This is a genomic window from Massilia sp. P1_C10, assembly GCF_056406475.1.
In genome coordinates this window covers 1-115,343 of record NZ_JBFUAC010000011.1, presented here as the reverse complement: position 1 = coordinate 115,343, position 115,343 = coordinate 1, and the positions used below count along the sequence as shown (strand labels likewise).

Annotated in this window: 101 protein-coding genes, 2 tRNA genes, 1 rRNA gene and 1 pseudogene (1 of these 105 running past the window's edge); 63 read left to right on the top strand and 42 right to left on the bottom strand. The window is 62.4% G+C overall.

The window, feature by feature from the left end:
- Together AC1D02_RS20470 and AC1D02_RS20465 are read left to right on the top strand one after the other, a co-directional pair.
- Positions 1-8: the 3' end of a YgiQ family radical SAM protein gene (locus tag AC1D02_RS20470; protein ID WP_477320312.1), read on the top strand. 2,203 nt of this gene lie to the left of the window's left edge; the window shows 8 of its 2,211 coding nt (coding positions 2,204-2,211); its start codon lies off the left edge, out of view; it ends in the stop codon at positions 6-8.
- 330 nt (positions 9-338) lie between these two features.
- Positions 339-1,505, top strand: a complete 1,167-nt coding sequence (locus AC1D02_RS20465; RefSeq protein ID WP_477320304.1) for a GGDEF domain-containing protein — start codon at positions 339-341, stop codon at positions 1,503-1,505.
- Positions 1,506-1,786: 281 nt separating this feature from the next.
- Here the strand turns inward: AC1D02_RS20465 and AC1D02_RS20460 are convergent.
- Positions 1,787-1,863: transfer RNA gene (locus tag AC1D02_RS20460), tRNA-Asp, on the bottom strand.
- Between the two features lie 44 nt (positions 1,864-1,907).
- Positions 1,908-1,983: transfer RNA gene (locus AC1D02_RS20455), tRNA-Val, on the bottom strand.
- 312 nt (positions 1,984-2,295) lie between these two features.
- Between AC1D02_RS20455 and AC1D02_RS20450 the strand changes: the two genes are divergently transcribed.
- From AC1D02_RS20450 to AC1D02_RS20435, 4 genes are all read left to right on the top strand, one after another.
- Positions 2,296-4,515, top strand: a complete 2,220-nt coding sequence (locus AC1D02_RS20450; RefSeq protein ID WP_477320302.1) for a TonB-dependent receptor — start codon at positions 2,296-2,298, stop codon at positions 4,513-4,515.
- A gap of 126 nt (positions 4,516-4,641) precedes the next feature.
- Complete coding sequence (locus AC1D02_RS20445) at positions 4,642-5,307, top strand: transposase (protein ID WP_477320300.1); 666 nt, start codon at positions 4,642-4,644, stop codon at positions 5,305-5,307.
- A 72-nt stretch (positions 5,308-5,379) separates the two neighbouring features.
- A complete protein-coding gene (dinB, locus tag AC1D02_RS20440) occupies positions 5,380-6,456 on the top strand; it encodes a DNA polymerase IV (protein WP_477320298.1) in 1,077 nt (358 codons plus the stop codon).
- A 118-nt stretch (positions 6,457-6,574) separates the two neighbouring features.
- Positions 6,575-7,471, top strand: coding sequence for a recombination-associated protein RdgC (locus AC1D02_RS20435; RefSeq protein WP_477320296.1), 897 nt, complete (start codon positions 6,575-6,577; stop codon positions 7,469-7,471).
- A gap of 44 nt (positions 7,472-7,515) precedes the next feature.
- On the opposite strand, the gene AC1D02_RS20430 is transcribed toward AC1D02_RS20435, so the two are convergent.
- On the bottom strand, positions 7,516-8,001 hold the full coding sequence (locus AC1D02_RS20430; protein ID WP_477320294.1) for an asparaginase domain-containing protein: 486 nt from the start codon (positions 7,999-8,001) through the stop codon (positions 7,516-7,518).
- A gap of 123 nt (positions 8,002-8,124) precedes the next feature.
- On the opposite strand from AC1D02_RS20430, the gene AC1D02_RS20425 reads away from it, so the two are divergent.
- A complete protein-coding gene (locus tag AC1D02_RS20425; RefSeq protein ID WP_477320292.1) occupies positions 8,125-8,865 on the top strand; it encodes an L-asparaginase in 741 nt (246 codons plus the stop codon).
- A gap of 77 nt (positions 8,866-8,942) precedes the next feature.
- Here AC1D02_RS20425 and AC1D02_RS20420 read toward each other — a convergent pair whose 3' ends face one another.
- Positions 8,943-9,932, bottom strand: coding sequence for a D-2-hydroxyacid dehydrogenase family protein (locus AC1D02_RS20420; protein WP_477320290.1), 990 nt, complete (start codon positions 9,930-9,932; stop codon positions 8,943-8,945).
- Positions 9,933-10,229: 297 nt separating this feature from the next.
- Between AC1D02_RS20420 and AC1D02_RS20415 the strand changes: the two genes are divergently transcribed.
- Positions 10,230-12,083, top strand: a complete 1,854-nt coding sequence (locus AC1D02_RS20415) for a phosphoenolpyruvate carboxykinase (GTP) (protein ID WP_477320288.1) — start codon at positions 10,230-10,232, stop codon at positions 12,081-12,083.
- Between the two features lie 57 nt (positions 12,084-12,140).
- Here AC1D02_RS20415 and uvrA read toward each other — a convergent pair whose 3' ends face one another.
- Positions 12,141-14,987 (bottom strand): excinuclease ABC subunit UvrA, encoded by a 2,847-nt coding sequence (uvrA, locus tag AC1D02_RS20410; RefSeq protein ID WP_477320286.1) that lies wholly within the window; start codon positions 14,985-14,987, stop codon positions 12,141-12,143.
- Between the two features lie 423 nt (positions 14,988-15,410).
- Between uvrA and ssb the strand changes: the two genes are divergently transcribed.
- Complete coding sequence (gene ssb, locus AC1D02_RS20405; RefSeq protein WP_477320284.1) at positions 15,411-15,911, top strand: single-stranded DNA-binding protein; 501 nt, start codon at positions 15,411-15,413, stop codon at positions 15,909-15,911.
- Positions 15,912-16,192: 281 nt separating this feature from the next.
- Here ssb and AC1D02_RS20400 read toward each other — a convergent pair whose 3' ends face one another.
- Positions 16,193-16,381 (bottom strand): hypothetical protein, encoded by a 189-nt coding sequence (locus AC1D02_RS20400; protein WP_477320282.1) that lies wholly within the window; start codon positions 16,379-16,381, stop codon positions 16,193-16,195.
- A gap of 163 nt (positions 16,382-16,544) precedes the next feature.
- Here AC1D02_RS20400 and AC1D02_RS20395 point away from each other — a divergent pair, with 163 nt between their 5' ends.
- The 4 genes from AC1D02_RS20395 to AC1D02_RS20380 are packed head-to-tail and all read left to right on the top strand — an operon-like array spanning position 16,545 to position 20,260.
- Positions 16,545-17,000 (top strand): hypothetical protein, encoded by a 456-nt coding sequence (locus AC1D02_RS20395; RefSeq protein ID WP_477320280.1) that lies wholly within the window; start codon positions 16,545-16,547, stop codon positions 16,998-17,000.
- Positions 16,997-17,896: a DUF2145 domain-containing protein gene (locus AC1D02_RS20390; RefSeq protein ID WP_477320310.1), complete on the top strand. Its 900-nt coding sequence runs from the start codon at positions 16,997-16,999 to the stop codon at positions 17,894-17,896. The genes AC1D02_RS20395 and AC1D02_RS20390 overlap by 4 nt, the downstream gene beginning before the upstream one ends.
- 5 nt (positions 17,897-17,901) lie before the next feature.
- Positions 17,902-18,945, top strand: coding sequence for a DMT family transporter (locus tag AC1D02_RS20385; protein WP_477320278.1), 1,044 nt, complete (start codon positions 17,902-17,904; stop codon positions 18,943-18,945).
- A gap of 7 nt (positions 18,946-18,952) precedes the next feature.
- On the top strand, positions 18,953-20,260 hold the full coding sequence (locus AC1D02_RS20380) for a hypothetical protein (RefSeq protein WP_477320276.1): 1,308 nt from the start codon (positions 18,953-18,955) through the stop codon (positions 20,258-20,260).
- Here the strand turns inward: AC1D02_RS20380 and AC1D02_RS20375 are convergent.
- Positions 20,211-21,551: a diguanylate cyclase domain-containing protein gene (locus AC1D02_RS20375; RefSeq protein WP_477320274.1), complete on the bottom strand. Its 1,341-nt coding sequence runs from the start codon at positions 21,549-21,551 to the stop codon at positions 20,211-20,213. The two genes, AC1D02_RS20380 and AC1D02_RS20375, sit on opposite strands and share 50 nt — an antisense overlap.
- A gap of 125 nt (positions 21,552-21,676) precedes the next feature.
- On the opposite strand from AC1D02_RS20375, the gene nudC reads away from it, so the two are divergent.
- Positions 21,677-22,495, top strand: coding sequence for an NAD(+) diphosphatase (nudC, locus tag AC1D02_RS20370; protein WP_477320272.1), 819 nt, complete (start codon positions 21,677-21,679; stop codon positions 22,493-22,495).
- Positions 22,496-22,522: 27 nt separating this feature from the next.
- Here nudC and AC1D02_RS20365 read toward each other — a convergent pair whose 3' ends face one another.
- On the bottom strand, positions 22,523-23,392 hold the full coding sequence (locus AC1D02_RS20365; protein ID WP_477320270.1) for a hypothetical protein: 870 nt from the start codon (positions 23,390-23,392) through the stop codon (positions 22,523-22,525).
- 145 nt (positions 23,393-23,537) lie between these two features.
- Here AC1D02_RS20365 and folE point away from each other — a divergent pair, with 145 nt between their 5' ends.
- The 3 genes and pseudogenes from folE to AC1D02_RS20350 all read left to right on the top strand — a co-directional run.
- Positions 23,538-24,101 carry a GTP cyclohydrolase I FolE gene (gene folE, locus AC1D02_RS20360; protein WP_477320268.1) on the top strand — a complete coding sequence of 188 codons (564 nt, stop codon included), beginning with the start codon at positions 23,538-23,540 and terminating at the stop codon, positions 24,099-24,101.
- Positions 24,101-25,465, top strand: a complete 1,365-nt coding sequence (locus tag AC1D02_RS20355) for a thioredoxin family protein (RefSeq protein WP_477320266.1) — start codon at positions 24,101-24,103, stop codon at positions 25,463-25,465. The genes folE and AC1D02_RS20355 overlap by 1 nt, the downstream gene beginning before the upstream one ends.
- A 76-nt stretch (positions 25,466-25,541) precedes the next feature.
- Positions 25,542-25,817: pseudogene (locus AC1D02_RS20350) on the top strand (transposase); the annotation flags it as partial.
- A 563-nt stretch (positions 25,818-26,380) separates the two neighbouring features.
- Here the strand turns inward: AC1D02_RS20350 and AC1D02_RS20345 are convergent.
- From AC1D02_RS20345 to AC1D02_RS20335, 3 genes are all read right to left on the bottom strand, one after another.
- The gene (locus tag AC1D02_RS20345) at positions 26,381-26,782 is read right to left on the bottom strand and encodes a hypothetical protein (protein ID WP_477320264.1); all 402 of its coding nucleotides are present in this window, start codon (positions 26,780-26,782) and stop codon (positions 26,381-26,383) included.
- A gap of 55 nt (positions 26,783-26,837) precedes the next feature.
- Positions 26,838-28,139, bottom strand: a complete 1,302-nt coding sequence (locus AC1D02_RS20340) for a cation:proton antiporter (protein ID WP_477320262.1) — start codon at positions 28,137-28,139, stop codon at positions 26,838-26,840.
- A gap of 322 nt (positions 28,140-28,461) precedes the next feature.
- A complete protein-coding gene (locus AC1D02_RS20335) occupies positions 28,462-29,454 on the bottom strand; it encodes a fatty acid desaturase family protein (protein WP_477320260.1) in 993 nt (330 codons plus the stop codon).
- A gap of 277 nt (positions 29,455-29,731) precedes the next feature.
- Here AC1D02_RS20335 and AC1D02_RS20330 point away from each other — a divergent pair, with 277 nt between their 5' ends.
- From AC1D02_RS20330 to AC1D02_RS20310, 5 genes are all read left to right on the top strand, one after another.
- Complete coding sequence (locus tag AC1D02_RS20330) at positions 29,732-30,157, top strand: hypothetical protein (RefSeq protein WP_477320258.1); 426 nt, start codon at positions 29,732-29,734, stop codon at positions 30,155-30,157.
- Positions 30,154-30,330 (top strand): hypothetical protein, encoded by a 177-nt coding sequence (locus AC1D02_RS20325; RefSeq protein ID WP_477320256.1) that lies wholly within the window; start codon positions 30,154-30,156, stop codon positions 30,328-30,330. Before AC1D02_RS20330 ends, AC1D02_RS20325 begins: the two co-directional genes overlap by 4 nt.
- Before the next feature lie 75 nt (positions 30,331-30,405).
- Positions 30,406-32,034, top strand: a complete 1,629-nt coding sequence (locus AC1D02_RS20320) for an ATP-binding domain-containing protein (protein WP_477320254.1) — start codon at positions 30,406-30,408, stop codon at positions 32,032-32,034.
- Between the two features lie 277 nt (positions 32,035-32,311).
- On the top strand, positions 32,312-32,929 hold the full coding sequence (locus AC1D02_RS20315; protein ID WP_477320252.1) for a tetratricopeptide repeat protein: 618 nt from the start codon (positions 32,312-32,314) through the stop codon (positions 32,927-32,929).
- A gap of 428 nt (positions 32,930-33,357) precedes the next feature.
- Positions 33,358-36,564, top strand: a complete 3,207-nt coding sequence (locus AC1D02_RS20310) for a DUF3427 domain-containing protein (protein ID WP_477320250.1) — start codon at positions 33,358-33,360, stop codon at positions 36,562-36,564.
- Between the two features lie 71 nt (positions 36,565-36,635).
- Here AC1D02_RS20310 and AC1D02_RS20305 read toward each other — a convergent pair whose 3' ends face one another.
- The 6 genes from AC1D02_RS20305 to AC1D02_RS20280 are packed head-to-tail and all read right to left on the bottom strand — an operon-like array spanning position 36,636 to position 43,789.
- On the bottom strand, positions 36,636-38,006 hold the full coding sequence (locus tag AC1D02_RS20305) for a beta-barrel domain-containing protein (RefSeq protein ID WP_477320248.1): 1,371 nt from the start codon (positions 38,004-38,006) through the stop codon (positions 36,636-36,638).
- A complete protein-coding gene (locus AC1D02_RS20300) occupies positions 37,987-39,570 on the bottom strand; it encodes an FHA domain-containing protein (RefSeq protein ID WP_477320246.1) in 1,584 nt (527 codons plus the stop codon). The genes AC1D02_RS20305 and AC1D02_RS20300 overlap by 20 nt, the downstream gene beginning before the upstream one ends.
- Positions 39,554-40,957, bottom strand: coding sequence for an efflux transporter outer membrane subunit (locus tag AC1D02_RS20295; protein ID WP_477320244.1), 1,404 nt, complete (start codon positions 40,955-40,957; stop codon positions 39,554-39,556). Before AC1D02_RS20295 ends, AC1D02_RS20300 begins: the two co-directional genes overlap by 17 nt.
- The gene (locus AC1D02_RS20290) at positions 40,945-42,891 is read right to left on the bottom strand and encodes an HD domain-containing phosphohydrolase (RefSeq protein ID WP_477320242.1); all 1,947 of its coding nucleotides are present in this window, start codon (positions 42,889-42,891) and stop codon (positions 40,945-40,947) included. The genes AC1D02_RS20295 and AC1D02_RS20290 overlap by 13 nt, the downstream gene beginning before the upstream one ends.
- A gap of 1 nt (position 42,892) precedes the next feature.
- A complete protein-coding gene (locus AC1D02_RS20285; RefSeq protein WP_477320240.1) occupies positions 42,893-43,315 on the bottom strand; it encodes a DUF4399 domain-containing protein in 423 nt (140 codons plus the stop codon).
- Positions 43,316-43,363: 48 nt separating this feature from the next.
- Positions 43,364-43,789 (bottom strand): DUF4399 domain-containing protein, encoded by a 426-nt coding sequence (locus AC1D02_RS20280; protein ID WP_477320238.1) that lies wholly within the window; start codon positions 43,787-43,789, stop codon positions 43,364-43,366.
- A gap of 153 nt (positions 43,790-43,942) precedes the next feature.
- On the opposite strand from AC1D02_RS20280, the gene AC1D02_RS20275 reads away from it, so the two are divergent.
- Positions 43,943-45,100, top strand: a complete 1,158-nt coding sequence (locus tag AC1D02_RS20275) for a formylglycine-generating enzyme family protein (protein ID WP_477320236.1) — start codon at positions 43,943-43,945, stop codon at positions 45,098-45,100.
- A gap of 2 nt (positions 45,101-45,102) precedes the next feature.
- Here AC1D02_RS20275 and AC1D02_RS20270 read toward each other — a convergent pair whose 3' ends face one another.
- Positions 45,103-47,154: a serine/threonine protein kinase gene (locus AC1D02_RS20270; protein WP_477320234.1), complete on the bottom strand. Its 2,052-nt coding sequence runs from the start codon at positions 47,152-47,154 to the stop codon at positions 45,103-45,105.
- A 343-nt stretch (positions 47,155-47,497) separates the two neighbouring features.
- Here AC1D02_RS20270 and AC1D02_RS20265 point away from each other — a divergent pair, with 343 nt between their 5' ends.
- The 12 genes from AC1D02_RS20265 (at position 47,498) to AC1D02_RS20210 (ending at position 51,959) form a co-directional block, all read left to right on the top strand.
- Positions 47,498-47,776 carry a hypothetical protein gene (locus tag AC1D02_RS20265; protein ID WP_477320232.1) on the top strand — a complete coding sequence of 93 codons (279 nt, stop codon included), beginning with the start codon at positions 47,498-47,500 and terminating at the stop codon, positions 47,774-47,776.
- Positions 47,777-47,813: 37 nt separating this feature from the next.
- Entirely contained in the window at positions 47,814-48,089 is a 276-nt protein-coding gene (locus AC1D02_RS20260; protein ID WP_477320230.1) for a hypothetical protein, read from the top strand.
- Between the two features lie 60 nt (positions 48,090-48,149).
- Positions 48,150-48,398 (top strand): hypothetical protein, encoded by a 249-nt coding sequence (locus tag AC1D02_RS20255; protein WP_477320228.1) that lies wholly within the window; start codon positions 48,150-48,152, stop codon positions 48,396-48,398.
- Between the two features lie 424 nt (positions 48,399-48,822).
- The gene (locus AC1D02_RS20250) at positions 48,823-49,101 is read left to right on the top strand and encodes a hypothetical protein (protein ID WP_477320226.1); all 279 of its coding nucleotides are present in this window, start codon (positions 48,823-48,825) and stop codon (positions 49,099-49,101) included.
- Positions 49,102-49,137: 36 nt separating this feature from the next.
- Positions 49,138-49,416 (top strand): hypothetical protein, encoded by a 279-nt coding sequence (locus AC1D02_RS20245; protein ID WP_477320224.1) that lies wholly within the window; start codon positions 49,138-49,140, stop codon positions 49,414-49,416.
- Between the two features lie 35 nt (positions 49,417-49,451).
- Positions 49,452-49,649 carry a hypothetical protein gene (locus tag AC1D02_RS20240; RefSeq protein ID WP_477320222.1) on the top strand — a complete coding sequence of 66 codons (198 nt, stop codon included), beginning with the start codon at positions 49,452-49,454 and terminating at the stop codon, positions 49,647-49,649.
- Positions 49,650-49,787: 138 nt separating this feature from the next.
- A complete protein-coding gene (locus AC1D02_RS20235) occupies positions 49,788-49,973 on the top strand; it encodes a hypothetical protein (protein ID WP_477320220.1) in 186 nt (61 codons plus the stop codon).
- A 3-nt stretch (positions 49,974-49,976) separates the two neighbouring features.
- Positions 49,977-50,156: a hypothetical protein gene (locus tag AC1D02_RS20230; RefSeq protein WP_477320218.1), complete on the top strand. Its 180-nt coding sequence runs from the start codon at positions 49,977-49,979 to the stop codon at positions 50,154-50,156.
- 108 nt (positions 50,157-50,264) lie between these two features.
- Complete coding sequence (locus AC1D02_RS20225) at positions 50,265-50,543, top strand: hypothetical protein (RefSeq protein ID WP_477320216.1); 279 nt, start codon at positions 50,265-50,267, stop codon at positions 50,541-50,543.
- Positions 50,544-50,574: 31 nt separating this feature from the next.
- Entirely contained in the window at positions 50,575-50,838 is a 264-nt protein-coding gene (locus tag AC1D02_RS20220) for a hypothetical protein (protein WP_477320215.1), read from the top strand.
- A gap of 53 nt (positions 50,839-50,891) precedes the next feature.
- Positions 50,892-51,179, top strand: coding sequence for a hypothetical protein (locus tag AC1D02_RS20215; protein ID WP_477320213.1), 288 nt, complete (start codon positions 50,892-50,894; stop codon positions 51,177-51,179).
- A 27-nt stretch (positions 51,180-51,206) separates the two neighbouring features.
- Complete coding sequence (locus AC1D02_RS20210; RefSeq protein ID WP_477320211.1) at positions 51,207-51,959, top strand: PP2C family protein-serine/threonine phosphatase; 753 nt, start codon at positions 51,207-51,209, stop codon at positions 51,957-51,959.
- A 110-nt stretch (positions 51,960-52,069) separates the two neighbouring features.
- Here AC1D02_RS20210 and AC1D02_RS20205 read toward each other — a convergent pair whose 3' ends face one another.
- The 8 genes from AC1D02_RS20205 to dnaA all read right to left on the bottom strand — a co-directional run bounded on the left by AC1D02_RS20205 (position 52,070) and on the right by dnaA (position 65,672).
- Positions 52,070-53,323, bottom strand: coding sequence for a sigma-54 interaction domain-containing protein (locus AC1D02_RS20205; RefSeq protein WP_477320209.1), 1,254 nt, complete (start codon positions 53,321-53,323; stop codon positions 52,070-52,072).
- Positions 53,320-56,379 carry an ABC transporter transmembrane domain-containing protein gene (locus AC1D02_RS20200; RefSeq protein WP_477320207.1) on the bottom strand — a complete coding sequence of 1,020 codons (3,060 nt, stop codon included), beginning with the start codon at positions 56,377-56,379 and terminating at the stop codon, positions 53,320-53,322. Before AC1D02_RS20200 ends, AC1D02_RS20205 begins: the two co-directional genes overlap by 4 nt.
- Positions 56,380-56,424: 45 nt before the next feature.
- Positions 56,425-57,186, bottom strand: coding sequence for a peptidylprolyl isomerase (locus AC1D02_RS20195; protein ID WP_477320205.1), 762 nt, complete (start codon positions 57,184-57,186; stop codon positions 56,425-56,427).
- Between the two features lie 325 nt (positions 57,187-57,511).
- Positions 57,512-58,216: a hypothetical protein gene (locus AC1D02_RS20190; protein WP_477320203.1), complete on the bottom strand. Its 705-nt coding sequence runs from the start codon at positions 58,214-58,216 to the stop codon at positions 57,512-57,514.
- A 134-nt stretch (positions 58,217-58,350) separates the two neighbouring features.
- A complete protein-coding gene (locus tag AC1D02_RS20185) occupies positions 58,351-60,018 on the bottom strand; it encodes a TonB C-terminal domain-containing protein (RefSeq protein WP_477320201.1) in 1,668 nt (555 codons plus the stop codon).
- Between the two features lie 311 nt (positions 60,019-60,329).
- Positions 60,330-62,825 (bottom strand): DNA topoisomerase (ATP-hydrolyzing) subunit B, encoded by a 2,496-nt coding sequence (gyrB, locus tag AC1D02_RS20180; protein WP_477320199.1) that lies wholly within the window; start codon positions 62,823-62,825, stop codon positions 60,330-60,332.
- A gap of 188 nt (positions 62,826-63,013) precedes the next feature.
- Positions 63,014-64,120, bottom strand: coding sequence for a DNA polymerase III subunit beta (gene dnaN, locus AC1D02_RS20175; protein ID WP_477320197.1), 1,107 nt, complete (start codon positions 64,118-64,120; stop codon positions 63,014-63,016).
- A 163-nt stretch (positions 64,121-64,283) separates the two neighbouring features.
- Positions 64,284-65,672: a chromosomal replication initiator protein DnaA gene (gene dnaA / locus AC1D02_RS20170; protein WP_477320195.1), complete on the bottom strand. Its 1,389-nt coding sequence runs from the start codon at positions 65,670-65,672 to the stop codon at positions 64,284-64,286.
- 417 nt (positions 65,673-66,089) lie between these two features.
- Between dnaA and rpmH the strand changes: the two genes are divergently transcribed.
- The 24 genes from rpmH to AC1D02_RS20050 all read left to right on the top strand — a co-directional run bounded on the left by rpmH (position 66,090) and on the right by AC1D02_RS20050 (position 99,097).
- On the top strand, positions 66,090-66,224 hold the full coding sequence (gene rpmH / locus AC1D02_RS20165; protein WP_010401996.1) for a 50S ribosomal protein L34: 135 nt from the start codon (positions 66,090-66,092) through the stop codon (positions 66,222-66,224).
- A 7-nt stretch (positions 66,225-66,231) separates the two neighbouring features.
- Positions 66,232-66,618, top strand: coding sequence for a ribonuclease P protein component (rnpA, locus tag AC1D02_RS20160; protein ID WP_477320192.1), 387 nt, complete (start codon positions 66,232-66,234; stop codon positions 66,616-66,618).
- Complete coding sequence (yidD, locus tag AC1D02_RS20155) at positions 66,615-66,875, top strand: membrane protein insertion efficiency factor YidD (protein WP_477320190.1); 261 nt, start codon at positions 66,615-66,617, stop codon at positions 66,873-66,875. Before rnpA ends, yidD begins: the two co-directional genes overlap by 4 nt.
- Before the next feature lie 24 nt (positions 66,876-66,899).
- Complete coding sequence (gene yidC, locus AC1D02_RS20150) at positions 66,900-68,615, top strand: membrane protein insertase YidC (protein ID WP_477320188.1); 1,716 nt, start codon at positions 66,900-66,902, stop codon at positions 68,613-68,615.
- Between the two features lie 169 nt (positions 68,616-68,784).
- Positions 68,785-70,164, top strand: a complete 1,380-nt coding sequence (gene mnmE, locus AC1D02_RS20145) for a tRNA uridine-5-carboxymethylaminomethyl(34) synthesis GTPase MnmE (protein ID WP_477320186.1) — start codon at positions 68,785-68,787, stop codon at positions 70,162-70,164.
- Positions 70,165-70,328: 164 nt separating this feature from the next.
- A complete protein-coding gene (locus tag AC1D02_RS20140; RefSeq protein WP_477320184.1) occupies positions 70,329-71,561 on the top strand; it encodes a tyrosine-type recombinase/integrase in 1,233 nt (410 codons plus the stop codon).
- A gap of 156 nt (positions 71,562-71,717) precedes the next feature.
- Positions 71,718-72,572 carry a hypothetical protein gene (locus AC1D02_RS20135; RefSeq protein ID WP_477320182.1) on the top strand — a complete coding sequence of 285 codons (855 nt, stop codon included), beginning with the start codon at positions 71,718-71,720 and terminating at the stop codon, positions 72,570-72,572.
- A 117-nt stretch (positions 72,573-72,689) separates the two neighbouring features.
- On the top strand, positions 72,690-72,929 hold the full coding sequence (locus AC1D02_RS20130; RefSeq protein WP_477320180.1) for a helix-turn-helix transcriptional regulator: 240 nt from the start codon (positions 72,690-72,692) through the stop codon (positions 72,927-72,929).
- Entirely contained in the window at positions 72,930-73,106 is a 177-nt protein-coding gene (locus AC1D02_RS20125) for a hypothetical protein (protein ID WP_477320178.1), read from the top strand.
- Entirely contained in the window at positions 73,103-73,921 is an 819-nt protein-coding gene (locus AC1D02_RS20120) for a YdaU family protein (RefSeq protein WP_477320176.1), read from the top strand. The genes AC1D02_RS20125 and AC1D02_RS20120 overlap by 4 nt, the downstream gene beginning before the upstream one ends.
- Complete coding sequence (locus tag AC1D02_RS20115; protein WP_477320174.1) at positions 73,914-74,687, top strand: hypothetical protein; 774 nt, start codon at positions 73,914-73,916, stop codon at positions 74,685-74,687. Before AC1D02_RS20120 ends, AC1D02_RS20115 begins: the two co-directional genes overlap by 8 nt.
- A 75-nt stretch (positions 74,688-74,762) precedes the next feature.
- Positions 74,763-74,951, top strand: a complete 189-nt coding sequence (locus AC1D02_RS20110) for a hypothetical protein (protein WP_477320172.1) — start codon at positions 74,763-74,765, stop codon at positions 74,949-74,951.
- 721 nt (positions 74,952-75,672) lie between these two features.
- Complete coding sequence (locus AC1D02_RS20105; RefSeq protein WP_477320170.1) at positions 75,673-80,976, top strand: DEAD/DEAH box helicase; 5,304 nt, start codon at positions 75,673-75,675, stop codon at positions 80,974-80,976.
- Between the two features lie 11 nt (positions 80,977-80,987).
- On the top strand, positions 80,988-83,846 hold the full coding sequence (locus AC1D02_RS20100; RefSeq protein WP_477320168.1) for a helicase-related protein: 2,859 nt from the start codon (positions 80,988-80,990) through the stop codon (positions 83,844-83,846).
- 6 nt (positions 83,847-83,852) lie between these two features.
- Positions 83,853-87,821 (top strand): Eco57I restriction-modification methylase domain-containing protein, encoded by a 3,969-nt coding sequence (locus tag AC1D02_RS20095; protein ID WP_477320166.1) that lies wholly within the window; start codon positions 83,853-83,855, stop codon positions 87,819-87,821.
- A 17-nt stretch (positions 87,822-87,838) separates the two neighbouring features.
- Positions 87,839-88,633 carry an HNH endonuclease gene (locus AC1D02_RS20090; RefSeq protein ID WP_477320164.1) on the top strand — a complete coding sequence of 265 codons (795 nt, stop codon included), beginning with the start codon at positions 87,839-87,841 and terminating at the stop codon, positions 88,631-88,633.
- 550 nt (positions 88,634-89,183) lie between these two features.
- The gene (locus AC1D02_RS20085) at positions 89,184-89,555 is read left to right on the top strand and encodes a hypothetical protein (protein WP_477320162.1); all 372 of its coding nucleotides are present in this window, start codon (positions 89,184-89,186) and stop codon (positions 89,553-89,555) included.
- Complete coding sequence (locus AC1D02_RS20080) at positions 89,552-92,041, top strand: Hsp70 family protein (RefSeq protein ID WP_477320160.1); 2,490 nt, start codon at positions 89,552-89,554, stop codon at positions 92,039-92,041. Before AC1D02_RS20085 ends, AC1D02_RS20080 begins: the two co-directional genes overlap by 4 nt.
- A gap of 4 nt (positions 92,042-92,045) precedes the next feature.
- Positions 92,046-93,485, top strand: a complete 1,440-nt coding sequence (locus AC1D02_RS20075) for an ATP-binding protein (protein ID WP_477320158.1) — start codon at positions 92,046-92,048, stop codon at positions 93,483-93,485.
- Positions 93,486-93,491: 6 nt separating this feature from the next.
- Positions 93,492-94,853: a hypothetical protein gene (locus AC1D02_RS20070; RefSeq protein ID WP_477320156.1), complete on the top strand. Its 1,362-nt coding sequence runs from the start codon at positions 93,492-93,494 to the stop codon at positions 94,851-94,853.
- A 24-nt stretch (positions 94,854-94,877) separates the two neighbouring features.
- Positions 94,878-96,896: a hypothetical protein gene (locus tag AC1D02_RS20065; RefSeq protein WP_477320154.1), complete on the top strand. Its 2,019-nt coding sequence runs from the start codon at positions 94,878-94,880 to the stop codon at positions 96,894-96,896.
- Between the two features lie 30 nt (positions 96,897-96,926).
- The gene (locus tag AC1D02_RS20060; protein WP_477320152.1) at positions 96,927-97,571 is read left to right on the top strand and encodes a hypothetical protein; all 645 of its coding nucleotides are present in this window, start codon (positions 96,927-96,929) and stop codon (positions 97,569-97,571) included.
- Between the two features lie 9 nt (positions 97,572-97,580).
- The gene (locus tag AC1D02_RS20055; RefSeq protein WP_477320150.1) at positions 97,581-98,069 is read left to right on the top strand and encodes a hypothetical protein; all 489 of its coding nucleotides are present in this window, start codon (positions 97,581-97,583) and stop codon (positions 98,067-98,069) included.
- Between the two features lie 383 nt (positions 98,070-98,452).
- Complete coding sequence (locus tag AC1D02_RS20050; RefSeq protein WP_477320148.1) at positions 98,453-99,097, top strand: glutathione S-transferase; 645 nt, start codon at positions 98,453-98,455, stop codon at positions 99,095-99,097.
- A 93-nt stretch (positions 99,098-99,190) separates the two neighbouring features.
- Here AC1D02_RS20050 and AC1D02_RS20045 read toward each other — a convergent pair whose 3' ends face one another.
- The 3 genes from AC1D02_RS20045 to AC1D02_RS20035 form a co-directional block, all read right to left on the bottom strand.
- On the bottom strand, positions 99,191-99,775 hold the full coding sequence (locus tag AC1D02_RS20045; RefSeq protein ID WP_477320147.1) for a BON domain-containing protein: 585 nt from the start codon (positions 99,773-99,775) through the stop codon (positions 99,191-99,193).
- 62 nt (positions 99,776-99,837) lie between these two features.
- Positions 99,838-100,107 carry a hypothetical protein gene (locus tag AC1D02_RS20040; protein ID WP_477320145.1) on the bottom strand — a complete coding sequence of 90 codons (270 nt, stop codon included), beginning with the start codon at positions 100,105-100,107 and terminating at the stop codon, positions 99,838-99,840.
- 146 nt (positions 100,108-100,253) lie between these two features.
- Entirely contained in the window at positions 100,254-101,039 is a 786-nt protein-coding gene (locus AC1D02_RS20035) for an alpha/beta hydrolase (protein ID WP_477320143.1), read from the bottom strand.
- Between the two features lie 146 nt (positions 101,040-101,185).
- Between AC1D02_RS20035 and AC1D02_RS20030 the strand changes: the two genes are divergently transcribed.
- Together AC1D02_RS20030 and AC1D02_RS20025 are read left to right on the top strand one after the other, a co-directional pair.
- The gene (locus tag AC1D02_RS20030; protein ID WP_477320141.1) at positions 101,186-101,752 is read left to right on the top strand and encodes a DUF1439 domain-containing protein; all 567 of its coding nucleotides are present in this window, start codon (positions 101,186-101,188) and stop codon (positions 101,750-101,752) included.
- A 264-nt stretch (positions 101,753-102,016) separates the two neighbouring features.
- Positions 102,017-102,238 (top strand): hypothetical protein, encoded by a 222-nt coding sequence (locus tag AC1D02_RS20025; protein WP_477320139.1) that lies wholly within the window; start codon positions 102,017-102,019, stop codon positions 102,236-102,238.
- Here AC1D02_RS20025 and AC1D02_RS20020 read toward each other — a convergent pair.
- Complete coding sequence (locus AC1D02_RS20020; RefSeq protein ID WP_477320137.1) at positions 102,229-102,867, bottom strand: Hpt domain-containing protein; 639 nt, start codon at positions 102,865-102,867, stop codon at positions 102,229-102,231. The two genes, AC1D02_RS20025 and AC1D02_RS20020, sit on opposite strands and share 10 nt — an antisense overlap.
- Positions 102,868-102,910: 43 nt before the next feature.
- The gene (locus AC1D02_RS20015; protein WP_477320135.1) at positions 102,911-103,906 is read right to left on the bottom strand and encodes a CAP domain-containing protein; all 996 of its coding nucleotides are present in this window, start codon (positions 103,904-103,906) and stop codon (positions 102,911-102,913) included.
- Between the two features lie 111 nt (positions 103,907-104,017).
- Between AC1D02_RS20015 and pssA the strand changes: the two genes are divergently transcribed.
- Positions 104,018-104,830, top strand: coding sequence for a CDP-diacylglycerol--serine O-phosphatidyltransferase (pssA, locus tag AC1D02_RS20010; protein WP_477320133.1), 813 nt, complete (start codon positions 104,018-104,020; stop codon positions 104,828-104,830).
- A gap of 39 nt (positions 104,831-104,869) precedes the next feature.
- On the opposite strand, the gene AC1D02_RS20005 is transcribed toward pssA, so the two are convergent.
- The 11 genes from AC1D02_RS20005 to AC1D02_RS19955 form a co-directional block, all read right to left on the bottom strand.
- Positions 104,870-105,181, bottom strand: coding sequence for a metal-sensitive transcriptional regulator (locus AC1D02_RS20005; RefSeq protein ID WP_477320131.1), 312 nt, complete (start codon positions 105,179-105,181; stop codon positions 104,870-104,872).
- A 2-nt stretch (positions 105,182-105,183) separates the two neighbouring features.
- Positions 105,184-106,110: an aldo/keto reductase gene (locus AC1D02_RS20000; protein ID WP_477320129.1), complete on the bottom strand. Its 927-nt coding sequence runs from the start codon at positions 106,108-106,110 to the stop codon at positions 105,184-105,186.
- Positions 106,111-106,242: 132 nt separating this feature from the next.
- The gene (locus tag AC1D02_RS19995) at positions 106,243-107,391 is read right to left on the bottom strand and encodes a D-alanyl-D-alanine carboxypeptidase family protein (RefSeq protein WP_477320127.1); all 1,149 of its coding nucleotides are present in this window, start codon (positions 107,389-107,391) and stop codon (positions 106,243-106,245) included.
- Between the two features lie 91 nt (positions 107,392-107,482).
- Positions 107,483-108,112 carry an alpha/beta hydrolase gene (locus AC1D02_RS19990; RefSeq protein ID WP_477320125.1) on the bottom strand — a complete coding sequence of 210 codons (630 nt, stop codon included), beginning with the start codon at positions 108,110-108,112 and terminating at the stop codon, positions 107,483-107,485.
- A gap of 16 nt (positions 108,113-108,128) precedes the next feature.
- Entirely contained in the window at positions 108,129-108,446 is a 318-nt protein-coding gene (locus AC1D02_RS19985) for a (2Fe-2S) ferredoxin domain-containing protein (protein ID WP_477320123.1), read from the bottom strand.
- Between the two features lie 47 nt (positions 108,447-108,493).
- Positions 108,494-109,624 (bottom strand): VanZ family protein, encoded by a 1,131-nt coding sequence (locus tag AC1D02_RS19980; protein WP_477320121.1) that lies wholly within the window; start codon positions 109,622-109,624, stop codon positions 108,494-108,496.
- Positions 109,624-110,250, bottom strand: coding sequence for an ABC-type transport auxiliary lipoprotein family protein (locus AC1D02_RS19975; RefSeq protein WP_477320119.1), 627 nt, complete (start codon positions 110,248-110,250; stop codon positions 109,624-109,626). The genes AC1D02_RS19980 and AC1D02_RS19975 overlap by 1 nt, the downstream gene beginning before the upstream one ends.
- An 8-nt stretch (positions 110,251-110,258) precedes the next feature.
- On the bottom strand, positions 110,259-111,218 hold the full coding sequence (locus AC1D02_RS19970) for an MlaD family protein (RefSeq protein WP_477320117.1): 960 nt from the start codon (positions 111,216-111,218) through the stop codon (positions 110,259-110,261).
- A gap of 3 nt (positions 111,219-111,221) precedes the next feature.
- Entirely contained in the window at positions 111,222-112,097 is an 876-nt protein-coding gene (locus tag AC1D02_RS19965) for an ABC transporter ATP-binding protein (protein ID WP_477320115.1), read from the bottom strand.
- Positions 112,097-113,227: an MlaE family ABC transporter permease gene (locus AC1D02_RS19960; protein ID WP_477320113.1), complete on the bottom strand. Its 1,131-nt coding sequence runs from the start codon at positions 113,225-113,227 to the stop codon at positions 112,097-112,099. Before AC1D02_RS19960 ends, AC1D02_RS19965 begins: the two co-directional genes overlap by 1 nt.
- Before the next feature lie 54 nt (positions 113,228-113,281).
- On the bottom strand, positions 113,282-114,751 hold the full coding sequence (locus tag AC1D02_RS19955; RefSeq protein WP_477320111.1) for a B12-binding domain-containing radical SAM protein: 1,470 nt from the start codon (positions 114,749-114,751) through the stop codon (positions 113,282-113,284).
- Positions 114,752-115,215: 464 nt separating this feature from the next.
- Here AC1D02_RS19955 and AC1D02_RS19950 point away from each other — a divergent pair.
- Positions 115,216-115,343: ribosomal RNA gene (locus tag AC1D02_RS19950) — 16S ribosomal RNA — on the top strand; the annotation flags it as partial.

Here is a 115,343-nt window from a genome sequence, read left to right as displayed (position 1 = left end):
GCAAGTAAGGCGGGCCGTTTGCAGCATCGGGGGTCTGGTCCTGCGGAGCGACGGGGACGCCGAGTCCCCCTCTTCCGCGTCGCCCCAACATCGATCCTGTCGCCGTCCCACTGCGGCGTCAGGCCCAGGGCCTTGCCCCGACCCTTGCATGTGTGGCATCTCGCACACGCACGTGCGTACATCCCGCCACCGCATCCTTTTTCCGTGTAGTATAGTTCCTCACGGAAACAGTAATTGTAATTTCAATATCTGTTCCGCGTAGCAGGCAATCCGCCCGCGCTACGACGACCGTCGTCCTGCCGCCCAAAAATCGCGCAGGCCGGCACAAGGAACAGGCAGTGATCGATATCAGGACCTTCATGCTGGTGCTCGCCATCGGCAATATCGGGTTTGCCATTTTGATGGCGGGCTACGCGCGTTCGGCGACGGCTAATCCGGCCCTGCGCGCGTGGGCGTTCGCCAAGCTAGTGCAGGGTTGCGCCCACCTGCTCGGATGGCTGCGCCCGGACCTGCCGTGGATCGGCGTGGCCTACGCCGCCAACACCGCGCTGATCGCCGGCACCGCCATCGAGGCGGCTGCCTACTGCACCTTCTTCGGCTTCGCGCGCTGGCGCCTCGTGCTGTACCCGTTCACCCTGCTGGCGCTGGTGGTCATGCACGGCGCCCGCTTCAACCACGCCTCGCCCAACACGCTGGTGATCCTGATGTCGATGATCATCGCCTTTTACACCGCGGCGATGGCGACGATCCTGCTACGCCCCGGCGTCGGCCATTCGCTGCTGCAGCGGATCATCGGCGTCAACGGCCTGTTGTTCTTCGCCGCGATGAGCGCGCGCGCCTGGAGCGGTATCGTGCATGGCAGCCTCGCCGTGTTCACGCCTGGCGCCGTCCAAAGCCTGGCCTACCTGGCCGGCTACCTGCTGATGATCGTCAACGGCTTCGGCTTCCTGTTGCTGTGCAAGGAGAAGGACGACCAGCAGATGGCGCGGCTGGCCACCATCGACAGCCTGACCGGGCTGGTGAACCGGCGCGCGTTTTTCGAGCGTACCGAATCGGCGCGCTTGCTGGCCACCCGGCTGCGCAGCCCGATCGCGCTGATGATGATCGACATCGACCATTTCAAGCGGCTTAACGACCGCTTCGGCCACGCCACCGGTGACGAGGCCTTGTGCCTGTTCGCCGCGACCGCGCAGGCGACGCTGCGCGATCATGACATCATGGGAAGGTTGGGCGGGGAGGAGTTCGCGCTGGTTTTGCCGGGCACCGAACTTGAAGGGGCGGTGCTGGCGGCGGAACGGCTGCGCCGCGAAGTGGCGGCGGCGCAGATGGCGGTCAGCGGCGGCATGTACAGCATGACCATTAGCATCGGCGTGGTGGTGATCGATCCGAACGAGCATATCAACTCGGCGCTGGCGCGCGCGGATCACGCGCTGTATGCGGCCAAGAGCGCGGGACGCGACCGGGTGGAGGTGGGGCAGGCGCGATTGCGCGTGGTGGCGGGCTAGCGCCACGGGGTCTGGTCCTGCGGACCTGACCCCATCTTGAAGTTGACGTTATGCCTTTGCTTGCTCTTATAACCTGATCAGCAAAGAAAAAGCCCCGCCAAAAAGCGGGGCCTTTTCTTTGAGGCCGGCGGAACGCCCGGGACTCGCCTACCTTCGGCAGGCCGCCGAATCGCTTGCAAGCGATTCGCTTCGAGTCCCAATCCGYGCTCCCCGCAGGGGGAGCACTCTGACCCGTATATATAAKRAAAAAGCCCCGACAAGCGGGGCTTTTTYMTTGATGCTGGCGGAGCGGACGGGACTCGAACCCGCGACCCCCGACGTGACAGGCCGGTATTCTAACCAACTGAACTACCACTCCGTTGTTACTTTGATCGGTACCGCTGATCAGGATACAGTCATGACTGGTGGGCGCTGAGAGGCTCGAACTCCCGACCTAAGCCTTGTAAGGGCTCCGCTCTACCAACTGAGCTAAGCGCCCGCACACTTCATTTCGACTGCATCCGACGTTTGTCACCACGTCTGAAGAGGCCCGAATCATATCTAAATCTTCCGCACCGCGCAAGAGCTTTTTTTCGTGCGCCCGTATTTCCTCCATCTTTCAACTCATCAAAGTGTTGTATCGATTGGACGTATTGACGTGCATATCTTGCAGGGATTGCGCACGATGAAAGACAATGCCGGCAGTTCACATTCTTGGCCACCCACCAGACATCCTCACGATGCAGGCCAGCGGGAGACAGCAGGTGCAATTCCATCGCAAGGCTTCATTCAATTTTCTGAGGAATAAGATATGACCAAGTTGTCCAAGATGCACAGGCGCGTGTTGCGCGCAAACGGCGCCATGCTGGCCCTGACGGCCATGCTGCCGCTCGCTTCCGCCATCGCCCAGACCACTGCTCCAGAACTGCAAAGCGTCACCGTGACGGCCCAGCGCCGCACCGAGAACATCAAGGACGTGCCGGTCTCCGTCACCGCGATCAAGGGCGAAAAGCTCGACGTGATCGTCTCCGGCGGCGAAGACATCCGCGTGCTGGCCGGTAAAGTGCCTAGCCTGAACGTCGAATCGTCGAACGGCCGCACCTTCCCGCGCTTCTACATCCGCGGCTACGGCAACACTGACTTCAACACCTTCGCGTCGCAGCCTGTGTCGCTGATCTATGACGACGTGGTGCAGGAAAACCCGATCCTCAAAGGCTTCCCGATCTTCGACCTCGCCAGCGTCGAAGTGCTGCGCGGCCCGCAGGGCACCCTGTTCGGCCGCAACACCCCGGCCGGCGTGGTCAAGTTCGAATCCGAAAAGCCAAGCCTGAAAAAGGTCGAAGGCTACTATAACGGCACCTACGCATCGCATAACTCGGTCAACGTCGACGGCGCCGTCAACGTGCCGCTGTCGCCGGAATGGGCGTTGCGCTTCTCGACCCTGCGCCAGCACCGCGACAACTACGTCGACAACTACGCCGACACCGCGTTCACCGTCAAGCGCGGCGAACTGGAAGGCTACAACGAGCACGCCGAGCGCCTGCAGTTGCTGTACTCGCCGAACATCACCTTCAACGCGCTGTTCAACGTCCACCAGCGCACGACCACGGGCAGCTCGCGCCTGTTCCGCGCGAATCTGATCAAGAAGGGCACCAACGATTTCGTCGACGGCTTCGATGCGGACAAGATCGTCACCAACGCGCAGAACTACCAGAACCTCAAGACCAGCGGCGCCAGCGCGCGCCTGTCGTGGGACATGGGCGCGATCAAGCTGTACTCGATCACCGGCTACGAGCACGTCAACCGCTACCTGAGCCGCGGCGACATCGACGGCGGCACGCCGGCCGGTCCTGGCTTCATCCCGTTCCAGGTCGAGACGGCCGGCGGCATCACCGGCGTCAAGCAGTACTCGCAGGAGTTCCGCGCCGAGTCGAAGCTGGCGGGTCCGCTGAACTGGCAGGCCGGCGTGTACTACTTCAATGAAGACGCGAACGGCTTCAGCGACGCCTTCAACAGCAGCACCGGCGCGCAGACCACGCACCTGGCCAGCCACCAGAAGAACACCGCGTGGGCGGCGTTCGGCTCGCTGAACTACGCCATCAGCGACGCGTTCACCGTGCGCGGCGGCGTGCGCTACACCAAGGACGACAAGGACTTCAACACCGTCGAAGCCGTCAACGTGGTGCAGATCGGTCCGAACTCGGTCAGCGAGAGCAAGAGCAAAGTGAACTGGGACCTGAGCGGCACCTACAAGCTCGATAAGGACGTCAGCCTGTACGCGCGCGTCGCGACCGGCTTCCGCGCGCCGAGTATCGCCGCCGCGTCGGCCGCCGTGCCGATCACCGTGGCCGACGCCGAGACCATCACCTCGTACGAAGCGGGCGTCAAGGCCGACCTGCTGAATCGCCGCGCGCGCGTCGCGTTCAGCGTGTACGACTTCGACGTCAAGAACCAGCAGCTGACGGTGGTCGGCGGTAACTCGAACGTCAACCGCCTGATCAACGCGGCCAAGACCAAGGGTCGCGGCGCCGAGCTCGATTTCGAAGGCTTCGTCACCAGCGACTTCAAGGTCACGGCCGGCGGCAGCTACAACTTCACCGAGATCCGCGACGCCAGCCTGTCGATCGCCAACTGCGGCACGAAGTGCACGCCGCTCGACCCGGTCAATAGCGCCGGCCGCGCAATCATCGACGGCAATCCGCTGCCGCAGGCGCCGCGCTGGACGGTCAACGCGTCGGCACGCTACCAGTGGAACCTGGCCGACGGCCAGCTGTACGCGCTGACCGACTGGTCGTATCGCAGCAAGATCAACTTCTTCCTGTACGAGTCGGTCGAGTTCACCGGCAAGCCGCTGACCGAAGGCGGCCTGCGAGTGGGCTACATCTTCGGCAACGGCAAGTATGAAGTCGCCGCGTTCGGCCGCAACATCCTCGACAACCGCCGCATCACGGGCGGCATCGACTTCAACAACCTGACCGGCTTCATCAACGAGCCGCGCACGCTGGGCGTCCAGTTCAAGGGCAACTTCTAAGGTGGGTTTGGGGTAAGGTCCGTCGGACCTGACCCCGATGTTGCACGATGGCCGCGATTCAGTCGCGGCCTTTTTTTTGAACTCGTCCGCAAGAAAGGCGTCGAACCTGACCTCCAGGAGACTGCCATGCCCAGACCCCTTCGCATCGAATTCCCCGGCGCCATCCATCACGTGACGTCACGAGGCGATCGCCGCCAGACCATTTTTTTTGACGATGGCGACCGCCGCGCATGGCTGAAAATATTCAACGAGGTCTGTACGAGCTTCAATTGGACGGTGCACGCGTTCTGCCAGATGGGCAATCACTTTCATCTGATGATTGAGACGCCGGATGCCAATCTCGCGGGTGGCATGCGCCAGCTCAATGGCCGCTACACGCAATGCTTCAACCGCCGTCACGAGACAGTCGGACATTTATTCCAGGGCCGCTATCACGCGGTGCTGGTGCAGCGTCAATCGTACTTACTGGAATTGATGCGCTACATGGTTCTCAACCCGGTGCGGGCGGGGATGGTCGAGACTGCCGGCGGTTGGCCGTGGAGCAGCTACGCGATGACGTGCGGGCTGGCTGCGGCGCCTGATTGGCTGGAAGTGAGTTGGGTGCTGAGTCAATTCAGCGGGGAGCGCGCTCCGGCGATCAGGGCGTATCGTGAATTTGTCGCGCAGGGACACGGTCTCGGGAGTCCCTTGGCCAGCGGCCGGCTCGTTCTCGGCGACGATGCGTTCGTCGCTCAGTTCGGCGGCGGCGACAAGGGCGGGGTCAGGTCCGCCGGACCTGACCCCAGGGCTTAGGCCACGGCTCAAACTTGCAATAAATTAGGTCTTGGTGAATACTGTATGCATTTACAGTAGTCCCGTCCCCGCGTGAACGCTTCGGCCCGAAAAATTATCCACTGCGATTGCGATTGTTTCTACGCTTCGGTCGAGATGCGCGACGATCCGTCGCTGCGCGATGTGCCGCTCGCCGTCGGCGGCCGCCCCGACCAGCGGGGCGTCGTCGCCACCTGTAACTACGACGCGCGCCGCTACGGCATCCATTCGGCCATGGCCACCGCCACCGCCCTCAAGCTGTGTCCCGACCTGGTGGTCATCCCTCCCAACATGGAGAAGTACCGCGTCGCCTCGCGCCAGATCTTGGCCATCTACGGCGACTACACCGACCTGGTCGAGCCGCTGTCGCTCGACGAGGCTTATCTCGACGTCTCCAATTCGCCGCACTGCAAGGGCAGCGCCACCCTGATCGCGCAGCAGATCCGCCAGCGCATCTTCGACACGGTCGGCATCACCGCGTCGGCGGGCGTGGCGCCCAACAAGTTCGTCGCCAAGATCGCCAGCGACTGGAACAAGCCCGATGGCCTGTTCCTGGTGCGCCCGGACGAAGTCGACGCCTTCGTCGCCGCGCTGCCGGTCAAGAAGCTGCACGGTGTCGGCAAGGTCACCGCGGCGAAACTGAATGGCCTGGGCGTGCAGACCTGCGACGACCTGCGCGGCTGGACCATGCAGGAGCTGCAGCACCACTTCGGCAGCTTCGGCGCGCGCCTGCACGACCTGTGCCGCGGCATCGACAACCGCGTGGTGTCGAACGAGCGCGAACGCAAGTCGGTCAGCGTCGAGGAGACCTACACCCCCGATGTGCCGGATCTCGCCGCGTGCCTGGCGCTGCTGCCCGAGCTGTACGAAAGCCTGCAGGGCCGCATCAGGCGCGCCGGCGCCGAGCGCCATGTGCACAAGCTGTTCGCCAAGATCAAATTCGCCGATTTCGCCCAGACGACGGTCGAATGCGTCGGCGCCGCGCCCGACCCGGCGCAGTACGCGCGCCTGATGGAAACCGGCTTCCTGCGCCGGAACATGCCGGTGCGCCTGCTCGGCCTGGGCGTGCGCCTGGGCGAGGAGGAGACGCTGGCGCAGCTGTCCCTGTTCGCCGATGGCGCAGAACTCTGAGGCGCGCGCAAGGCCCAGTTGAAGTAAACATTTTCTACCCAACAGCGACGATTCCCGGCTCTTCCGAGCGTGTAGAATGTCGTTCCTTCTGTAATGCTGAAACAATCGGATATCAATTATGTGGTTTAAGAATCTCCAGATTTACCGCCTGCCCGCACCATGGAATTTCACCCCTGAGGAACTGGAAGCGGCCCTCGAGCCGAACAGCTTCGTGCCAGCCACCAGCAACGAGCTGCTGCGCCAGGGCTGGGACAAGCCGCGTCCGAACGGCGGCCTGGTCCACGTCGTCAACAAGCAGATGCTGATCCAGCTGGGCACCGAGAAGAAGCTGCTGCCAGGTTCGGTCATCAACCAGGTGGCCAAGGCCAAGGCGGCCGAATTGGAAGAAGCACAAGGTTTCGCGCCAGGCAAGAAGGCGATGAAGGAATTGAAAGAGCGCGTGGCCGACGAACTGCTGCCGCGCGCATTCAGCATCCGCAGCAACGTGTACACCTGGATCGATCCGGTCAACGGCTGGCTGGTGGTCGATGCGGCCAGCCCGGCCAAGGCCGACGACGTGATCAAGCTGCTGCTCAAGGCGGTCGACAAGCTGCCGCTCGAGAGCCTGCGCGTGCAGCGTTCGCCGGTCGCGGTGATGACGGCATGGCTGGAGACGGACGAGGCGCCGGTCGGCTTCACCGTGGACCAGGACACCGAGCTGCGCGCCACCGGCGAGAGCAAGGCCGCGGTGCGCTACGTGAAGCACGCGCTGGAAGCGGACGACATCCGCCGCCACATCGCCGCCGGCAAGCAGTGCACGCGCCTGGCGATGACGTGGAACGACAAGGTCTCGTTCGTGCTGACCGAGTCGCTGGCGATCAAGGGCATCAAGCCGCTCGACGTGATCAAGGAAAACGACGCGTCGACACGCAACGACGAAGAGCGCTTCGACAACGACATGATGATGATGACGGGCGAACTGGCGCAGATGATGGCCGACGTCGTCGAAGCCCTTGGCGGCGAAGCGAAGGCGTAAGCGGAAGTATGGGGTCAGGTCCGCCGGACCTGGCCCCGAATTTGTCACAGCGGCTGGAACACCCCGGCCGCTTTGTTCTTGGTGACGTTATCCCACCCGAACACCTGGCCGTTCATGGCCACGTACACGCCAGGCTGCAAGGTCTGCGCGACGCCCGTAGCAAATCCCAGATTGAACAGCGCATCCGAATTCGCGATCTCGTAAGGGATCATCGCGCCGGTCAACACGATCGCCTTGTCCAGCTTTGCCGCGCCCAGCACGCCGGCGGTCTCGCGCATCGTGTCGGTGCCGTGGATGATGACGATGGCTTTCTCTGCCGCCGCCTTGCACGACGCCAGCACGCGCGCGCGGTCGACGTCCTGCATGTCGAGCGAATCGAGCAGCGGCAGCACTTCCAGTTCGACCGGAATGGTCATGCGCGTGCGCGCCAGCACCGCCGGCAAATGGCTGGCGGCGAAATCGAGCTTGCCGGTCAGCTCGTCGTAGTGCTTGTCGAAGGTGCCGCCGGTGGCGATGATCCGCAAATTCATGGTGATGTGTGGTGTGTGTGAAAAGTGCCTCATGATAGCGCCTCGCACACGTGCTGTCGAAAACCTTGTATCCGGTTGTGACTACGCTAGAATCTTCATCAGCGCACCGCTACACTCGATCCAATGAAAACGCTCGCTCCAGGAACTGTCATCTTTCACCGCCACCGCGGCTACGGTGTGATCACGCATGTCAATTTGCTCACGGGCTGGATCAGCGCGCGCTTCGGCAGCGAGCAGCGCACGCTCGACCTGAACCTGTCCACCGACGACGTGCAGCACGCCGACGGCGAAGCGATCCTGTTCCGCCGTGCGCCGCCCGACCGCATGCCGCACGCGCGCCTGATGGCGATGGTGCGCGCTTTGCATGAGGCCGGTTACGAGAAGCTGTACCTGTACTCGTGGCCGAAGCCGTCCGGCCTGCACTGGCGCTGGCATCTGTTCACCGGCCAGCGCAACTGGATGCAGCGGCCGTGGCGCGAAGGCTGGTACGGCTCGGGCGCCGACTACAACGTCAATCCGGTGATGGGCTGGGGCGATTCGCCAGGCGCCTCGACCGACGAGCTGATCACCGCGCTGGCCAAGTTCGATCCGCAGGGGCTGGCGCAGGCGCTGGGGCGCGACGACGACCACACCGACTGGTTCAGGGGCGTGTGCGATGCGCTGCTGCCGGGGTACATGTACAGCCTCGATATGGAACGCGCGACGGCGGGCGGCCTGAAGGAAGTGCCGCCGGTGCCGGTGATTCCGGTGCGCGCGACCTTGCCGGCGTATGCGGGGCCGCAGATTGCCTGGCCGCCGGGATGGGCCGGCCTGTGGACGCGCGCCCACGTGGTGCCTGCGCCGCCAATCAGTATTACCGGCTGAAGCTCTGGACGCGGACCAAGGGCTGGCGTCAGGTCCGGCGGACCTGACCCCGGTTTTGCCGCCGCCGCGTGCCGAAGTCAGCGAGCCAGCACCTCGGAATTCAAAATCCCGCTCGGCTTGCCCTCGGCGAAGTTGACGATGTTGCGGAACGCCGCCTCGAAATACAGCTCGTAGCTGTCCTTCTCGACATACCCCAGGTGCGGCGTCGCCAGCACCGTCGGCATGCGCAGCAGCGGCGCATCCGGCGCCAGCGGCTCGCTGGTAAACACATCCAGCGCCGCCGCCCCCGGCCGTCCCTGCGGCAGCGCCGCCTCCAGCGCGCCTTCCTCGACCAGCTCAGCCCGGCTGGTATTGACGAACAGCGACGCGCACTTCATGCGCGCCAGGTCCTGGGCCGTGACAATCCCGCGCGTCGCATCTACCAGCCGCAGATGCACCGTCAGCACATCGGCCCGCTCGAAGAACTCTTCCTGCGACCCGGCGGCTTGAAAACCGTCCGCCAGCGCCGCCGTCCGGCTCGCCTCGCGTCCCCACACCAGCACGCTCATGCCGAACGCCTTGCCGTAGCCCGCCACCATCTTGCCGATCTTGCCGTAGCCCCAGATCGCCAGCGTCTTGCCCTTCAACACGCTGCCGAGTCCATTGAGCGCCGGATTGATCGACGCCGTCTGCCACAGCCCGTCCTTCAGGTTGTTCGCGTACGGCACGATCTTGCGGCTCGCCGCCATGATCAGCGCCCAGGTCAGCTCGGCCGGCGCGACCGGCGATCCCACGCCCTCGGCGATCGCCACGCCGCGGGCGGTCGCCGCCGCCACGTCGATGTGGCCGGCCACCTTGCCGGTCTGCGAGATCAGCTTCAGGTTGGGCAGCTTGGCCAGCAGCGCGCTGGTGATGGCGGTGCGCTCGCGGATCAACACCAGCGCATCGTACGTCCCCAGCCGGATCGCCAGCTGGCCCAGGCCGCGCGTCGAATTGTTGAACACCTTCACCTCATGCCCGTCCAGCAGCTTGAAGCAATCCAGGTTGCGCACGGCATCCTGATAGTCGTCGAGGACAGCTATTTTCATTGGTATTGGTAGAAAGATAATAAAACTTCGTAGGTAAATAACAGGAATTCCGCGGCCCCGAGTAGCCTACTACTTTAGTCAACTACTATTACTACATTTTCGCGGTTTTGGCGTTTTAATCATCGTTTTGCAGGTGTACAATCGGCGCGATATTTTGAGAATTTGACTAGACCGCTTTCGAAATTACTTGCGTAGTCAAGTTTTTTTCCAGCCGCGCCGAGCGCGCTGTGCCGACCGCCGCGCTGCGTTCACGCCGGCGGTCCCGACCAGAATTCTTAATTGTTTTGGAGGTACCGCATGAACCAGCCCGCCATGAAAGGCATATCCGCCTTGAACGTCCCAGCTTACATCAAACACCAAAAACTGATCAATTGGGTCGCGGAAATCGCCGCGCTGGCCAAGCCGGACCGCATCTACTGGTGCGACGGCTCGCAGGAAGAATACGACCGCCTGTGCGCCGAGATGGTCGCCGCCGGCACGATGAAAAAGCTGAACCCGGCCAAGCGCCCGAACTCCTTCCTGGCGCTGTCCGATCCGACCGACGTCGCGCGGGTCGAAGACCGCACCTTCATTTGCAGCGCCACGAAAGAGCAGGCCGGCCCGACCAACAACTGGATGGCGCCCGCCGAAATGCGCGAGACGCTGCACGGCCTGTTCGACGGCTGCATGGCCGGCCGCACGATGTACGTGGTGCCGTTCTCGATGGGCCCACTCGGCTCGCCGATCGCCCACATCGGCGTCGAGCTGTCCGACACGCCTTATGTCGCCGTCAACATGCGCATCATGACGCGCATGGGCCGCGCGGTGTACGACGTGCTGGGCGACGACGGCGAGTTCGTGCCGGCGGTGCACACCGTCGGCGCACCGCTGCAGGAAGGCCAGAAGGATGTCGCCTGGCCGTGCAACGCCACCAAGTACATCGTCCACTTCCCCGAGACGCGCGAGATCTGGTCGTACGGCTCCGGCTACGGCGGCAACGCGCTGCTGGGCAAAAAGTGCTTCGCGCTGCGCATCGCCTCGAACATGGGCCAGCAGGAAGCCAAGGCCGGCGGCGACGGCTGGCTGGCCGAGCACATGCTGATCCTCGGCGTCGAATCGCCGGAAGGGAAGAAGCACTACGTCGCGGCGGCTTTCCCGTCGGCCTGCGGCAAAACCAATTTCGCGATGATGATCCCGCCGGCCGGCTTCAACGGCTGGAAGGTCACCACGGTCGGCGACGACATCGCCTGGATCAAGCCGGGCAAGGACGGCCGCCTGGTCGCGATCAATCCGGAAGCGGGCTACTTCGGCGTCGCGCCGGGCACCAACGAAAAGACCAACGCCAACTGCATGGCTTCCATGCGCGAGAACTCGATCTTCACCAACGTCGCGCTGACCGACGACGGCGACGTGTGGTGGGAAGGCCTGACCAAGGAAGCACCGGCGCACCTGATCGACTGGCAGGGCAAGGACTGGACGCCGGCATCGGGCACCAAGGCCGCGCACCCGAACTCGCGCTTCACCGTCGCGGCGACGCAGAACCCGGTGCTCGACCCGTCGTGGGACGATCCGGCCGGCGTGCCGATTTCGGCCTTCATCTTCGGCGGGCGCCGTTCGACCACGGTGCCGCTGGTGACCGAAGCGCGCGACTGGACCGAGGGCGTGTACATGGCCGCGACGATGGGCTCGGAGACGACGGCCGCTGCCGCCGCCAAGATCGGCGTGGTGCGGCGCGACCCGTTCGCGATGCTGCCGTTCATCGGCTACAACATGAGCGACTACTTCCAGCACTGGCTCGACATGGGCAAGAAGCATCCGGAAAAAATGCCGAAGATCTTCTGCGTGAACTGGTTCCGCACCGACGACGAAGGCAACTTCGTGTGGCCTGGATTCGGCGACAACATGCGCGTGCTGAAGTGGATGCTGGACCGGATCGATGGCAAGGCCGGCGGCGTCGAGCACCTGTTCGGCATCACGCCGCGGTACGAGGACATGAACTGGGAAGGGCTCGAGTTCAGCCGCGAGCAGTTCGACAAGATCACCTCGATCGACGCCGACGCGTGGAAGGAAGAAGTGAAGCTGCACGACGAACTGTTCGACAAGCTGGCGTATCACCTGCCGCGGGAACTGGTGGAAACGCGCAAGGCGCTCGAGTCGCGCATGGCGGCGTAACAGCGATTCAGCGGCGCCGAAAAAAAGGGGTCAGGTCCGTCGGACCTGACCCCATTTTTATTTCAGCAGTGGCACCAGATACTTCCCGGTCACGCTGTTCTTGTCCTTCGCCACATCCTCCGGCGTCCCGAACGACACGATCTGCCCGCCCCCGGCGCCGCCTTCCGGCCCCAAATCCACAATCCAGTCCGCCGTCTTGATCACGTCGAGGTTGTGCTCGATGACGACCAGCGTATTGCCCTGGTCGCGCAGGCGATGCATCACCTTCAGCAGCAAGTCGATGTCCTGGAAGTGCAGGCCGGTGGTCGGCTCGTCGAGGATGTACAGCGTGCGCCCCGTATCGCGCTTCGACAGCTCCAGCGACAACTTGACCCGCTGCGCCTCGCCGCCCGACAGCGTGGTCGCGCTCTGTCCCAGCTTGATGTAGCCGAGGCCCACGTCGAGCAGCGTCTGCAGCTTCCTCGCGATGACCGGCACCGGCTTGAAGAACTCGTGCGCGTCCTCCACCGTCATGTCCAGCACTTCGGTGATGTTCTTGCCCTTGTACTGCACCTCGAGCGTCTCGCGGTTGTAGCGCTTGCCGTGGCAGACGTCGCACGGCACGTACACGTCCGGCAGGAAGTGCATCTCGACCTTGATCACGCCGTCGCCCTGGCACGCTTCGCAGCGCCCGCCCTTGACGTTGAACGAGAAGCGCCCGGCGCTGTAGCCGCGCTCCTTCGCCGTCGGCACCGTCGAGAACAGGTCGCGGATCGGCGTGAACAGGCCGGTGTAGGTGGCCGGATTCGAACGCGGCGTGCGCCCAATCGGCGCCTGGTCGACCGAGATCACCTTGTCGAAGTGTTCCAGGCCGCTGATCGAATCGTGCGGCGCCGGCTCGGTCTGCGAGCCGTAGAGGTGGCGCGACAGCGCCGGGTACAGCGTGTCGTTCACCAGGGACGACTTGCCCGAGCCGGACACGCCGGTCACGCAGGTCATCAGGCCGACCGGCAGGTGCAGCGACACCTTCTTCAGGTTGTTGCCGGTCGCGCCGGTGATCAAGAGCTGCTTGTCCGGATTGGCCGCGTGGCGCTTCTTCGGCACCGCGATCTTCAGCGTGCCGTTCAGGTACTTCGCGGTCAGCGACTTCTTGTTTTTCAGGATCTGCGCCAGCGTGCCTTCGGCGCACACCTCGCCGCCGTGCGCGCCCGCGCCAGGACCCATATCGACGATGTAGTCGGCGGTGCGGATCGCGTCTTCGTCGTGCTCCACCACCAGCACGGTGTTGCCGATGTCGCGCAGGTGCTTGAGCGTTTCGATCAGGCGGTCGTTGTCGCGCTGGTGCAGGCCGATCGACGGCTCGTCGAGCACGTACATCACGCCGGTCAGGCCGGAGCCGATCTGCGACGCCAGCCGGATGCGCTGCGCCTCGCCGCCCGACAGCGTGTCGGCGCTGCGGTCGAGCGACAGGTAATCGAGGCCGACGTTATTGAGGAACTTCAGGCGCGAGATGATCTCCTTGATCACGCGGTCGGCGATGTCCTTCTTGGCGCCCTTGAGCGTCAGCTTCTCGAAGTACGCCAGGCAGTCGCGCAGCGGCTTGTTGGCCACTTCGTAGATCGCGCGCTGCTGCTTGCCGGCGCCCAGCTTGACGTAGCGCGCTTCCACGCGCAGGCGCGCGCCTTCGCACGACGGGCACTTTTTCTCGTTGATGAACTTCGCCAGTTCCTCTTTCACCGCCATCGAATCGGTCTCGCGATAACGGCGCTGCAGGTTGGTGACGACGCCTTCGAAGGTGTGCTCGCGGATTACGGTGCGGCCGCGCTCATTGACATAGGTGAACGGGATCGAAGTCTTGCCCGAGCCGTACAGCACCGCCTTTTGCGCCGCTTCCGGCAGCTGCTCGAACGGCTTGTCGATGTCGAAGTCGTAGAACGCGGCCAGGTTCGACAGCATCTGGAAGTAGAACTGGTTGCGGCGGTCCCACCCCTTGATGGCGCCCGACGCGAGCGACAGGTTGGGAAAGGCGACGATGCGCTTCGGGTCGAAGAACTCGATGTGGCCGAGGCCATCGCACTCCGGGCAGGCGCCCATCGGATTGTTGAACGAGAACAGGCGCGGCTCGAGTTCCTGCAGCGAGTAGCCGCAGACGTTGCACGCGAACTTGTTGGAGTAGACATGCTCCGCGGCCGAATCCATTTCGAGCGCCACGGCGCGGCCATCGGCCAGGCGCAGCGCGGTCTCGAACGATTCGGCCAGGCGCTGCTTGATCTCGGCGTTGACCTTGACGCGGTCGATCACCACGTCGATGGTGTGCTTCTCGGTTTTCTTCAAGGTCGGCATGTCGTCGATCTCGTAGATCTTCGCCTCGTGCGTGCCGCTCTGGATACGGAAACGCACGAAGCCCTGCGCCTGCATCGACGCGAACAGGTCGGCGTGCTCGCCCTTGCGATTGGCGACCACCGGCGCGAGGATCATCAGCTTGGTGCCTTCTTCCATCGCCAGCACGGCGTCGACCATCTGCGACACCGTCTGCGCGGCCAGCGGATGCTCCGAGTGATCGGGGCAGTACGGCGTGCCGACGCGCGCGTACAGCAGGCGCAGGTAGTCGTGGATTTCGGTGACGGTGCCGACGGTCGAACGCGGATTGTGCGAGGTGGCTTTCTGCTCGATCGAGATGGCCGGCGACAGGCCTTCGATCAGGTCGACGTCGGGCTTTTCCATCAGCTGCAGGAACTGGCGCGCGTAGGCCGACAGCGACTCGACGTAGCGGCGCTGGCCTTCGGCGTACAGCGTGTCGAACGCCAGCGACGACTTGCCGGAGCCGGACAGGCCGGTGATCACCGTCAGCTTGTTGCGCGGCAGGTCGAGGTTGATGTTCTTCAGGTTGTGCGTGCGGGCGCCGCGGATGCGGATCTGTTCCATGTATTGTGCTTTCAATGGGTGAAGCGAGGCCGGCGCGCACGAAAAAACCTGGGTCGGCGGGGCCAAAAAAGGGACAACCTGTAACTATAGCCGTGTTTCAATTCCGGCGCGCTCGCGAGTCACGATCGGCGCGCCTGCGCCGCTTGCCGACGCGATGACGACTACTGTATATAATAACAGTATTATTGCTCACTGCAAACGGTAGAATACGGGCCTAGTTGGGCTGGATCTCCGGCTTTCCAATGGCAAATATGCCAGAAGTTCAAAATAAAGTTCGGATTCGCGAGCGGCGTCAGCAAATGTAAAAAAATCCATTTCTGACTGGGGGAAGTTTTGCCATAATGGCGTGTTCGCGAGGACACCGATACCCTGGCGCTTAGTCAAGTGCAGAGCCAGGGCCCACAAAAATCAGAGGAGCATTACATGGCATCTGTTAACAAGGTCATCATCGTCGGCAACCTGGGCCGCGATCCGGAAATCCGCTACATGCCGAGCGGCGACGCGATCGCCAACATCGCCGTGGCCACTTCGTACAAATCGAAGGACCGCAACACCGGCGAGCAGAAAGAGCTGACCGAGTGGCACCGTATTTCGTTCTTCGGCCGCCTGGCCGAGATCGTTGGTCAATACCTGAAGAAGGGTTCGTCGGTCTACGTCGAAGGCCGCCTGCAGACCCGCAAGTACACCGACAAGGATGGCGTCGAGAAGTACGCAACCGACATCATCGCCGAGAACATGCAGATGCTGGGCGGTCGCCAGGGCATGGGCGGCGACGCCGGCATGGATGACGGCGGCTACGAGAGCAGCGCCCCGAGCCGTCCGCAGCCGCAGCAGCAGCGCCAGGCGCCGCCGGCCCCGGCCGCGCGTCCGCAGCCGAAGCCGGCTCCGAACTTCTCGGACATGGACGACGACATCCCGTTCTAAGAAATTTGCGTCTCAGCCAAAAGCGCCTTGCAGTTCAAGGCGCTTTTTTGTTGTCGCAGTCATTTGAGAATAATGGCGACAAACATCATGACGCTGAAAATAATTCCACCCACGACGACAAACACGCCAATAAAGTGCGTGCGCTAGCTCCGCTAGCTCTTCACGCGCCGCGGGCCAAGGGCGGGGGTCAGGTCCGGTGGACCTGACCCCGGGGTTGTCGGCGCAAAAAAATAGCCACGCCGTGATTTCACGGGTGGCTATTTTCGTATCCGCCGCGCGGATTAGTGCTTCTGTTCTTGCTTCGCGCCACCGCCCGCGCCTTTGTCGCTGCCGGCTTTCTCACGGCTCATGTGGTCATGGCTGGACTTGTCGCTGTCGTGGCCCGGCGTCTTCGTTGCCTTGGCATCGGCTTCGGTTTCAGGGCTGCCCGACTGGCGGTTCTGGGTATCGGTCGATTTCGATTGGGTCATGGTGTCTCCTTGGTTGCTCTGTAGGTAGGTCATGATGGGGCGCGCACGGGACCGCGTCTGTGCGCCAAACCACGGTCGGAAATCGGATGCCGCGCGCTCCTGTTATATCATTCTGCTGATCCGGGCCGGCATATCCGGCGCTTTTTTCCCATCAGGAGTTTTCATGACCTCAATCGCAGCCCTTCGCGGCGCCCTCATCGCCGCTGTCCTCGGCGTCGCCCTGACCGCGCACGCGGACAGTTTCACTTCTTCCGCGTCGAGCGCCGGCTCGGCGTCGATCGGCAGCATCTCGGATTCGTTCGGCGCGTCGAGCAACAGCTCGAGCGGCGACAACAAGCGCGCCGACGGCCGCTATCGCCTCACCGACATCGGCGACGCCCCGGGCCGCGCCGGCGTCGCGCGCCTGACCATGCAGGGCGGCGACCCGCATCAGCGCATCGTGCTGGACCTGCCGAAAGCCGTCGTGCAGAAGCAGGGTTTTGTAACAGGCGACTTCGTGCACGCCAAAAACCGCGACTACGGCATCGAGTTCGCGCGCGACGACACCCGCACCGCGTTCTACCTGGTGCTGGCCGACGAGTGGTTCAACGAGCTGGCGGCGCGCAAGGTCACCATCTGATGATAGGCCGCGCGCTCGTGCTGGCGCTGGTGTTCGCGGCCGGCGCGGCGCAGGCGTCGTCCCACTCGTCGCGCTTCTGCGACCGCACGCAGGAGCTCACCGCCAGCCAGCAGGACAAGCTGTTGCGCTTCGCCGCCGTCGTGCGCGAGGAGCTGGCGCTGACCGAAGGCGGCGCCGCGCTGATCAGCCGCTCGGGACTCGACCTGTCGCGCTTCAACATCCGCTATTCACACGCCGCGGTCGCCTGGCGCGGCGACAGCGGCGCCTGGACCGCGCGCCAGCTGTACTACGCCTGCGACGAGAAGCGGCCGCGCGTGTTCGACCAGGGCCTGGCCGGATTCGCGATGGGCACCGACGATCCCGCGCTGGGCTACGTGTCGATCGTGCGCATGCCGGCCGACGCGGCCGACGCCATCAAACGCGCTTCGCTCGACACGCCACGCGCGCTGCACCTGGTGGCGGCGCGCTACAGCGCCAACGCCTATCCGTTCAGCCTCCTGTACCAGAACTGCAACCAGTGGGTCGCGGAGATGATCGCCGCGGGCTGGGGCGGCCTGTCCGACGGCGACGACCTGCGCGAGCGCGCCCAGCGATGGCTGCGCGAGTCGCGCTATTCGCCGGAGCCGGTCGCGGTGGGCTCGCGCCTGCTGATGATCGCGGCGTCGTTCATCCCGTTCCTGCACCTGGACGACCATCCCGATGCGGACCGCGACGCGATGCTGCTGCAAGTGAGCCTGCCGACGGCGCTGGAAGGGTTTGTGCGCGAGCGCATCGCCGGCAGCGAGCGCGTCGAGGTGTGCCACGATGAGCGCCGCGTCGTGGTGCATCGCGGCTGGACGCCGGTCGCCGCGGGCTGCGTGCCAGGCGCGGACGACCGCGTATTGTCGCTGGAGTAGCCGCGATGCACAAGGGAGTCATCTACGCTTTGCTGGCCGCGGCGCTGTTCGGCGCCAGCACGCCGTTTGCCAAGACGCTGGTCGGCCAGGTCGCGCCGGTCGGACTGGCCGGCATGCTGTATCTCGGCAGCGGCCTGGGGCTGCTCGCCTGCATCGCGGTGCGCGCGCTGTCGGGCGGCGACAAGCCGGCCGGATTGTCGAAGTCCGACCTGCCGTGGCTGGCCGGCGCGATCGCCGCCGGCGGCATCGCGGGCCCGGTGCTGCTGATGATCGGACTGTCGCTGACGGCGGCGTCCACCGCGTCGCTGCTGCTGAACATGGAGGGCGTGCTGACGTCGATGCTGGCGTGGTTCGTCTTCAAGGAGAACTTCGACCGGCGCATCTTCATCGGCATGCTGTTCATCGTGGCGGCCGGCGCGCTGCTGTCGTGGGACCAGGCGCCGGCGCTCGGCGTGCCTTGGGGCGCGCTGGCCATCATCGGCGCCTGCCTGTGCTGGGGCGTCGACAACAACCTCACGCGCAAGGTCTCCGCCAGCGACGCGCTGCAGATCGCCTGCGCGAAAGGCCTCGCGGCGGGCATTGTCAATCTCGGCATCGCGTTTGCGCTCGGATTCCGCCTGCCCGCGCCGGGGACGGTGGCGCTGGCGGCGCTGGTCGGATTCGGCGGCTATGGCCTCAGCCTGGTGATGTTCGTGCTGGCGCTGCGCCACCTCGGCACCGCGCGAACGGGTGCGTATTTTTCGGCCGCGCCGTTTGTCGGCGCTGCGATCTCGCTGCTGGCGCTGCGCGAGACGCCGGGTGCGCTGTTCTGGGTTGCCGCGGCGCTGATGGGCGCCGGGATCTGGCTGCACCTGTCCGAGCGGCACGAGCACGATCACACGCACGAGCGGCTGTCTCATGCGCACACGCATAGCCACGACGAGCATCATCAGCATGAGCACGACGCCGATTGGGATGGCACGGAGCCGCATTCGCATCCGCATGAGCACGAGCCGATGACGCACGCGCATCCGCACTACCCTGATATCCACCATCGTCACGAACATTGAAAACAACATGAAACTTATTCCGGTTGCGCTGGCGCTTGCCTGCGCCGCGCCAGCCCTAGCCCAAGACCACGATCACGCGGCGATGATGGCGGCGAAGCCGCAAGCGATGGCAATGGAGCCGCACGCGATGCCGATGACCGGCGCGTTCGGCCCGTACAAGATGTCGCGCGATGCCTCCGGCACCAGCTGGCAGCCCGACGCCACGCCGATGGACGGCATCCACAACATGGACGGCGACTGGATGACCATGTGGCACGGGAACGTCACCGCCGTCTACGACCATCAGGGCGGCCCGCGCGGCGGCAAGCAAACCTTCGCCGAGAGCATGCTGATGTTCATGGCGCAGCGCCCGATGGGCGCGGACGGCACGCTGGGCCTGCGCGCGATGGCGTCGCTCGATCCGACCATGGGCAAAGCCGGCTATCCGCTGCTGTTCCAGGCCGGGGAGACCGCCGACGGCCACCACGCGCTGGTCGACCGCCAGCATCCGCACGACTTGCTGATGGAGCTGTCGGCCAGCTACAGCCGCAAGCTCGGCCCCGCCAGTTCGGCCTTCGTCTACGCCGGCCTGCCAGGCGAGCCGGCGCTTGGGCCGTCCGCCTACATGCACCGCGCCTCCGGCATGGACAATCCCGAGGCGCCATTGACCCACCACTGGCTCGACTCGACCCACGTCGCGTTCGGCGTGGTCACCGCCGGTTACGTGTGGAACAAGCTGAAGCTGGAGGCGTCGGTGTTCAACGGCCGCGAGCCGGACCAGTATCGCTGGAACATGGAAGTGCGCAAGCTCGATTCGGCGTCCGCGCGGCTGTCGTGGAATCCGACGCCGGAATGGGCGCTGCAGGTCAGCCACGGGCGCCTCGACAGCCCCGAAGGTTTGGAGCCGGAGATGTCGGTGCGGCGCACCACCGCCTCGGCCAGCTACCAGCACGCGCTGGTCGGCCGGCCGATGCAGACCACCTTCGCGTGGGGCCGCAACAAGCGCGATCCGGGCCAGGCCACCGACGGCTACCTGCTCGAGTCGGCGCTGCACGTGGACCCGGCGACGTCGCTGTTCGCACGCTTCGAGCGCGTCGCCAACGACGAACTGTTCGATCACGACTCGCCGCTGCACGGCCAGGCCTTCAACGTGCGCAAGCTGTCGGCGGGATTCGCGCGCGATGTGTTCAGCGCCGGCCAGGTGCGCTTCAGCGCCGGCGCGCTGGCTAGCAAGTACTGGAAGCCGGGCGTGCTGGACCAGTTCTACGGCGCCAATCCGACGTCGTTCATGGTGTTTTTCCGCGCCAGGCTGGCGCCCCCCGCATCGCGGCCGTGAAGAAGCGGTAGCAGTTGCGGCCGGCGCTCTTGGCGGCGTACATCGCGGCGTCGGAGTTGTCGACCAGTTCTTCCGGCCTGCAGCCGTCGCGGGGATACACGCTGATGCCGATGCTGGCGGAAATGGCCGCGTGGCCCGCGGCCAGCGCGAACGGCTGGCGCAGGTCGTCCAGGATTTCCGCGGCGATCAGGTCGATGTGCGAGGCCTCGGTGACGTCGCTCAGGATTACCGTGAATTCGTCGCCGCCCAGGCGCGCCACGGTGTCCGTCACGCGCGTGCGAACCTTGATGCGCCCGGCGACCTGCTGCAGCAGTTCGTCTCCCGCGGCGTGCCCCATCCGGTCGTTGACCTCCTTGAAGCCGTCGAGGTCGACGAACAGCAGCGCCAGCGACAGGTGGGTGCGCGCCGCATGCTGGACTTCGTGCTCGAGCCGTTCGCGGAACAGGCCGCGGTTCGGCAGGTCGGTGAGCACGTCGTGGTCGGCGCGGCGCTGGATGCGTTCCTCTGCGAGCTTGCGCACGGTGATGTCGCGCGCATTGCCGGCGATCGCTTCGCAGCGCCCGGCGGGATTCAAGACCGGCATCAGCAGGTATTCGAATGTGCGGGTGCTGCCATCGGGGGCGGCGAACTGCATCTCGCCCCGGTAGGCGTCGCCGCTTCGAATCGCTCCTTGCACAAGGTCGGCGATGTCGGGAACGAATTTGTGCGCCAGCTCGAAGAAGTCGGCGTCGGCCAGTTCGGCCGGCGTGCGCTGAAACGCCGCGGCAAAGGCCGGGTTGGCGTAGATGAGCGCGCCGCTCGGCTCGGCGATGTAATTGAGGTCGGGCGAACTGGCCAGCAGAGCCTGGAACAGCCGCGCGCGCCGGTCCTTCATTTCGGTGAACTGGGCCAGCGATTCGGCCACCGCCTGGTCGATCGCTTCGTTGAACCGGGTGATGTCGACCGCCTCGGCGTGCGCGTTGCCCCACATCCGCAGCACGCTGGCGCGCAGCGCGCGAAATTCGGCAATCGCTTCGTTGACGTCGAACCCCTGGGTAAATCGCGACAGGCCGTGCAGCTCGGCGTCGGTGACTTCCGGCGCCAACGGCCCCTTGCCCTTCGATTTGTCCTCCTGCTCGACAGCAGTCTGCGCGCGATCGAGGTCGACTGCGATGGCCAGCAAAATACCGCGCGCGTGATCGCGCAGGTCGGCCCGCCCCAGGTTGAACGCGTGGGGACTCTCCCTGGCAAACTTTTCCCATTCGTTCAGGATCGGTTCGATTTGATTGCGGATGAACGTGGCAAGCTGCATAGGGACGGGCCAGCAAAAAACAATTAGACAGCCCGGAAGGCCGACCGTTCCATTATGCGCCGTCGCGCGGGCGCCAAGCGAAAAAGCGGTATGATTGGCCGCATCCTTTTCCATTCCCGTCGCCCATGCTCCAGACTCCCGCATCGTTCACTCCGCTGATGTCGCCGCAAGAGCACGCCGAGCCGCTGACGTTCCTGTTCCATCAGGGCAAGCTGCTGGTGCGTGAGGACGATTTGTCGCTGCCGGACGCGGCGGCGGTCGCGGCGCTCGAACTGGGGCCGCACCAGCTGCATCCGGTCGGCCTGCTGGGCGAGCGCTACGTGCAGGCGGGCTGGGTCGACCGCGACGCGCTGCCGGCCGAGGGCTTCGGCTGGCGCGGCCTGCGCTCGATGTTCGGCGCGCTGCAGGAAGACGTGCTGGGCCTGGCCGGGCGCGCGGCGCAGATTGCCGAGTGGGCGCGCACGCACCGCTTCTGCGGCGCCTGCGGCAATCCGATGGCGCTGGCCGCGGGCGAGCGCTGCTTCCAGTGCAGCCGCTGCGGCCACCTGGCGTATCCGCGCATCTCGCCGGCCATGATGGTGCTGATCCGCAAGGGCGACCAGGTGCTGCTGGCGATGCACACGGCGTCGCCGAGCAAGCGATTCAGCCCGCTCGCCGGCTTCCTCGAAGCGGGGGAGTCGGTGGAGGAGGCGGTGCATCGCGAGGTGTTCGAGGAGGTCGGGCTGCGCGTGCACAACTTGCGGTATTTCGCCAGCCAGTCATGGCCGTTTCCGCATTCGCTGATGATCGCGTTCACCGCCGATTATCTCGATGGCGAGATCAAGGTCGACCAGGCCGAGATCAGCGAGGCGCGCTGGTTCGGCCCGGGTGACGAGTGGCCGGAGCGGATCGCGCATGTGTCGATTTCCAGCATGCTGATCGACGCGCACCGGCCGCAGGAATAATCGACGCCGCAGACCAAAACCCGGTGGCTAGGCGCCCCCGTCGCTCCGGCGGACCTGACCCCCTTTCTCAGCCGGCGCTTCTTGGGGTTTGGCGCCGGTGCCGCGCAGCTGCATGATCCGCTGCAAGGTCGAGAACCAGAACGGCGCGCCGAACAGCGCGGTCGACGCCGTGATCAGCCAGCCCGCCACCTGCATCGCGAATGCGCCATCGAGCACCGGCGGGAATGCGCTCCAGCCGATCGGCAAGGCGAACAGCTGCTCGATGGCATGCAGGTCGACCGTATTCGCCGGCGCCGCGCCCAGTTCCGCCACCGCCGCCGGATGCAGCCACAGCGTGCGGAACAGGTGGATGCTGTCGATGTTGAACATGATCGCCATCAGCAACGTGAGCAGCACGCTGACCAGCAGCGAGCGGCGCTTGTATTCGCCCGACACACGCTCCATCGCGCTGTCGAACCAGCCGGCCACGCCTTCCTGGAACGCCTTCATCTCGCCGCCGGCGCGCTGGTAGATGCCCTGCAGCGCGCGCCGCACCTGCGGATCGGCCAGCGCGTCTATGTCGCGCCCGAGCTGGGTGTAGTCGCCGGGGATGGTCTGGATCGTGTCGACCAGCGCGATGGCGAAGTGCAGCGGCTCGATGTAGGAGGGCTTGGCCTTGAGCCGATCGGCGTCGGCGCCGTCGTCGTGCGGGTTGACCAGCGCGTGGCTGTACAGCTTGCGCGCCAGTCCGGTGAACTGGGGATCGTTGAGCATGGTCTTGATGCCGTCGAGCAGGGTGTGGGCGCGCAGGTGCAGCGCCGACGCCAGGCCTTCCTGCACCGTGCTGACGGTCAGCGCGATGGTGGCGTAGCAAAAACTCATACCGATCGCGACTTCAAGGACGGTGGAGCCGAGCATGATGTTCTCCTGGTGCGATAATGACAACTCCACGCTACGCCTGGGGCCGTATGGCCGGGTTCGGTTAGCGCAAGCAAGTGTAAAAACCGCGCCGCAGCATTTTCTATATACTGTCGGCAATCGTAAATTTTTAGGTTTCCTTTCCATGTCCCACGAGCATTTTTCCGAAAAAGACTGGCGCCGCCTGCTGGTGAGCCTGGGTGAAGACCCGGACCGTCCAGGCCTGGTGGAGACGCCGGCGCGCGTGTCGAAGGCGTGGAAACACTGGACCTCGGGCTACGACCAGGATCCGGAGACCTTGTTGAAGGCCTTCGAGGACGGCGCCGAGCAGTACAACGAGCTGATCGTCGTGCGCAACATCCCGGTCTACAGCCACTGCGAGCATCACCTGGCGCCATTCTTCGGCAAGGCCACCATCGGCTATCTGCCGAACGGGAAGATCGTCGGCCTGTCCAAGCTGACCCGCCTGGTCGACTGCTTCGCCAAGCGCCTGCAGGTGCAGGAGCGCATGACGATCCAGATCGCCAACGCGCTGATGGAAGTGCTCGAGCCGAAGGCGGTCGGCGTGGTGGTCAAGTGCCGCCACCTGTGCATGGAAAGCCGCGGCATCCGCACGCCGGGCGAGGAAACCATCACCTCGGCGATGCTGGGCGAGCTGCAGCCGAACCTGGGCCTGCGCACCGAATTCCTGGCGCTGGCGCGCGACTGATGGCGGCCGCCGGCATCGCCTGGCAAGACAATCCGGAGGCGGCATTTGCCGAAGCGCGCGAGCGCGGCGTGCCGGTGCTGCTGTACTGGGGCGCCGTGTGGTGCCCGCCGTGCAACCGGATCAAATCGCTGGTGTTCGGCCGGCCCGATTTCATGGCCTTGTCCGAGTCCTTCGTCGCGCTGGCGATCGACGGCGACAGCCCCGGCGCCCAGCGCCTGGCCGAGCAGCTCAAGCTGCGCAGCTATCCGACGCTGGTGGTGGTGCGGCCCGACGGCGCCGAGATCACGCGCCTGCCGTGCGAGCTCGACGGCAAGCGCTTCGTCCACATCCTCGACGTCGCGATCAACGCGCGCTACACCGCCGGCGAATCGCTCAGCGTGGCGCTGTCGCGCGAGCGCGCGCTGTCGGACGACGAGTGGCGCCTGCTCAGTTTCTATTCGTGGGACACCGACGAGCGCCAGCTGCTCAAGAACCTCGACTTCGCGGCGATCGTCGCCAGCCTGACGCGCGCCTGCACCCTGCCGGAAGCGGCGATGCGGCTCGAGTGGCTGGGCCTGCACGCGGCGGCGATGGCCGGCGAAACCGGCGTCGACCAGGCGGCGGCGATCGCGCGCCTCGAGAACACGCTGAACGATCCGCACGTGGTGTGCCTGCAGCTCGACATCGTGATCGGTTACGCGCTCGACCTGGTGCGCTTCCTGACGGCGCCCGGCAGCGCGGCGCGGCTGGGGCTGATCGCCTCGTGGTCGCGCGCGCTGGAGACGCTGGAGCAGGACGACACGCTGAACCTGTGCGACCGGCTGGGCGCGCTGCGCACGCGGGTGCGGCTGACCCGGCTGGGCAGCGGCGACCCCGCGCTGGCGGTGGCGGCGCGCGGGCGCGTTGGCGCGGCGGTGGCCGCGGCCGACACGCCGGCGCTGCGCCACGCGGTGGTCAACGCCGGCGCCGGCATCCTGATCGATGCGGGGCTGGCGGACGAGGCGGGGGAATTATTGCAGGGCGAGCTGGCGCAATCGCATTCGCCGTTCTATTTCATGCACACGCTGGCGGCGATCGCCAAGCGCCGCGGCGACCCGGCGGGCGCGCTCGACTGGTATGAGCGGGCGTGGCAGGGCGCGACCGGCAGCGCGACGCGCCTCCAGTGGGGCACGACCTGGCTGCTGGCGCTGCTGGACCTGGCACCGGGCGACGGCGCGCGCATCGAACGCTGCGCGCAGGCGCTGGCGGCGGAATTCGATGCCACCGGCGACGCCGGCTGCCAGCGCAACCGGACGCAGGCGTCGCGCATTGCCAAGGCCTTGGCGGGTCGCGACGAGCTCGGCGAACAGCTGCTGGTGCTTCGCGATCTGGTCCTGCGCAGCTGACCGCGGACTGCGCGGCTGCGCAGATTTCAGGGAACCTGTTCCGATTCTCGCCCTCCAATGGTATTTGGGGGCGACGATGCCGAGGCCAGAATACCCCAGCGATATATCTCGCGATAAATTCGAATTGATCCGGCCGATGCTGGAAGCGGCGCGCCGCAAGACGCGTCCGCGCAAGCACGACCTGTACGACGTGTTCTGCGCGGTGCTGTACTTCCTCGACAGCGGGGTGGCGTGGCGCAGCCTGCCGCCGGAGTTTCCGCCGTGGCGCACGGTGCACGAATATTTCACGCAGTGGACGCTGGCGCGCGGCGAAGAGCGCAACCTGCTCGAACGCGCGCTGGAAGAGCTCGGCCGGGCCGAGACGCTGGACAAGTTGCGCAAGCGGGTCGGCGAATACCCCGCCGCCGCCTGAATCAACGCTTGTCGTACCAGCGAATGCTGGTACCCATGCCGAGTCGGCAAAGAGAGGCGCAACGTATTCTCTACCGCAGCATGGGTACCAGCCTTCGCTGGTACGACAATCTAAAGAATCAGCACCAGCGAGCCGATAAGCGGGTGGGCGAATACCTCGCCGCCGCTTGAATCAACGCTTGTCGTACCAGCGAATGCCGGTAGCCATGCTGAGTCGGCAAAGAGAGGCGCAACGGATTCTCTACCGCAGCATGGGTACCAGCCTTCGCTGGTACGACAATCTAAAGAATCAGCACCAGCGAGCCGATAAGCGGGTCGGCGAATACCCCGCCGCCGCTTGAATCAACGCTTGTCGTTACCAGCGAATGCTGGTACCCATGCCGAGTCGGCAAAGAGAGGCGCAACGGATTCTCTATCGCAGCATGGGTATCAGCCTTCGCTGGTACGACAATCTAAGGAATCAGCACCAGCGAGCCGATCAGCAGCGCCACGCTCAGCTTGGGTTCATCGCGCTTTCTCGAACACCAGTTTCTTGTCGGCGTTGAGCTTGAAGGCGCCCAGGCGTTCGCCCAGTTCGGCGGTGGTCGGCTCGGTCAGGCGCGTGCAGGACGCGGTCTCGATGCGCATCACCTGCTTGCCGATGCGCAGCGAATAGACGTTGTCGCCGGCGCTGTACAGCTCGACGTCGAGCTCGCCGACCGGGATGGTAGTCATCGGGAACATGCGCTGGCAGTCGGGCAGGTGGGTGGCAACCATGCGCACCTCGATGGCATCGTTCCAGAAATATTCCTGCTCCGCGCGCAGGGTGATCGCGTGGCTCGGGCCGTCGATCATGTAGCTGGTGTTTTGCTTCACGCAGCCGTCCAGCAGCAGGGGGGCAAGGAGGAGCAGATGGCGGCGTTTCATGGATGTCCCGTGGATGCGTTGTTGTTCATTTTTTCCTTGCGCAGTATATCAGCCACTACTTCCGCCAGTAGCGGTCCATCAGCGGCTTGACGCTGATGCCGTGCACCACGATCGACAGCGCCACCACGATGGCGGTGATGTCGATCATGTCGCGCGCCAGGCCGGCCGGCATGCCGTGGTTGATCGCGTACATCAGGTAGTACAGCGAGCCGATGCCGCGCACGCCGAACCAGCCGACGATCAGCTTGACGCGCGTCGAGGCGCCGCTGCCCGCCAGGCCCAGCATCACGCTGACCGGCCGCGCCACCACGAACAGGAACAGCGCCGTGCCCCAGGTGCGCCAGTTCCACGCCTGCAAGGTCAGCATGCCGCCCAGCAGCAGCACCAGCGTCAGCTCCGACAGGCGCTCGAGGTGCTCCTTGAACACCAGCGATTCGCCGCTGACGGTCAGCGGCGTGGTCTCCGGATCGGGCACCTGGTCGTTGGCCGGGTCGGCCTTCGGATCGTCCGGCACCAGCAGGCCCTGGCGGTTCTTGTGCGCGCCGGCCAGCACCAGTTCGGTGTGGCGAAGCGCCAGGCCGGCGAAGAACACGGCCAGGAATCCCCACGCGTGGAACAGCACCGAGATGCCGTAGACCACGCCGATCAGGCCGAGGCCGACCAGGTCGTCGAGCACCTCGTGCTTCGGCTCCTGGTTGCGCAGCGCCCAGCCGAGACGGCCCAGCGCGGCGCCGCACGCCATGCCGATCGCCACCGCGCCGAGCGTGGCCCAGATGACGTCGACCAGCGCCCAGCGCCAGGCGTAGTCGCCCAGCTCGTTGGCGCCCAGCAGGCCCAGGCCCAGCATCACGAACGGGAAGGCCGAGCCGTCGTTCATGCCCGCCTCGGAGGTGAGGGTGAAGCGCAGGGTGTCGTAGTCGCCGGCGTGGCGCACCTGGACGTCGGTGGCCAGCACCGGATCGGTCGGCGCCAGGATCGCGCCGAGCAGCACGCCGGCGCCGATGGGCAGGCCCAGCACGAAGTACGCGAAGGCGGCGACCAGGCCGACGGTGATCGACATCGACAGCCAGGCCAGGCGGATCGACGGCGACCAGCGCTTGAGGGTGATCGGCACCGGCATCTTGACGCCGGCCGAGAACAGCGAGATCAGCACGGCGATTTCGGTCGCCACTTCCAGGATGTGGGACTTGGCGACGGGATCGAAATGGAAGATGCCGAGCGCGAACGGGCCGAGGACGACTCCGACGACCAGGTAGGCGATGGCGGAGGTGATCGGCAGGCGCGCGATGGTGGTGGCGGCGAGGCCGCGGGCCAGCATCAGCAGGCCGATCAGCAGGAACCAGTGAATAGTCGTCATGCGCGCCCTTCAAGCGATTGCGAATGACGATTCTACAATTGATGCGCCGCATCATCCGCGCGCTTGAACCGCGCTGTGGAAATTACGAATGTCGTGGCTGCGAAGGCAGGCACCCATGCTGAGTGCGCTGTCCCCGCGATGCACGCTCAGCATGGGCGCCGGCCCGCGCAGGTGCGTCGGCGTAAAAAAGGGGTCAGGTTCGTCGAACCTGCCCCCGGGGTTGGACCGCGGCTTTCGCATCGGCCCTACTGTTTGCATTCTGCGGCGACAAGAACGGGGACTAGGCGTCCCCGTCGCTCGCGCAGGACCTGACCCCACCCCCTCACTTCGCGGAGGTGATGTATTTCAGGTAAGAACCCTGACCGTAGAAAATCGCGCTCTCGTCGACCAGCCCTTCGCGCTTGTAGATCTCGTGCACCTTCGGCAAGTTGCCGAACGAGACGCCCGGATGCATGTGGTGATACACGTGCAGCCCGAAGTTCAGGTCGGGGAACACCACCTTCTGCCACCAGTTCAGCTGCAGCAGCGGCGTGGTCGCGTGGATCGAGCCGTTCTCGATGTTGTACTCGTGCTCGGCCACGGCGACCCAGCGCAGCATCAGCTGGGTGACGGTCATGATCGGCAGCATCCAGTACAACAGGAACACTTTCCAGCCGCCGACCAGGGTCAGCGTCGTCGCCAGCGCCACGAAAAAGCCGATGCGCAGCCACTTCGGCGTCGGGTTGCGGCGGGTGAATTCGGTGGTCGCGTGGGCCTTCTTGCCGCGGATGACGCGCACAATGTTCAGGCCGCTCAGGTCGCGCAATGCGATGCCCAGCAGCTGGCGCCTGGTCATCGGGTAGGTCCACTCCGGGCCCGACTTGCGGATGAAGTCCGGATCGGCGTCGGTGAAGCAATATTTGTGGTGCGACAGGTGCACCTTGGCGTAGTCCTCGACGGTGGTGACGATCAGCGGATACACGGCCAGCACGTTGATCAGCCAATCGGCGTACTTGTTGCGCATGCCCAAGCGGTGCACCTGCTCGTGCAGCAGCAGCGCCAACGCCATCTGGCGGGTGCCGACCAGGAAGGCGCAGACCAGGCTGATGGCCAGGTTGTCGAAGTGGACGCCGATGGCGATCAGGCCAGCGATGGTGGCCCAAGTGAGTGCTAACTCCGCCGCAAAGCGAACAGGGCGGGCGCCCGACAACGCCATGATCTCGGCGCGGGCTTCGCGCGACAGGGCGGTGGCGTCGGCCAGCACGGCCGGGCGCAGGACGCCGGCGGTGGGCGCGGCCACCGCGTCGGCTGGGTAAGTCAAAACGGTGCTGTTCATATATTTCGGCCACGAGGGCAATCGATCGGATCAGGTGATGGTATGCGATAGGCATCCTGATCAAAACGAAGAGAAGAGCGGTTTTTACGACACATTCTTGAAGAATTGTTATCGTCAGCAGAAATGCGCACCGCGCCAGAGCCGCTTAATTGATGCGCAACGGGTGCTATGCGTCGGCTCCGCTCATGCTTCGATCTTGGCGCTAGCTCAATATCAGGTTGCCGCAATGGAATAGCGTAGACCTCTCATTCTGGAATCGATTCGAAGGAGGTCTGCAATGGCGACGTTCTACATGTACTTTAAAGAAAATATGGAAGGGTTGGGACTGCCGGCACCGGAAGGCCTGTTTGGCAGCCTTTCGGCGGCGGTCGGAAATGCAGCAGCGATTCTGAGCCAGATCGACAAGTTTGGAACCAAAGTCACCATCCGGGAGATCATCGGCGCGGGCACCAAATTGGAGGGGCTCGGCGTTGTCGGAGGATGCGCGGCGGCTTTCTACGTCGGCGCGGTGATCGGCAGCCTGGCTGTGGCAAGCGGGCGGTCCATGGCGGGAGGCACCTCGATTGCCGAGGTTATTTTCACCGCCAGAAGATACGAGCTAGACCGCAAATGGTTGCCGGGCACATTGCAGCGGCGTCCTGAGATGCATGGCAGAACACGCGTCGCCAGCACGAACATGCATGGTTCGCGATTGGCGGCATGAAGAACATCGCCACGCTGTTTTTCGTCGGCGGGCTGTTCGCCAGCCTGGGCTGGGCGTTCTGGCATTACCTCGGCAACGATGCATTCGCGGCGTTATCGACGATCACACTGGTGGTCTTATTGGTCGACAATGCGCGCCTGCGCCGGCGGCTGCGCGCGAAGAGGCCCGGCTAGAGTCGCACGAGGTCCGTAGCGCGGTCGCCAAGGCATAAGCAGGCATACAATGGTGCTTTTAGCTACGGGACCACCATGGCGCATATCCACCCGGCCGGCTGGCGCGAAATGTCCGTGACCGGCGCCGCCGCGCGCGAAATCGAAACCCTCGCCTGGCTCGACGCCGCGCTGTCCGATGCACCCTACAGCATCTACCACGGCGTCCACTGGACCAATGTCGAAAAGGGCTTCTCGGCCTACGGCGAGATCGACTTCATCGTGCTCGCGCCGAGCGGCCGGATCCTGCTGATCGAGCAGAAGGCCGGCTTCCTGACCGAGACGCCGGAAGGCCTGGTCAAGAGCTACCACGGCAAGCCGCGCAACGTGCGCACCGAAATCCTGCGCACCATCGACGGCCTGACGCGCCGCTTCGGCGACGAACTGTCGATCGACTACCTGCTGTACTGCCCCGACTACATCGTGCGCGACCCGCAGCTGGCCGGCATCGACCCGCGCCACATCATCGACGCCACCAGCAAGGACCGGCTGCCGCAAGTGATCCGCGAGACGCTGCCGGTCACCGAGCCGGGCGAGCAGTTCGAAAAAGTCGCGCGCTTCCTCGGCGACACCCTCAGCCTGCGGCCCGACCCCAGTGCCATGATCGGCTGCGCCACGCAGATGGTCACGCGCCTGTCCGGCGGGCTGGCGACGTGGGCGCGCCGGCTCGAGTTCGCGCCGTACCGCCTGCGCGTAGTCGGCACCGCCGGCAGCGGCAAGACCCAGCTGGCACTGGCCGAATACGGCGCCGCGATCGACGCCGGCCTGCGCCCGCTGTACGTCTGCTTCAACCGTCCGCTCGCCGACCACATCGACCGGCTGGTGCCGGACGGCGGACGCGTCGCCACCTTCCACATGCTGGGCGACGCCTTCATGCGCGCGCGCGGCATCACGCCCGATTACGGCTCGCCCGAGGTATGGCGCGAGATGGAAAGCGCGCTGGCGACGGCCGACCTGCCCGAGACGTGGAAGTACGACGTGCTGATCGTCGACGAAGGCCAGGATTTTTCGGTGGCGTGGCGCGACATCCTGCTGCGCATGCTGAAGGAGGGCGGGCGCGCGACGTGGCTGGAGGACCCGACGCAGAACTTGTACGGGCGCGAGATGGTGCCGCTGCCGGGATGGGTGACGCTGCATTCGAACGCCAACTACCGCAGCCCGCGCCAGATTGTCGAGATGCTCGCGTCGATCGGCGACGCGCGCGAACCGGTGGAAGCGGCCAGCCCGTTCGAAGGCGCCGACATCGAAGCGCTGGTATATGCCAACGGCGACACCGACGCCATGATCGCGCAAACCAAGCACGCCATCACCTTGTGTCTGGCCGCCGGCTTCGCGCGCAGCGACATTGCGATCGCCTCGTTCCGCGGGCGCGAGAAGTCCGCGATCCTGGGACTGGACACGCTGGGCGACGCGCACACGCTCAAGTCGTTCACGGGCGCGTACGACGTGTTCGGCAATCCCGTGTTCCGCGATGGGGGACTGCTGGCCGAGTCGGTGTACCGCTTCAAGGGCCAGTCGGCGCCGGCGGTGATCTTCACGGAGATCGACTTCGCCGAGATCGACGACCTGGTGTTCCGCAAGCTGTTCGTCGGCATGACGCGCGCGCGCCTGAAGCTGGTGCTGGTGATGAGCGACCGCGCCGCCGAACAACTACTGCGCCGGATCTAGCCGAAGCCGAGCGTCAGGTCCTGCGGAGCGACGGGGACGCCTAGCCCCTGCCGTTGTCGCCACCGCGAACTTCACCCGACTAGCACGCACCCCGGGGTCTGGTCCCGCGGACCTGACCCGATTTTCTGTGCACTGCAATCTATTACTGCAAATTTTATTTGCATTTCATGGTAAGTTGCCAAACCTTCATTGCAACGATGAAAGATATCGTAGAAGCTTGCACATTGAAGTGCGGCCGGTGCGAGCGCCGAATCAAATTCCGACAGGAGCCTTACCAATGGCAGCAGCAAACGAACAAACCGCAGTCGACCAGCAGCTGTCCGAGGCCGCCGCGGCTGTCGAGGCGGGCGACGGCGCCAAGGCGAAGCAGTTGCTGCAGGCGCTGGCCGAGCAGGGCAACGACATCGCCGCATACAACTTGGGCGTGCTGCACGAGGGCGCGGCGGGCGTCGCTGCCAACTTCGAAGAAGCGGTTCGCTGGTACAAGCAGGCGGCCGCAAGCGGCAACACCCTCGCGCAATACAACCTGAGCGTGATGTACGACCTCGGCCGCGGCGTCGCGCAGGATTACGCGCAAGCGCTGGAGTGGTTAGAGCGCGCGGCGGCCGCGGGACATGCGTCGGCGCAGACCAACCTAGGCGTCATGTACGACAACGGCCAGGGCGTGGAACAGGACGTGGTAAAAGCGGCCGAATGGTTCCAGCGCGCGGCGGCGCAGGGCAATGCTGTCGCCGAGTGCAACCTGGCGTCGATGTACTTCTATGGCGTGGGCGTCGAGCAGAACTTCGAGCAAGCGCTGACCTTGTATGCCTTGGCCGCTGAAAAGGGCAATCAGGTTGCAATCGACAAGATGAACGAAATCATCGCGGCGCTCGACGCCGAAAATAAGGCCTGATGCCGGCGGCACCTTAGGCGAAACCCCTGAACGAGCTTGACTCTGTCTTAGCCGGCATTTCACTCTTCTACTCATATTCCTGCGCCTCCGGCCAGCAGCGTCTTGAAACCCGCCGCCTCTTCCGCGCTGCTTGTGCCGTCGGTGTTGGGTCCGCCGTTGCCATTTATTTGCTGGCGCTGGCGGACTCGCTGTCAGTACTCTTAGTAGGCCGTTAGCCGCCCATCAGCAGTGGACCTCCGGTTCCTCCCCTTGCGCCCGCCGTCGCCGTGTCTACCCGCGACGGATCCCAATAAGTTCGGACCAGACCGCAGGAACCGAGCTGAGCGGAAAAGAACATCGAATCGGGAAAAGAGCGGTGTGTTGCACGCGAAATAATTTCCCATCAGAACGACAGCGGGCTATACTGAAATTTTGTCGTTCTGATATCTATGACGAATTTGCTACCCGACGGTCTCTACGACGAACTTCTTACCGAAGACTTAGCTCTAACCCTGGCACAGCAAATTTCGTTAGGCCACAGGACGCTTGGATCGCTTGAGGCAGCCGATGGCGCACGGCGGTTGGCAGACGCTCTGGCAGATCAACTCGCGAGCGTCCTTCAAGAGATTTCGCCGAAACAGTCTGACGAGACCGCTGAGCTGGACGGTAAACCCACTCGCCTTCAACTGCAGCTGGAATTCGTCAACGCGATGCTAGTCGATCTCAGAAGCCGTCTCGCGCGTCAATTTCCGACCTCGAATTTCGGCGAGAATGTGCGACTGCTTGCCAGTCCTCCTCAGCAACTCACTGCGATTCACCGCCAGCGCACGGCGCCGACCGTACCGGATACTGGGATTACGTCGCCGTGGCTGTTCACCGCGGCAAAAGCGTCGCCGGCACTGTTATCCGAATTGCGCCATGAGTTAGCGAGTAGCGACCGAGTAGATATACTCATGAGTTTCATCACGGTCTCAGGCATTCGCAAGATCCGCGACATTTTGCATAGCATTACCGCTGTGGACGGCGCCGGAAAATCCCGCGCACGCATGCGCATCCTTACGACTACTTATATCGGCGCTACCGAAGCCCAAGCCGTCGACGAGTTAGCGCGGCTGCCAAACTGCGAGGTGCGAATTTCGCTAGACGGACGGCGAACTCGTTTGCACGCGAAGGCTTGGATTTTTGAGCGTAACAGCGGCTTCGGCACCGCTTACGTTGGTAGCGCCAATTTGACGCAAGCTGCATTGGCGGGCGGGTTGGAATGGACGGTGAAGTTTGCCGAGCGCGGCCAGGGGCCGATGTTCCCGCAGGCTCAAGCCCATTTCGAGACGCTGTGGTACGACAAAGAGTTTGTGCTTTACGACCCAAGGAATCCGGAGCATCGGACGGCACTCGATGTAGCGATCGCCCAAGAAAAAGGTGGAGGAAAGTCGGAGCAGCCGGCGAACGTATTCAGTTTCTTCGACCTTCAACCCAAGAACTACCAGCTAGAAATGCTCGAGCAGTTGCAGACCGAGCGCGAGCACGGACGCATGCGCAATCTGGTGGTGGCGGCGACAGGCACTGGCAAGACTGTCGTTGCAGCGTTTGATTATTTGCGAATCTGCAAAAAATACGGTGGCAGACCGCGCTTGCTTTTTATTGCTCATCGCATCGAAATCCTGCAGCAAGCGATGAAGACCTATCGGGAAGTTCTTCGCGATGGAAGTTTCGGTCAGCTCCTTAGCGGCAATCACACACCGGATAGCCATGACCACTTGTTCGCGACCGTTGAGAGTGTTCACGGCAAGAACCTCCTTGGTCTACGGGGCGAATCGTATTGGCATACAGTCGTGTTTGATGAGTGTCACCGAATCGCCGCAAGCAGCTTTGACGCTATCGCGACTCGTATCAAACCGACCATCCTGATCGGACTCACCGCCACGCCGGAGCGAAGTGATGGCAGGCCAATTTCCACCTATTTCGACTCGCGTCCTGATGGAAGCCCGGCAGTAGAACTACGGCTTTGGCATGCACTCGATTTGCAACTGCTTGCGCCGTTTGAATACTTCGCATGTGATGACCCGACCAACCTTCGTGACATTCCATGGCGCCAGCCTGGCGAAGCGGCCATGCTCGACAACGTCATCGCCGGCAATGAAATCCGCGCGCGCCTCATCATCAACGAATGGGCCCGTCTCTGCGCGGATCCGCGTAAGGGGAAAGCGATTGCGTTCTGCGTGAGCGTGAGACATGCGGAATTCATGACGAAGCAATTCAACACCGCGGGCATACCCGCGCTGTGTGTGACAGGGCAATCGTCGTCAACCGAGCGGGAGTACGCGCCTGTAGCACTCGCGGCCGGCAAGGTCTGTGTGCTAGTCACGGTCGACCTGTTCAACGAGGGCGTTGATATTCCGACTGTCGATACGCTTCTTCTGTTGCGGCCAACCCAGAGTCCAGTATTGTTTCAACAGCAAATTGGGCGTGGATTGCGTCTGTCCTCTGGTAAGGAAAGCTGCTTGATTCTCGACTTCGTTGGTCAGTACTCAACCGAGTTCCGCTTTGATCATTTGCTCGGGCAGATGACCGGTCTAAATCGGCGCCAGTTGATCGATGGCGTGGAGAACGGATTCAATCAGCTGCCACCAGGTTGCCACATCCAGTTGCAACGGCAAAGCCGTGAGCAAATTTTGCACAACCTACGCACGCTGATTCAGCAAAATTGGTCGCGATTAACGCGTGAACTTCAGGCATACGTTAGCCTCAAAGGCCATCAAAATGTCAGCCTTGCCGAGTTCTTGCACGATCAAGCCCTGAGCGTTAAGGACATCTATCGAGCCAGTGGCAACAGTGGTTGGGCCGCCCTGCGGCGCGCCGCTGGACTGGCGGTACAAGATCTTGGTGCAGAAGAGGAGTATTTTGGCCGCCGATTTAGCGCGCTGCTGCACAGTAATGACCCGTCCCAAATATCCTTGATGGCCAGTATCGATGCCGAAATCGATGAGCTGGCGGTGGATGGCGAACTATCGTTGCGCCTGCAAATGTTAGCGTACCAAGTGGACGGAACAGCAAGTCGGGTTGGGGGCGGAAAAGCATTCGTGCAGCGCTTGCTGGCGAATCCGAACAGCGCGCGGGAGTTAGCAGAGTTGTCCAAAGTGTTGGATTCGAATGCTTTGCCTCACGCGGTCAAAATTATGGGCTTGGAGTTCGCACCGCTGTGCCTGCATGGGCATTATCGCCTGAACGAGATCCTCACTGCAGTGGGATTTCTAACCGCCACCGCACGTCCGCTTTTCAATACTGGTGTCTTGCGCCTTAAAGATCGCAAGATTGAATTGATGTTTGTGACGCTCGACAAGCGGAGCGGGTACCACGAATCGGTGGCCTATCATGACTACGCTGTTAGTCACGACCTGTTCCATTGGCAGTCCCAAAATAGCGCGGCACCGACAACGCCGATCGGGAAGCAATACCTCGAGAGTGTGGGCAGCAATGCGAACGGATGGTCCTATCAACTGTTTGTTCGCACCGATCCTGATAGTCCGTACCTCGCGTGCGGACCGACGATTTTTCAGGACAGTCACGGTGACCGGCCGATGAATATCACTTGGAAGCTTGTTGTGCCGCTGCCCGCTGCGGCGTTCAGCCAATTTAGTGTTTTGCGGATGGGGTAATGGCAAGAGGATGCGTGCTGGAGCGACAAAACCAAGGTCTGGTCCGACGGACCTGACCCAATTGGGTTATCTCACCCTCCGATTTGCCTAAACGGATCCAACGCCAGGTCGATCATCCGGCGTTCGCGTACAACGATTTCGGCTACGGCAGCCATGCCGTACCGCAGCGGGTATGAGGTGTTGCCCACGCGGTAGTGGTCCTGCTCCAGCGCGATCCGGCCTTCGTAGACAGGCTGTTTGGTCGCGGTCGACATTTTGGTCGCCGGCGAGATGAATTGCAGCGTGCCCTTGATTAGTCCGTAACGCTGGTAGGGAAACGCGTTGAACTTGATCTGCACCGGCAAGCCCTCGCGCAGGAAGCCGCGGTCGTTCTCGGCGATCTCGATCTTCAGGATCGGCTTCGCGTCTTTCGGGGCGATGCCGCCCAGCGGCGAGTTGGCCTGGATCTTGTCGCCAGGCTGCGTCGACGTCACGTCGGTGATCACGCCGTCCACCGGCGCGACGATCAGCAGGAAGTTGTCCTTGTCGATGTTTTCGAACTTGATGCGCGCCGCTGCGTCCGCCACCAGCCGCGCCGTCTGCACTTGCAGCTTGAGCTTGTCCTCGGCGTTGGCCACCTCGCGGTCCGCCGATTCGGACTGCAGCCGCAGCTTGGTCAGTTCCTGCCCGCTGGTCTCCAGCTGCGATTTGGCCTGGGTGAATTCGAGGCTTTGGCGCGCGCTCAGTTCGCTGAAGCGGGCTTGGGCGACGCGCATGGCGTTCTCCGCAGCGAGCAGGGCCTGCTTCTTCTGTTCGACCTGCAGCTGCGACACGCCGCCGCCGCCGGTCATGGCGAACAGACGCGCGTATTTGTCCGCCTCGTCCTTGGCGGCGTCGCGCGCGCGCCTGGCGTCGTCCATGTTGGTGCGCGCTTCCTGGATTTGCGCTTGCTGGCCCGCGGTCACCTTGCTGGTGCCTTCGGCCAGGCGCCGCTCGTGCTGTTTCTCTTCGACCGAGGTCGCTTCTTTCAGCGCCGCGGCGCGCCGTTCCATCAGCGCTTTCTTCTCGGGGAATTCTTTCCATTCGCGCTCCGCGTCTTCGAGCTTGAGCCGCGCTTCGAGCGCGTTCTTGGCCGCTTCGATGGCGCCGCGCGCGTACAGCCTGGCCACGACGTCGCCCTTGAGCACGGGCTGCCCTTCGGCGATGTAGATGCTCGACAGCTCGCCGTCGATCGGCGCATACAGCCGCCGCACTTCGGACGCGGGCACCAGCGTGCCGGGCGCGGTGACCATCACGTCGGCGTGGCCGAAGAAGGACCAGGCCAGCCCGGTGAGCACCAGCGCGACCATCGTGTACACCACCGCGCGCGTGAAGCGCCACGGTTCCGCAGTGAGGATCGAGATGCCTTCGGCGCTGTGGTCCTCCAGCGCTTCGGTCAGCGGCTTAAGGAGACTTTTGTTCATTGGCGGGGCCTCCTGCCGAGAGGGCCAGCTTGCGCACGTGGCTGAGCGCGACGGCGTAGGTGTCGCGGAATTCGGGCACGTACGATGAAATGGTGGAAAACGCCCGCTGGTGCTGTTCGGTGTCGTCGTCCCACTGCTTGAGAATCAGCTTGATTCTTGCGGCATCGGCCGGGCTGCCCGACGCGGCCTCCGCACCGCCGCGCGCGCTGATGAATTTTTCGATGTCGCCGATCCACGCCAGCTCGTTCAGCAGCGGTTGCAGCTCGCTGTTCTGGCGCGCGTCCTGGCGCATTTTGGCGACCACGCCGGCCGCGCGATCGAATTGCCGTGCCTTCAGCAGCGCACCCCAGGCCGGCACATTGGCCTTGAGCTGCGCCTGCGTGGAAAGGTTGCGCAACACCGCATTGTCCGGATCGCGCTCCGACGCTGGCGTGGCGACCGCCGCCGCCTTCGCATACTCGCCGCTGGCCAGAAACTCCTGGGCATCACGCTCCGGCGCGCCGGAGAAGTACACCGCGAGCGATACGATCACGAGGGAGGCGAATGCAGCCAGTGCTATCCGCGTCGCCGGCTTCTTGCTGGCCTCCTCGCCGCGCATGGCCGCCTTCAGTTCGGCGATGAAGGCGGCAGCCTTGCTCTTCGGCCTCGCCGGCGCACTGTCCGCGGCGGCTGTCGGTTCCGCTTCGTCGCTGCGCTCGGGCTCCGGCACCGGGTCGACGCAGAATATGTCGAGAAAGGAATCGGCGGCGGCGACGAAGGTGGTCTTGTCGGTGTCGATCGCCGGCGCGGGCGACGCCGCCAGCCGGGTGACGGTCGGATCGATGGTCGGGTCGTCCCACTGCGCGCTCACCCGGTACACGAAATGATGGCCGCCGAAGGCGACGGTATTGCCCTCTGCCAGCGCCACCGCATGCTCGTCGAGCCGCACGCCGTCGACGAATGTGCCGTTGGTGCTGCCGAGGTCTTCGACAAAGGGCCGGCCGTTCTTGAGGAAGATATGCGCATGGCGCCGCGACAGGTAGTTCACCTGATGCGGGAAGCTGTCCTGGTAGCGCGCGAAGGCATCGTCGGCCTTGCTGATCAGGAAGGGGAATTCGGTGACGACGATCGGCTGCAGCCCGTGTTCGGTGGATTCGGGCGTCAGCGTCAGGCTGGCGAGCCTGGCCGTGGGCGGCGGCGCCGGCCCGCCTTCCACCAGCTTCAGCCTGAACGACAGCGCGCGGCCAAAGCCGATTTCGTCATCGTTGCGCAGATGGGTGATGGTTTTCCGCACGGGCACACCGTTGACGGTGGTGCCGTTCTTGCTGTCGAGGTCAGCGAGGTAGATTGCGCCGTCCTCGCAAAAAATCCGGGCGTGCCGGCGCGACAGGTCGGCCACGACCTCGGCAGGATACGAATCGAACGGCGTTTCGGTGCGGCCTACGGCGAACAGGCTGCCGTCGATGCGGATGTCGGCGAGCCCGGCTGGCACGATGGGCTGGAGCACGATCATGCGCTGTTGGCCGCGGGCAGGCCTGGCCTCGGCGATCGCGTGGCCGCCATCGGTGTCAATCGCGGGACGCATGGCGCACATCCACCGGTGGCCAGCCGCCGCCCAGCGCCTTGTACAGCGTCACCGTGTCCGACAGGATCTGCTGGTGGTTGGCCAGCAGCGCCAGTTCGGACGCCAGCAGCGAACGCTCCGACTCGAACACGTCCAGCTGCGACACCAGCCCTTCCTTCAGCTGGGCCTGGACCTGCGCGGACACCACGCGCAGCTGTTCGGCCTGCTGCTGCAGTTCGATCCGCTGCCGCTTGTGCGCGTCGAGGTTGACCAGCGCGTTCTCGACTTCCTCGAAGGCGGCCATGACGGTGGCGCGGTATTGCTGTTCGGCGACCTGGGTGCGCGCCTCGCTGGTCTTGATGCGCGCCTTGACGCTGGGATCGAAGATCGGGAAGTTGATGCTCGGCAGCAGGCCGAAGGTGAAGGACTTGAGCAGGCTGCCCAGCGCGAAGCTGGAGGTGCCGCCGCGCCCGGTCAGGCTGATCGAGGGCAGCTGCGCCAGCTTGGCCTGGCCCACCAGCTCGTACGCAACCAGCACGCGATATTCGGCGGCCACCACGTCGGGCCGGCGCTTGAGCAGCTGCGATGGCAGGCCCTCCGGCACCACCGGCAATTGCACGCGCTGCTGCAGGTAGCCTTTGGGCACGACGAAGTCGCCCGCCGGCACCGCCACCAGCGTGGACAGCGCGTTGCCGGCCAGCGCGCGCAGTCGGCGCAATTCGATCAGGTCGTTGGACAGGCGGTTGACCTCGGCGCCCTGCTGCAGCACGCGCGTCTGCGGCAGCAAGCCGTTCTGCTGCATCGCCTTGTAGGTGGCCAGGATCTGCTGGCTCTTGGCCAGGGTCTTTTGCTGCTGGTCGATCTGTTCGTCGAATTGCAGGATCTGGAAATAGGTCGTCGCCACGTCGGCCGCCAGCTTCAGGTAGCCGGCGCGCCATTCGGCCTCGGTCGCCTGGTATTCGGCAGTCTGCGCGTTCACCCCTTTTTCCACTTTGCCCCAGATGTCCACGTCCCAGTTGACCTGGGTGCCGAGGTTGAACTGCTTGCGGAAATTCTGGCCGGTGCTCTTTTCGAAGCTGGCGCCGGCGCCGGCGTCCAGCGTGGGCAGGGCGCCGGCGCGCGCTTCGCCGATCTCGGCGCCCGCCACGCCGATGCGCGCGGCCAGCACCTTGAGGTCGAAGTTGCCGTTGACGGCCTTGTCCACCAGGCCGTTCAGGTAAGGGTCCTGGAACTGCTTCCACCAGTCGACCTGGATGGTGTCGTTGGCCGACACCGGCCGTGCCGAAGCCTGCGACCAGCCGGCCTTGGAAGGCACTGATGGCTGCTCGTACGGCTTCTGGCTGACGTCGGCGCAGCCGGCCAGCAGGACGGCGGCGGAAAGGGCGATTGGCGGGCTCAGGCGGCGCATGGCAGCTCCCATCCTTTTGATTCGACAAACACCTTGAACAGGCGCGGGTCGAGGTGGCCGGCGCGGCATTCCGCATCCATCAGGTCGAGCGCGCGCTCGGCCGGCACGGCCTGTTTGTAGGGGCGGTCGCGCGCGGTCAGGGCGTCGTAGATGTCGCTGATGGTGAGGATGCGGGTCTGGATGCTGATCTGGCCGTCCTTCAGGCCCATCGGGTAGCCGGAGCCGTCGAGTTTTTCGTGGTGGCCGTGCGCGATCGCCGGCACGCCGGCCAGCTCGCGCGTCCAGGGGATCAGGATCAGGAAGGAATACGAATCGACCACGTGCTCTTCGATCTGGCGCCGCTCGTCGGCGGTCAGGCAGCCGCGCGCGATGCTCAGGGCCGCCAGCTCGTCGTCGCCCAGCAGGTGAAACTTGGCGCCGTCGGCATGGTGGCAGGTGTAGTCGCGGATCGGCTGCAGCTGCGGCGCGGCGCCGCCGGCGGAGATCGCCGGCTCGTTGGCCGCGACGATGGTGGCGAAGAAGGCGTCGAGCCGCTCCGCTTCGGTGCGCAGGTCGATGTCGATGCCCTCCTTGCGCCGGCGGAATTCGTCCGGGCCGAGTTCGTCCTTCAGGTGCTGCTCCACCAGGTCGCGCCAGGCTTGCCGCTCGAGGCAGGACCTGGCATAGCGGAAGCGCTGTTCGAGCAGGCGCATGTCGGCGTGGTGCAGTTTCTTCTCCTTGCGCAGGATGTGCTCGCGCACGCCCACCTTGCCGAAGTCGTGCAGCAGGGCCGCGTAGTGGATCTCGCGCAGCTGCTCCTTGGTGAAGGCGATGCGGCGCAATTCCGCATCGTCCGACCTGGCGAGCGCGCGCGCCAGCCGGTCGGAGTATTCGGCGACCCGGAACGAGTGGCCGGCGGTGACGGGGTCGCGTTCCTCGATCGCCTGCACCGAGGCGCTGACGAAGCCGTCCAGCAGTCCCTTGATGTCGGCGTACAGCTGGAAGTTCTTCAGCGCGACGGCCGTTTCGGCGCACACGCCGGTGAGGATTTCCAGGTCGGCGGAGCTGAACGCAAACGGGTCGCTCGACGTGTCGACCTGGATCAGGCCCAGCACTTCGTCGCCAACGATCAGCGGCACGCACATCACGCTGAGGATGGCCTGGGCGACGATCGAGTCCTGCGCGGAATAGTGGCGGTCGGACAGGGTGTCGGTCGACAGGATCGCGCGCTTCTTGTTGAGCACCTCGTCGACGATGGTGTGCGAGATGCGGATGGTGGCCGGATCCTGTGCCGTGCCGTCGCGGCGGCGCGCGGCGACCGGCGTGGGCGGATCGCGGTCGCTGGCCTTGAGCAGGATGAAAGCGCGTTCGGCCGCGGGAAACAGGTCGAAGATGAAATTCATGATCCGCTCGATCAGGGTGGCGCGGTCGGTGACGGCGCCCAGCGCGATGCTCACCTGCGCCATCGCGTGCAGGCGCAGCACGGAAATTTCGAGCTCGCTCGGCGCGGCCACCGGGGGCGCGGCGTGCGGCAGCGCGTACTGGGTCGCATCGACCGAGGTGGTGATCATCGGCGGCATGCTCTCGCGCGGCGGGATCACCAGCGAATGGAACACCATCTGCGCCGACGACAGCGACAGCTCGTCGCCGTCGTGCAGCGGATGCCAGGCGCCGGGCGCCAGACGCTGACCGAGCAGGAAAGTGCCGTTGCGCGAATGCAGGTCTTCGATGTAGTAGTTGGCGCCGCGGCGCCGGATGCGCGCATGGCGCCGGCTGATTGTGTGTTCGGGCACGCAGATGAATTTGTCGGTCGCCAGCGCGTCTTGCGGATCGCGCCCGACCACCGCCTCGTCGTGCAGCGGGAACACGGTGGGCTTGGCCGCCGCGGTGCCGATCAGTTCCAGATAGGCCGAAACGGCGCCGCCCGTCGCTGCAATTGCCTGTGGCGTGTCCATTTCATCTCACGGTGACCGTAATTTTTTTCGATTTGACGAACGGGTGATGCGGCACGTGGTTCTCGTCGCCGAGCAGCAGCTGCAGGGTGTGTTTTCCAGGCGGCAGTTCGAGCGTCGTCTCCGTTTCGCCGGCGCCGAAGTGCAGGTGCTGGCGGTCGTTCGGAATCGGCTCGTCCGCGTTGGGCAGTTCGGTGTCGATCAGCAGGTGATGGTGGCCGGTGTGCTTGAACGCCACGCCTTTCGGCGCCACGCCCATGTAGCGCAGGCCGAACCAGACCTTGAAGGGCTTGCCGGCGGCGATCACCTGGCCGTCGTTCGGCCAGCCGATGTAGCAGTAGGCGTTGGGAGGCGCTTCGGACGCGGCGAGCGCCGCGCCGCTCCACAAGGCGCCAAGGATGGCTGCGGCGGCGAGTGAGTTGCGCATCGAATGCTCCCTTCGTTCCGACTATCCGCGATCAAGGCACGGGCGGCCTCATTTCACGGTGATGGTTATTTTTTTCGATTGCACAGGCGGATCGTGCGGCACGTGGTTCATGTCGCCAAGCAGCAATTGCAAGGTGTGCTTGCCGGGCGGCAGTTCGACCCGCGCCTCGGTTTCGCCGGCGCCGAAATGCAGGTGATTGCGGTCGTTCGGAATCGGCTCGTCCATCGGCGGCAGCTCGGAATCGATGATCAGGTGATGGTGCCCGGTCTTGGCCACATCCGTGCCTTTCGGCGCGACGCCCATGTTGCGCAATCCCATGCGCACCCAGAACTTGCCGTTGGTGAGCACCGCGCCGTCGGAGGGCCAGATGAAATACACCGCGGCGTTTTCCGCGGCCGCCGTGCGCGCCGACTGCACCGGAATGGCTGGCAGCAACGCGGCCAGCAGTGCGGCTTGAACGATCCTGTTGCGCATATCGGCGCCTTTCCCCGCATGTCGGCGGGCAAGAACCATGTGCTTGAATAATCACATTACATCGTGCGACTGTGCATATCTAAATCTGGCACACTCCAAGTGAAACTACAAGGCGAATTCGTCTTGAATGCAGCGGTCACCGGGAGCCGGCTCGTGGCACATAAAATTCTCATCGCTTGCGTGGTATTGGCGGCCGCTTCTTCGTGGAACGGCGCCTTTGCTGGCGGGCAGTCCGGCCAGTTCGACCCGCCCGTTTTGCTCGCCGGCGTTGTGCCGAAAAACAGCGCCGAGCAATTCGAAATGACGTTCTGGGAATCCATCAAGGACAGCACCCACGTCAGCGATTACGAGGCCTACCTGAAGGCCTATCCAAAAGGTAAGTTCGTGGCGCTGGCGCAGGCCCGCATCGCCCGGCTGCGCGCGGCGGCGCCGAAAGGCGCGGCGGAGGCCGCAGCCCTCAAGCCCAGCCCTGCGGCGACGGCGCCCGCGAAGGTCGCGCGCGAAGCGGCGCCGGCTGCCGCCAGGCCCGAACCGAAGGCGCCCGCGGTGGTGATGCCGCCGCCGGTGCTCGCGGCGGGTCCGCCGGCGAAGGCGGGCGCGGAAATCACCGACTGCCCGGCGTGCCCCGTGCTGATCTCGCTTCCCGCCGGTTCGTTCACCATGGGCAGCAATTCGAGCGATGCGAGCGAAAAGCCGGCGCATGCGGTCACGGTGAGCGCGCCCTTCGCCATCGGCAAATACGAAGTCACGGTGGCGCAGTGGAACGCCTGCGCCGACGCAAATGCCTGCCCGCGCCTGTTGGCGGCGTCGAATCCGTCGCCGGCCTCGCCGGTGCGCGATGTCAGCTGGGACGATGTGCAGGTCTACGTCAAGTGGCTGTCGACGACCACCGGCAAGGCGTACCGGCTTCCGACCGAGGCGGAGTGGGAATACGCGGCGAGGGCCGGCACCACGACGCGCTACTGGTGGGGCGAGCAGATGGCGGCCGGCAAGGCGAACTGCAAGGACTGCGGCCCGCCATGGCGCGCCGACACGCCGGGCAAGGCGGGCAGCTTCGCGCCGAATCCCTGGGGCTTGTACGACGTCAACGGCAGCGTGTGGGAATGGGTCGCCGACTGCTGGCACAATTCATTCAAGGACGCCCCTTCCGATGCGAAGGCATGGGATGCGCCCAATTGCAGCGTGCGAGTCATTCGCGGCGGTTCCTGGCGCGAAGGCGCGGCCTACATGGTGTCGTCGTCGCGATTCAAATACGACGCGAGCGTGCGCCACGCGCAGAATGGCTTCCGGGTGGCCCGGAACATCCGGTAGGGTCAGCGCTTGCGTGCGCGGGTGCTGATCTGCACGAAGTCCACAGCAATGTTGCCTGCCCCCGCGCCGGCGCGTGCGAGGCGCTGTTCCATCGCGCGCAGGTAGTCGGCGCCGGGTTCCACCTCGGGACGTAGCGCCTCGAACAAGGGCGCCGGCGTGGTGACCAGCGCCACGATCTCATTGCCGAATGGCGGGCCGATCATCCAGTTGCCAAGGCTGCCGACGGTGGCGGTGTAGCGCGCCGGCGCACGGTTGTCGCGCGCCTTCGCGTTCGGCAGCAGGTGCACCACATTGCCGTCGGCGTCGAAGTAGTCGACGGTGGCGAACGACTCGGCGCCCGCGGTGGTGATGTCGACCATCAGCGAGTCGCCCTCGGTCAGCACGTTGCCGGGCCGCGCGTTCGGCACGGCGAGGCGGATGGTGGCGCCGCCGCCCGCCCGCCGGTGCGCCGCCCAGTAAGGACCCAGCGTGCTGATGACGCCGCAGGTGTTTGCCGCCACCGCTTGCACATCCAGCGCCACGGTCGATACGCCCGGGATCGCCGCCAGCGTATCGCTCAGGCGCGCCCGGCTGAAATCGTTTGCCAGGTAGCCCTCGACGCGCAAGGCCCGTCCGGTCGCCGACGCCAGCAGCGCCGAACAGGGCACTGCCGCCAGCGCCGAGGCGACGGCGTCGAGCGACGGCATCGGCGGCGGCGCGACGGCGGGGGCTGGCGCGCTGGCCTGGGCGGACGCCGCCGGTGCGACGGCCGGTTGCTGCACGGGCGCCGACGCCTGGGAGGGCGCGGCGCCGCGCCCCGGTCCGAGATAGTGCCAGGCCGTGACGCCCGCCACGGCAATCGCGACGGCGCCCGCGGCGGACGCCGCCAGCGTCATGTTGCGCTTGCCATGGTCCTGGTCGGATACCTCGCTGACGAAACGCGCCACGGTCGGCGTGCGCGTGGCGCGGTCCAGCGCCAGGCCGCATTTCAGGCCGCGCCAGCTGGCCCGCCCAAGCTGTGGTGGCTGCACCGGCTTGATTCCCGCGGCGCGCGCCTGCAGCGCGGACATGCGGTTGTAGGGATGGCGCCCGGTCAGCAGTTCGTAGGTGATGCACGCCAGCGCATAGATGTCGTCGCGCGGGTCGGGTTCGAGATGCTCCAGCATCTCGGGGCTCGCATAGGCCGGCGTCAGCGCGCCCAGGCTGCCGGGATCGAACACGGTGACGTCGACTTCTTCTTCGGCTTTCTGGAACACGCGCGCGATGCCGAAGTCGATCACCTTGACCACGTTCTTGTCGGTGACGATGACGTTGCCCGGCTTGAAGTCGCAATGCACGAAGCCGCGCTCGTGCGCATACGCGAGCGCCTTGCCCATGCCGTCGACGATGTGCATGGCTTCGGCGAACGGCAGGCCGGTGAAGCTTGGCGCGCGCAGCATCTGGCTCAGCGATTTGCCGGACAGGTATTCCATCGTCAGATACACCACCTGGCCGTCGCGGTCGAAATCGTAGACCGACACGATGTTGGGATGCGCCAGGGTTTGCGCCTTGCGCGCTTCGCGTTGCAAGGCGATCAGCGATTTCGGGTGCCCGCGAAACTGGACGTTCAGCACCTTGATGGCGATGTAGGGCTTGCGGTCGGACGCCTCGAGCTTGCGCAGGTCGAGCGCCTTGTACACCGTGCCCATGCCGCCGAAGCCGATGCACTCCTCGAGCACGAAGCGGCCGTTGAGCGTGTCGCCCACCGCCTTCATGCGTTCCGGTTCAGTCTCCTGGTCTTCGGGATCGTCGAGCGGCGGGGAAAATGAAGCAGGGTCCACCGGTTTGGTGCGGACGAAGGTGTCGTCGCCGTCGACGCGCTGGCGTGCCCGCATCGTCCGTTCGATGTGGTGCTGCACTTCCTCGTAGAGTTCGGTCGGGAGCTTCAGGCGCGCCTGCTCCTGGCTCAGCACTTCCAGCAGGCGCACGGCGCTGCCGGGCGCCGACGCGAGCTCGCGGTCCAGTTCGACAAAAAATTCCGTGCGCCCCAACGCGCCACTTTGCAGCTGGCGAATGGCGTGAGCAAGATTTTCCATCTTTTTCCGGGTCCCTCCCGCGCAAGGACTTCGCGCATTCAAATCGCGACACACTCATGTTGAGACTAGCATGTAAACCATGATGATCAAGGACTGCCGCCCTCAGCGCGGCGCTGTTGTTGGGCGCAGGCAAACAGCGCCCCGAAAACCGTTGGGACTGGCCGCACTCCGCGCTTGCCGACAGCGTTCCTATCTGTCATTGACGATCGAATACTTCCCTTTTAAATCAATGGATTGGATGCGGCAGCGGAGCGCCGGCGCGAGCTGGCACGGTCCCTGCTGTATGTCCGGTGAGCGCAAGGAAATGCTCACCAACCCAAACTGACCATTAAGGAGAAACACCATGAAATCCCTGACCATCAAAGACCTGGCCCGTACCGAAGAACTCGACGGCAAAGCAATGGCTGCAGTCCGTGGCGGCTGGTCGATGAACTCGCCGCACTACACGATCGGCGACGTCAACTACGTCCCATCGTACGATTCTTCGATCACCGCCACGCAGAGCCTGGTGCAGGTGCAGAACGTCACCAACGCGGTCGCCAACGGCTCGGCTTTCCTGGACGGGGTGCATGCGACCAACACGACTTCGCAGTCGGGCCAGAACAACATCTTCGGCGCCTGAGCCAAATCGATCCTCACTTCTTACTTGGAGACTCATCATGAAAACCCTGACCATCAAAGACCTGGCCCGTACCGAAGAACTCGACGGCAAAGCAATGGCGGCCGTGCGCGGCGGCTGGAGCATGAATTCGCCAAGCTACAAGGTCGGCAATGTGGATTACTCGCCGAGCTACGATTCGTCGATCCACGCCGCGCAGGAAATGGTGCAAGTGCAGAACGTCACCAACGCCGTCGCCAACGGCTCGGCCTTCCTGGACTGCGTCAGCGCCACCAACACCACGTCGCAGAACGGCCAGAACAACATCTTTGGCTAAGCCGCGCCGCGATGGAGGCCGCGGCGCCTCCATCGCAACTTACACATCCAGGAGAACACCATGTCATCGATCAGGATTCAGGATTTGTCGCGCAGCACCGCGCTCGACCAGGCCGCCATGGCTTCGGTACGCGGCGGCGCCGGCTTCATGCCGGACGTGAACGTCAACGTCGCGCTCAACCAGCAGTTCGTGCAGGTCCAGCAAGTGGGCGTGAACGTGCTCAACAACAATGGCGTGATCGGCGCGTCGTTCGGCGGGTACGACATGAACTATGCCGCCGCCGAATGGAAGTCCGGCCACGCGATGTAATTTCGCGCAGCCCAGCCGTTCCAGCCCAGCCATCGCGAGATGGCTGGGCTGGACCTGTTTACGCTGTATTAGAGCCGCCCCCAGTCGCAGGGCGGCTTTTTCGTTTCGGCTTGCAGACGGCGGCGACAAATTCGGGTCAGGTCCGGCGGACCTGACCCCTGGTGTTGGTCCGCGGCGGATCAGGATCGTGCAGCGCGGTGTTAGAACCGATCGCACAGAACCCAAAAAACCGTTGGATTCGAACGAACTGCGCGTATTCAAAAACGCTCTCAAAGTGCCAATGCAGGCTTGATATTTTCGTTTTGAATCAAGCGCTTGCGAGAAGGCCGCGCAAATCGCTCGAAGCTGGCACGGTCCCTGCTGTATGTCCAGTGAGCGCAAGGAAATGCTCACCAACCTAAACTGACTATTAAGGAGAAACACCATGAAATCCCTGACCATCAAAGACCTGGCCCGTACCGAAGAACTCGACGGCAAAGCAATGGCTGCAGTGCGTGGCGGCTGGTCGATGAACTCGCCGCACTACAAGATCGGCGACGTCAACTACGCGCCTTCGTACGATTCTTCGATCACCGCCACGCAGAGCCTGGTGCAGGTGCAGAACGTCACCAACGCGGTCGCCAACGGCTCGGCCTTCCTGGACGGGGTGCATGCCACCAACACGACGTCGCAGTCGGGCCAGAACAACATCTTCGGCGCCTGAGCCGATCGATCCTCACTTCTTACTTGGAGACTCATCATGAAAACCCTGACCATCAAAGACCTGGCCCGTACCGAAGAACTCGACGGCAAAGCAATGGCAGCCGTGCGCGGCGGCTGGAGCATGAACTCGCCGCATTACTCGATCGGCGACGTGAACTACGCACCTTCGTACGATTCGTCGATCCACGCCAGCCAGAGCCTCGTGCAAATGCAGAGCGTCGTCAACGCCGTCGCCAACGGCTCGGCGTTCCTGGACGGCGTGCATGCGACCAATACCACGTCGCAGAACGGCCAGAACAATATCTTCGGCTCCTGAGCCAATCGACTTGCTTGTTCAGTTGGAGAGCGATCATGAAAAAGCTGAAAATCACGGAGCTGTTCCGTACCGGCCGGTTCGACGGCAGGGCAATGGCAAAGGTTCAGGAGTCGGGCGACCGGAAGGTTATTTATGTCGAGGACGCTGCCGGTGACGACTTGCCATGCCTCGACCGGGTGCCTGAATGCATCACCATTTGGCAGTCCGGCCGTTACAAGATTTCTGTTAGCTGAACAACCGAGTGACGGAGACTGTTGGGCCGCGCTTGCGTCAGCCGGCAAGAGGACTACCATGTCATTTGATCGTGTTCCAACCGGTCCGGCTGAGCCATCCAATGGCTGCGCCGGACCATTTCCTTTGCAGGAGGCATCATGGGAATTATCGTCATCAAGGATTTGCAGGAGAACTTCGAACTTGATCGCCAGGCGATGCTGGCGATTTCCGGCGGCTCGCGTCTACGTGCGGGCGGCGCGGCCGCGCGGCGCGACGCGCTACGCATCAAGCGGCTGGTCAATCTTGCGCCGGAGGCAGCGCCCGTGCGGCCGCCGCCGAAGTAGTCGATGACCGCAGCCCACACGCCGTCCCGTTTGCACCGGACGGCTTTTTTGTTTTTGCGCGGCGCGCGACATGGCGGTGTTGTGCACGGCCGTACAGTCATCGAATTTATGTTGGATGGCGTCCAACGCAATCTCGCGAGATCGGTCGCACGCGATCATGAGGCGATTCAAAATGCCCTGTAAATTCAACGGCTTAGGGCTTGGCTAGCTTCCTGGCACAGTTTCTGCTGAATGGATATCGAGCGCACCGAAATGCCTCGACATCCAACCTCAAACTTTAGGAGCGTCACCATGAAAACCATCCTCATCAAAGACCTGGCCCGCAACGAAGCACTCGACGCGAAGGCAATGAGCACCGTCCGCGGCGGCTTTTCGATGAACTCGCCGTACTTCAAGATGGGCGACCTGTCGTACACCCCCAGCTACGATTCGTCGATCCACGCGACGCAAGAGCTGTTCCAAATGCAGAGCGTAGTGAACGCGACCGCCAACGGCTCGGCTTTCCTGGATGGCGTGCATGCGACCAACACCACGTCGCAGGCCGGCCAGAACAACATCTTCCGGCTGTAATGGCAGACCGCTCAACCAAAGGAGAATGAACATGTCTTCCATTACGCTTAGCGACCTGCCTTGCGCCACCGACCTGGACCAGCGCGCCATGTCCGCCGTGCGCGGCGGCCATTCCTGGGGCGGCGATATGAACGTCAACCTGAACATCAACCAGAACCTCGTGCAGATCCAGGACGTCGACCTCAACGTGTTGAACAACAACGGCTCGATCGGCGCCGGCTTTACCGGCCCGACGGTCAATCTGGCAGCCACGCAAACGGGATTCAACAGCGCGGTCATCCCAAAGATGTTCTAAACTGAGGAGGCCTGCCCAGGCCTCCTTTTTCGTCCGATGCGAGGAACTTAATTATGGCTACCATTGCGATTAACGACCTGTCCGTCAATCGGGACCTGGACCGCAAGGCGATGTCGCAGTTGCGCGGCGCCGGCGGCGCACCGTGGGTGTATGGCTGGATCGCGCCGTTCTCCGACGCGCCGAGCTTCGCGCCCGTGGTGAACTTCTACCAGATCAACAATTATGCGGAGCAGATGATCAATCAGTACCAGATCGTTTCGGTGCTGAACTCCGGATCGAATTCGAACGTCGCCGTCGCGGTCGACGAACGCAGTGTGAACAACCGGTTTCAGCCGCAGTAGGGCGCGAGCGGATCGCGGGGCCAGGCGATGACAGTCGACCACGAGTTTCGATGGACATCGGCGGCACGGACCGATATCGGGCTGGTGCGCAGCCGCAATGAGGATAGTCTTCTCGAGCATGCCGCGCGCGGGCTGTGGGCAGTCGCCGACGGCATGGGCGGCCACGCCTACGGCGACGTCGCCAGCCGCATGGTGGTCGCGGCGCTGGACACCTTGCCGGCGGCCGGTCCCGCCGGCCTGCAGCAATCGATAGCCGTTGCGCTCGACCGTCTGCGTGCAGTGAACGGGCAGCTGCGTGCCGAAGCATCGGCGCGCAAGGTAACAATGATGGGCAGCACCGTCGTCGTCCTGCTCGCGTGCGGGGGCGAGGCAGCTTACCTGTGGGCCGGCGACAGCCGCATCTACCTTTACCGCAACGGGCGGCTCCAGCAGCTGACCCGCGATCACAGCCAGGCCGAGGAAATGAGGGCGCTGGGCGCGAATGCGCCCGTGTCGAACGGCATCACGCGCGCGCTGGGCGCCGCCGACACGATCGACATCGAGCACGGCACCTTGCAGGTGCGCGACGGCGATTTGTTCCTCTTGTGCAGCGATGGCTTGAGCAATCCCGTGGACGAGCAGGGCATCGCCGACGCGCTGGGCGGGGGTGAGTGCGGCGCCGCGGTGGACGAGCTGATCGCGAAGGCGCTCGCGAATGGGGCGCGCGACAATGTCTCGGTGGTGGTCGCGCGCGCCGACGATGTGTGCAGCGACAAGACCATGCTCAATCCGGCGTTGTGAGATTGCAAGCGGCGCTGTGCAAGGAGGGGGTCAGGTCCGGCGGACCTGACCCCTGTTTTGTCGACGCCAGCAGAATAGCCTCCATTATGGTCAGTATGCAGGCTAATGGCTCACGCCTCCTTGCGGAAATCCTTCGAGTGCAGGCCGTGCTTCTTCAGCAGGATCTGCAGGTGCGAGCGGTTCATGTCCCAGCGCCGTGCCAGCTCGGCCACCGTGCCGCCGGTTTCCTGCAGGCCGCGCTCCAGGCAGGCACGCTCCGCTTCGTCGCTGGCGACACGTTTCGCTTCGCTCAGCGATAGCGGCGCCGGCTCGCCTTGCTGCGCGCGCGGTTTCGCCGCCGCCGGCCGGATATCGTCGGGAAGGTGCGACAGGTCGGCCGTCTCCGCGGCCAGGCAGGAGATCCGGTACACGATGTTGCGCAGTTCGCGGATGTTGCCAGGGTAGGCATAGCCGAGCAGGAAGTCGCGCAGCCTGGCGGTGGTCTTGACCGGACGACGCTTGAGCGCCTCGGCCGCTTCGTCGCAGTAGTAGGCGATCAGCAAGGGAATTTCATCCTTGCGTTCGCGCAGCGGCGGCAGGGTCAGGTGGATCACGCTGAGCCGGTAGAACAGGTCTTCGCGAAACAGTCCCTGCTCGATCAGCTTGCGCAGGTTCTTGTTGGTCGCCGCCACGATGCGGGTGTCGACCGAAATGGTTTCGTCCGATCCGACGCGCTGGATTTCGTGCGACTGCAATACCCGCAGCAGCTTGACCTGGCCCGGCAAAGGCAGCTCGCCGATCTCATCGAGAAAAATGGTGCCGTGGTGGGCGCTTTCGAATTTGCCCTTGCGGTCATTCGCGGCGCCCGTGAATGCGCCTTTCTTGTGGCCGAAGAGTTCGGATTCGAGCAGGCTGTCCGGGATCGCGCCGCAGTTCACGGAGATGTACGGCTTGTCGGCGCGCGATCCGTTGGCATGGATCACCTTCGCCATCAATTCCTTGCCGGTGCCGCTTTCGCCGTCGACCAGCACCGGCAGGTCGGTGGGCGCGGCCTTTTCGGCGATCTCGAGCGCGTCGAGCAGCCGGGGGTTGTCGCCGAACGTGCCTTCGAACACGAAGCTGCGCGCGAGCAGCGCCTGGCGCCGTTCGCCGGTCGATTGTGCGGGCGCCGGCTCGGCGCTGACCGCCTGCACGAAGCGCTCCTTGTGCGACAACTGCATCACGTCGTCGCGCAGCACGTTGGCCTGGCGCAGCAGCTTCTCGATCTCGGCGCGCTGCAAGGTCGTCGCCCAGCGCAAGGTCGAGCGCAGGATTTCGATCTTTTCCAGCAACGCCGCATATGACATCGCGGAGCCGCGGGGGATGCCCTGGTTGAACAGTTTCATGCCGCGCTCAATTGCTTCTGCACCAGTTCGTAGTACATGCCGCGCCGTTCCAGCAATTCCTCATGGCGTCCCATTTCCGCGATCTTGCCTTCGTACAGCACGATGATCTTGTCGGCCCGCATGATGGTGCTGAGGCGGTGCGCGATGATGACGGCCGTGCGTCCTTCCAGGATCGCTTGCATGTTGCCGATGATGTTGCTCTCCGACTGGGTATCGAGGGCGGAGGTGGCTTCATCGAATACCAGCAGGCGCGGGTCGTGGTACAGCGCGCGCGCGATGCACAGCCGCTGCACCTGGCCGCCCGACAAGCCGACGCCGCGCTCGCCGACGACCTGCTCGTAGCCCAGCGGCAGTTTGCTGATGAACGCGTGCGCGTCCGCCATTTTCGCCACTTCCTCGATGCGGCGCCTGTCCGGACTGTCGTCGCCGCTGGCGATGTTTTCCGCGATGGTGCCGGAGAACAGCAGGTTGCTCTGCATGACGTAGCCCACCTGCGCGCGGTAGTAATCCTTGTCGATCACGCTCATGTCGTAGCCGTCGATGATGATCTTGCCTTCGGTGGGCGGATAGAAACCGACCAGCAACTTGGCCAGCGTTGTCTTGCCGGAGCCGCTGCGCCCGACGATGGCGACCAGCTCGCCCGGCTTGATGTCGATGCTGATGTTCTCCAGCACGTAGGGCGTCTCGCCGTCGCCGTAGCGGAAATACATGCCGTCGAGCTTGATCTCGCCCTGCAGGTCGGGCAGCACGACGCGCGAGGCGAGATCCGCGGGCTTTTGCTCGGGTTCGATGTCCAGCACGTCGCCAAGGCGCTCCATGGCCACCGTGGCGTCCGCCAGCCGGCTCCACAGGCCTACCAGGCCCATCAGCGGCGACAGCACGCTGCCCATCAGCGCATTGAAGGCGATCAGCTGGCCGATCGACAGTTCGCGCGCCAGCACCAGGTCGGCGCCCACCCACAGGATGGCGATCGTGGTGGCGGCGTGCAGCATCTGGCTGGCCAGGCCGACCCAGATGTTGAACACTTGCGAGCGGTACTGCACTTCCAGCGCCTTGACGTATTTCTTTTCCCACTTCAGGCGCACCGGGCGCTCGCTGCCCATGCCCTTGATGGTCTCGATGCCGCCCAGCGCTTCCATCAGGAACGAGTGGGCGTCGGTCGAGGCCGTGAACACTTCGCGCGCGAAGTCCTTGATGCGCGGCGTGGCCAGCACCGTCACCGCGATGATGGGGATGACGAAAGCGATCAGCAGCACGGTCAGCTTGACGTTGTAGAGGAACAGGATGGTGAAGTAGATGAAAACCATCAGCAGGTTCAGCACGGTGGTGACGGTCGACTCGGTCAGGAAGGCGCGGATGGTCTGGTTCTCCTGGAAGCGCGCCAGGATGTCGCCGGTCTTGCGCTTGGCGAAGAAGGAGTAGGGCAGCGACATCGTGTGCTTGAAGAACTGCGACATCATCGAAAAATCGAGGTTGCGCACCATGTAATTGGCCAGGTAGGCGCGCACCGTGGACATGATCTGGGTGAACACCGTGGACACGATCAATCCGGTGATCAGCAGGTGCAGCAGGCTGATGTTGTGGTGCACCACCACGCCGTCGAGGATGTTCTGGATGATCATCGGCGGGACGATGCCCAGCATCTGGATCACGAAGGTGGCCAGGAACAGGTGCCACAGGATGGTCTTGTAGGGCGCCAGGTAGCTGACGAAGCGCAGCCAGGGCGAGCGCGCCGCGGTCAGCTGGACCATTTCCTGGCCCGGCGTGAACACCAGGCAGGTGCCGCTCCAGCCGCGCTCGAATTCCTCCACGGTCATTTTCTTGAAGCCGACCGCCGGATCGGCCACCCACACCTGGCGCGGCGAGATGCCGTACACCACGACGTAGTGGTAGCCTTCCCAGTGGATGATGAATGGCAGCTCGAAGCCGCCCAGGGCGTCGAAGGTGCACTGGACGCCGCGCGTGGAAAAGCCCAGCGATTCGCCGGCGCGCGCCAGGCTGTCCAGCGTTGCGCCCTGGGTCGTGACGTTGGCCAGCTCGCGCAGCTTGCCCAGCGTCATGTTGATGCCATAGTGGCGGCACAGCATCGCCAGGCAGGCGGCGCCGCAGTCCATTTCCTCGGCCTGCTCGACCAGCGCGAATCGCTTCAGGATCTTTTCGTCGGCCTCCGGCTTCGATTGCAAGTCGAGCACCACGGGCCGCTTGCGCCGCTCGGCCAGCCGTTTTTGCCGGTGCAGCTCGCGCTCGACGAAGCGGATGCGTTCCTCCATCACCTCGCGCAGCTTGTCGTTGCGCTCGAGGATGAAGTGGGCGGTCTTCTCGGGGACGACCAGCAAGGTTGTGTCGGTGACGGCGATGACGGACGCCATCTGTTCCTGGCGCATCATGCAGGCCTTCTCGCCGAAGATCTCTCCCGGCCCCAGCGTGGCCAGCGTGTACTCCGCATCGGCATCGTTGTAGACCACGCGCACCTGTCCCTGGCGCACCACGTACAGGCGGCGGTCGTCGCGCGAGTCCTGCTTCAGGATTTCCTTGCCCGCGCCGACGCGCTTGACGCCGACGCTGCGCACGAACTCCTCGAGCTCGGGCTTGCTCACCTTGCCGCGCAGGTCGAACAGGCGCGCCACCAAGCCGCCGGCGGAACTGATCGCCACGTAATTGGTGATGAACTGCAGCGCCACGGGATTGCGCGCCAGCACCGGTTCGAACGCCGCGCGCGCGATGAACAGCAATTCGGTCTTCACCGAGGCGCGCGCCGACAGCTCGTGCGGATGGTCGCGCAGCATGGCGATCTCGGCGAACACCTCGCCCGCCTTGCGCACGCCCATGCTCACTTCCTTGCCGTGCTCGTCGCTGAACACGCGCACCGAGCCGGAGCGGATCACGTACAGGCCGGCGGCCGGCTCGCCGGCCGTGCAGATGGTGTCGCCGAACGCGTAGAAGCGCGACTCGGCCGCATCGGACAGGCGTTCCAGCTCATCCGGAGTAAACGGCGACAGGATTTCCACCGTGGACAGGAACTCGGCGACAGGATGGGCTTGCGAAAGTGGTTCCATGTCTCATTTCCACGCGCGTCGAACGGCATGCGGCCGCGGCCGGAGTTACCTGGACGGACAGGCCTCGATGATGTGCTCCTGCGCGCGCGCCTGCAGCCAGCCCTCGCGCAGCAGGCGGCGCACCTCGGCGGCGGTGTCCTCGTCGAGCGACGCCGGGTACTTGGCGTTGACCGAAAAGATCTCGTAGAACGAGCGGTCGGGCGACGCGAAGGGACCCAGCAGTTCGCCGGGCGCGGCGTTGAACACACGCGCTTCGATGTCGGGCTTGAGCGAGCCGCGCAATACCTTGCCGATGATGCCGCCGCTCTCGCGCGCATCGCCGATCGAGTGCTCGCGCGCCATGTCGGCGAAGCTGTCGGGGTCGTCGGCGAGCGCCGATATCATCTCCTTCGCCTTGCCCTCGGTGTCGAGCACGATGTGGCTGACTTCGACGCTGTCGAATTTCGGCGAGTTGAGCTTGAAATATTGTTCGACGGCGGCGTCGCTGCACACCTGTGCCATCATCTTTTCCTGGTACAGGCCGTCGGTAATGAAGAGCTCGAATTCGTCGAGGCTGATGCCGAGTGCGTCGAGGTAGTTGTTCATGTCGGCGGCGCGATGCAGTCCCTGGCTGCGGCGAAACTGGTCGGCGCGTTCCTGGATCTCTTCCGGCGCCAGCTGCAAACCCTGTTTCCTGGCGGCGCGAACGGTCAGCTTCTCGCGCACCAGTTGCTCGATGAGTCCTTCGAACTGCCCGCTGAGCTTGAGTGTCCGGATGAAACTGTCGGTGTCGATGACCTCGTCATCAATGCGCACAATCGCTGACATGGTGCCTCCCTCGCTTCGCGTCGAACCAATTCTCAGCGTATACGGTCGCGCGCGAAATGCAATCACGCGGGGCAATGCCAGTTTGTCGTACCAGCGAAGGCTGGTATCCATACTGAGCGGAATATGCAGGGAAATCTATTTCAGCATGGGTACCAGCCTTCGCTGGTACGACGGGTCGGTTCATTCGCCCAACCACTGCAGCGACTCAAGCCAGGCGTGGCGCCATCCTTGGCGGTCGTACCAGCGAAGCCTGGTACCTATATTGAGCGGGTCATGCGGGGAAAGCAATCTCGGCATGGGTACCAGCCTTCGCTGGCACGACGGGCTATTCGCCCAGCAAGCGCAGCGACTCGAGCCACGCGTCGCGCCATTCCGTCAAATCCGGCTGGGTGGCGAAGGCTTTCTTCAACGTTCGCATCGGCACGCGGTACACGTCGTTCAGGCCGAGGGCGAGCGTCACCGGATTCCACAGGTGCGTGTTTTTCCCGGCGCGGGAATTCTTCCGGACGCGGGCGCCATCGTCACCGAAAATGCCGATCCCGCCGGCCAGCGATTTCTCCAGGTCGATTTTCGCCATGCCGCCGAACGCGATCAGCACCTGCTCCTTGCTGATTCCTTTCAGGCTTTCCTTCGGCGCAGCCGGTGCCTCGGGCTCTGGCGGGTTGAGCAGCGCCTCTGCCAGTTGCTCGATATCGCGCTGAAAGAAACGCACCGCGTCGAGCGGCATGCGCATGCCAGGTTCCTTCAGCTTGATGGCGATGCGGTCGGAGTCGCGCGTGAAGCGGATCAGCACGTCGTCGCTGCCTGCGGCCAGCCGCTTGGTGTCTTCGATGTAGACCACCGGCGCGGAGTAGCCGGTGATGCCTTCGGCGAACAGGTCGGCGTATTCGTCGGAGTAATCAACCCAGACGTAGGGCGTCAAGCCATGTTCGATCAGGCGCGCGAGGGTCCACGGCGTGCCGGTTTGTTCGCTAAGCCATTGGCACGTTTCTGCCGTGGTCGCGCGCTGCGGGAGCTTCGCTGATGGCATTGCGGACTTTCAAAATGTGTAAGGCGGGGTCTGGTCCTGCGGACCTGACCCCATTTTCGTCGGCGCCGAAGAGCTCATCGCGTTAGTATGAAGCAAAGATGTGGTTAGGTCCGCAGGACAAGCCCCCGGCCGGGTTACTGCAGGCGGATGGCCACGTCGAAAATCCATGTGCGGCGGATTTCGATCACGTCGTACTGGCGCGCGAGAGCCGGCGGAAATGCGCCGTATGGCGCCTGGCTGGCCACCACCTGTCGGATTGCTTCGTCGATTGCCGGTACGCCGCTGGACACCACGAAAGTGACCTTCTCCACGGAGCCGTCGGCGCGAATTGCCACTGTTACGATCGGTTGCGTATGACGTTGTTTGACCGCCTCTCGCACCATGTCGAGCGTCATGTTCGCCTCGATCTTCCGGCCCATGGCTTCAGCGTAACGGACAAGCTCGGCGTTCGGATCAGCGCGGCCGAGCAGCAATCCGCGGCGCAGGTTGCTCATCCCGGGTAGCAGCGAGCGGGACGGGGGAGTGGACGCCGCGTCGCGCTGGGCCGCCTCCGCGTTGAGTTGCCTGCCGATCGCGCGCAGCCGCTCCTCGCGCTGGGCCTCCTGCTCGGCGCGCTCGCGTTGCGCCAGGTCTTTGGCGGCCAATTCCTGGCGCGTCGCCTCTTGCTTTGCTCCCTCGCGGCGTGCCGCCTCTTGCCTGATTGCTTCCTGTCGTGCGGCCTCTTGTTGTGCCTGGCGGGTTGCTTCCAGCTGAGCTTGCTTTGCCGCTTCTTGCTGAGCCTTCTGCGCGGCCTCCAGCTGCGCTTGCTTCGCCGCTTCCTGCTGGGCCTTACGCGCCATCTCCATCTGCGCTTGTTTCGCCGCTTCGAGCTGTGCTTGTTTTGCAGCTTCCAGTTGCGCCTGCCGGGTCGCCTCCTGTTGCGCTTGCCTGGCTGCCTCCAACTGCGCCTTCCGCGCGGCTTCGACTTGTGCCTGCTTTGTCGCTTCGAGTTGCGCTTGCTTTGCAGCTTCGATCTTCTGCAGCCTTTCGGCTTCCAGCTGGGCCAGCCTTGCCGATTCCACTTGCGCCTGCTTCGCCGCATCCAGCTGCGCCTGCCTACTCTGCTCTTTCTGCAAAGCTTCTCGCCGCACATCCTCTTGCCGCGCGAGATCGAGACGCTCTTTTTCCAGCCGTGCCGATTCGGCCCTGGCTTTTTGCTCAGCGATTGCGGCATCCTGGCGCAGCCGCTCTTGCCGCGTTGCTTCGCGCTGCGCCTCCGCCTTCAGCTCGGCCTGTCGCGATTGCTCGGCGCTCTGGCGCTCCTGCTCGTGGTCGTGCTGCTTTTGAGCGGCATCGACGGCGTCGCGGGGAATGGCTACCGCATTGTCTGGAACAGTCGTGCTTCGCGCTGTGGAGGTTGCGGGCGCCCTAACGCGTGGCGCGTCTGGCGCGATGGGCAGGTTCACGTCCGGCCGTTCCCGGGCGGCCGCGACTGGCTCGGGGGGCGCGGCACCAGGCGCTGCTTGCGGGATGGCAGCTGTGGCATTCGACGCCGCAGGAAGGAGTGGCATCGACATCGATGTCGGATTGCCCGCGACCACAGGCGTCTGCGCAGGCGTGGGCAGCGCGCCATCCGCAGGCGCGGGCGCTGACGCCGTCTCAGCGCGAGGCGCCGGCGCAAGCAGAATGCGCAAATCATTGGCGCCGAGGCGTCGCTCTTTCCAGGGGAAGTCAAAGCGCGGAAGGCCGAACGTCTGGCCGCCGAGCGCAATGCTGAGGAGCAGAGAGTGCGCTATCAACGAGAGCACCAGCGCCGTACTCAATCGCCGAGGGTCGCGCGGACTAAGGAGCGCCGCACTCAAATTCCAAACCCTTCGCGCCGGCCAGAAGCCAGCTCATTCAGAATTTCCTCGTTATTCATCTGCGCGAAATGTATCGGATTGGAAGCCATTGAGACAATGCAGTAGATTGAAAACGGGCGGTCGAATCATCGACGAGAACTGATGCTATCACACTGACAAGATCGGTTGATCGCCAAAAAGAGAAAGGCCAATCGAGCGATTGGCCTTTGGGTGCTGATTTGCGGCGGCGAACAAGGCGGGGTCAGGTCCGCAGGACCAGACCCCAAGCAGGCTTAGACGTCGATGTTGCCGGCGCGCAGAGCGTTCGACTCGATGAAGTTGCGGCGCGGCTCAACCTCGTCGCCCATCAGCGTAGTGAAGATCTGGTCCGCGGCAATCGCGTCTTCGATCTGCACTTTCAGCAGGCGGCGCACGGTCGGATCCATCGTGGTTTCCCACAGCTGCTCCGGATTCATCTCGCCCAGACCTTTGTAGCGCTGCTTCGACACGGTGCGCTCGGCTTCGTCGCGCAGCCACTGCATCGCGTGGTGGAAGTCGTCGACCGCCGATTCCTTGATGCGGTCGCCTTCGCCGCGGCGGATGAACGCGCCTTCGCCGATCAGGCCCTTGAACGTCGCGGCGCCCGCGGCCAGCACGGCGTAATCCGCGCCCTGGACGAAGTCCGCGTCGATCGAGCTGACTTTCACGTTACCGTGATGCATACGCTCGATGCGCAGCATGTGCTTTTCATTGAGGTCGTCCGAACGCACCGACACCGTCACCGCGCGGTCGCCGATCGTCGCTTCCAGCGCCTTGGCCGATACTTCCGCATTTTCCTGCGTGTCCAGCACCAGCGTCACGCCGGTCATGATGGCGGTCAGCGCGGCGCGGTCGATCACGCGCGTCAGGCGCATCATGATCGCGTTCGACAGGTTGAAGGTGCGTACCAGTTCGGCCAGCGCCTCGCCGGTGATCGCATCGGCGCCGTCGCGCGGCACCAGCGACGCGGTGTTCAGCGCCACCGTCATCATGTAGCTCGCCTCTTCGACGTCGTCTTTCAGGTAACGCTCGTCGCGGCCGGCCTTGACCTTGTACAGCGGCGGCTGCGCGATGTAGATGTGGCCGCGCTCGACCAGCTGCGGCATCTGGCGGTAGAACAGCGTCAGGAGCAGCGTGCGGATGTGGGCGCCGTCGACGTCCGCATCGGTCATGATGATGATGCGGTGATAGCGCAGCTTGTCGACGTTGAATTCGTCCGGCCCGATCGAGGTGCCGAGCGTGGCGATCAGCGTGGTGATCTGCTCCGACGACAGCATCTTCTCGAAGCGCGCCTTCTCCACGTTCAGCACCTTGCCGCGCAGCGGCAGGATCGCCTGGAACTTGCGGTCGCGCCCTTGCTTGGCCGAGCCGCCTGCGGAGTCACCCTCGACGATGTACAGTTCGGACAGCGCCGGATCCTTTTCCTGGCAATCGGCCAGCTTGGCCGACAGGCCCAGGCCGTCCATCACGCCTTTGCGGCGCGTCAGGTCGCGCGCCTTGCGGGCCGCCTCGCGCGCACGCGCGGCTTCGACGATCTTCCCGCAGATGATCTTGGCGTCGTTCGGCTTTTCGGCCAGGTAGTCCGACAGCGTCTTGGCGACGATCTCTTCGACCGGGCCGCGCACCTCCGACGACACCAGCTTGTCCTTGGTCTGCGAACTGAATTTCGGCTCCGGCACTTTGACGGACAGCACGCAGGTCAGGCCTTCGCGCATGTCGTCGCCGCTGATTTCGACCTTGGCCTTCTTGGCGAAGTCGTTCTCGTCGATATACTTGTTGATCACGCGGGTCATCGCCGCGCGCAGGCCGGTCAGGTGGGTGCCGCCGTCGCGCTGCGGGATGTTATTGGTGAAGCACAGCACCTGCTCGTTGTAGGCGTCGTTCCACTGCATCGACACGTCGACGGAAATCGTGGTGTTCTGGTCGGACTGGCGCTCGCCGGTCGCCTGGAACACGGTCGGGTGCAGCACCGTCTTGGCCTTGTTGATGTATTCGACGAAGCCGCGCGTGCCGCCTTCGAACGCGAACACTTCTTCCTTGCCGTTGCGCTGGTCGGTCAGCTTGATGTTGACGCCGTTATTCAGGAACGACAGTTCGCGAATACGCTTGGCCAGGATCTCGTAGTGGAATTCGACGTGGTTGAAGATCTCTTCGTCGGCCCAGAAGTGGACGTCGGTGCCGCGCTTGTCGGTCTCGCCGACGACCTTGATCGGGGACACGGCGACGCCGTCGCGCATTTCGATTTCGCGGTGCTGCGGCACGCCGCGCACGAATTCCATCTGGTGCACTTTGCCGTCGCGGCGGATGGTCAGCTTGAGCAGTTTCGACAGCGCGTTGACGCACGAGACGCCCACGCCGTGCAGGCCGCCCGACACCTTGTACGAGTTCTGGTCGAACTTGCCGCCGGCGTGCAGCTCGGTCATGACGATTTCGGCGGCCGAGCGCTTCGGATCGTGCTTGTCGTCCATCTTCAGGCCGGTCGGCACGCCGCGGCCGTTGTCGGTGATCGAGATCGAATTGTCCGAGTGGATCGTGACGTGGATCTCGGTGCAGTGGCCGGCCAGCGATTCGTCGATCGAGTTGTCCAGCACTTCGAACACCAGGTGGTGCAGGCCGGTGCCGTCCGAGGTGTCGCCGATGTACATGCCCGGGCGTTTGCGCACCGCTTCCAGGCCTTCCAGGATTTGAATCTGGGCGGCGCCGTACTCTTGCTCTTTCGCGGGGACTGCTGGTGGTGTGTTCTCGGACATGGACTGCTTTCTCTAAAAACGATACTCAGTGTGTTTCGGTTGCTGCTGCCGGCTGCTCCACTTGTGGCGGGGGCCTGCAATTTCTGTCGTTCCTGCGAAGGCAGGAACCCATACTGCGCCAACGATCAGGCGGCGTATGGATTCCCGCCTTCGCGGGAATGACGGTCTTTAGGTTAGCGGTTGGTTTTCTAAATCCGCATCGGCATGACAACGTACTTGAAGTCCGGGTTGTCCGGAATCGAAATCAGCGCCGACGAATTGGAGTCGCCCAGCGCGATGTTGATCTGGTCGCACTTCAGGTTATTCAGCACGTCGAGCAGGTAGGTGACGTTGAAGCCGATGTCGACCGAGTCTCCGCCGTAGTCGATCTCGAGTTCTTCGACCGCTTCTTCCTGGTCCGCATTCGTCGAGCTGATCTTCATGCTGCCCGGCGTGATGATGCAGCGCACGCCCTTGAATTTATCGCTCGTCATGATCGCGGCGCGCTGCAGGGAACGCAGCAGCTCGTCGCGGCCGATCGTGAAGTCGTTCTTGTAGCCCTTCGGGATCACGCGCGTGTAATCGGGGAATTTGCCCTCGACCAGCTTCGACACCAGCTCGATGTCGGCGAACGTCAGCTTGACCTGGCTCGCGGCGATGTCCAGCTGGACCGTCTCGTCGCTCTCTTCGAGCAGGCGCTGAAGTTCGATGATGGTCTTGCGCGGGATGATCACTTCCTGGCGCGTGAATTCCTGCTCGGTCTCGACCTGGCAGAACGCCAGGCGGTGGCCGTCGGTCGCCACGGCGATGACGTTGCGGCCATCGAGCACCAGCAGCAGGCCGTTCAGGTAGTAGCGGATGTCCTGCTGCGCCATCGAGAAGTGCACCATCTGGAACAGGTGCTTGAGCGTCTTCTGCGGCAGCGTGACGGTGGCGTTGTAGGTGTCCGCAACCGAGACGGTCGGGAATTCTTCGGCCGCCAGCGTCTGCAGGGCGAAGCGCGATTTCCCGGTCTGCACCGTCAGGCGCTTGTTCAGCAGCGTCATCGTGACGTCGCCCGATTCCGGCAGCGCGCGCAGGATGTCGAGCAGCTTGCGCGCCGCGACCGTGGTGCCGGCGACGTCGGCGCCCGAGCCGATCTGGGCGTGCGTGGTGATCTGCACTTCGGTGTCGGTCGACAGGAAGGAGACGTTTTCGCCGTCCTTGCGGATGAGGATATTGGCCAGAATCGGCATAGTGTGCCGACGCTCGACAATACCGCTCACGATCTGCAGTGGCCGGAGAAGGGTATCTCGGGTGGTTTTGACCAATTGCATAGTAATCCTCGGTAGGGTTGATCGTAAATACGTTGCTGCTTTTCTTACTTTTTTGATACTGCCCGGGCCCCTCTCAGGCCCCGTCTCTGCACTGCTATTTTGCCAGAAATTGCTTCAGCTAAATATAGGGGTCAGGTCCGCCGGACCTGACCCCGGGCTTTCATCAGCCCTTCAGCGTCTGCTCCAGCACGTGCAGCTCATGGTTGCACTCGGCGTTCTTGGTGCGGTCCAGCGCGATCTTGCGCACCGCATGCAGCACGGTGGTGTGATCGCGCCCGCCAAACAGTTCGCCGATCTCCGGCAGGCTCTTTTGCGTCAGCTCCTTGGCCAGGTACATGGCGATCTGGCGCGGCCGCGCGATGTTCGCCGGCCGGCGCTTCGAGTACATGTCCGCCACTTTGATGTTGAAGAAGTCCGCCACCGTCTTCTGGATGTTCTCCACCGAGATCTGGCGGTTCTGCACCGACAGCAGGTCCTTCAGCGCTTCCTTCACCACGTCGATGGTGATGTCCTTGCCGTGGAAGCGCGAGTACGCCAGGATCTTGCGCAGCGCGCCTTCGAGCTCGCGCACGTTCGAGCGCAGGTGCTTGGCCACGAAGAACGCCACGTCGTCCGAAAAGTTCACGCCTTCCGAATTGGCTTTTTTCAGCAGAATCGCCACGCGCATTTCCAGCTCCGGCGGCTCGATCGCGACCGTCAGGCCGGAGTCGAAGCGCGAGATCAGGCGGTCGTCCATGCCCGTGATCTCTTTCGGATAGGTGTCGCTGGTGATGATGATCTGCTTCTTCGCCGCGATCAGCGCCTCGAACGCATAGAAGAACTCTTCCTGCGTGCGGCTCTTCCCGCCGAAGAATTGAATATCGTCGATCAGCAGCATGTCGAGCGAGTGGTAGTAGTGCTTGAAGTCGTCGAAGCCCTTGCGCTGGTACGCCGTCACCACGTCGCGCACGTACTGCTCGGCGTGGATGTAGCGGATGCGCGCGCCCGGCTGGTCGGCCATCACCTGGTTGCCGATCGCGTGAATCAGGTGAGTCTTGCCGAGGCCGACGCCGCCGTAGAAGAACAGCGGGTTGTACGACACGCCCGGATTGTTCGCCACCTGGATCGCGGCGGCGCGCGCCAGCTGGTTGGCCTTGCCGGTCACGAAGCTGTCGAACGTCAGGTCGGTGTTGATGCGGCTTTGCTCGCGGCGCGGCGAGTTGGCGATGTTGTCCGGCGCCGGCGCGACCGGGTCGGCGCGGCGCGGGTCGCTGCCATGGCCGTCCGGCAGCGGCGCGGGTGCGGCGCCGGCGGCCTTCTTCGGCAGCGCGTTCTTCGGATCGAGCACGAACTGGACTTCGATCGGCGCTTCCCAGTACTGGGCGGCGAGGGCGGTGATGCGGGTGGCGAATTGCGACTTCACCCAATCGAGCTTGAAGCGATTGGGTGCGGCAATGCGCAAGCGGCCGTCCTCGTAGTCGAGGGCGACCAGCGGCTTGATCCACGCACTGAATTGTTGCGGTGTCAGCTCCAGTTCCAACTGCGCGGAACAGGTCTGCCAGAAATTTTCCATGAATCGTCTTGTGATAATTGGGGTGTGGAGGGCGCATGCGCCCCGGAGGTGCGCCACACGTAACGCGCTATTCTACCTGCGACCGGGAAAGTTATCCACAGGCTTGACGCTTATTTTGTTGTCTTTGAAGTCAGAAAATCAACCCCGGACGCGCTGCGGCCCAACCCCCGGGGTCAGGTCCGGCGGACCTGACCCCGCCCTTGACGACGCAGTGTCCCGAGCCGGAAAACCACGCCAGCCTTGACACGGCAGGCCGAAATGCTGTCTAATTCAGGGTTCCCCGCCCGTATTCCGGGCAAAAAGGTAGTTTGCTGTGGCGTGTCGCTGGCTTAACCATCTGCGAAATGTCATTTGCGCCCAAACTGACGGGACGTCAGACCCGATTTTGCATTTTATTTTGCTTTAAGCGAGAACTCCATGAAACGTACTTACCAACCTTCCGTCGTTCGTCGCAAGCGCACGCACGGCTTCCGCGCTCGTATGGCCACCCGTGGCGGCCGCGACGTCCTGAACGCTCGCCGCGCCAAGGGCCGCAAACGCCTGGCTGTCTAAGCCTCGCATGACAAGCGAAGGTTCACACGACTTCGCGCGCGTTCGTCGCATCGTTAAAACGGATGAATTTTCATCCGTTTTTCGTTTGCGCCCGGCGCAAAAAACGGCGCATTTCGTGCTCTACACCCGCCCCACCGAACTGCCGCATGCGCGGCTGGGCGTCGTTGTGGCCAAGCGATTCGCGCCGCGCGCCGTCACGCGCAACACGATCAAACGCGTCACCCGCGAGCTGTTTCGCGTGGCGGCGCTGCCGGCGCTCGACTGCATCGTGCGCCTGGCCCGTCCGGTCAACGCCAAGGACGGCCCGGCCACCAACGCGGCGCTGAAGGCGGCGATCCGCGTCGAAATCGCGCGCCTGTTCGCTTCGCAAACGAAGAAGGCGCCGGCGCCATGAGCGGCCTGCTCATTTGGGTCATGCGCCTGTATCAATTGATACTGTCGCCGATGCTGGGCCAGAACTGCCGCTTTTATCCCAGCTGCTCGAGCTATGCGATCGAGGCGCTGCGCGTACACGGCGCGGCGCGCGGCTCGCTGCTGTCCGTGCGCCGCGTCTGCAAATGCCATCCGTGGCACGAAGGCGGCGTCGACCCGGTGCCGCCCGCGCGCGGCGAACACGACTCCACAACCGCTTGCGGTTGCCACCACCCCTGAATCTAACTGCTGACTAATACCTCAATGGAAATCAATAAACGTACCATCATGTGGATCGTGTTCGCCGTCTCGCTGTTCGTTCTGTGGAACGACTGGATGGTGGCGAACGGCGGGCAGTCCTTCTTCGGCCCGCGCACGCCGGCCAAGGTCGTGACGGCGCCCGGCGCCAGCACCGCCGCGCCGACCGCGCCGGCGGCAGCCGCCGTTCCTGGCGCGCCAGCGCTGCCAGGCGCCCCGGCGGCTGTGGAAGCGGCCAAGCGTGAAGTCATCACCATCACCACCGACGTGCTCAAGGCCGACATCGACACCGCCGGCGGCGTCGTGCGCCGCCTCGAGCTGCTGAAGTTCCAGCAGGCCGGCCATCCGGGCTGGTTCGGCGGCTGCTTCGGCCTGTTCGAAGTGTGCAAGCCGCGCGTCGACAAGACCAAGAACGAAGTGCTGTTCGACGAAGGCGCGACCCACCAGTACCTGGCGCAGACCGGGCTGACCGGCGCCCCGTCCCTGCCGAACCACAACACGATCTTCACCGCCAAGCCTGGCGCGCGCGTCATCGACGGCGCCAACGAAGTGCAGCTGGTGCTCGAGTCCGAGCAGGGCGGCGTCAAGCTGACCAAGACCTACACCTTCCACAAGGGTTCGTACGTGATCGACGTGCGCCACGACGTCAGCAACGTCGGCGCCGCGCCGGTTGCGCCGTCGCTGTACCTGCGTCTTCTGCACGATGGTAACAAGCCGGAAGGCGATTCGTACTTCAACAGCAGTTTCACCGGCCCGACCCTGTACACGCCGGAAGAGAAGTACCAGAAGCTGGACTTCGCGACGATCGAGAAGAAGGGCCACGCCGATCACGCCACCAAGTCGACCGACGGCTGGATCGCCATTTCGCAGCACTTCTTCGTGTCGGCCTTCGTGCCGCAGCCGAACACGCTGCGCACCATCGAGACCGCCAAAGTCGACACCAACCGCTACGCGATCAGCACGATCCAGCCGCTGGGCACCATCGCGCCGGGCGCCACCGTCAGCAACAACGCCAAGCTGTACTCGGGCCCGCAGGACGAGAAGCTGCTGGAAAGCACCGCCCCCGGCCTCGACCTGGTCAAGGATTATGGCTTCCTGACCATCATCGCGAAGCCGATTTTCTGGGTGATCAACCAGATCCACAATGTGCTGGGCAACTGGGGCTGGACCATCATCGCGTTCACGATCCTGATCAAGCTGCTGTTCTTCCCGCTGTCGGCGGCAGGCTACAAGAGCATGGCCAAGGTCAAGCTGGTGACGCCGAAGATGCAGGCGATCCGCGAGCGCTACAAGGGCGATCCGGCCAAGATGAACCAAGCCACCATGGAGCTGTACAAGACCGAGAAGATCAACCCGCTGGGCGGCTGCCTGCCGATCCTGGTGCAGATGCCGGTGTTTATCGCGCTGTACTGGGTGCTGCAGGCGTCGGTCGAATTCCGCGGCGCGCCGTGGATCGGCTGGATCCAGGATCTGTCGCAGCACGACCCGTGGATCATCCTGCCGGTGCTGTATGCGATCTCGATGTTCATCACCACCAAGCTCAATCCTGCGCCGGCCGATCCGATGCAGGCCAAGATGATGATGTGGATGCCGCTGATTTTCTCGCTGATGTTCTTCTTCTTCCCGTCCGGCCTGGTGCTGTACTGGGTGGTCAACAACATCCTGTCGATCGGCCAGCAGTGGGTGATCACCAAGAAGTTCGCAGAACAGCCGGCGAAATAAGCATGCACAGGGGGCAGGTCCCGCGGACCTGACCACGGTTTTGACGAAGAAGCTCGCACGTTCGCGGGCTTTTTTTACGCCGCGTTCAACGGCGGTGTCAGGTCCGCCGGACCTGACACCCTCCTCCTGGCACGCGACGTTGGCGGCCTCATTCATCTACAATCTGATCATGAAACTCGACTCTTCCCCCATCGCCGCCATCGCCACCGCACCAGGCCGCGGCGGCATCGGCGTCGTGCGCGCGTCCGGCAAGGACCTGGCGCCGCTGGTCGCCGCGCTGTTCCCGCGCACCACGCTCAAGCCGCGCCACGCCACCTACACCGACTTCAAGGCGGCCGACGGCAGCGTGATCGACCAGGGCATCGCCGTGGTGTTCGCCGGCCCGCATTCGTACACCGGCGAGGACGTGCTTGAACTCCAGGGCCACGGCGGCCCGGTAGTGCTGCAGATGCTGCTCGCGCGCGTGCTCGAAGCGGGCGCTGAATCTGGCCTGCGCCTGGCCGAGCCGGGCGAGTTCACGCGCCGCGCCTACCTCAACGACAAGCTGGACCTGGCCCAGGCCGAGGCGGTGGCCGACCTGATCGACGCCTCCACCGAAGCGGCGGCCAAGTCGGCGACGCAGTCGCTGTCGGGCGCGTTTTCGAAGACCATCCACACGCTGGTCGAGCAGACCATCAACCTGCGTATGCTGGTCGAGGCGACGCTGGACTTCCCGGAAGAGGAGATCGACTTCCTCGAAAAATCCGACGCGCGCGGCCAGCTGGCCGTCATCATCGATTCGCTGGACAAGGTGTTCAGGCAGGCGGCGCAAGGCGCGCTGCTGCGCGAAGGCCTGAACGTGGTGCTGGTCGGACAGCCCAACGTGGGCAAGTCGTCGCTGCTCAATTCGCTGGCCGGCGCCGACGTGGCGATCGTCACGCCGATCGCCGGCACCACGCGCGACAAGGTGACCGAGACGATCCAGATCGAAGGCATCCCGCTGCACATCATCGACACGGCGGGCATCCGCACCATCGACGAAGCGGTCGACCAGGTCGAGCGCATCGGCATCGAACGCACCTGGGGAGAAGTGGGCAAGGCCGACGTGATCCTGCACCTGCTGGACGCGGGCTACGGGCCGACCGGCGCCGACGAGCATATCGTCGCCGCGTTTCCGGCCGGCGTGCCGGTGCTGCGCATCTGGAACAAGATCGACCTGTCGGGGCACAAGCCGGCGGTCGATCCGGCGCCGGACGCGGTCAACGTCTATTTGTCGGCGCACGAACATATCGGCATCGACCTGCTGCGCGCGGAGCTGCTGCGCATCGCCGGCTGGCAGCAGACCGGCGAGTCGCTGTACCTGGCGCGCGAACGGCACCTGATCGCCTTGCGCGCCGCGCGCGACCACCTCGACCTGGCCGCGGCGCACGCGGCGCAGACCGACCAGTCGCTGGACCTGTTCGCCGAAGAACTGCGGCTGGCGCAGGCGCAGCTGTCGAGCATCACGGGTGCGTTTTCGTCCGACGATCTGCTGGGCGTGATCTTCGGCCGCTTCTGCATCGGAAAATAGATAGTCGCCAATGGTTGTCAATCGTTGCCAAATTTTTCGGCATACGCCCTTGAATATCAGTGGCTTAATGGCTGGCATAGCCCAATGTTGCCCATTGACACATATACTTTTTAAGTACACACTTCAGTACACAATCCCGTGTGTACTCAAAGGTGTGTACTTAAATGCCCAAAGCAGCCATTCCCCTCAATGACAAGCGCATCAAGGCGCTCAAGCCAAAGGCGAAGCGATACCTGATCGCAGATGGCGGCGGCCTGGTGCTGGAAGTCATGACATCGGGCTCGATGGTCTGGCGCTACCGTTATTCTCTCAACCGCAAGCAACAGCCCTTGGTCACCATCGGCGATTATCCAGCGGTCAGCCTGCAAGACGCCCGGACCCGCGCACGCCGCTATGCCGAGATTGTGGCCGGCGGCGTGTCGCCTATCGCGGATGCCAAGAAGGACCGTGGCGCCTCCAAGACTCTCGATTCGGTGCGCGCCTTTGCTGATTCTTGGTACGAGTCGGAGATAGCCACTAAATCGCTATCGTACCGCACGGTTACCAGGCGCGCCTTGGACAAGGATATCTACCCGGCCATCGGCAATAAGGCCCTGACAGAAGTAAATGCCGGTGACGTGCTGGCCATCTGCGACAAGGTGAAAGGGCGTGGCGCCTCGCAAATGGCCCTATTTACACGCAATGTGGTCAAGCGCATGTACGAGTACGCGATTTCGCGCCAGGCCGCGACAATGAACCCCGGTCAGCAGTTGGTCGCTCGTTACATCGCGACGCCCCAGAGCCGCACGCGCGTTCTGTCGCCCGATGAAGTCGGTACGGTCCTGCGTAAGGTGTACACCTCCAATATGAGCCGCGCCTACAAGCTGGCGCTGCACCTCCTCGTGATCACAATGGTGCGCAAGTCCGAACTGATCGAGTCGGAGTGGTCCGAGTTTGACCTGGACGAGGGCATATGGCGTATCCCGGCCGAGCGCATGAAAATGGACCGTGAGCACTGGGTGTACCTGTCGGCGCAGGCCGTGTCCATGCTGCGCGAACTGCGCACGCTGTCACATAGCCAGCGCTTCGTGTTCCCAATGCGGCGCGGCCACGAGGACCGGCCTATCGCCAAATCGACACTGAATCAAGCGGTACGCGCGATGAACTCTGACGTACAACACTTCGTCATCCACGACTTCCGACGCACCGCATCGACGCACCTGCACGAGATGGGCCAGTCGTCCGACGCCATCGAGAAAGCACTGGCGCACTCGATAAAAGGCATCAAGGGCGTGTACAACCGGGCCGAGTACGCGGATGAACGCCGCAAGATCATGCACCTTTGGTCGGACTTCGTTGATGCGCAGATTGCCGAGGGGAAGAAGGTCGTGATCGGCAAGTTTGGGCGCGCCGCTTGAAGTGTTTCACAGCCACCGGCGGAATCAGGCGGGTGGGATTTGATGCGCGAACTGCCGCCGCGAGCGGCAAGGCTATAGCCGGCCACTTCCAAAAAATCCCGTAATATTTTCGTTCTACGCCCGTCCTAGGCTGATCGCCGAAATCCTATCTCCCTGATGGAATGGACTGGCACTTATTTTTTCAGGGGCGCTGAGGGGCGTGCAGTGAATTTTTTTAGGTTTTTGTCTTACCACCCGTACGCAAGTTTCACCGGGAGCAGTTCCACCTTTTTGACTGCGAGTGGCGATTCACCTCGTATCTCGGCATGTGATACAGGATTGAGTGATGATGCGCTTGAGCTATGGCAGCTAGGGAAGCGTGCGTTTCAACAACTAGAGGGATTTAAGTTTGATAGTGTCGACCATTTTGACAGGATCTACTGTGACTACCAACGCGATATTCGAACGTTCGCTTGCCACTTACAGGAGAATTCTCACAAGTTCGAATTCAAAGGCAATTTGACGGACGAAATTTTGACGCCAGATTTTTCGGAAAACCAGAACGGATATCTGATTCTTGACGTCTTGCAGCAATTAAGAGAAGCAGAAAACAGCAATTCTGATCACTTGGCATGCTATTTCCTGTTCGCATGCCTCCAGGAAATCGACTGTGCGCTAATCTTGTTGTGCCTGGACGGCGGTGCGGCAGATTCGATTGTCTCCGCTACCCTTGCCCTCGAAAAGGCAAATGCGATCAGCACAAAGAGTGCTCGACTACAGCGAGCGAGATCGGAATTCAGTACCTTGGGTGCGATCGAACGCCATAAGCGCGACCCCAAGCAAACTGACAAGTCTTTCGTAAAAGAGTGCTGGCTTGCTTGGCAGGCAAACAGAATTGCCTACAAGGGAAAAGCTTCGTTTGCCCGTGACATGCTGCAAAAATGTGAAAATTTGGAGAGTGCAAAGGTTATTGAAGACTGGTGCCGCGAGTGGGAGAAACAGGCGAAAACTGGAACCATGCCAGCAAAGTGATCCCTGTGCTGGCAAAGCGCGCATCCAGCCGGCACAAGGGTTTTCCAACAATTCGACAACGCCTAACCTTGCATCAATCCGCTGAACCACGGCGGCAACAAGCAAAGTTAGGCAACCATGGCGCACATCGCAACCCAAGCAGCACCTCTCAGCAAGACTCTCCCGGCGGACGGCATGTCCCGCTGGCGTCAGATCATCCCGTTCTCGCCCGTCAGCCGCGAGAAATTCCGCCAAATGGTCATTGCGGGCAAAGCGCCGCCGGCAGTTCGCCTTTCCGAGCGTTGCACGTGCTATTCGAACCGCGAACTGCATAAGTTTTTTGCTGACCCGTTGAATTACGTTGCTGAGGCCAAGTAAATGGCGGCGATGCCAACACAAGGTCAAGCACTGGCCGGTATGAAGTTCCATTGCCCGGATGGGGACGTAATCGTCGATCTGGATCAGAGCAAATCCATCGCGAAGAAAATTAAAACCGAACAGCGCGCCAAGCATCCGGGGCGTGGCGTGCGTCATTGTGGCGAGATGTCCCCATGAACTACTACCCGCATCATATTGGTGACTTCCGCTCTGGTTCGGTCTACATGAATCGTGTTGAACGCTGGATATACCGCGACATGATTGAAGTCTATTACGACACAGAGAAGCCGCTGCCACTCAACGTTGACGAACTCTGCCATATCCTCGGCGCACGCACAGAAGAGGATCGCAAGATCGTTGCCGAACTGCTGCAGTACAAATTTCAGAAAACGGAGGACGGATTTAGGAAGGCTCGCTGTGACGATGAGATTGCGGCCTATCGCGCGAAAGCCGAAACGGCGAAAGCCAATGGCCGTATGGGCGGCCGGCCATCAAAAGCAACGGCTAATCCAGAAAAACCCAGCGGGTTCCAGTCTGGTTCCGATCCGATTGCAACCCGCAAGCCAGAACAAGCCGGATCGCAAACTAACCAAGAACCAATAACCAATAACCAGGAACCAAAAACCAATTCAAAAACAACAGAGCGCGCAATGCCTTCGGCATCGCTTGATTTGCTTAGCGGCATCCCGGCACAACTTGCGATCGACTTCAAAAAACTTCGCTCGAAAAAGAACGCACCGATCACACCAACTGCAATCGAAGGCATAAAGCGTGAAGCGGCTAAAGCGGGGATCACGCTCGAAGCCGCCTTGACGATGTGCTGTGAGCGCGGCTGGTCCGGATTCAAAGCAGACTGGGCTGAAATGCAAAGTGTGCGCTCGCCAGTTCCGCAAGCTGATATGACAGCCTCCCGTAAGGCCGTTAACGACGAAGCAAAACGCCGCCTGTTTGGCAATAGCAGTATGAACGCCGGAGGAATAATTGATGTTTGAAAGAGACTACGACGAGTTCGCCGCCCTGCTGGACGATGCCTATGATCTCATCGGTTCAGGTGCCAACAAAATCATTGGGCCCGGTGCCAAAAGCATGTTCTTTGCTGCGATGGCAAAATATCCAATGTCTGCAGTGCGTGCAGCGCTGTCGGCGCATTGCCTTGACCGCACTCGTGGCCGGTTTACCCCGAAGCCCGCCGACCTGATCGAACAGATCGAAATGGCAATTGAAAACGACGGCCGGCCAGGTCCTGAAGAAGCGTGGGCAATTGCGTTGACGAGCGTGGACGAGGCCGACACGGTGGTCTGGTCGCAAGAAACCGCTGAAGCGTTTGGCATTTGCCGCCCGGTACTTGACTCCAGCGGCGCAATCAGCGCTCGCAAATCATTTCTGGAGGCGTATGCGCGCCTCGTCGCCGCCTCGCGCGCCGCGTGCCAACCGGCACAATGGTCAGTCTCACTTGGGTGGGAAACCGCGAAGCAAACTGCTGCACTTGCTAAGGCCGGGACTGCAGGACTGCTGACCGCGCCTACTATTGCCGCATTGCTGCCCGCTCCGATTGGCGAGCCGATGCTTAACGCCGAGGCCCGTGCACAGATCGCCAACATCCGTAAGTTGTTGAAGGATTCAGCGGAAGCGAAAGCTGAAAAGGCTGACCGCGAATTAGAGGCGGACTGGCGCGAAGAGACGGAATCCAAGCGCCGGATCGCTGAACGTGTTGCGCAGTATCAAGCACTGAATAAAGGCAAGTGCGGGCCATTGTGAGCCGCAGTCGCACTCAGGGGCGGCAGAATTTTTTCGCAACGCTGGTTGCCATCGAACGCTGAAAAGGAAATCAAAATGAGCACTACAAATGCTGAACGCCTGCGGATTTACAAGGCCAAAATGAAGCAGGCCGGTTTTACACGCTTGTCCGTCTATGTCCATCCCGAATTGGTGGCATTTCTTAATCGCGAACGCGAATCTTACGAGTGTGGCGGTCGTGCCTTGGAACGTCTGTTGTTAGGTGCTGCAAAGCAGCGCCCGTAAGGCTCGTGAGGGGCGAACAACGCCGACATGTCGTTGCGGCCCCGGAAAGTTAGCGGGAAATTACTTACTCACATGCGGCCGCGCGCGCGAGGGTGGAAACGAAACAAGTTTACAGGATGCGGAACGTGGAATGCGGTTGGCCGGCATGGCGGGCTAGCTTGCCGTGAACTGAGGCGCCAGAAAATTATTAATCGCAAGAGCTACCGTTTCCAATAGTTCAAAGTACATACACCTTACTTTGGCGGTCCGCAGGGTCACCACTTCGATACCATTTGGCGCATTGGTCGTTGCTACCGTCGCCCAGGCGAATTTGCGTTAGTCGTAAACGCAATGGGGCTCCTGGAGGAAGCTCCAGGTCAGACACAATCGGTCCTGTGGGCCAGTCGGCCTCGGCGCCAACATTGATCTTGCCAACAGGCATTGCTACCTTGAAAATTTTACATTATTCTGTCGTGGTGTGGCCTAATCTGACCATCACATCACAATGCCAACTAGTTCTAGCGAGGGCGAGATAACCAATACGCCGGTCGCGGCCTATCGGAAGGTCACCGAACGGACGATCTATAGGCTGGATGTCGCAAGAAATCCCGGCCTTCAAGGTTGGCGGGACTTGGCGGTCCTCGCGGGTAGATATCTACAGCTGGATCAGACAGCAGTCGATGGAGGCACTCGCCCCGATCGTGAAGACAACATTTTCTAAACATACACTGAGATCAATTGAATGGATGTCTTTGACCTACGCCAACAGATCGTTCGGGATTACGCCAACTTCGCACGATCATTTACCCGCGTTCGGGCGGAGGACCTCAAGCGCCAGATCGACGCAATTTATGCCAAGGATCAGTTTTGGCCTGAGCCACTGTTACAAATCACTCCCTATTACGAGTGCGGTGCATCAATGGATGGATTGGCGGCAGCCGGTGAGGTAACGCCCACCACCGCTGCCATTTTTCGGGTGCCGGACGACCCAGACAAACCGTTGCAACTCCATACCCACCAAGTGCAAGCGCTAGCAGCTGCCAAGCAAGGACGCAGCTACGTCGTCACCACAGGCACAGGTTCAGGTAAATCGCTGTGCTTCTTCGTTCCCATCATCGACGCCATTCTGCGGGCGAAGGCATCTGAAAGCACCAAACGTACCAGGGCCATCATTGTTTATCCCATGAATGCGCTGGCGAATAGCCAGATGGAGGAACTGGAAAAGTTTCTGAAACACGTATCTCCTTCGCAGCCTATTTCGTTTGCACGCTACACTGGCCAAGAGGGTAGCGAGGAACGTCTCAGCGTTGCAGCGAGCCCCCCTGACATTCTGTTGACCAACTTCATGATGTTGGAATATCTGATGACGCGGCAAGACGCTACGGATCAGACTGTCATAAGTCACTGCCAGAACCTCCAATACCTAGTGCTCGATGAGTTGCACACATATCGTGGGCGCCAAGGGGCTGACGTGGCCTTGTTGGTGCGCCGCATTCGCGCCTTATTGGCACCAGAAGGCTTGCAGTGCATTGGCACATCGGCCACCATGGCCAGCGGGTCTGATGATGACCGACGCACGGCGGTGGCAACCGTTGCATCCAAGCTTTTCGGAACAATGGTGCTGCCGACGGATGTTATTGGTGAAACACTGGTACGAGCGACAAACCCCAGCTTGCACCATGGAACTGTCAAGTTACAGTTGGGCCCGGCTATAGCCGCCGGACTGTCGCCCACCATTACGGATGTTGAATTGGTAGCCCACCCGTTGTCCATTTGGATTGAGACCAGGTTGGGGCTGACTTGGGAAGATGCGAAGTGGGTACGAGCCCGGCCTCAAACCCTGCAGACCGCCACGCAGTGGTTATCCGAGGACTCTGGCGTTCCTGAAGTACAGTGCGCGGAAGTATTGCGCCAGTTTTTGCTAATCACATCCATGGCGGAGTCTGACCGCCAATCGGGCCGCAACAGTGGCAAGCGTGGATTTTTTGCTTTCAAGCTGCATCAGTTCATTTCAGGGGCAGGCACTGCCTACGCCACCATCGATCCACCTGGCCAGCGGACGCTGACTGTCAACGCGCAGCAGTTTTTGCCTGAGCAACCAGATAAACGACTGTACCCCGTGCATTTTTGTCGGGACTGCGGGCAGGAGTACCACCCCGTATTCCTGCAGCTGGGAGCTGAGGCCAAAGTCTTGCCGCGCGAAATTGACGACGTACCCCCAACGCTCAAACGCTCCGAAGAATCAGAAGGACTAGACCGGCCCAAATTCGGTTTCCTTATGCCCGAGCCACTGGATGGTTCCTTGGAGTTCGCCGGTCGCGATGAAGACTATCCCGATGCGTGGCTTGAAGAGGACCGCCATGGCGACACCCGCTTAAAGGCCGATGCACGCAAGAATAAAGCCGAGCGCATTGCCGTGGCTCCGACGGGCCTCCTGGGAACTGGTGCCTATGCTTGGTTCATTCCGGGCAAGTTCCGCTTCTGTCTGAACTGCAAAGTAGTGCATGCAGCGCAAGGCAAAGACAAAAATCGCCTGGCGGCACTGTCTGCCGAGGGGCGATCATCAGCAACCACCTTACTCACCCACTCTGTATTGCGGTGGATGCATTCGCAAGAAGCGATTCCCGTAGATCGCCGCAAGATGCTTGGCTTTACTGATAACCGTCAAGATGCGGCACTGCAAGCTGGCCATTTCAATGACTTTTTGTTTGTCAGCCTGTTTCGGGCTGCCTTCTTGGGTGCTGTGACCAAGGCAGGTGTGGAAGGGTTATCGGCCGACCGGCTGGGCCTGTCGGTATTTAAGGCGCTCGGTTTTGAGCGGCCCGGCGAATCTGGGTTGCGTTCCGAGTGGTTGCTGGACTCAGGATTGCAGGGTGCTAATTTCGTGAATGCGCAAAAAGCCATGCGGCAGGTGCTGGCCTACCGTGCATGGTTTGACCAACGGCGCGGCTGGCGCTTCACAAACCCAAATCTCGAACAGTTAGGCTTGGTTCGGGTAGAGTACATCGGCTTGGATGACCTGTGCGCCAACGATGCCAACTTTGCGGATGCGCCTACCATCCTGGCTGGTGCCAGCGCGGCGGTGCGCAAGCGGGCCTATCGGGTGCTGCTTGACATGATGCGCCAAGGCTTGGCCTTAGACCCGGAGGTATTGGAGCCTGCTGAGCAGGATACCCTGCGCGGACGGTCGCTAAATACACTGCGCTCCCCTTGGGGCCTGGGGCGCGAAGAACAAATGCGCACGGCACGTTTCCTCATGGAGTTCCCACCAGCCCGCCGTGAGAATTCAATGGCCGATGAAGACAAGCTGTTGCGTGCTGGTTATCTTTCTGGTCTTGGACGCGATCTGCGCAAACCCGATTTGTGGGAACGGGCAGATGCCCGCTTGCTCAAAAAACCCGACTATCAAAGGCTCTTAAGTTGCTTGCTGCACGCCGCCAGTAAGGCGGGCCTGGTCGCGCAGGCAGCCACGCCATTTGGTACTGCGCTTGGCTGGCAGTTGAAGAACACCTGCATCGAATTTCATGCCGGCGAAGGGAAGGCCGAACGTGGCGGCATGGACAATTCCTACTACCGCGCCCTGTACCTCAACCTGTCGCAAGCCATTGCGTCCGACTTCCATTACTTTGGCTTTGAAGCGCGTGAACATACTGCACAGGTAGACAAAAACCGGCGCGAGGCGCGTGAAATGCGCTTCCGCTATGGAGCGGAAGACAAGAAGCGACTGACTGAAAACGCAAAACTGCTGGCGGAGCTGGGCGAACACCAGCGCTTCTTGCCTGTGTTGTTTTGTTCGCCCACTATGGAGTTGGGCGTAGACATATCTGCGCTGAACACAGTCTACCTACGTAACATGCCGCCCACGCCCGCAAACTACGCGCAGCGTAGTGGCCGTGCAGGACGCAGTGGTATGCCCGCGCTGGTACTCACTTACTGTGCAGCCCGCAGCCCGCACGACCAATATTTTTTTGCTGATCCCCCGGGTATGGTACATGGTGAAGTGCGCGCCCCGACGCTGGACTTGGGTAACGAAGAACTGGTGCGCAGCCATTTGCAGGCTGTTTGGCTCGCCTGCACCAACACTCCAATCAGCGCAGCTATTTCCGACGTCGTGGAGCCCAACGAACAGACGGATTTACCACTGTACGCCACCGTTAAAGAATCGTTGGAGCGGCCAGAAATTGCCCCACTTGCGGTAGAGCGTATCAACAAGGTTTTGGCGCTGTTGCAAGCGGATTTAAACCAGGAAGACGCGCCCTGGTTTAACGGCACGGCTGCATTGATGCAAGATATCACCGAAGGTGCCGTCAAGCGGTTTGACAGCGCCTTTGAACGCTGGCGAGAGCTCTTTCGCAGTGCCGCCCGCCAGCGCGACCAGTCTCGCCGCACTATGGACACGCATAACCTTCCCCAGCGCGAACGTGATGCAGCCAGGTCTCTTCATGCGCAGGCCATTGACCAGCTCAATCTTTTGCAGCGCGGCTCAGACAGTTCGGCCAGCGACTTCTATACCTACCGTTATTTAGCTACCGAAGCATTTTTGCCTGGCTATAACTTTCCCCGATTGCCACTGACCGCCTTCATTCCAGGCAGCGGAGATCGGAACACCAAGGGAGCCTACTTGCAGCGACCTCGCTTTCTGGCTCTTTCAGAATTCGGCCCTCGTAGCTTGGTCTACCACGAGGGGCGTGCCTACCGCGTCACCGCTGCGCAGTTGTCCACACGTGGGGAAACCACAGCAGGTGGCAAACTCAATACTGACACAGCGACAATTTGCCGCAGTTGCGGCGGTGCGCATTTTCACTCCGACCTAGCCGACAGAGGGCGTAGCCACTGCCGCGCCTGTGAAGCGCCGCTGACTGACAATGCCAACATCGTACTTAACCTGTACCGGATTGAAAATGTACGCACTTCCCCCGCCGAGCGGATTACGGTCAACGATGAGGAGCGACAGCACCAAGGCTTTGAGTTGCAAACCATATTCCGCTGGGCACGACGTGAAAATGGGCAACTCGATGTGCGTACAGTGCGGGCAGAAGACGCTGATGGTCCGATTGCCACTTTGCGGTATGGGCCAGGTGCTGAAATCAGCCGACTAAACAAAGGCTTGCGCCGCCGCGCAGACCCCAACCAGCACGGCTTCGCAGTTAATCCATTGAATGGTAATTGGGCCAAGATGGATGAAGATGATGGCGCTGAGCCCGACCCTACGCGCACACCAAACCAGTTGATCGTGCCGTGGGTCATGGACCGCAAGAACGCCTTGCTATTGCAGCTTGCAGATGAAAGCGCGCCAGAGATAACTGTCGCCACCCTGCAATACGCCTTGAAGCGAGGCATTGAATCGGTTTATCAGTTAGAAGAATCCGAGCTACTGGCCGAACCCTTGCCGGACCGCAAGAGCCGCAACGGTGTATTGTTCTACGAAGCCACCGAAGGCGGTGCCGGTGTGCTGACGCGCCTAGTACACGATGAGCAGGCGCTTGCCCGCGTTTCATATGCGGCTCTCAAAATGCTGCACTTTGAGTTGCCTGCTCCCGGCGAACCCTTACCCGCACTGGATGACCTGCACGATACGGCGGGTACGCAGTGTGTAGCGGGTTGCTACCGCTGCGTCTTGTCATACTACAACCAGCCCGACCACCTGGTAATCGACCGGCGCGACCGCGCAGCGCGTGCATTTCTGCTGCGACTTGCAGCCGTGCAAGCTCGACTTATGCCATCCTTGGATGGCCGAGCACCGCCGGAATCCATCGAACGGGGAAAACAGACTGACGCTCCCTCGGATGCTGCGGCCACAGCATCGACAAGTGGTACGACTGAATTTCATGCAGCATCATTCGGTTTGCCATTGCCTAGCGATGTTGGAATGTCCGTTGCCGGTGTGCCTGCTATTGCCCTTTGGCGCTCCCAGCGTGTTGTCCTAGTCGCTGAAGGCGTTGATGCCAGCCTCTTACTAGATCGCGCATTGGAGGTGGTGTCGTGGCCCACGAACCCATCCGAGCAGGCTAGCGCGATCAGTCGCCTCACCAGCCTCCTTACCTGAGACCCTTATTTATGAGTGCAGTTTTGTTTGATTTGCAAGCCGCGATCTTTCCGCCGGGTGCGTTGGTGCGTGCGCGTGGTCGCGAGTGGATTGTCATGCCCGGTAGCACCGCTGAGCGCCTGCGGCTGCGGCCGTTGTCAGGTAGCGAGGCCGATATGGCAGTGGTGTCTCCTGCGCTGGAAGCTACTTATGAGGCTGTGGTTCTCGCCAGCTTTCCACCCCCGACCGTGACCCAAGCCGCCAACCACGAAGATGCCTTGCTCTTGCGTGATGCCTTGCTCATGTCGCTGCGCCGTGGAGCTGGCCCGTTTCGCAGCTTTGGCAATCTGGCTTTTCAACCCCGCGCATACCAGTTGGTGCCTTTGCTCATGGCACTTAAGCAGGACGTGATACGACTGCTCATTGCGGACGACGTGGGTATCGGCAAAACCATCGAAGCGGGAATGATTGCCCGCGAGCTATTGGACCGAGGAGAGATCAGGCGTTTTGCCGTGTTGTGCCCACCGCATTTGGTGGAGCAATGGGTGCAAGAACTTGATGATCGCTTTCACATCAAGGCCGTAGCTGTTACCGCTGCCAGCGCAGCTCGCCTGGAGCGCGGCTTGCCTGTCACAGACAACATTTTCACGGTGCATCCGCACACGGTGGTCAGTCTGGACTACATCAAAAGCGACAGGCGGAGAGGTGACTTTGCCAGCCGATGCCCGGAGTTGGTGATCGTGGACGAAGCGCACACCTGCGCCGGGGGGGGCGGTGGACGGCACCAGCGGCACGACCTGCTGCGTTTGGTGTCTGCGGATGCCGAACGACACATGCTCTTTTTAACCGCCACGCCGCACTCGGGTGACGAAGACAGCTTTCACAGCCTGTTGGGCCTGCTGCATGCAGACTTTCAGCATCTGAGCAAGGTTACAGGAGCGGCACGAGATGCCTTGCGCGCTCGCCTAGCCCCCCACTTTGTGCAACGCCGTCGCCAGGACATTAACGAGTGGAATGACGAAGGCGTATTTCCGCGCCGCGAAATCACCGATTTGCCCTACGTTCTAGGTGGTGATTGGGCCGTGTTTTTTGATGCCGTGCTGGATTACTGCTCCGAAGTGGTAGAGCGTGCAGGCTCAGACCAGCGCCGCCAACGCCTGAATTTTTGGGGCACCCTTGCATTGATGCGCAGTGCCGCCAGCAGTCCGGCCGCCGCACTGCAATCGCTACGCACCCGTATGGCCACCCAAGTCACAGACGCCGATGAAGATGCCCTGCGTGAGCGTGTCTTTGACGGCTCCGACGATGCCATGGTGGATGATGATGCGGAGTTGCCCGCCGACAGTGCTGATCCTGGCCTGCAAAACCTGATCGCCCAAGCTCAACAGCTGGCCGGAGAAGGTGGTGATCCCAAGTTGACTGCCTTGCGCACCCACCTGGAAGATGAATTACTCAAGCACAACTTTGCGCCCGTAGTTTTCTGCCGTTACATTGCCACTGCCCATTACCTGCACAAGCACCTCAAGGGCCGATTTCCCGGCGTGACGGTAGGAGTCGTCACCGGCGAATTGGCCCCTGAAGAGCGTAAGGCACTGGTCGCCGAGCTTGGCGAGTCAGACCGCCCAATGCTGATCGCCACCGATTGCATGTCTGAAGGTATCAACCTGCAAGAGCACTTCAACGCAGTGGTGCATTACGACCTGAGTTGGAACCCCACGCGGCATGAGCAACGCGAAGGCCGGGTGGACCGCTTCGGGCAAGAGAGCCGCGTCGTGCGCGCCACCCTGATGTATGGCCGCAATAACCCGGTTGATGCCGTGGTGCTCAAAGTAATCCTGCGCAAAGCTCAAAAAATCCGCGAGGAGCTGGGTGTGCCAGTGCCCTTGCCAGACAACGACCATTCCCTCACGCAAGCGTTGATGCAAGCCGTGCTGGGCGGACACCGGGGGCGTCAACGCCAGGAAACATTTGACTTTGGTGACCTGCCCGCCGTGCAGCAACTCGAAGTCGCTTGGACCGACATGGCAGAGCGGGCTAAGAAAAACCGTACCGTCTTCGCCCAAATCCGCATCAAGCCAGAAGACGTTCTGCCGGAGTGGAAGAAGATGCAAGCCGCCTTGGGCGATTCGGATGACGTGCGACGCTTTACCCAGCGCGCTTTGCGACGCTTGGGTGGCGCGCTGGAACTGCGCAGCGCCGCTGCCGACAAAGGATACCGCGCACCGCTCAACAACTTGCCAGAAGACCTCCGCGAGCGACTGCTGGCTGATGGGCTCAAGGGTACAGTAGGGCTGAGTTTTACCGTCCCCGCGCCGGTTGGAACCCGGTTTGTGCATCGCAGTCACCCCTTAGTCAGCACTCTGGCGGAGGGCTTGTTGGAGCGTACCCTGGCTGATGCGGGCCTAGAGTTGGATCGCACGACCACCGACCCCGCCATGCTGGGCCGCACCGGCTGTTGGGTCAGCCCTGTGGTGCACGCGCAAACCACGGTGCTGATGCTGCGCCTTCGCCACCAACTCAGCAGTGTGGATGCACGGGGTGGTGACACCCTGCTGGTTGAAGAAGCCGTAGCAGTGGCTTTGCGCTCTGTAGACGGCGGACAACGGTTCGAAATCGTATCTGGCGATGAGCCCATGCAATGGCTAACTGCACCGCCCGCCGAGACGCTCGTCGACCGAGCCCGTGAGACTCGGGTAACCCAGGTATTGGGGCGGCAAGAACAGTGGCAGCCGGTGCTGGAAACCTATGCCAGAGAGCGGGCCGACGCATTATTGGCCGACCACCGCCGCGTACGTGAAGCTTCGCGTTCCCGGGGGCGCTATGAAGTCACCCCCTTGTTGCCAGTGGATGTGATTGGCGTGTTTGTGTTACTTCCCCCACTGGACATCTGATTCGTTATGGCAAGAACTTCTACTGATCTGCATGTCGATACCCTCAGCATTGAGGGCGCACTGTTTACCGCCGAGTGGCTCGCCAAAGTGGCTGCAACGCAGGCTGCCCTGCAAACCGATGCCGACTATGGCGTCCGTGCGGGCTTCAATCTGCGCGAAGAGATTGGCTTTGCATGGCGCTCTGCCCAAAGCCTTTGGCGCCAGTTCGACCAAGCACGTCAGCAACCCGGCGGCGATGCCTGGGGCATCAGCCAACGTTTTGCGACTGAGCTACTTCGCCAGTGCTTTGCTTTTCAACTGACGCAGCACAGCGCCCCAATGGTGGTGGCCGAGCGGAACTACCCGGTGCAGTTCAGCGGCCTGGATGGGCGTGTGCCAGTGGTGGTGTCGCCCCATGACGAAGGCAAGCCGCTCGACTTAGCCCATGACCGATTGGGCGACAACTCTGGCGAGCGCATTCGACGCCGCAGTGCCTTTGGTCTGCTGCAGGAGAGCTTGAACGCCATGCCCGACGCCCTGTGGGGCGTTGCTACCAACGGCCTGCAGCTTCGCATCGCACGCGACAACGCTAGCCTGACTCGCCCTGCCTGGGTGCAGGTTGACCTGGAGCGCATGTTTTTGGAGGACCGCTACGCAGATTTTTCGGTGCTGTGGCTGTTGCTGCATGCCACCCGCTTTGGCGTGATTGGTTCTGCATCGTCTAACTGCGCCTTGGAGCAATGGCGCAACGCCTGCCGTGAACAAGGCACCCGCGCCCGTGAGACACTGCGTGGCGGTGTCGAAGCTGCATTGCTGGCTCTGGGGCAAGGCTTTGTGAGCCACCCGGCGAATATCGCCCTGCGCGAAGCATTGGCTACCGGCCGGCTGAGCCCGCAAGACTACTTGCGTGAACTGCTGCGCCTGGTGTACCGCCAGATTTTCCTGTTGACGGTGGAAGAACGCGAGATATTGCACCGTACGGATACCAATCAGAAAGCCGTGACCCTCTATGCCGAAGGCTACAGCCTGCGCCGCCTGCGCGAGCGAGCAGTGCGTCGAAGTGCACATGACCGCCATGGGGACTTGTGGCAAGCGTTGAGACAAGTATGGCTGGGACTGGCCGTAGGTGAAACTCTCCTGGCATTGCCACCGCTGGGAGGATTGTTTGAATCCAGCCAGTGTCCAACGCTGGATGCGTGTAAGCTGGAAAACCGCCACCTACTTAATGCGTTGTTCCACCTGGCATGGTTGCGGCCAGAGGCCAATGCCCCGTTGACCCGCGTGAACTGGCGTGACATGGGGCCAGAAGAACTTGGCAGCATTTACGAGAGTCTTCTGGAGCTGGTGCCCATGCTTAGCAACGAGCACCGCCAGTTCGGGTTTCATACGGGGGCCGCCACCCGTGGCAACGCCCGCAAGACCACGGGCAGCTACTACACGCACGACTCGCTGGTGCAAGAGCAATTGGACTCCGCGCTGGAGCCCGTTATCGCCGACATACTTGCCGCCCATCCGGTAGGTGAAGAAGCCGTGCAGGCACTACTGGCTATAAGTGTGATCGACCCCGCTTGCGGTAGTGGTCACTTCTTGCTGGCAGCGGCACGGCGCATTGCCGGACACCTTGCACGGGTGCGGGCGCAGATGCGTGATGCCCAACTAGGCAACAGCGGTCAACCCACCCCGGATGACTACCGCCACGCCTTGCGTGATGTGGTTACGCACTGCGTCTATGGGGTGGACATGAACCCTATGGCGCTGGAGCTGGCGCGCATGGCTTTGTGGCTGGAGGCATACACACCCGATTCACCGTTGGGCTTCATCGACCACCATTTTCAATTGGGCAATGCCCTACTAGGAGTGATGGACCCAAAAGTGATATTGGATGGAGTGCCGGATGAAGCCTATAAAGAGCTAACCGGCGACAACAAGGCCCTGTGCCGTGACCTGAAGAAGCGCAACAAGCAAGAGCGTACCGGTCTGCAGCGCATGCGGGCCGCCGCCAGCCTCAGCCAGAGCTTGCAGTCCATGGATCTGTCAGCCTCCGTCTTGCCCTTGCAGCAGTTGGATGAACTGCCCGATGCCTCACTAGCTGACATTGCCGCAAAGCGCCAGGCGTATGAAGCGCTACAGCAGGGAGCTAGCGATGACGGACTGGCGCTGGCTTTGAACTTGTATTGCGCAGCGTACCTGTTGCCCAAGCACGGCACCAGCGAGGCCGACACCGCCGTGCCCACCACACAGGATGTTATGAGTGCGCTGTTGGGGCAACCCGTGGCGGCGTGCAAGAAGGAGGCTGCCGTGCAATTGGCCAAGCGCGTGCCGTTGCTGCACTGGAGGTTAAGTTTTGCCCAAGTGTTTGCGCGGGGTGGGTTTATGGTGATTCTCGGGAACCCACCTTGGGAACGTATGAAAATTAAGGAGGAAGAGTTCTTTGCAGAGCGGGCGCCTACCGTTGTCTCTGCACGCAGCAAAGTAGGCCGCGAAAAAGCTATTCAGGTATTGAGTAGATACGAAAACGGCTCGGCAGAGCGTCGTGTCTACGATGATTTTGTTAGTTCAAAACAGAGTTCTGATGCGGGGAATGTTTTTTGTCATGGGCCGCGCTACCCACTCACTGGTAGAGGCGATGTCAATACTTATGCCCTGTTTGCCGAAACTGTGCTGCAGATATTGCATCCAAAAGGGCGAGCCGGCTTGGTGCTTCCAAGTGGTATTGCCACAGACGAATCCACGAGTGCATTTTTTCGTGAAATCAGCAACGGGCGCATCGTTCAACTGATTGATTTCGAAAACCGTGAGGCCATTTTTCCGGGTGTGCATCGCAGTTTTAAATTTTGTCTGCTGACAATCGGCTCTGCAAGTGAAGCTAGGTTTGCTTTTTACCTAGCAAACACTGAGCAACTAAAAGACTCGCGCCGCGGTTTCAAACTCACCGCCGAGGATATTGGGCGCTTGAACCCCAATACGCGAACGTGCCCAGTATTTCGAAGTAAAAAGGACGCTGAGATTACCGCACAAATTTACCGGCATGTACCGATATTGTGGGATGAGAACAAGGTTGGGGGCAATCCATGGGAACTGGAAATTGGGCGTATGTTTCACATGTCCGATGACAGTGATCTTTTTCGCACAGTAAATACCCGAAGCGAACTAAGTGCGCCGGTGCCGTTGTATGAAGCCAAGATGATTCATCATTTCGATCATCGATGGGCTACGTATTTTGGCGTTGATGAAGAGTCTCAGTATCTAAGCGATGCGGTAAAAGCTGATCCACAATTTCAGGTGCAGCCCCGATACTGGATCGAGCAGTCTGAGGTAGAGGCCAATCTGGCCAGAAAGAATTGGAGAAGAGACTGGCTGCTAGGGTTTCGGGACATATGCCGTGCAACTGATGAAAGGACAACAATCGCGGCTGTCATTCCGCGTGTGGGTTGCGGAAATAAATTCCCATTGTTGTTGCCGGCAAAGGCGAACGCTTTACTATGCGCTGCCCTAGTTGGGAATCTCACGTCGCTTTGCTTAGACTTTGTAGCCCGTCAGAAGTTGGGTGGAACGACAATGAACTATTTTTACCTCATGCAGTTTCCCGTCCTGCCGCCTGCAGCGTATGTACCAGAGCGGTTAAGCGAAATAGTACCCAGAGTCCTAGAGCTTGTGTACAACGCAATTGACTTGGAGCCCTTTTATGCCGATGTGATTGCCGAATATCCCGACGCTGACTCCCGCGCCGACATCGTACGAGGCAAACCGTGGATATGGAATCCTGAACGCCGTGCCGTACTCCGTGCCGAGCTGGATGCCATCTACGCACGGCTATATGGCTTGTCCCGCGATGATCTGCGATACATCCTCGATCCAGCGGACATCATGGGCACTGACTACCCCAGCCAGACCTTTCGGGGACTCAAGGACAAAGAAATCCGCCTTTGCGGTGAGTACCGAACCCGCCGCCTGGTGCTGGAAGCCTGGGACCGCATGGAGCAAGGGGAGCTTTAAGCCCCTGCAGAGGACACATGGACACATCACAAAACCCTGTCGGTCCAAACATGTCTGTGCTAGGAAGTCACGCGGTCCGCAAGGCCGCCCGCGAGGCCGGTTTTGACATTCTCGTTGACCAGGCCGGAGTAGTGCTGGGCGAAAGCAGCCACGCGCCGGAAAAGTGCGTGGTCTGGACATCTGCCGACGACGGCTTTGTGGCCGCATTGACCATGGACAATGTAGTCCGCGCCCTGGAAGCAGACTATGGCATGGCGATACCACCAGCATCGTTGCCAAGAGCGCCACTGCAGATTGTGGGCGGATTTTTAGCAGTAGACATACCCGCATTGGAGGCATTGCTCAAGCGTGCTTGGGTATTGTCGCGCACATTGCCCAACGCATTGGTGAGTAGGTTCGAGCAAGCCGTAGTAGCCATAAGCGCCACCGAGCGCGAAGCAACCGTGCGCCAGCGGGTCGGTCAAAACCTATTCCGCGAGGGCTTGATGGCCCTGTGGGGTGGCCGCTGCGCGATCACCGGGTTGGACGTACCTGAGTTATTGCGTGCCAGCCACGCCAAACCGTGGGCTGACAGCAATGATGTAGAGCGGCTGGATGTGTACAACGGCCTGCTGTTGGCCGCTCATTGGGATGCTGCGTTTGATGCGGGATTAATAACGGTGTTGCCGGATGGTATTGTGGCGACTAGCTCGATCTTGTCCGATGCCGCGCGGCGCGTGCTCGGCGTTTCAAACGCGCTGCGATTGAAATTACAACCGCAGCACATCGCCTATATGGCATGGCACCATAAGCGAGTTTTTCGGGTCGAATGATGGTAAAAACGCTCGTAGAAATTGCGCTATTGTAAGGTGCGCTAGCCATGAATTGGGGAATCGGTTCCTGCAATCCCCAATGGCTAAGGGTTTTTCCAAAGGGGCACAAGGGTTCTTGGCGTCGACACCAACTCGGACGAGTGCCCGAAATTCGTTGAACCAGACGTTAGTAAGGGTGAGACGGTCCAAAGTCGATCTTCACGTGTCGAAGACAGTGCTCCTAGAGACGCCAACGCAGCAACGGCTCCTCCTTCCCCGCTTATAAAAGCGTCGAAGTTTCTTCATTCATTGCTGGATTGAAATTTTTGCACTATCCTGTAGTGAGCCATCGCTCACAGGTCATTAATTACCTCGAAACACTTGTTATCAAGCAGATCGCAACATCCGAACGTTGTTTGCCGGACGCATCACACGTTCGGACGACAGCTCAGGTAGATCGGATTGCGGGTCGCGGGACGAGTCAGTTCTCTCTTGGCGGGAATCAACAATGGGATTTAACAGCATGTCGCAGCAGCCCGAACGATTGGACGGCAGATGAAGGAGGAACAAAATGACCCAGGCAATTGAGGGCATACATCAGGTGGAACAGTCGCTGATCGACATCGCTATCGAGAGTTGGCGCTTCTCCCGTCTATTCGGCAAAGTGGTCAGCAAGCTCGATGCGGGTGAGTCAGGTCGCTATATCAATCAGCTTCGGTACTTTCAGAAGAAGGTCGAAGAGAACCTCGACTCCACTGGCCTTAAGCTCGTTAACGTCGAAGGGCAACCTTATGAAGTGGGCATGGCAGCATCCGCTTTAAATTTGAGCGACTTCGGTCCAGATGATGTGCTGTTCGTCGATCAGATGCTAGAGCCGATCATTATGGGGCCGACAGGATTGCGTAGACAAGGAACGGTAATGCTCAGGAAGGTGGAAGCATGAAATACGTTGGTATCGACCTCGGCACTACAAACAGTGCCATCTGTTCGTTCGACGGGGAGAAAATTCACCTCTACAAGAGTCCGGAGCAGCACGACGTCACCCCTTCCGCCATCTTCATCGACCGCCGCGGAAACAAGTATGTTGGCTCGCGCGCCTACAACAGCGCGGCGAAGAACCCCGACAACGCTGCGGTTCTGTTCAAGCGGCTGATGGGCACTAGCACGCTAGTGAAACTGCCTGCCGCCAACCTCACCATGACGCCTGAGGAGTGCTCCGCCGAGGTGCTGCGCTCCCTTTTTGGTTATCTGCCTGAGGAGATACGTGGCGACGGAGATATCGGCACGGTGATCACAGTCCCCGCCGCGTTTAACCAGATGCAGAAGGACTCGACGATGGCCGCTGCTGATGCGGCTGGTCTCGGGCGTGTTGCTCTGATGCAGGAGCCCGTGGCGGCTGTAATGAGCGTCATGCGCCAGCGCAAAAACGACGGCGTGTTCGTGGTCTTTGACCTCGGCGGCGGTACACTCGACATCGCCGTCGCCGAAAGCATTTCTGGCCGGGTGAACTTGCTTGCCCATGGGGGCATCGCCATGTGCGGCGGCCGTGACTTCGACCGCATCCTGTTCGACAACGTCGTCAAGCCTTGGTTGATGGAGAACTTCGACCTGCCAGAGGACTTGTCCGCGAATTCGCAATTTAAGTCGCTGTTGAGGATGGCTATGTGGGCGGCGGAGAAGGCCAAGATCGAGTTGTCGCAGAAAGAGGAAACCGTCGTCAGCCTTCCTGAAACTGAGTTGGGTGTCCGCGATCAAGCTGGTGAAGAAATTTACATCGACATTTCCATTGATCGCAAACGGTATGACGCACTGATCGCGCCTAAAGTGGAAGAGTCCATCCAGTCAGCCCGCGAGACGCTCGAAAAAGCCGGTTTAAGCCCGCACGATGTCGAGCGCGTCGTATTCGTGGGCGGCCCCACGCAGTACAAGCCGCTGCGCGACAAAGTTGCTTTCGAGCTCGGCGTTGCCCCATCCACCGACGTGAACCCGATGACGGCGGTCGCCGAGGGCGCAGCCGTGTTTGCCGAATCCATCGACTGGGCTTCGCAAAGCCGTGGGCGTAAGAGCTCCCGTGGCGCGATCAGCGCCGGTGGTGCGCTCGACCTTTCGTTCAACTACATCGCACGTACACCGGAACCGAGAGCTAAGATCATCGCCAAGTTGTCGCAGGTCCCTGCTGGCATCGAGTTCCAGATTGACAGCCTTGATACGGGTTGGTCGTCCGGCCGCGTCGCGCTAAAGGATGGCGCGAGCATCGAACTCAGCCTGACCAAGCCTGGCGATAACGTCTTCAAGGTATTCGTGTTTGACTCGAACGGCGCGCCCGTTGCCTTGCGCGAGGACAAAATCGTCATCGCACGTACTGCCGCCAGTATCGACGCGATTCCCGCATCCCACTCCATTGGAGTCGAAGCCCGCGAAAAGGTTGGCGGGCGCTTGATCTTGGACTACCTCGTGCGAGAAGGCGACCAGTTGCCTAAGAAGGGCAAAAAGGTCTTCAAGGCGGGCGAGTCGCTCAAGGCCGGAAGCGCCGGGTCGATCAAATTCAAGCTATGGGAAGGCGAAATCTCCGACCCCATTAACGATAACCGCTTCATCGGAATGTTCGAAATCGAGGGTTCGGACTTCGACGACGGCGTCATCGTTGCAGGCGCGGAGATGATCTGCGAGTTTGAAGTGCTCGACTCTGGCAACATCATTTTGGAGGTGTCGGTTCCCTCCATAAGCGGTTCATTCCGAAGTGGACGCAACTTCTACTCCAGTCAAGAAGGCAAGCTCGACTACACCAATCAAGCGAAGAACATCCAGGAGCAGTCAGCCCAGACCTTGCAGCGCCTCGACGAGATGTCTTCGAAGGTTGATGACCAACGCCTGGAACGCGCACGCGAAAAGCTTGAGGCGGCAGGGACCATCAAGTCCGGCGAGGCTGACCCGGAGACCGCCAAACAAGCGATGGACAACGTGCAGGAAGCCAAGCGCCTAATGGCACTGACGCGCAAAGAGCATCTGAAGGACATCCGCCAGCTCGAACTGGACAAGGCGGTTGACTTCTTCGACAAGGTTATTCGCGAGCACGCCCGGCCCACTGAAGCGTCGTCCTTCGACAACTTGGTGAAGACAGCGCAACGTGCGCTTGGAAACAACAGCAGTGACTTCGAGTCGCACTTGAGTGATCTGCGCGGCCGTAACTTCATGATCTTGTGGCGTCAGGATTACTTTGTCATCGAACGCTTCAAGTGGCTGGCACAAGATTCCTACCTCTTTCCCGATGCCAGAGAGCATTCGCAGCTCGTGGCGGTTGGAACGGAAGCACTGAAGGCCAACGACATCGACAAGTTGCGAACGGTAGTTGTCGACCTCGACGCGATTCGAGTTGGATCTTCGGGTGACGACGACATGATGGCTGGTGCGAATATCGTTCGGAGTTGATCTCATGGCACTCGATGCATGGCTCCCTATCGGGTTCAAGTTGCCAGACGGCGCAAAGGTTCGTACTGCGCTGTTTGAGGGCACGGATTGGCAGATGTACGAAACGCTGGGTGGCGGTTGGGCTCTGGTCACATTGGACGCGCTGGCGCAGCATTGGCTAGACGCGGGCCTGATTGAAGACGGCACGTTTAGCGCATCTCAGTTCGGCGACCGCCAGCTCCGGTCGATATCTTGTGGCCCGAGCCAGACGATGTGCCCTGTCAGCGAAGCGAAGTCTCCTGACAACAAGGTCGAGGCGCTTTCATTTGCCTTGGCGTTGAAGGCAACACGCGACATCGATGCGGAATCGCCGCTGCAAGACGCGCTTTATGTCGAGAAGATCACCCGCTTGCTGCCGACTTACAGCATCAGCTCAAAAACCAACGATGACATTGTGCTCGGCTACTGGCTGACCGGCGGCACAAACATTCCGGCTACGTCCTTTCGTCGGTTGCGTCAGTCCATGAGTTGGCTCGGTGCGGGCCATTTGAAGGACGTCGTTCAAGCGGCGGGTTTCGAAGTCGCCGAAATCATTCCGCTTGAGCGCAAGCCTGCAGCTGCTGTCAAAAACGCGGACATCGCTCCAGCCGAGAATGTGGATAAAAGCAACCCCGCTGAGCCGGAGTCCAGCAACGACTTTGAGCTCGCTGGGCGTCTCGAACTGGCCGCGTTCTTCAATGAGCACATCGTCGACATCATCCTGCATCGCGACCGCTACAGGGCGCTCGGCATCGAGTTCCCGTCAGCGGTGATCCTCCACGGTCCTCCGGGTTGCGGCAAAACCTTCGCGGTCGACCGGCTAGTGGACTTCCTTGGCTGGCCGAGTTTCGAGATCGATGCCTCAAGCATCGCCAGCCCCTACATCCACGAGACCAGCAAGAAAGTCGCGCAGGTGTTCGACAAGGCAATCGAGAACGCGCCATCCGTCCTCGTGATAGACGAGATGGAAGCATTCCTCGCCGACCGCGAGATGGGCTCGGGCCATCACCGGGTCGAGGAAGTGGCCGAGTTCCTACGACGCATACCGGAAGCGGTAAAGAACGACGTGCTGATCATCGCCATGACGAATCGCATCGACATGATCGACCCGGCCATTCAACGCCGCGGACGCTTCGACCACGTCATTAAGGTGGATTTCGCAAGCGAGGTCGAAGTGAAGTCGCTGCTAGACAAGCTCCTCTCCTCCTTGCCGAAGGAGTCGGACGTTCATTCCGAGCCGCTGGCGAAGGAGCTGGCCGGCAGGCCCTTGTCCGACGTTTCTTTTGTGGTACGTGAAGGCGCAAGGCTGGCGGCGCGATCCGGCAAAGACAAACTGGATCAGGCCAGCCTGTTGTCCGCACTGAGTGCATCACCCGCGCGGAAGCGCGAGGGCGGCGACACGAAACGGAGCATCGGATTTGTTTAAAGGGAGATGGAAGTGACGAGCGGAGAAGAAGAACAAAAGAAGAGAGAGGGGAACGGCTTCGCAGGCATTTCTTCGCTCGTGTCCGACGTGGACATAACGCCGCCCCCTGCTGCAAAGACGAAACCTGTTGCCGCTGGTCCTAACACGGGGCGTCGTACGTCGCAGGCCGCTCAATCGCAGCCAAGCCAGCCTCATCAAACGTATCAAGATCCTGCGCAGCCGCCATCCTCTGGATCGTCCGGCGGCAAATGGGTGTTGGGCATTGCCGTCGTCATCGGCGTGCTCTGGCTCATCGGTCAATCGGACAAGAGACCGACTTCTCAAGCTCCAGCCTACTCGCCTCCCGCGCAGACCCTGACGCCAAGTTACGCGCCGCCTGCTGAACCGCAAGCGCCTTCCCGTCCACAGGTATCGATGCCTCCAATTGGGCAAGAGTTAGTGTTTTCAACGCCCCAGATTCGCTACTGTTTGGCCGAAGCCATTAGCTTGGAAGGTGCAAAGTCCGCAGTCAACAACGACATCGATACAGACGTGGATCGCTTTAATGCGATGGTGGCTGACTACAACAGCCGCTGCGGGAACTTCCGTTATCGCCGCGGCGCGCTGGAAAGTGCGCAACGGGATATTGAGCCGTACCAGAGTCAGCTTCAGTCTGAAGGCAGGAGCCGGTTCGCTAGTAGTCCGTCCACTAGCTCAATGTCGACGCCTGCAACTTCTGATTCTGCCCCGGATGCAACGGTGCAGGCCATCCAGCGCAAGGTCAACGCTGCGCCTGCACTTGCGTCATCCTTACAGGAAGAGAGTCGTCCTGCCACCGCATCTATGCAGTTGTCATCCGTAGAGACGGATTCCCTAGAAGCGGCGTGTTCCACTGACAAGTATGTCAATGGCCCTGCCGCGTACCGTGCGTGCGTAGGACGCCAGAAGGCAGCTCTGGCGGCCGGTGTGCGGAGGCCAAACCTCAATGCCTTGTCCTCCGCCGAGCAGCAGTCCCTTGAAGCCGCTTGTTCGACAGACAAGTATGTCAATGGGCCTGCTGCATACAACCAATGCCTCTCCGGCCAACTGGCAGCGATGTCAGGAGAAGGGAGCAGGAGACCTAATCTCTCCCGGCTGTCCAATTCTGAGCGGCAATCTATCGAAGCTGCATGCTCGACTGACAAGTATGTAAATGGCCCTGCTGCATACAACAGGTGCCTCAATACCCAACTCGCCGCTCTAGATCAACAAGGAGGCAGGCCGGACTTGTCCGGGCTTTCGACGGCAGATAGAAGCTCAATTGAGTCTGCCTGTTCAACGGATAAATATGTCAACGGGCCAGCGGCATACAACAGATGCTTGTCTCAGCAGTTGGCAAGACTACGGTGATAGTGAGCGAGCAAAGATATGGGTATGGCAATTTGTTTCAAATGCGGTTCCGCAAAATCCGGCGCACTGACGGCCTGTCGGAGTTGTAACGTCACGCCGAGCACAAACAGCGAACATGCTGTTTCGCTCTCTCTGTCCGACCATCTGTCGTCCGAAGGTCAACTGGCACAGTATAGCCAAGCGCTTCGCAACGGCAACAAGCTGTCTGTGCCGCGCGAAGCGCTTGCTCAAGCGTTGGATGCATTGAAAGACCCGCAACTATTGACGATGTTGGGTGCGCACCCAGTGACCTCCGCCCCAGCTCCATCAGCCACAGCGACAATGCGGCAGCCTTCAACGGCCCCTTCTGCAACCCCACAGCGACCCGCGACTCTGCCACAGCCTAGCAAGCCGCAACGGCTCCTCACGAAGACGGCCCTCCATCAGTCCCCGTTTGCCATCTTGGGCGTGACGACACGCGATGATCGCAGACGCATCGTCGATCTCGCGGAAGAAAAGTCGCTGGAACTGGATCACGAGGTTTGTCAGAAAGCGCGTTCGGATCTCACCAATCCTCGCAGCCGCTTGAGTCTAGAAATGGCGTGGCTGCCTGGCGTGTCGCCACGCAAGGCATCTCAACTGATTGAGAGTCTTCTGCAAGACCCAATGGATATTCGCGAAGAGTTTGGCCTACCTACGTTGGCACACCTGAACTTGCTGGCCGCCGCTTTCGAGTCTGTGGATGGTGAGCACGATGCGGATGATTTAGCGGAGTTCATCATGGGGACCGCTTACCTTGCCGAAGAGCTAAGCCCAGAGGACATCCTACGCGACATTAACGAGGATCGCGCCGTTTCCGGATTTCCAGAAGTGCGTGCGGTCGACCTGGTCGAAACCGAGCTGACCGAGCGCAAGCGGTACTACCGTGGTGCTATTAAGGATGCGCTCGACAAGCTGCCGCCAATGACGCTCATCCAAGTGATGACCGAAACAGTAGATGGCGTGACCTCTGGCGGTGAAGATCACGCGCCGGGACTGATCGATGACCTAGTGGACAGCTACGAGGTAGAGACCCAGGGCATTCTGCAGAAGGAGGCCGAGAACGTCCACAAACTTATTAAGTTAGCCAGAGAACACGCTAGCTCCGGCGAAGCAGCAGTAAAGCCCTACGTGGACAAGCTCGATGCGGTTGCACGTAACTGGGACAAGATCGCCCAGCCCATTCAACTTAGTTCGAAATCGCGCGGCATCAACCACGAAGCAAGTCATGACTTAGCCTATGAGATTCGTAGCCTCGCCATTGATCTATTCAACGAGCACGACATGCTTGCCCAATCGCAGCGTCTAACCGGATTGATTCAGGAACTATTTTCGGAACTCCCGGAAGTTGCAGATCGAGCCGGGCAAGATGCTGACGTGCTCACGGATATCTCCCAACAGCGCAAGCGGGCAATAGCACGCCATGACGAGTGGGCGCGCGAAATCACTTACCGTGCGGAAATCGGTGTGGTGTTCAAAGACACCCTGAGCATTTCGCCCGGAGGCGTCTCGTGGAAAAATCAAAACTTTCCGCTCGACTCGATCACGCGCGTTCGCTGGGGTAGCGTCAGCCGCTCAGTCAATGGCATTCCCACAGGTACCACCTATACGATTGCGTTCGGCAACCGGAACTCCGAAGCAGTCGTGGAGTTGAAGAAGCAGGATATCTACAGTACGTTCACTGACAAGCTCTGGCGTGCTGTCTGTGTACGTCTGCTTTCCGAAATGCTCGAAGCCCTGAGGGATGGGCGCGACCTGCACTTCGGCGACGCGCTCTTGCACGACGACGGCATCACGCTAGTGAAGCGCAAGTTCCTTGGTACGAACGAGAGGGTGCGCTGCTCATGGAGTCAAATTCATGTGTGGAGCGCGGACGGTTCATTCTGCATCGGAGCCAAGGATGACAAGAAGGTTAACGCCGGGATTTCCTACATTGAGGGGCCAAACACCCATATTCTGGAGCAAGCCATTCACTTGGCCTTCAAGAAGCCGGGAATGCGTCGTTTGAGCGACATATTGCAGTAATTTTATAATCAGCATTCTGGAGGAGCATAAATGGGATTTCTTTCCAACCTGTTTGGAGGCAACAAGGAAGACAAGGCGCTGCGCGAAGCTTTTGCACACATCCACCGCGTCCTCGACGATGAGAAATTTCAGTTGGAACTCGTTCATCCAGCGATGCGGTCCATGTTGGAGTCGGCACCGGCCTATGACAAAGATCCCAACGGCACGGGCGCGTTTGGCTTCATCGAGACAAATCCGATTCCAGTTAACGGGCCAATCGGCCAACTGGCATATCTGTCTAGACTTGAAACCCAGTCTGGTCACCGCCTCCTCTTCCACCGGCTCGGAGCTATCGGCAAGGTAGACGTGTTCGAGGCGGTATCATTTAACGGAGCAGAGTGGTTCATCCTATTCGTCGATCTTTACCATTCGCGGCGCTCACGCCTCACGCCGGATGGTTTTCGGTTCACCAAGGATGTCGCGCAGTTCTCCGGCTTCCACAAATTTTGCGAGAACTTTCCCTACGATTTCGTCGAGAAGAAGGCGTCCGAGCGCGAGTCTGGTCTAAGCATGGCATACATCCCCGTAGGTAAGGTGTCCGACCAGATCCAGAACCGTGTTTTCAGCAGGCCGCTGGCCCACAAAGCCAAGCTCGACCTCGTGAAAAGCCGCTTGTCGAGCTTCCAATCTCAATAGGCAATGACGATGAAGAAGACCTTACTGGCAACACTTGCGGCGTTACTAAGCCTCCAGGCAGCGCTTGCTGTCGCCGAGAACTATGAGGTGAACCTGACCCGTAAAGGCAGCAACGTTTACAAGATCGATGGCAAGGATATCATCGTCCAGACGCGCTACTGCTACGTCTACGCCTACTCCGAAGAGGCGATCTTCAAGACGTCAGGCTACGGTGGCGAGGTGATTTTCTTCGACAGCAAGGACAAATGTGATGTAAAGGCAGTCTTTGGCGTGTCGAAACAGAAGCCGGGGAAATACGCGGTAACGGTCAGCCGTGAAGACGATGACTGGTATGAGGTCTTTGGAACCGGCTCATATATCAAAACATCGAGTTGCCTGTCCCTTGCCCTTGCTGAGGAGGCTTACCTAGCCATTGCGAATTCTGGCTTCGGGAGGCTGCGGTTTAAGGACGGCAACGACTGCATGGTCGAAGCCGTTTACACCAAGCTACGGCTATAAATAGGGACGCTGAGCCATGGATGCTGCTTACGACAAACCATTGGGGGGCGTGCTACAGGTGCAAGCAGGTCAACGATACCCATCTGACGATAAATTGATCATCACAATTCATCTTTAGTACACAGGTTAGTACACAAAAACTATGGGTGATGGCAGGAGCTCTTTGTTTAAGCCATTTCTTCACCGCCCAGTCGCTTCTGCATCGGAGTCGCCAGCCGCTCCGCTCGATGGGATCCGAGGCGCGGCCGAAGGGCTGGGGTCAGGTCCGGCGGACCTGACCCCGGGTTTGTCGCCGCCGCTAGTCCGACTCGTCCAGGGGGATTCGTAGTCCGGCATTCGATTCCTGATATCCTGTGCCGAAAATTGACTTCGAAAGGCCACGAATGCGCTTAATTGGCATGCTCGATTCGCCGTATGTCCGCCGCGTGGCGATTGCGCTGGACATCCTCGGGATCGAATTTCAGCACGAATCCCTTTCAGTCTTCAGCACCTTCGCGCAGTTCGCGGCGATCAATCCGGTGGTGAAGGCGCCCACCCTTGTTTGCGGCACCGGCGAGATCATCATGGACTCGTCGCTGATCCTGCAATTCGCGGAATCCGGCAGCGGCCGGTCGCTGTGGCCCGGCGACGCCGCCCGCCTGCCACGCGCTTTCGGCGCGGTCAGCCTGGCGCTGGCTGCGTGCGAAAAGAGCGCGCAGATTATCTACGAACGCAATTTGCGGCCCCAAGCCATGCAATACGAGCCGTGGCTGGAGCGCGTTCGGGGCCAGCTGCTTGCCGCGTACGGCGCTCTGGAGCGCGAGGTCGCCGCGCGTCCGGAGGTTTTCTCGGACCTCGGTCAGCATCCGGCGATAGCTGCCGCGGTGAGCTGGAGTTTCACGCAATCGATGCTGGCCCCAATTGTCCCTGACGCGAACTATCCCGCGCTGGCCGAACTGGCGAATCGGGCGGAGCAGACCGCGCCCTTCCTCGCATTTCCGGCGGCCGGACCAGGCGTTCCGCCTCAAAGCGATTCATCTTCCAAATAATCCGTGTCCAAATTCCTACGCCATGTTGGATGATCGCGGCAAACGCCTGCCGCGTCATGCTCCGCTGTTGGCCCGGCGAATCAGCATCTCCCTCTATTTCGTTCGCAACTCATTCTTTACCGATGCCACGCCCTTCACGCCGCGCGCAAGGTCGCCAGCCTTGGAGGTCGCATCTCTCGACAGCACGAAGCCGCTTAGCTGAACCTGGCCCTTGAAGGTTTCCACGTTGATGTCTGACGCTTTCAAGCTGGCATCCTCATGAATCGCAGCCTTGACTCTCGAGACGATGCTGGCGTCCGCTACCGCCACATCGATCGCCCTCACGACGTCTGCCGCCGGAGCGCGCTTCAGCGATCGCAAGACGCGTTCCCTGTCTGCCTGGGGAAGCGCTGCCACGGCGGTGGCGGATTCTTGCAGCTTCGCCGGCGCCATCGTTTGCAACGCCCCGGCAACGGCATTGTAGTAGCCGTCGTCGGCCCCCTCCCTCAGCAAGAGAACCGGCTCCTGCGGGCTCTTGCTGTCCGCCACCGACCGCTTCGCCGGGCGCGGTGTGAAGCCGAGTTTTTCATACGTCACCTTCACCTTCGCGCCCGGCTTTTGCGCGGGATACTGCACGCGATACTGGCCCTCCACGTTGGTCAGCCCCGACGCCAGTTCCTTGTCGCTGGCGTCGCGCACGCTTAGCAACACTCCCCCAATCCCCTTCTGCGGCGAACTTGGATCGTTGACGGTGCCTTCGATTACCTCGCTGGCGGCGCTTGCAACGCCGTGCGAAGACGCTCGCCTTCGCGCTCATAGAAATCTCGCGAGCGCCACGCCGTTGCGAAGCGCAGCGGAACCTCCCCTTCCTGAATCAGGTAGCAGAACGAGAGTCCCGGGTATTCGGTCAAGGCGATATCGGCAGCATCCGCTGACACCGGCAAGTATTCCGCGTAATAAGGTGGTGCGGAGCTGCCCTCTATGTCCTCCAGCAACTTCTGCATGCGCGACAAGTCTCTTGTGGTGGTCATGGTCAGCCTCCGTCTTAACGGTTAGACTGCCAGCGAGCGATTCCGGCATGCCCGCAGCGCTGATCCTTGTGCGGGATCAAATCGCGCAATTCCGCGGGCGCCGCGATGCCGGCGCGAGCGGCTCGCAATCAATCCGGGCTGCGATCTCACATCCCGGGAGAAGCCTTGAAGACCAGCGCGGCCCGAATCGCTTCCAGGTATTCCGGCCTGGCGGAGATGTCGTTGTGGCCGGCGCCGCGAATGACCACGCGCGACGCGACTCCCTGGGCGAAGGCGGCGGCCAACGCTTCGGTGTGCCGGCCCGGGATGAGCTCGTCGTGCTCGGCCTGCAGGATCAGCGTCGGAATGCGCACCGCCGGCGCGTCACCGATGGCGTCGAACTTGTCGGTCAGCAGCCAGCGCACCGGGAAGTAACGGTAATGGCGCGCTGCGACGGCGGCGATGCTGTCGTACGGCGTCACCAATACCAGCCGGCTCGCCGGCCGTTCGCGCGCCAGCCTCACCGCGATGCCGGTGCCCAGGCTGCGGCCCATTACCGCCACGTCCGGATGCTCGCGCCGCACCTTGTCGAACAGCGCCAATGCATCCGCGTGCAGCGCCGCTTCGGTCGGCTTGCCGGTGCTGCCGCCATAGCTTCGGTAATGCATCAGGTAGAGCGCGTGGTCGGGAAACGCCGCCGCGAACGAGGGCAGGTTGGCCGACACGTCCTCGGCGTTGCCGCCGAAGTAGATCAGCGCCTTCGGCCCTGCATGCGGACGCACGCTGACGTTGAGGTTGGCGCCGTCCACCCGCAGCAGCATGGTGTCCGCGGGCCCGCCGTACGTTTTCGGCTGGGGATAGTACGTGAGCGAGCGCTGGAATACGAACAGCGCGATGCAGGCGCCGGCGTACAGCACCAGTGCAATCGAGACGACGATGGCGGCGATTCGCATGCGCCGACTATACCAAGAAAAGCGTGGATTAAGTTTTCGACATTGTTGACTAGGGTAAGCTGTATGCAAACGTTACAAAGCGACCTCGGCATTTCGGATGTGCTACGCTTTTGCTCAACTTCGGGCAACGGGAAACAGGGCGGACAATGACAACCATTTTGTGGCCGCGACGCTTGCGCAACGCCGCGCTGACGATCGCTTGCTTGCTGCTGGCCTCGTGCGCCAACCTGACCGGTCCGCGCGACATCGCGATCCCGCTGGCCAAGCTGCAGGCCGGCCTCGATCGCCGCTTCCCGCTGAATAACCGCGCGATGGAATTGTTCGACGTCCAGCTGAGCCGGCCGCGCTTGTCGCTGCTGGCCGGCAGCGACCGCGTCGCGCTGAGCCTGGACGCACTGGTCGCGCCGCCGTTCCTGAAGCAGTCGTGGAGCGGCAGCCTGGCGCTGTCGGGCCGGCTGGTGGTCGATCCGGCGCGCGGCGCGGTGCTGCTGGCCGAGCCGCACGTGGACCGCTTCGCCGTCGACGGCATCGACGAGGCGCGCCAGCGCCAGTTCGGCCAGGTCGCCAACGCGTTGATGCGAAAAGCGGTGCTGGACGTGCCGGTCTACAGCTTTCGCATGGAAGACCTGCGCTACGCCGGCGTGCAATTCATCCCGACCCGGATCAGCAGCCGGCCCGATGCGCTGCTGATCCGCGTCGAGCCGCTGCGCTGACTTTTACCGAGCAGAACTCCATGGCACTTGTAAAGCGTTCCGCACGATATCTGCCGGTTGTTGGCACATTGCGACACGGCAGGATTGCGCGCCAAGTTGGCGATTGCAGAGGCCGCGCATTCGGCGTAACTTGTATTTTGTCGGAGTCGCTGCAGCTTCGAGATGGGTTCGTGGTCCTGTTTGAGAAACCTCATGCCCCGCGTTATTCCACTACAGTAATCTTGCCGTACGAATCAGCGGTGTCGCAGCTCTAAGGGGAAAATCTTGGGAACCGTACAGGAGAGTGTGCAGAACAAGGATGCCGGCGCCGACGCGCCGCCGTTGCCGACGCTGCGTCCGCGCCAGAGCCTGCCGCCGAAAGGCTCGTGCTGGTATTGCGAAAAGCCGCTCGACAGCGTGCGCCGCTTCTGCGGCAAGGAATGCGCCGACGGCTTCGACGAGGAAGCCGAGTTCACCCGCTCCGGCGGCGCCGCGGCTCAGGCCTGATCCGCTTCCTGCGCCGCGCGCCGCAGCACTTCCAGCGCAGCCTCGAAATCGAAGCGCTGCGCCGCGCGCGCCACTTCCTCGAACGCCGCCGCGCCCAGCACCGCCGCCAGGCTCGCGCCCGACCCCTCCAGCAGATCCAGCGCGGCGCCATCGCCGCGATCCAGTAACCCCGCCAGCTGCGCCACCACCGCCCGATCAGCTTGCGCCGCGTGAAGCACCGGCGCTGCGTCCGCGGCCGTCGCGCTGGCCAGCGCATCGTCGATCGCCCGCATCACGTCTTCCAGCGCCGCTTCCACCAGCACCACGGCTTCCTGCTGGCCGGGCGCGCGATTGCGCAGCGCCACCTCGAGCAGGCTGGCCTGGAGATTCAGCCCCGGCGCGCCGATCATCCCCGCCGCGCCCTTGAGGGTATGCGCGTGGCGCTCCGCCTTGTCCAGTTCGCCGCCGTCGATCGCGGCGCGCAACGCCGCCCCGCAGTGGCGGTAATCCTCGCGAAAGCGCGCAAGGGTCTGGGCGTACAGCGTGCGGTCGCCCAGCAGGCGGCCGACGCCGTCGGCGACGTCGAGCACGCCGGGCGTCGCGGCGAGGGGAAGGGAATCGAACGCGCCGGAGCGCCGGTTGTCTGCCATTGTCATGTGCTCAACAATAGCATTTCCGACACGCGCGCAGCGTCTATTTGGTGGTGAACGACCAGTTCCTGGCGACGGCGATGCCGTCGGCCGTGCCCACGAAGCTGACGTCGTAGGTGGTGCCGGACCTGAGCGGGGACAGCGGCACGATGGCGGCAGCCGACTCCGGCGTGTGCTCGTCGCCGGCGTGCTGCAGCAGCCTGACCGGCAGGATGGCGCCGCCGCGCTGCTGGATCGTGAAGCTTTGCACCGTCAGCACGGCCGTGATGTCGCCGTGCACGCTGACCGGGTAGCCGACCTCGTTCGCGTTGGGGATCGGATCGGGCGACTCCTGGTCGCTGAAAAAGTTCGGCGCCACGCCGGTCTGGCCGGCGTAGGGCCAGTTGACCACCTTGCCGCGCCCGATGCCCGCGCCCAGGCCCCTGTTGGCAGTGAAGTCGGCGGTGTAGTAGGTGTAGTTGCGCGAAGTGGTGGCGGAGCCGGTGCCGATTTCCTTGAACATCGGCTCGAACACCACGAAGCGGTGGTAGATCGCGGTGATCAGCTCCTCCGCCATAAAAAAGCCGGAACTGCTGCCGCTGGCCGAGATCACCTCGCCCAGCGCGTAGCCGCCCGATAACGCCGGGTAGCCGGCCGCCTTCAGGCGGTCCAGCAGCGTCGCGCCGGTGAAGCCGGCCAGGCCCGCGGTTTCGTCGTGGGTGATGGTGTCGTTCAGGCGCTGGTAGTCGGAGTGGTTCTGTGCCGCGCGGTCGACGACGGTGTTCTGCGTCACCGTCGGGATGCCGATCTGGGTGCGCCGGTAGTTGAACCAGTTGCGGCCGTCGGTCGCGACGATGCCGACCGAGGCCGGGGCGCCCACTTCCGCCGGCGGGGTGCCGGGCGGCGGCGTGACCGCGACCGGCGGCGTGGTGGTGGTCACCGGCGGCGACGTGACCATGTCCGGCGTGCCGCCGCCGCCGCCACCGCCGCAAGCGGCCAGTGAGCATGCCGCGAGCAGCGTGACGAGCAGCGTGTTCAATTGGTAAGTGGTTGTTTTCATACGGATTTCTTATGCAATGTGGGTATCAATTCCAATTCTAGGCGAATTCGGCAATCGGTGAGATTTGCTTGGCTGAAGGACGCACCTTGGTTTTCATGACTGCACTGTAAAATGAGCAATTCTTCGACCTTGCCGAGCGAGCATTTGAAACCTACCCGCCAACAGCGCATGGCGCGCGCCAAATTCGCCTTGCCCAGCTCCGTCACGCTGGCGTCGATCGCATGCGGCTTCGGCAGCATCGTGATCTCGGTCGACAATGCCCACATCGGCGAACCGGGCGCGTTCCGGATGGCGGCGATCCTGCTGGTGCTGGCCGGGATCTTCGACGCGCTCGACGGCTTCGTCGCGCGGGCCACCAACACCCAATCCGACTTCGGCATGCAGCTCGACTCGATCGCCGACGTCATGAACTTCGGCTGCGCGCCCGGCCTGCTGGTGTACTGCTGGGGCTTCGCCCAGCTTGGGCTGGACCATCCGACCTTCCTGCGCGCCGGCGGCCTGGCATGCTTCATTTTCGTCGCTTGCGGCGCCTTGCGTTTGGCGCGCTTCAATGTCAGTGTCGGCCGCACCGATCCGCGCTACTTTGTCGGCATGCCGATCACCGCGGGCGCCGCCTGCGTGGCGTCGGTGGTGGTCGCATGGCCGGCGGCGCTGACCACGATGATGCAGGGTTACCTGGTGATGGGGCTGATGGTGGCGGTGGGCACCTTGATGGTGTCGACGGTGCGCTTCCCCAGCTCGAAGCAGCCGAAGAACAAGTTCACCTTGCTGGCGCTGGCGGTCTGCCTTGGCCTGCTGGCCTGGCTGCAGACGCGCTTCTTCGTGCTGTTCTTTGTGCTGTACGTGAGCGCGACGCTGCTGCTGAACATCGCGTGGCGCGAAGGCTGGCGCGGTTTGCCGCCGCCCGAGGTCTACGAAGACTAATCAGTGTCGTACCAGGGCTGGGCGCCCTGGTACGACAACCTAGGCGAACTTGTCGAGCAGCGCCGCCAGCCTGCTGGCGCTGGCCTGCGCCTCGTCGAGATCCTGCGCATTGTCGCTCTGGTTGACGATGCTGCTGCTGATTAGCTGGACGAATGCGCGGTCCAGCGCCTTGCGCGCCGCGGCCATCTGCTGCGCCACCGCCTCGCAGTCCTGCGGCTCGACCGCCAGCCCGATCAATTTCTGCACCCCGCGAAGCTGGCCCTCGATGCGCGCCAGCCGGTTCAGCAATTCCTTCTTCTGCATGGCGCTCAGCGCGCTGCCTTCGACGACCTTGATCGGCGCGGTAGCCATGGTCAGGCGACTTCGTGTCCGCGCGCCGCGCGCAGGATGGTGAACCAGTCGGGCCGGCTCAGGGTGAATGCCGTGCCGGCCACCGCGACCGAAATGGCCTCGATGCGTCCGCTGCCGGTCAGCGGAACCGGGCGGCATGGCAGCTGCATGATCCACGCGAACACCACGCTGGCAAACGGCTGGTCGACACGGTCGGCGATTCCCTTGATCACCAGCCGCAGGTTCTCGGCGTGCGCGTCGCTGCCCGAGAACAGGCGCCCGCCCGCCAGCGGCGACCAGATCATCGGCGCCACGCCCAGGTCCTGCAGGCCGTCGAAGGTCTCGTCGAACATCGGCGCCACGTGCATCGGCGAGAATTCGACCTGGTTGGAGGCCAGCGCGATGCGCCGGTTCAGGCATTCGAACTGATGGCGGCTGAAGTTCGACACGCCGAAATGGCGCACCTTGCCGGCCGCCCTGAGCGACTGGAACGCCTCGGCGATCTCGTCGAAGTCCATCAGCGGGTCGGGACGGTGGATCAGCAGCAGGTCGAGACGATCGGTATGCAGCTGGCGCAGCGACTCCTCGGCCGACGCGACGATGTGCGCGGCGGACGTGTCGTAATGCTGGATCGGGTGGCTCGGGCGGTTCGGCGACAGCAGCTTGATGCCGCACTTGGACACCAGCTCCATCTTGTCGCGCAGCGAAGGCCTGGCGCGCAGCGCTTCGCCGAACAGGCCCTCGACGCCGTAATTGCCGTAGATGTCGGCGTGGTCGAAACTGGTCACGCCCATCTCGATGCATTGCTCGATGAAGCCGACGCGCTGCTCCACCGTCATGCCCCACTCGCTCATGCGCCACATGCCGGCGACGATGCGCGACAGCTGCAGGCCTCCGGCGTACGTTGAAGTGCGAGGGCATTGCAGGTCGGATGGGAGGCTGTGCGGCATCGAGTTGGCTTTCGAGGGGAGGGAGTCAGGTCCCGCGGACCTGACTCCGGATTTTTATTGCAATTACGTGAGTGGCCAGAGAACGCGCTGGCGACAAAGGCGGGGTCAGGTCGAGACCTGACCCCCAAACCATCACTTGAACATCAGGCGCATCGAGTCCCACGCGCGGCCGAAGATCGACGCCTGCGACACTTCTTCCAGCGCCACCACCGGCAGTTCCAGCAGCGGCTTGCCGTCGACCGTCATCTTCAGCGTGCCGACCTTGCCGTTCAAGGCCAGCGGCGCGACCAGCGGGTCCTTGCGCTCGAGCACAGGCTTCATCTTGGCGGCGACGCCCTTCGGCACCGTCACCAGCACGTCGTTCGGGAAGCCGATTTTCACGGTGGTCTTCGAACCCTTCCACACTTCCGGCGTGGCGATCGCCTGGCCCTTCGAGTACAGCTTGACCGTGTCGAAGTTCTGGAAGCCCCAATTCAGCAGCTTCTGGCTTTCCTGGGTGCGCGACGCATCGGACGTGGTGCCCAGCACCACCGAGATCAGGCGGCGCTCGCCCTGGGCGCCGTTCGGACGGTGCGCCGAGGCGATCATGCAGAAGCCGGCGCCTTCGGTGTGGCCGGTCTTCATGCCGTCCACGGTCGGGTCGAGCCACAGCAGGCGGTTGCGGTTAGGCTGGGTGATCTTGTTGTAGGTGAAGCTCTTGACCGAGTCGATCTTGTAGAACTCGGGGAAGTCGGCGATCACGCGCGCTGCCAGGGTCGACAGGTCCTGCGCGGTCGAATAGTTTTCCGGGCTCGGCAGGCCGTGCGGATTGGCGAAGTGGCTGTTCTTCATGCCCATGCGCTCGGCTTCGCGGTTCATCAGCGTGACGAAGGCGGCTTCGTCGCCGGCCACCGCTTCGGCCAGCGCCACGGCGGCGTCGTTGCCCGACTGGACCATCAGGCCGTACAGCAGGTCGTTGATCTTGACCGGCGTGGCCGGGTCGATGAACATCTTCGAGCTGCTGGCGTCCACTTTCCACGCCTTGACCGACACGTTGACCATCTGGTTGATGTCGATCTTCTTGTCTTTCAGCGCCTGGAACACGACGTAGGCGGTCATCACCTTGGTCAGCGAGGCCGGCTCGATGCGCGCGGACGGATCCTGGGCGGCGATCACCTGGCCGCTGGTGGCGTCGAGCAGGATCCAGGATTTGGCGGCGATGGTCGGCGCCGGCAGGGTTTGCGCGACCGCGGCGGTCATCAGCACGACACTGGCGGCCACGGCCGCGAATAATTTTTTCATGGGAATCAAGGTCTTAGTAAGGTGGGATGCGCAGGCAATGCCGCGCGGGCATTGCCGAAAAAGAAGAAACCAATTATAGCGTCCGGCCCGCTCACTCGGCCCGGCGCCACAATTGTGTTACAAGATTCTTGATGTGGCCGAGCTTGCGGTGGAAGAAATGGTCGGCGCCCGGGATCACGATCACCGGGATGTCCTGCGGGCGCGCCCACTCGAACACGTCGGCCAGCGGGATGGTGTCGTCGGTCTCGCCGTGGATCAGGATGGTGTCGGCCGGCACCTCGGGCATCGCCCATTTGCCGGCGGCGGCGCCGACCAGCACCAGGCGCTCGGCCGGCTGGCCGGACGCGATCAGGCGCTGCTGCAGCTGGGCCTGGACGAAGGTGCCGAACGAGAAGCCCGACAGCGCCACCGGCAGGCCGGGGAAGCGCGCGCGCATGTGCTCCAGCATCACCTGCATGTCGTCGGTCTCGCCGTGGCCATGGTCGTGCACGCCTTCCGAGCTGCCGACGCCGCGGAAATTGAACAGCGCGGTGGCATAGCCCAGGCCGACGAAGGTGCGCGCCAGCGTCTGCGCCACTTTGTTGTCCATCGTGCCGCCGTACAGCGGGTGCGGGTGCGCCACCAAAGCGATGCCGCGCGGCGCTTCTTCGCCCGGCTGCATCAGCACGCATTCCATGTTGCCGGCGCCGCCGGTCAGGGTGAATTTTTCGTGTTTGTTCATGTTCAGTAACGGTGGTTCAGATCTTGAGGCGTTCGACGACTTTGCCGCCGACCAGGTGGCTGTCGACGATTTCGTCGATGTCGCTGTTGTCGACGTAGGTGTACCAGGTGCCTTCGGGATACACGACCAGCACTGGGCCTTGTTCGCAGCGGTCGAGGCAGCCAGCCTGGTTGATGCGGATCTTCTCGTGGCCGTTCAGCCCAAGCTGCTTGATGCGCGACTTGCAGTGCTTCTGCGCCGCCACCGCGTTGCGTTCGCCGCAGGATTCGCGGCCGTCGTCGCGCAGGTTGGTGCAGAAGAAGACGTGCTTTTCGAAATACGGTTTGTCGCTCATGGAACTCTTTCGCAATTGGTGAAATGCGCCTGCAATGATACCCGCTATCACTGCCGATTGAGGCGGTGCGAGGGCAGCAGCAGGTACCAGAGGGCGAAAAACGGCCATGCCAGCGATAAAAACTGGGCCGCGCCGTTGAAATTGAGAAATTTCCCCTGCACCCAGCCTTGCAAGGTCGACACGAAGTACGGGTTGGCCGGGATGGTGTTCACCACCACCAGGCTCAGCAGCAAGGTGACGATCGCCAGCCGCCGCTGCGCCACCTGCGGCGCGAACGCCAGGCCGGCCAGCATGATCAGGCCGATCAGGAAGCCGCCCTGGGCGCCCGGCGTGATCCAGACCCAGGCGTTGTCGGGCGTGAACAGCAGCGAGGTGGCCAGCGTCTTGACCACCAGCGCGGCCACCAGCATCAGCAGGATCAGCACGGTGCGCGGGGCACCGCGGCGCAGCAGGCACAGCATCGCCAGCACGGCGCCGGTCATGCCGCAAGCGGTGATGATGGTCTCGGACAGCCAGTACTGCTCGACGCTCATCGCCGCGCCCGGATGCAGCATCGCCACCAGGTCGATGCTGGTGTCGAGCCAGCTGGAGAGCCATTCGGACAGGATCGGCAGGATCTGGCCCAGGCCGAACAGGTAGCCCTGCGGGTAGATCTGCGCCAGCGGCCACAGGGCCAGCAGCACCAGGCCCTGGCTGGCGTGCGGCGCGAACCAGGTGCGGCGCACCTGGTACAGCCGGCTCTCGTTGAGGTAATTGCGCGCGCCGGCCGCGCCGATGAAGGCGCCCAGGAAGCAGCCCAGCGAGTTGGTGATGAAATCGAGATTCGACGGCACGCGGCTTGGCAGGTAGGTCTGCACCGCCTCCATCGTGCCCGACACCACGATGCCGATCAGCGCGGTGGTCAGCACCGCCCACAGGCCGCGCATGCGCGGGTTCAGCGACGGCACGATCAGCATGCCGAGCGGGATGTAGCCGAGCACGTTGACGGCGACGTCGAACACCGTCCAGTAGCGCGGCGGCGCCAGCGTCAGGAAGGCGAACGGCGACAGGCCGGTGCTGCGCCAGCCGGTAAAAGGGAACCAGCTGGCATAGACGATCAGCAGCAGATAGGCGAGCAAGGCTGCCCGCGCCATCGGTGAACCTTTGCGCCGCTCCGGCTGGATCGCCGCCTGGGTCATTATTTAGGCAGCTTGACGGTGGCGATCCACGCCGCCATGTCGGCCGACACCGCATCGGTGGCCTGTGCCAGCGCGCGCGCGCCGCCGCCGGCATCGGCGCTACTGGCGCTCACCTTGCGGCTGAAGGTGCGCTGGTCGACCAGCGTGTGGCCCTGGAACAGCGACGCGCGCAGGACCAGCTGGCCGTAGCTCGCGGTGGTGCTGTCGAAGGTGTGGGTGAAGTCGTCGACGTCGATGCGCAGCAGCGGGATGCCGGCCGCCGCGTCGGTCGCCGACAGCACCTTCATGCCGGTCTGCGCGAGGCGCGACTTGAAGCGCTGCGTCAGAAGCTGCAGCGGAGTGGCGCTCCAGCGGCTGTTGGCGTACGGGCGCGCCTGCAGCGCGTCGGCGTAGTTCAGGCGGTAGAACATGCGCTCGGTGTCGAAGGCGGCGTTGCCGGTGACGTCGGTGACCACCACCGCCGGCACCGCTTGCGCGGCGGCGCTCGCCGTGATCGGATTGGCGGCCGGGCCGAAGTCGTACAAGGCGTTGTTCGCCGGGCTCTTGCCGCCGGAAGCGCAGCCGGCCAGCAGCGCGGCGCCGGCCACCAGGGCGGCCGTCATAAAGCGTGTCGTGGTCTGGTTCATGGTTATCCTTATTTGGTCGGTGCGACGAAGCCTGCTTCGCCTGGGCCCGGGGTGGCCGCGCCGTTGCCGAAGATGAGGCCTTGCGGGCGGTCCGACAGCGAGTTGGCGGTGCGCTTGACGGCGCGCAGCGAAGTCTTCGCTTCGTCCGTCATCGACACCACGTGCGGCAGCGTTTCCAGTTCGAGGTCGCGCGTGACGCCTTCGAGCGAGCCGCCGACCCGGTCGATCGTCTCGGTCAGGCGCGTGATCGGGCCGTTCGGCGCCTGCAGCGTCGTGGCGAGGTTGTCGTAATTACGGATCGCCTTGTTCGCGGTCCTGGAAAGCTCGTTAAACGAGGCCATGCTCTGTTCGGCCTTGGCGGTCAGTTCCGGCATGCGTTTGAGGGTCGGCTCGAGCTGCTTCGGAATTTCGGCGAAAGCGTCGGCGGCCTTGCCCACCCGGTCGAAGGCGCCGACGATCTTCTGCTGGTTTTCATCCGTCAGCATGCCGTCGATCTTGGTGGTGATCTTCTCGGTCTTGTCGAGGATCGCCAGGCCGCGCTTTTCCAGCTGGTCCAGCAGGCCGGGACGCAGCGGGATCGCGGCGATGTGCGTCTTGTCGCTCTTGAGCAGCGGCGAGCCGGTTTTCTCGTCATCGAGCTGGATGAAGGCGATGCCCGTCACGCCCTGGTAGCCGAGCATGGCGAAGGTGGTCCTGGTGATCGGCGTCTCCGGATCGACCGACAGGCGGATCACGATCTGGCCGGCGACGGCGGGATTGAAACTGATGTCGTCGACCTTGCCCACTTCGAGGCCGCGGTAGCGCACCGCCGCCTGCGGGTTCAGGCCCGGGATCGATTCGGTGGTGGCGATCACGTACGGCACCCGCTCGGTGCTGTCGCGGTTGAACCAGAGTCCCGCCAGCACCGCCGCTATCACAAGCGCGATGGTGAAGAACCCCGTCATCAGGGCGTGCGATCTGTTTTCCATGCGTTAGTTCTCCGATTCTTCTTTTGCTTGCTGCACTTCCTGGTCGTGCTCGTCGAGCACTTCGAGGGCGCGCTGTCCGCGCGCGCCAAGGAAGAATTGTTTGATGAAGGGGTGGTCCACCTTCAGCACTTCGCGCGAGGGTCCCAGCGCGATCACGTGTTTTTCGGCCAGCACCGCGATCCGCGTCGACAGCGCGAACAGCGTGTCGAGATCGTGCGTGACCATGACAACCGTCAGTCCCAGCTCGCGGTGCAGCGAGTGGATCAGCGCGACGAAGGCATCCGACAGGTCGGGGTCGAGACCGGCGGTCGGCTCGTCGAGGAACAGCAGCTGCGGCTCGAGCGCCAGCGCGCGCGCCAGCGAGGCGCGCTTGACCATGCCGCCCGACAGGTCCGACGGCATCTTGTTGGCGTGCTCGATCCCGAGCCCCACCATGTTCATCTTCAGCAGCACCGCGTCGTGGATCACGTCTTCCGGCAGCGCGCGCAGTTCGCGCATCGGCTGCGCGATGTTGTCGAACACCGTCAGCGCCGAGTACAGCGCGCCCTGCTGGAACAGCATGCCCCAGTGGTTGCGCATGCGCCGCAGCTGGTCGGCGTCTGCCGCGCTGATGTCTTCGCCGAACACTTTCACCGTGCCGCGCGCGGGATGCTCGAGTCCAAGCATCTGGCGCAGCAGCACCGTCTTGCCGGTGCCGGAGCCGCCGACGATCGACAGGATCTCGCCTTCGTAGATTTCGAGGTTCAGGTCCTGGTGCACGACGGTCTTGCCGAACTTGGTCCACAGGCCCTCGATCTCGACCACCGGCGGCCCGACATCCTCGTCGGGCTTCAGGGTCAGGCGCGGCGCCTCACGCTTCGGTTTGGTTTCATCCACCATCAGAAGAACCCCACACCGCTGAAGATGATCGCGAACACCGCGTCGGCCAGGATCACCACCGTGATCGCGGTCACCACCGAAGTCGTCGTGCCATGCCCGAGGCTTTCGGTGTTCGGCTTGATGCGCAGGCCGAAGTGGCAGGACACCAGCGCGATCAGCATGCCGAACACGCAGCCCTTGAGAAGGCCGATGATGTAGTTGATCAGCGGGACCGCGTCCGGCAGCTTCTGGATGAAGTAGCGCGCCGACAGGTTCAATTCGATCTTCGCCGAGATCATCCCGCCAATCAGGGCGGCCGAATCGGTCCACACCACCAGCAGCGGCATCGAGATCGCCAGCGCGAGCACTTTTGGCATGATCAGGCGGTAGCCGTGCGAGATCCCCATCACCAGCATCGCGTCGAGTTCCTCGGTCACGCGCATCACGCCCAGCTGCGCGGTGATCGACGAGCCGGAACGGCCGGCCACCAGGATCGCCGCCAGCAGCGGTCCCAGTTCGCGGATCACGCTCATGCCGAGGATGTTCACCAGGTACATGTCGCCGCCGAAGGTGCGCAGCTGTTGCGCCGACAGGTAGGACAGCACGATCCCGATCAGGAAGCCGACCAGCGCGGTGATGCCCAGCGCCTGGAAGCCGGCGTGAAAGATGTTCGCCGAAATCTCCAGCCACGGGCCGGTGCGCGGATTGCGCGCGAAGCGCCACAGGTCCTGGATCACCTGGCCGATCAGCTGGATGAAGCCCTTGAGGTGTTCGAAGAAGGACAGGATCGCGAAGCCGAGCTTCATCACCCAGGTCAGGCGGTGTGCGCGCGTCGACGGCACGGCGGTCTTGCTCGATTCCTCGATGCGGTTGAACAGCTCTTCCTGCTTGGGCGCAAGCTTCAGGTCGGCGGGGCGCTGCTTGTCCCAGGCGTTCCAGAACATCTGCGCGCCGATATGGTCGATGCGTTCGATGCCGGACAAGTCCCATCCGAGCTGCTTGCCTTTGTACGACGCCAGCGTCTTGCTGATTTCCTTGATCGCGCCGCGGTCGCCCAGCGCGTGCACCTGCCATATACCGGATGCCACGACAGCTTCGGTTCCGCTGTCGGCATGGTTTAGGGATAAGGTTGGCGCATTTTCAATTGGCATTGCGCCAGTGTAAAAGAGTTTGACCGCATCCGCCACAGATGTTCTCTAGCGTACTCATGCCGCCAGATGGCGGATTTGGCGCTGCGGCGCCGCTGCCGGCCTGGCTTTTTCGGCCGGTGCGATGTCGGAAGCGACCAGCGCGGCCGCCGCTTCCTTGCTCATGCCGCGCACCTGCAGCCATTGCGCCACCAGCGCGGCCAGGCGATCGAGCGCTATGCGGTGGGTCGCATCCGTCTTACTATAGATCCAGTCGGAGAACGCCATGAAGTTGGCGAACGGCGCGTCGCCCAGCATCGGGCCGATTGTATTGACGAAGCGGCCCGAGTTGGCGACCAGGTCCCAGTAGCGCGCGAACCGCACCAGCCGCAGCATGGTCGGGAAGTCGATCGTGCTGGTCGCCAGGATCGTATAGGGCGGGTAGGGATCGAACACCAGGCCGAACGCCTCGGTATGGCGGATGATCGGCGTGCCGCGCAGGCGCTTGAGGATGCCGAACTGGATCTCGTGCGGTTTCAGCGCCACCAGCTGGTCGAAGCCGCGGGCGAAGCTGGCGACGTCCTCGCCCGGCAGGCCGGCGATCAGGTCCACGTGCAGGTGCGCGTTCGACTGTTCGCACAGCCAGCGGATGTTGTCGGCCGCCCTGGCGTTGTCCTGCTTGCGGCTCACCAGCGCCTGCACCTCCGGATTGAAGCTCTGGATGCCGATCTCGAACTGCAGCGCACCCGGCGGGAATTTGGCGATGGTCTCCTTCAGCGCGTCCGGCAGGTGGTCCGGCACCAGCTCGAAGTGGGCATAGACCGGGTCGTCCGGGTTGGCCGCCAGCTTATCGAGGAAGAACTGCATGATCTTCAGGCTGGTCTTGATATTCAGGTTGAAGGTGCGGTCGACGAACTTGAACAGGCGGGCGCCGCGCGCATGCAGCGACTCCAGCTCGCCCAGGAAGGTATCGAGCGCGAACGGCCACGCGGTCTTGTCCAGCGCCGACAGGCAGAATTCGCACTTGAACGGGCAGCCGCGCGAAGCCTCTACATACAGAGTGCGGTGCGCGATATCGTGATCTGTATACAGTGAGTAGGGCATTTTGATCTCGGCCATGGGCGGCTGCACGCCGGCGTGGACCTTCATCAGCGGCTTCGGGCCATTCAGGATCTCGCCGCACAGCTTGGGGAAAGTGACGTCGCCCCAGCCGGTGACGAGGTAGTCGGCCAGCTTCACGATCTCCTGCTCGCTGCTCTCATGCGACACTTCCGGACCGCCCAGCACGATGGTGACGTGCGGCGCCACGCGCTTGAGCATCGCCACCACGCGGGTGGTCTCTTCGACGTTCCATATATATATGCCGAAACCGATGACCTCCGGCTCGCGCGCCAGCAGGCGTTCGACGATCTCGGTGGTCTTCGCGCCAATGACGAATTCCTGGATGCTGGCGTGCGCCTGCAGTTCGCCCATGTTCGCTAACAGATAGCGCAGCCCGAGCGAGGCGTGGGCGTAGCGGGCGTTGAGCGTGGAAAGGATGATCGTCATGAGGCTGCTTGTGGCGGAAAAGCAGCCATTCTACGCCCCCGTCGACAATTTCCCACGAAATGTCACAAACCCTCTTGCTAACCCTGACAGGCGTTTGCTATAGTTCGTCTCCCGTTGGAAAAGACGCACTGAATCAACGAGTTGCGACAGACTCATCGGGAAATGCCTTAACGGCAAGTAGCAAAAAAGAAGTTGACGAAACAGCGAAAACGCTTCATACTCTTTCTTCTTCGCGGCTGACAAACAAAACGATTTGTCGACAAGCTGCAAGGCAGCACCGAATAAAGTTCTTTAACAATTAACAGTCGATAAGTGTGGGCGTTTGATGAAGGTGCCAGTGGCCTCGGTCACTGAATACTTAAATTATCAAATGTTCACAAAAAAGAAATATAGGCGCTACGAAAGTAGTGGCCTGTCAGTATTTTGAGTGAGCGATCTGTCCGCAAGGACATTAAACAGAGATTGAACTGAAGAGTTTGATCCTGGCTCAGATTGAACGCTGGCGGCATGCCTTACACATGCAAGTCGAACGGCAGCGCGGGGCAACCTGGCGGCGAGTGGCGAACGGGTGAGTAATATATCGGAACGTATA

Coding starts and splice junctions, on each gene's coding strand:
- AC1D02_RS20450 (WP_477320302.1), top strand. CDS start 2,296: ATGACCAAGTTGTCCAAGATGCACAGGCGCGTGTTGCGCGCAAACGGC.
- AC1D02_RS20445 (WP_477320300.1), top strand. CDS start 4,642: ATGCCCAGACCCCTTCGCATCGAATTCCCCGGCGCCATCCATCACGTG.
- AC1D02_RS20435 (WP_477320296.1), top strand. CDS start 6,575: ATGTGGTTTAAGAATCTCCAGATTTACCGCCTGCCCGCACCATGGAAT.
- AC1D02_RS20430 (WP_477320294.1), bottom strand. CDS start 8,001: ATGAATTTGCGGATCATCGCCACCGGCGGCACCTTCGACAAGCACTAC.
- AC1D02_RS20425 (WP_477320292.1), top strand. CDS start 8,125: ATGAAAACGCTCGCTCCAGGAACTGTCATCTTTCACCGCCACCGCGGC.
- AC1D02_RS20420 (WP_477320290.1), bottom strand. CDS start 9,932: ATGAAAATAGCTGTCCTCGACGACTATCAGGATGCCGTGCGCAACCTG.
- AC1D02_RS20415 (WP_477320288.1), top strand. CDS start 10,230: ATGAACCAGCCCGCCATGAAAGGCATATCCGCCTTGAACGTCCCAGCT.
- uvrA (WP_477320286.1), bottom strand. CDS start 14,987: ATGGAACAGATCCGCATCCGCGGCGCCCGCACGCACAACCTGAAGAAC.
- ssb (WP_477320284.1), top strand. CDS start 15,411: ATGGCATCTGTTAACAAGGTCATCATCGTCGGCAACCTGGGCCGCGAT.
- AC1D02_RS20400 (WP_477320282.1), bottom strand. CDS start 16,381: ATGACCCAATCGAAATCGACCGATACCCAGAACCGCCAGTCGGGCAGC.
- AC1D02_RS20395 (WP_477320280.1), top strand. CDS start 16,545: ATGACCTCAATCGCAGCCCTTCGCGGCGCCCTCATCGCCGCTGTCCTC.
- AC1D02_RS20385 (WP_477320278.1), top strand. CDS start 17,902: ATGCACAAGGGAGTCATCTACGCTTTGCTGGCCGCGGCGCTGTTCGGC.
- AC1D02_RS20380 (WP_477320276.1), top strand. CDS start 18,953: ATGAAACTTATTCCGGTTGCGCTGGCGCTTGCCTGCGCCGCGCCAGCC.
- AC1D02_RS20375 (WP_477320274.1), bottom strand. CDS start 21,551: ATGCAGCTTGCCACGTTCATCCGCAATCAAATCGAACCGATCCTGAAC.
- nudC (WP_477320272.1), top strand. CDS start 21,677: ATGCTCCAGACTCCCGCATCGTTCACTCCGCTGATGTCGCCGCAAGAG.
- AC1D02_RS20365 (WP_477320270.1), bottom strand. CDS start 23,392: ATGCTCGGCTCCACCGTCCTTGAAGTCGCGATCGGTATGAGTTTTTGC.
- folE (WP_477320268.1), top strand. CDS start 23,538: ATGTCCCACGAGCATTTTTCCGAAAAAGACTGGCGCCGCCTGCTGGTG.
- AC1D02_RS20355 (WP_477320266.1), top strand. CDS start 24,101: ATGGCGGCCGCCGGCATCGCCTGGCAAGACAATCCGGAGGCGGCATTT.
- AC1D02_RS20345 (WP_477320264.1), bottom strand. CDS start 26,782: ATGAAACGCCGCCATCTGCTCCTCCTTGCCCCCCTGCTGCTGGACGGC.
- AC1D02_RS20340 (WP_477320262.1), bottom strand. CDS start 28,139: ATGACGACTATTCACTGGTTCCTGCTGATCGGCCTGCTGATGCTGGCC.
- AC1D02_RS20335 (WP_477320260.1), bottom strand. CDS start 29,454: ATGAACAGCACCGTTTTGACTTACCCAGCCGACGCGGTGGCCGCGCCC.
- AC1D02_RS20330 (WP_477320258.1), top strand. CDS start 29,732: ATGGCGACGTTCTACATGTACTTTAAAGAAAATATGGAAGGGTTGGGA.
- AC1D02_RS20325 (WP_477320256.1), top strand. CDS start 30,154: ATGAAGAACATCGCCACGCTGTTTTTCGTCGGCGGGCTGTTCGCCAGC.
- AC1D02_RS20320 (WP_477320254.1), top strand. CDS start 30,406: ATGGCGCATATCCACCCGGCCGGCTGGCGCGAAATGTCCGTGACCGGC.
- AC1D02_RS20315 (WP_477320252.1), top strand. CDS start 32,312: ATGGCAGCAGCAAACGAACAAACCGCAGTCGACCAGCAGCTGTCCGAG.
- AC1D02_RS20310 (WP_477320250.1), top strand. CDS start 33,358: ATGACGAATTTGCTACCCGACGGTCTCTACGACGAACTTCTTACCGAA.
- AC1D02_RS20305 (WP_477320248.1), bottom strand. CDS start 38,006: ATGAACAAAAGTCTCCTTAAGCCGCTGACCGAAGCGCTGGAGGACCAC.
- AC1D02_RS20300 (WP_477320246.1), bottom strand. CDS start 39,570: ATGCGTCCCGCGATTGACACCGATGGCGGCCACGCGATCGCCGAGGCC.
- AC1D02_RS20295 (WP_477320244.1), bottom strand. CDS start 40,957: ATGCGCCGCCTGAGCCCGCCAATCGCCCTTTCCGCCGCCGTCCTGCTG.
- AC1D02_RS20290 (WP_477320242.1), bottom strand. CDS start 42,891: ATGGACACGCCACAGGCAATTGCAGCGACGGGCGGCGCCGTTTCGGCC.
- AC1D02_RS20285 (WP_477320240.1), bottom strand. CDS start 43,315: ATGCGCAACTCACTCGCCGCCGCAGCCATCCTTGGCGCCTTGTGGAGC.
- AC1D02_RS20280 (WP_477320238.1), bottom strand. CDS start 43,789: ATGCGCAACAGGATCGTTCAAGCCGCACTGCTGGCCGCGTTGCTGCCA.
- AC1D02_RS20270 (WP_477320234.1), bottom strand. CDS start 47,154: ATGGAAAATCTTGCTCACGCCATTCGCCAGCTGCAAAGTGGCGCGTTG.
- AC1D02_RS20265 (WP_477320232.1), top strand. CDS start 47,498: ATGAAATCCCTGACCATCAAAGACCTGGCCCGTACCGAAGAACTCGAC.
- AC1D02_RS20260 (WP_477320230.1), top strand. CDS start 47,814: ATGAAAACCCTGACCATCAAAGACCTGGCCCGTACCGAAGAACTCGAC.
- AC1D02_RS20255 (WP_477320228.1), top strand. CDS start 48,150: ATGTCATCGATCAGGATTCAGGATTTGTCGCGCAGCACCGCGCTCGAC.
- AC1D02_RS20250 (WP_477320226.1), top strand. CDS start 48,823: ATGAAATCCCTGACCATCAAAGACCTGGCCCGTACCGAAGAACTCGAC.
- AC1D02_RS20245 (WP_477320224.1), top strand. CDS start 49,138: ATGAAAACCCTGACCATCAAAGACCTGGCCCGTACCGAAGAACTCGAC.
- AC1D02_RS20240 (WP_477320222.1), top strand. CDS start 49,452: ATGAAAAAGCTGAAAATCACGGAGCTGTTCCGTACCGGCCGGTTCGAC.
- AC1D02_RS20235 (WP_477320220.1), top strand. CDS start 49,788: ATGGGAATTATCGTCATCAAGGATTTGCAGGAGAACTTCGAACTTGAT.
- AC1D02_RS20230 (WP_477320218.1), top strand. CDS start 49,977: ATGACCGCAGCCCACACGCCGTCCCGTTTGCACCGGACGGCTTTTTTG.
- AC1D02_RS20225 (WP_477320216.1), top strand. CDS start 50,265: ATGAAAACCATCCTCATCAAAGACCTGGCCCGCAACGAAGCACTCGAC.
- AC1D02_RS20220 (WP_477320215.1), top strand. CDS start 50,575: ATGTCTTCCATTACGCTTAGCGACCTGCCTTGCGCCACCGACCTGGAC.
- AC1D02_RS20215 (WP_477320213.1), top strand. CDS start 50,892: ATGGCTACCATTGCGATTAACGACCTGTCCGTCAATCGGGACCTGGAC.
- AC1D02_RS20210 (WP_477320211.1), top strand. CDS start 51,207: ATGACAGTCGACCACGAGTTTCGATGGACATCGGCGGCACGGACCGAT.
- AC1D02_RS20205 (WP_477320209.1), bottom strand. CDS start 53,323: ATGAAACTGTTCAACCAGGGCATCCCCCGCGGCTCCGCGATGTCATAT.
- AC1D02_RS20200 (WP_477320207.1), bottom strand. CDS start 56,379: ATGGAACCACTTTCGCAAGCCCATCCTGTCGCCGAGTTCCTGTCCACG.
- AC1D02_RS20195 (WP_477320205.1), bottom strand. CDS start 57,186: ATGTCAGCGATTGTGCGCATTGATGACGAGGTCATCGACACCGACAGT.
- AC1D02_RS20190 (WP_477320203.1), bottom strand. CDS start 58,216: ATGCCATCAGCGAAGCTCCCGCAGCGCGCGACCACGGCAGAAACGTGC.
- gyrB (WP_477320199.1), bottom strand. CDS start 62,825: ATGTCCGAGAACACACCACCAGCAGTCCCCGCGAAAGAGCAAGAGTAC.
- dnaN (WP_477320197.1), bottom strand. CDS start 64,120: ATGCAATTGGTCAAAACCACCCGAGATACCCTTCTCCGGCCACTGCAG.
- dnaA (WP_477320195.1), bottom strand. CDS start 65,672: ATGGAAAATTTCTGGCAGACCTGTTCCGCGCAGTTGGAACTGGAGCTG.
- rpmH (WP_010401996.1), top strand. CDS start 66,090: ATGAAACGTACTTACCAACCTTCCGTCGTTCGTCGCAAGCGCACGCAC.
- rnpA (WP_477320192.1), top strand. CDS start 66,232: ATGACAAGCGAAGGTTCACACGACTTCGCGCGCGTTCGTCGCATCGTT.
- yidD (WP_477320190.1), top strand. CDS start 66,615: ATGAGCGGCCTGCTCATTTGGGTCATGCGCCTGTATCAATTGATACTG.
- yidC (WP_477320188.1), top strand. CDS start 66,900: ATGGAAATCAATAAACGTACCATCATGTGGATCGTGTTCGCCGTCTCG.
- mnmE (WP_477320186.1), top strand. CDS start 68,785: ATGAAACTCGACTCTTCCCCCATCGCCGCCATCGCCACCGCACCAGGC.
- AC1D02_RS20140 (WP_477320184.1), top strand. CDS start 70,329: ATGCCCAAAGCAGCCATTCCCCTCAATGACAAGCGCATCAAGGCGCTC.
- AC1D02_RS20135 (WP_477320182.1), top strand. CDS start 71,718: ATGGAATGGACTGGCACTTATTTTTTCAGGGGCGCTGAGGGGCGTGCA.
- AC1D02_RS20130 (WP_477320180.1), top strand. CDS start 72,690: ATGGCGCACATCGCAACCCAAGCAGCACCTCTCAGCAAGACTCTCCCG.
- AC1D02_RS20125 (WP_477320178.1), top strand. CDS start 72,930: ATGGCGGCGATGCCAACACAAGGTCAAGCACTGGCCGGTATGAAGTTC.
- AC1D02_RS20120 (WP_477320176.1), top strand. CDS start 73,103: ATGAACTACTACCCGCATCATATTGGTGACTTCCGCTCTGGTTCGGTC.
- AC1D02_RS20115 (WP_477320174.1), top strand. CDS start 73,914: ATGTTTGAAAGAGACTACGACGAGTTCGCCGCCCTGCTGGACGATGCC.
- AC1D02_RS20110 (WP_477320172.1), top strand. CDS start 74,763: ATGAGCACTACAAATGCTGAACGCCTGCGGATTTACAAGGCCAAAATG.
- AC1D02_RS20105 (WP_477320170.1), top strand. CDS start 75,673: ATGGATGTCTTTGACCTACGCCAACAGATCGTTCGGGATTACGCCAAC.
- AC1D02_RS20100 (WP_477320168.1), top strand. CDS start 80,988: ATGAGTGCAGTTTTGTTTGATTTGCAAGCCGCGATCTTTCCGCCGGGT.
- AC1D02_RS20095 (WP_477320166.1), top strand. CDS start 83,853: ATGGCAAGAACTTCTACTGATCTGCATGTCGATACCCTCAGCATTGAG.
- AC1D02_RS20090 (WP_477320164.1), top strand. CDS start 87,839: ATGGACACATCACAAAACCCTGTCGGTCCAAACATGTCTGTGCTAGGA.
- AC1D02_RS20085 (WP_477320162.1), top strand. CDS start 89,184: ATGACCCAGGCAATTGAGGGCATACATCAGGTGGAACAGTCGCTGATC.
- AC1D02_RS20080 (WP_477320160.1), top strand. CDS start 89,552: ATGAAATACGTTGGTATCGACCTCGGCACTACAAACAGTGCCATCTGT.
- AC1D02_RS20075 (WP_477320158.1), top strand. CDS start 92,046: ATGGCACTCGATGCATGGCTCCCTATCGGGTTCAAGTTGCCAGACGGC.
- AC1D02_RS20070 (WP_477320156.1), top strand. CDS start 93,492: ATGGAAGTGACGAGCGGAGAAGAAGAACAAAAGAAGAGAGAGGGGAAC.
- AC1D02_RS20065 (WP_477320154.1), top strand. CDS start 94,878: ATGGCAATTTGTTTCAAATGCGGTTCCGCAAAATCCGGCGCACTGACG.
- AC1D02_RS20060 (WP_477320152.1), top strand. CDS start 96,927: ATGGGATTTCTTTCCAACCTGTTTGGAGGCAACAAGGAAGACAAGGCG.
- AC1D02_RS20055 (WP_477320150.1), top strand. CDS start 97,581: ATGAAGAAGACCTTACTGGCAACACTTGCGGCGTTACTAAGCCTCCAG.
- AC1D02_RS20050 (WP_477320148.1), top strand. CDS start 98,453: ATGCGCTTAATTGGCATGCTCGATTCGCCGTATGTCCGCCGCGTGGCG.
- AC1D02_RS20040 (WP_477320145.1), bottom strand. CDS start 100,107: ATGACCACCACAAGAGACTTGTCGCGCATGCAGAAGTTGCTGGAGGAC.
- AC1D02_RS20035 (WP_477320143.1), bottom strand. CDS start 101,039: ATGCGAATCGCCGCCATCGTCGTCTCGATTGCACTGGTGCTGTACGCC.
- AC1D02_RS20030 (WP_477320141.1), top strand. CDS start 101,186: ATGACAACCATTTTGTGGCCGCGACGCTTGCGCAACGCCGCGCTGACG.
- AC1D02_RS20020 (WP_477320137.1), bottom strand. CDS start 102,867: ATGGCAGACAACCGGCGCTCCGGCGCGTTCGATTCCCTTCCCCTCGCC.
- AC1D02_RS20015 (WP_477320135.1), bottom strand. CDS start 103,906: ATGAAAACAACCACTTACCAATTGAACACGCTGCTCGTCACGCTGCTC.
- pssA (WP_477320133.1), top strand. CDS start 104,018: ATGAGCAATTCTTCGACCTTGCCGAGCGAGCATTTGAAACCTACCCGC.
- AC1D02_RS20005 (WP_477320131.1), bottom strand. CDS start 105,181: ATGGCTACCGCGCCGATCAAGGTCGTCGAAGGCAGCGCGCTGAGCGCC.
- AC1D02_RS20000 (WP_477320129.1), bottom strand. CDS start 106,110: ATGCCGCACAGCCTCCCATCCGACCTGCAATGCCCTCGCACTTCAACG.
- AC1D02_RS19995 (WP_477320127.1), bottom strand. CDS start 107,391: ATGAAAAAATTATTCGCGGCCGTGGCCGCCAGTGTCGTGCTGATGACC.
- AC1D02_RS19990 (WP_477320125.1), bottom strand. CDS start 108,112: ATGAACAAACACGAAAAATTCACCCTGACCGGCGGCGCCGGCAACATG.
- AC1D02_RS19985 (WP_477320123.1), bottom strand. CDS start 108,446: ATGAGCGACAAACCGTATTTCGAAAAGCACGTCTTCTTCTGCACCAAC.
- AC1D02_RS19980 (WP_477320121.1), bottom strand. CDS start 109,624: ATGACCCAGGCGGCGATCCAGCCGGAGCGGCGCAAAGGTTCACCGATG.
- AC1D02_RS19975 (WP_477320119.1), bottom strand. CDS start 110,250: ATGAACCAGACCACGACACGCTTTATGACGGCCGCCCTGGTGGCCGGC.
- AC1D02_RS19970 (WP_477320117.1), bottom strand. CDS start 111,218: ATGGAAAACAGATCGCACGCCCTGATGACGGGGTTCTTCACCATCGCG.
- AC1D02_RS19965 (WP_477320115.1), bottom strand. CDS start 112,097: ATGGTGGATGAAACCAAACCGAAGCGTGAGGCGCCGCGCCTGACCCTG.
- AC1D02_RS19960 (WP_477320113.1), bottom strand. CDS start 113,227: ATGCCAATTGAAAATGCGCCAACCTTATCCCTAAACCATGCCGACAGC.
- AC1D02_RS19955 (WP_477320111.1), bottom strand. CDS start 114,751: ATGACGATCATCCTTTCCACGCTCAACGCCCGCTACGCCCACGCCTCG.